Raw genomic sequence first — 115,343 nt, forward strand, 5'->3', positions numbered from 1 at the left:
CCCTCCCCCCCCCCCCCCCCCCCCCCCCCTCCCCCCCCCCCCCCCCCCCCCCCCCCCCCCCCCCCCCCCCCCCCCCCCCCCCCCCCCACGGCCGGCGCGCACTAGGAACTCTTCATGATCCGCTACGTCCTGCGACGGCTGCTCCAGCTGATCCCCGTCTTCTTCGGCACCACCTTCCTGATCTACGTCCTCGTCTGGGCCGTGCCCGGCGACCCGTTCTCCGGCAAGTGCGGCCAGGCCGCGTGCCCGCCGGCCTACATCACCCAGATGACCGAGAAGTTCCACCTCGACGACAACATCTTCGTGCAGTACTTCAAGTACCTCGGGAGCCTGTTCACCGGCGACTGGGGCGAGACCTTCAACGGCACCTCGGTCGGCGAGCTGATCGCGACGTCGTACCCGATCACGCTGCGCCTGGCCGTGATCGCCGTGGTCATCGAGGCCCTCATCGGTCTCACCGCCGGCGTGCTGACCGGCCTGCGCGGCAAGGGTTTCCTCGACAACCTCGTGCTCGTGTCGACGACGTTCCTGATCTCGCTGCCGGTGTTCGTCACGGCGATCGTGCTGCAGCTCGCCCTGGGCGCCAACGGCCTCGGCCTGATCGAGGCCAGCGTCTCCGACAACCCGAGCGTCGGTGAGCTGATCGTGCCCGGCATCGCGCTCGGCAGCCTGTCGATGGCCTACGTCGCGAGGCTGTCTAGAACGAGCATCGCCGAAAACCGCCGCGCCGACTACGTGCGCACGGCGATCGCCAAGGGACAGCCGAACAGCCGCGTGGTCGGCGTCCACCTGCTCCGCAACTCGGTGATCCCGGTGCTGACGTTCCTCGGCACCGACCTCGGTGCCCTGATGGGCGGCGCGATCGTCACCGAAGGCGTGTTCAACATCAACGGCCTGGGCGGGCTCATCTTCCGCGGCATCCAGAACCGGGAGAGCGCCACCGTGGTCGGCGTGGTCGTCCTGCTGGTGCTGGTGTACCTGCTGATGAGCCTGGTCGTCGACCTGCTCTACGCCGTTCTCGACCCGAGGATCCGCTATGACTGACCCGAACCTGGTGGGCGGCGGCGGGGCCGACGCGGCCGAGCTGTCCCGCGTCGACGACTCCGCCGCCGGCCCGCAGAAACCCCGCAGCCTGTGGAGCGACGCGTGGCGCCAGCTGCGCCGCAAGCCCGCGTTCGTCGCCTCGGCCGTGATCATCCTGGTCATCGTCGTGATCGCGATCGCGCCCGGTCTGTTCAGCTCGCGCGACGCGGGCTTCAGCGATCTCACGCACGCCAACGAGGGCCCGTCCGCGGACGCCTGGTTCGGCTACGACAACCAGGGCGCCGACGTCTACGCCCGCACGATCTACGGCACCCGCGCGTCCCTGCTGGTCGGGGTGTTCTCGACGCTGCTGACCGTCCTCTTCGGCTCACTGGTCGGCATCTTCGCCGGGTACTACGGCCGGTTCGTCGACAGCCTGCTGTCGCGCTTCGGCGACATCTTCGCCGGCCTGCCGTTCGTGCTCGGCGCGATCGTCATCCTGACCACGTTCAACGCGCCGGGCTCCAACCCGGGCGCGGTGACGATCATCGTCCAGGTCGTCTGCTCGATCGCGGTGCTGAGCTGGCCGGTGGCCATGCGCATCATGCGGTCGGCGACGCTGGTGGCCAAGCAGCTCGACTACGTCAAGGCCGCGCGCGGCCTCGGCGCGAGCACCCCGCGGATCATCTTCCGGCACCTGCTGCCCAACACGATCGCACCGGTGCTGGTCTACGCCACCATCGCGCTCGGCGCGTTCATCGGCGCCGAGGCGACGCTGGCCTACCTCGGCATCGGTGTGCGCGCCCCGGTGATCTCGTGGGGCGTGATGATCAGCGACTCGCGGGACTACTTCCGCGCCGACCCGCACATGCTGCTGTTCCCCGGCGCCTTCGTCACCCTGACCGTGCTGGCCTTCGTGATGCTGGGTGACGGCATTCGCGACGCGCTCGATCCGAAGTCGAGGTAGATCCCCTTGTCCGACAACGAACTACTGCTCGAAGTAGAGGATCTGCACGTCGAGTTCCGCACTTCCGACGGCGTGGCCAACGTGCTCAACGGCGTCGGTTACTCGGTGCACGCCGGGGAGACCCTCGCCGTGCTCGGCGAGTCCGGCTCCGGCAAGAGCGTCACGGCGCAGACCGTGATGGGCATCCTCGACATGCCGCCCGGCGTGATCACCGGCGGCGCGGTGCGCTGGCGCGGCGAGGACCTGCTCACCGCGTCCGCCGAACGGCGCCGCGAGGTGCGCGGCAGCGAGATCGCGATGATCTTCCAGGACGCGCTTTCCGCGCTCAACCCGGTGTTCACGGTGGGGTTCCAGATCGAGGAGCAGCTGCGGGTGCGGCTCGGGATGTCCAAGAAGGACGCCCGCAAGCGCGCGATCGAGCTGCTCGACATCGTCCGGATCCCGGCCGCGGAGCGGCGGGTCAAGGACTACCCGCACCAGTTCTCCGGCGGCATGCGCCAGCGCGCGATGATCGCGATGTCGCTGGCGCTCGACCCGGACCTGCTCATCGCCGACGAGCCGACCACCGCGCTCGACGTCACCGTGCAGGCCCAGATCATGGACCTGTTGGCCGAGATCCAGGCCGAACGGAAGATGGGGCTCGTGCTCATCACCCACGACCTGGCCGTGGTCGCCGAGGTCGCCGACCGGATCGCCGTGATGTACGCCGGCCGGATCGTCGAGCAGGCCGACGTCACCGAGCTCTTCCGCGCGCCGGCTCACCCGTACACCGCCGCGCTGATGGACTCCTTGCCGCGGCTGGACCTCAAAGGACAGACGCTGGAGACCATCAAGGGCCTGCCGCCGAGCCTGCTCGACATCCCGCCGGGCTGCGCGTTCCACCCGCGGTGCAAGCGGGCGGAAGCCAAGTGCGGCGTCGACGTCCCGCCACCGCTGGGGATCGGCTTCGGCCGGACCAGCGCGTGCCACTTCGCCGAAGAGGTGGTGAACTCCCGTGCCTGAGCCCATTCTGTCGGTCACCGATCTCAAGAAGCACTTCCCGGTCCGCACCGGCATCCTGTTCAAGCGCACGATCGGCCAGGTCAAGGCCGTCGACGGCGTCTCGTTCGACCTCATGCCGGGCGAAACGCTCGGCGTCGTCGGCGAGTCCGGCTGCGGCAAGTCCACTTTGGCCCAGGTGCTGATGCGCCTGGAGGAGCCGACCGCCGGCAGTGCGAAGTTCGAAGGCCGCGACATCTTTTCTTTGCGCGGCAACGAGCTGCGCAAGCTGCGGCGCGAGATCCAGATCGTGCTGCAGGACCCGTACACCTCGCTCAACCCGCGGATGACCGTCGGCGACATCGTCGGCGAGCCGTTCGAGATCCACTCCGACGTCGCGCCGAAGGGGTCGCGGGCGAAGAAGGTGCAGGAGCTGCTGGAGGTCGTCGGGCTCAACCCCGAGCACCTCAACCGCTACCCGCACCAGTTCTCCGGCGGTCAGCGCCAGCGCATCGGCATCGCCCGGGCGCTCGCGCTGCGGCCCAAGGTGATCATCTGCGACGAGCCGGTGTCCGCCCTCGACGTCTCGATCCAGGCGCAGGTGATGAACCTGCTCGGTGACCTGCAGGACGAGTTCGGGCTGTCCTACGTCTTCATCGCGCACGACCTTTCGGTGGTGCGGCACCTGTCCAACCGGGTCGCCGTGATGTACCTCGGCAAGATCGTCGAGATCGGCACGGACGAGGAGATCTACGAACGACCGTCCCACCCGTACACCCAGGCGCTGCTGTCCGCGGTGCCGGTGGCGGACCCGGCTGTGCGCGGGCAGCGGCAGGTGATCCGGCTGACCGGCGACGTGCCGAGTCCCCTGGATCCCCCGTCCGGCTGCCGGTTCCGCACACGGTGCTGGAAGGCGCAGGACAAGTGCGCCACCGAGGTTCCCGAGCTCGTGCCGCGGACCGACGGTCACTTGTCAGCTTGTCACTTCGCGGAGCAGAAGTCGGTTGTTCCATAACGTACGTTTGGCCGTTGTAACCACAATGTCCGATCTATACGGTGCAGGAACCGCTTTCCGAGGAGGAGAAACGTGAAGAGACCCAGGCTTCTCGCCGCCGCGCTGGCCGTCCCGTTGTTCGGGGCGATGTCGGCCGGCGCGGTCCCCGTCGCGGCCGCGCAGCCCGCGCTGTCCGGCCCGGCCACCGAATTCACCGTGCTCGCCAAGGACACCCAGAGCATCGGCACCGCCCAGCAGGCGATCCGCGCCGCCGGCGGGACCGTGCTGGAGACCAACAGCGCCGTCGGCCTGATCAAGGCCAGCGCCCCGGCCAGCGGGTTCACCGAGCGCGTCTCGGCGAACCGGGCCGTGTTCGGCGCGGCCAAGGCCCAGGTCATCGGCTCGCTGCCGAAGGACGGCAAGAAGACCAAGAAGGACACCACCGAGAAGGAAGGCCGCGGCGCCACCGCCGCGAAGAAGGCGGCCAAGGCCGTCGGGATGGACCCGCTGGACGACCAGCTCTGGGGCCTCAAGTCCGTCCGCTCGGACCTCTCGCGCACCAAGCAGCCCGGCAGCAAGCAGGTCAAGGTCGGCGTCATCGACACCGGCATCGACGGCACGCACCCGGACATCGCGCCGAACTTCGACGCGGCCGACTCCCGCAACTTCGTCAAGGACATCCCGTTCGACGTCAACGGCGTCGAGGTCGACGGCCCGTGCGAGTTCCGCGGCTGCGTCGACCCGGTCAACCACGACGACGGCGCGCACGGCACGCACGTCGCCGGCACCATCGCCGCCGCGGCCAACGGCTTCGGCATCTCGGGTGTCGCGCCGAACGTGACGCTGGTGAACATCCGCGCCGGCCAGGACTCGGGGTACTTCTTCCTGCAGCCGACCGTCGACGCGCTGACCTACGCCGGCGACGCGGGCATCGACGTCGTCAACATGAGCTTCTACACCGACCCGTGGCTGTACAACTGCACGGCGAACCCGGCCGACTCGGCCGCGGAACAGGCCGAGCAGCGCACGATCATCGAGGCGACCCAGCGCGCGCTGAACTACGCGCACAAGAAGGGCGTCACGATGGTGGTCGCGCTGGGCAACCAGCACACCGACCTCGGCGCGCCGCAGCCGGACACCACGAGCCCGGACTACCCGGCCAACTCGACGCACCCGCGCACGGTCGACAACAGCTCCTGCCTGAACCTCCCGGTCGAGGGCAACCACACGATCGGCGTCGGCGCGTTCGGGCCGTCGCAGGCGAAGGCGGACTACTCGAACTACGGCACCGAGCAGATCTCGGTGTCCGCGCCGGGCGGGTACTTCCGCGACGGCTTCGGCACGCCGTGGTTCCGCACGGTCGAGAACGAGATCCTCTCGGCGTACCCGAAGAACGTGGGCATCGCGGAGAAGAACATCGACGCGGACGGCAACGTGACCCCGGACGGTGTCGCGCTGGGCGTCCAGAAGGCGACGGCGGCGGACGGCCGGGTCGGCTACTACCAGTGGCTGCAGGGCACGTCGATGGCGACGCCGCACGCGGCGGGTGTCGCGGCGCTGATCGTCTCGCAGTACGGCAAGAAGTCGGGCGCCGGCTTCGGGCTGGACCCGGACAAGGTCCAGCGGGTCCTCGAGGGCACGGCCTCCGAGATCGCCTGCCCGGTGCCGCGCACGGTGGACTACCTGGACGAAGGCCGGGACGCCACGTTCACGGCGACCTGTGAGGGCAGCCCGTCGTTCAACGGCTTCTACGGCAACGGCGCGGTCGACGCCTACGCCGCCGTGACGCGCGGGACGCAGTACCTGAAGTAACAAAAGCCTCACGAGCACGCCCCGGGGAGACAACCTCCCCGGGGCGTCGCGCGTGAGAAGGGGGACCAGGGGGAGGTTCCGTGATCGTGCACGAGCCGGCGCTGCCGGTGGATCCGAGGCTGCCGGGCGAGCCGGCGCTGCTCGAAGTGGGCCGCGCGAGGGCGTGGCTGGCCGGGCGCGGGGTGCGGGTGTGGCTGCCGACCCGGCTGCTCGCCCTGCGCCTCGGCGGGCGGGCCCCGGGCGGGGTGGGGATACCGGTCTACGGGATTGTCCTGGCCGGCCTGTGGATGGTGACCGTGTTCGTGCTCATGGAAGTGGAGCTGAACGCGATCGCGCCGGCCGCGGGTCTGTGGTTCGCCGCGTTCCAGCTGTTCCGCCGGCGCCGTGCCCAGCGGCAGGACCAGGTCGCCGAGCGCTGGGTGGGCGGCGGCGCGCCACTCCCGATGCGGGTGGCGGTGCGGCAGGTGGGCTGGTGGTACCTGGTCTCGGCGGCCGTCACGTTCACCGGCGGGGCGGTGCTCTGCGCGGCATCGTTCCTGACCGGGCCGCAGTTCACCTGGAAGCACTGGTACCCGCCGGCCCTCGTGATCGGCTTGCAGACACTCGCACTGGCGGTCGGGGCCGGCCTCACCGCGCTGGTGCTCGGCCGGGTGCTTCGCGGGCCGGTGATCGCGGAGGACGAAGCCTCCCGGTTCGTCGACGAGCTGCTGCGCGCGGAGGACCCGTACCGGTTCGCCCCGACCGCCGTGTACGCCGTCGCGGTGATGCCGATCTACGTCGTCGACTGGGCGACGCCGGGGGTGCTCGGGTGGTGGGCGCTGGCGTACCTGGTGACCGTGGTCGCCCTGCAGCTGACCGGCTGGCTGATCACCCGTCACCGGTACCGGCTGGTGCCGCCGGGCTTCTACGGCCGGTAAACCTTCTCGCCCGCTCGGGCGTGTTCTCCTCGAATTGGGGAGGTTTGATGCGTGAAGAGGTCCCGACGCGCGGCGAGGTGGTGCAAGCCGCGGTCTGGCTGGGCCGGCACGGGGTCCGGGTGGGGATCCCGACCCCGCTGCTGGCGACCCGGCTCGGCGTCCGCGCGGGCGCGCGGCCGAAGAAGCTGCTGGTCGCGCAGGCGGTGATCGTGCTCGCCGCGATCGGCTGCGCGGTCGCCTACCAGTGCCTGCAGTACCTGCCCGGCGTGCGCGGGGTGGAGATGACCGAAAGCAAGGTCGCGTACTTCGTCGTCTTCGGGATCCAGACCGCGACCTGGTTCGGCTTCCGGCGCCGGGACCGGCAGGCCGCGGCCGCGCTGGGGCCACGGGCGCTCCACCACCCGCGTCCACCGTGGCGTGAGGTGCTGGACGGCTGGTTGCTCGCATCCGCCGTGGTGACCTTCGCCGGGGGCGCCGCGCTCGGCCTGACGATGTTCTTCGCCACGCCGTACCGGACCTACGCCTGGAGCTGGCTCGGGCTGCTGGCGTTGGCGTTTGTGCTCTTCGCGGTCACCGTGACCCGCCTCGTGCGACGGCCGGTGATCGCCGAAGACGAGCCGTCGCTGGCGGTCGACGCCGTGCTGCGGCGCGAGGACCTCGTCATCGCGATGCCCGCGGGTTACGCGTTCCTGGTGCTCACGGACCTCGTGACGACCCACCGCCAGCCGCCCGGGTTCGCGCTCTGGCTCGTCGGGTACGCGGTGCTGGCGGCGGCCCCGCAGATCACCGGCCTGCTGGTGTCCCGCGGGCGGCGGCCGATCCTCCCGGCGGGCGACTACGGCGTCCCCTTGCCGGCTCAGGCCGGTGTCCGGTGATCGCGCTGACGGCCCGGGAGCGGGCCGCGACCCAGTGGCTCGCACGGCGCGGGATCCGGGTGGCCGAGCCGACGACGCTGCTCACGACCCGGCTGAGCGTCCGGCGCGGGAAGGCGTCGCCGGGTGCCTTCACTGCGGTCTTCTTCGTGTGCGCGCTGATGTGCGTCTGCCTCGGCGCGTACCAGTTCCTGCGGCTGCTGCCGTCGGTGGACGCCGCCGACCTGCCCGCCGGCGGAATGACCTTCTTCAGCATCATCGCGGTGGTGCTGGCGACCTGGCTGAATGTCCGCGGCGGAGACCGGGAGGCGCGCGCGAGGCTGGGCGAGGAGCCGGCCCGCCCGGGCCCGCCGTGGCGGGAGGTGCTGGGCGGCTGGTACCCGGCCGCGTTCACGGTCACCTTCGGCGGCGGCGCGGTCCTGGGTGCCGTGCTGGCCGCGACGGGCTTGCTCTGGGCGTGGTTCTGGCTCGGCCTGCTGGCGCTCGGCGCGGTGGCGGACACGATCATCGTGGCCGGGGTGCTCCGGCGGCCGGTGCTCGCCGAGGACGAAGGCTCCCTGGCGATCGACTTCGCGACGCGGCTCGAAGACGTCCAGCTCACGATGCCGTCGGCGTTCGCGGTGCCGCTGGTCGGCGACCTCGTGTTCACGGACCTGCCCGGCAAGCCGTGGCTGGCCGCCTACGTCGTGCTCGCGGTCGCCACGCACGTCGTCGCGTGGTTCGCCCAGCGGCGGCGGATTCCCGCCCTGCCTTCCGGCTGCTACTACGGGGAGGTCTCGTGAAGACCGAATACGAGGTGGGCCTGCGCTGGCTCGCGAAACGCGGCCGGCCGGTCGCCGACGCGACGTCCTACATCGGCCAGCTGCTGGTCATCCGCAACGTCAAAGTCGGCCGCGCGCTGCCGTGGTTGCTGCTGTTCGCCGTGCCCGGTTCTGTCGTCATGGTCGGCTACCAGAGCCTCTTCGGGGAGACCGCGGCCACGCTGGCGTACTTCGTGTGGTTCTTCATCCAGCTGGGGCTGTGGCAGAGCGTCCGAAGCCGGCAGCGAGAGCTGGCTCGCCGGACTCGACCCTGGGCCGGCGCGACGCGCGACTACAGCGCGCTCGGCGGCTGGTTCGCGGCGTCGCTGGCCCTCGCGTACGGCGGTGGCGTCGCGCTGGCCGTGGTCATGCTCTCGGCGGCGCCGGCCTACGCCCGGAGCTGGCTGGGGCTGCTCGGCCTGAGCGCGGTCTGCGCCGCGGTGGTGCTGACCGGGTTCCTGCGTGGTCCGGTGCTCGCCGAGGACCCGGAGTCTCTGGCGGTGTACCGCGGGCTCCTGGCAGAGAACCTCCACTCGGCGGCCCCTTCGCTGGTGGCTGTCCCGCCCCTGCTGGACGTCGCCGCCGGCGGGCGGGTGCCGCCGGGGTTCGGGCCGTGGCTGATCGGGTACGCCGTGCTGGTGATGGCCGTGGAGTTGCTGGCGTATTGGCGGAACCGGCGGCCGCTCCCTTCTGGGCACTACGGCGATCCGTTGCCCGCGCAGACCGCGGTGAACTGGGCACCACCGGAGTTTCGGTGAAGGACGGCCGCATGATCGGCGACGCCGACCTGGCCGAGGCCCTCGAGAAGGAAGGCCCCGGCCCGGACGTCAGCGGTTCGACGCCTTCTTGACGAACTTCGCGAGGTCCTTCGACTGCTGCACCCGCGTCGGCTCGTGGACGTACATCATGTGCCCCGCCGGGTAGTACGCCGTGTCGATGTTGTCGCGCAGCTCCTCGGGGATCTGCAGGTGGGCCAGCACGTGCTCGGCCGCGAAGTACGCCGTCGCGCCGTCGTAGTGACCGAACGCCACGTGGAGGTGCAGGTGCGGGTTCGCGCGCATCGCCGCGCTCACCGAGTCGGCCACCGACACCGAACGGCCCTCGAAGTCCGAGTACGACCACGCCTTGAACGTGTCCTCGTGGATGATCTCGTACGGCAGGTCGTTCTCGTAACCCAGCTCGGCCCGCACGTAGTGGTTGAACGACGCCGCGTATGCGCCGATCACCCGGGAGATCGACGGGTCGTCGCTCATGTGCTCGCGGCCGCCGTCCGGCTCCCACGTCGTGAAGCGGCCGTCCATCCGGCCGACGGTCAGCGCACGGTCGCGCAGCAGCTCGGTGAAGAACCGGACGTGCTCGATCCGCAGGTTCACCCGGTCCACATAGGACTCGGTGAGCCCGGTCAGCGACGCCAGCGTCGCCACGGCGTCCGCGCGGTCCTGTGTGGACAGCCGTGCGCCGCGGGCCAGCGCCCACGGCAGGTCCTTCGCCGCGAAGTCCTCGGCGTCGGCGAGGACGTCGTCGAGCGGGCGCTCGCCGTGGAAGCCGTGGTAGTGCGCGATCGCCGCGTACGTCGGCACGTACAGCGAGTACGGCAGGTCGTTGCCCTCGGTGAACCGCAGCGTGCCGAGGTCGAGCACGGACGAGATCAGCAGCAGGCCGTTGAGGTAGAGCCCGTGCCGTTCCTGCAGGTGCGCGGCCAGCCCGGCGGCGCGCAGCGTGCCGTACGACTCGCCGGCCAGGAACTTCGGCGACAGCCAGCGCTCGTGGCGCGACACCCAGAGCCGGATGATCTCGCCGACCGACTCGATGTCGCCCTTGAACCCGTGGAAGTCCTTGGTTTCGCCGCCCTCGGACGCGCGCGAGTACCCGGTCGACACCGGGTCGATGAAGACCAGGTCGCTGTGCGCGAGCAGCGTCTCGGGGTTGTCGGCCAGCCCGTACGGCGGCGGCACGAGGTCGTCGACGTCACCCGAAAGCACCCGGCGCGGGCCCAGCAGGCCCATGTGCAGCCAGATGCTCGACGAGCCGGGGCCGCCGTTGAAGGCGAACGTCACCGGCCGCGAGCCCGGGTCGGCGTCGTCGAGGGTGTAGGAGGTGATGAAGACCTCCGCCTTCGCCTTGACACCCTCGGACTTGCCGTCCTTCACGACCTCCTTGCGGAGGACGATCCGCCCCGCCTTCGCCGTGTACGCGAGCTTCTTCCGCTTCACGGTGATCGTGTGCTGGGTGGTGACGATGTCGTCGGTGGGCTCGGCCGGGATCTCCGTCGTTTCCGGAGCCTTCTTCTCGGGAGCCTCTTCGGGGGTCGTGTCCGCCATGGACCCAACCTAGTCGGCGGTGTCGGCCCGCTGTGGCAGGGTGACTTGGTGCACACCGAGGACGCGTCGCGATGAGGTCGTTGGCCGAGCTGGACACCGCCGTCTCGTCCTGCCGCGCCTGCCCGCGGCTGGTCACCTGGCGCGAAGGCGTCGCGGGCACGAAGGCGGCGTTCCGCGGTGAGGAGTACTGGGCGCGGCCGGTGCCGGGCTTCGGGCCGGCGGACGCGTCGCTCGCCGTCGTCGGGCTGGCGCCCTCGGCGCACGGGGCGAACCGGACCGGCCGGATGTTCACCGGCGACCCGTCGGGTGACTTCCTCTTCCGGGTGCTGCACGAGGTCGGGCTCGCGTCGCAGCCGACGTCCGAGCGGCTCGGCGACGGCCTCGAGCTGTACGGCACACGGCTCGTCTCGCCGGTGCGCTGCGCCCCGCCGGAGAACAAGCCGACGCCGGCCGAGCGGGACACCTGCCGGCCGTGGCTCGCGGAGGAGCTGACGCTGTTACGTCCGACACTGCGCGCGATCGTCGTGCTCGGGGCGTTCGGCTGGCAGGCGTTGCTGCCCGTGCTCGCCGCGGCCGGCTGGCCGGTGCCGTCGCCGCGGCCGGCGTTCGGGCACGGCGCCGTCCTGGAGCTCGGCGACCTGCGTGTATTCGGCTGTTACCACGTCTCGCCGCGCAATGTCCAGACCGGACTGCTGACGCACACGATGGTGGCCGACGTCTTCCGGGCCGCGACCTCGGTGACGGCCTCGGACTGAATCGTTACGGAAGGTGCAGCGACGCTGGTCACAGCGAGATGGGGTCCCCTCGCAAGGTCCGTGTGAAGGTGCGACTATGAGGTCATGGCTGCTGCGAAGTCGAAGTCGGAACCGACTCGGATCCTCGTCCTCGGTGGTGGGTACGTCGGGCTCTACACGGCGTACGGCCTCCAGAAGATGCTCCGGGCCAACGAGGCCTCCGTGACCGTCGTTGACCCGCAGCCCCACATGACCTACGCGCCGTTCCTCCCGGAGGCCGCGGCCGGCGCGATCGAGCCTCGGCACGTGGTCGTGCCGCTGCGCCGCGTGCTCAAGCGCTGCCACGTGCTGACCGCGCGCGTCACCAAGATCGAGAACGACAAGAAGTCCGTGACGGTCGAGGCGGCCGACGGCCACATCGAGCAGCTCGGTTACGACGTCCTCGTGGTCGCGCTCGGCGCCGTCGCCCGCATCCTGCCGATCCCGGGCCTGGTCGAGCAGGGCATCGCCTTCAAGACCATCGGCGAGGCGATCTACCTCCGCAACCACATCATGACGAAGCTCGACGAGGCCGCCAGCACGCTGGACCCCGAGCTGCGCAAGCGCCTGCTGACGTTCACCGTCGTCGGCGGCGGGTTCGCCGGCATCGAGGCGCTGGCCGAGCTCGAGGACATGACCCGCTTCGCGGTGGAGAACTACTACCCGAACATCCAGCCGGCCGACGTCCGCTGGGTGCTCGTCGAGGCCGCCGGGCGCATCCTGCCCGAGGTCCGCGAGACCCTGGGTGTGTACACGGTCGAGCAGCTGGAGAAGCGCGGCATCGAGGTGTACCTCTCGACGGCGGCGAAGTCGTTCGAGAACGGCCACGTCGTGCTCTCGGACGGCACGGAGTTCGACACCGACACGCTCATCTGGACGGCGGGCGTGAAAGCCAACCCGGTCCTGGCCGACTCGGACCTCCCGCTCGACAAGCGCGGCCGCGTCGAGGCGACGGCCGCGATGCAGGTGGTCGGCCACCCGGACGTCTGGACCGCGGGCGACAACGCGGCGATCCCGGACCTCTCGCGCACCGAAGAGGACCCGACGGCGACGTGCCCGCCTAACGCGCAGCACGCCGTCCGCCAGGCGACGCTGCTGGCGAAGAACATCATCAAGGTGATCCGCGGCGGAAAGCCGAAGGACTACTACCACAAGAACCTCGGCGCGGTGGCCAGCCTCGGTCTGCACAAGGGTGTCGCCGACGCGCTGAACCTGAAGATCAAGGGCTTCCCGGCGTGGCTCTTCCACCGCGCGTACCACCTCAAGGCGATGCCGACGTGGAACCGCAAGATCCGGATTCTCTTCGACTGGATCCTCGGTGGGTTGTTCCGGCGTGAGGTCATTTCGCTGGGTCAGATCAACAACCCGAAGGACGAGTTCGCACGCGTCTCGAAGTCCTGAGGTAAAGCCGAAAAAAACGGGGCCCCGGATTCTGTCCGGGGCCCCGTTTTTGCGCTTACTTCTCCGCCTCGTCGTCCTCCGGCGGGTCGTCCTTCGCGGCCGGCGGGATGGCCTTCATCATGTCCACGATGATCTTGCCGCCGAGACCCTGAGCGCCGTACGTCGGGTCGCTCATGATCTTCACGACCTTCTCGATGCCCTCCAACGCCTTCTTGGAGTTGCCGCTCGTGAAGGTGATGGGCGCGCCGGCCCATTTGTCGAAGTTCTTGAGGAGCTTTTCCATCTCCGCCTTTTCCTGGGGCGTTGATGCTTTTGCTTCCAGTTCCTTGGCCAGCTTGTCGCGCACGATGCGGGTGACCTTGTCGCCGAGGGTCTTCGGCTTGTTCGGGTCGGGCGTGGGCTCGTCCGGCTTCTTCCCCTCCGGGGTGGTGTCCTCCGGCTTCTTCCCGCCGCCCGCGTTGGGATCGTGCTTGACCACCTGGTTGCCGCCGTGCGGCTCGCCGGCCGGCGGCTTGGGGGTGTGCGGCCCGGGCTTCGGCAGCTTGACCTTGCCGAGGCCGTCGCCGATCGCGTTCTTCACGACGTCGTCGGCCGCGCCCCGGGTCTTGGCCAGGATCTTGAGCATCTCGGCGAGCTTCTTGGCGAGGTCGGCGATCTTCGTGCCGATCTTGCCGATCGCCACGCCGACCTCGACGATCGTGCTGGTGATCGCCGCGATGATCGAGCCGCCGAACGTCACCGGCGCCAGCGCCACCGCGATGATCGCGGCCTTGACGATGCCGGCCAGCGTCATCGCGATGATGTCGCGGACGATGCCGCGCACCGTGCCGATGAGGCCGCCCGCGATCGCCATCTGCTTGCCGGCGAAGTCGACGTAGTCGGCCAGCGCGTCGATCTGGGCGCTGACACCCTCCATGTCGGTGCGGAACTTCTCCGCCGCGTCACCCGACCAGGTCTTCAGGACCTCCTGGGTGGCGGTCTTGTGCTTCTCCGACTCCTCCCGGACCTTCTTGCCCTCGGCCCAGATCGCGTCCTTGGCCGCGTCGATGCCCTTGGGATCACCCATCAGGACGTCCAGCGGCCAGCGGAAGATGACCAGGTGCTCGATCAGCCAGCCGATCCCGGCGGTGAGCAGCGACCCCAGCGGGTCGAGCACCATGCCGAGGATGTCGACCGCCATGCCGACCGACGCCATGCCGATGCTGAGGCTGTCGCCCTCGGCAACCGCTTTCTTCAGCCCGAACGCGGTGTCGAAGAAGCCCGCGCCGGCGGAGTCGCCCCCGCCCGGGTTCTCCGGGTCCTTGAAGTCGTCGGCCTTGACCCCGGCGTTGTTGCCGAAATCGCCGCGGTGGTACTCGTCGCTCACTTGACCTTCACCTCTCCCAGGCCCTTGGCGGCGCCCGTGATCGTCGCCTCCGCCTCCTGGTCGCCCTCCTGGTACTTCTTCGTGGCGTCGCGGACCTTGTCCGAGAAGTCCTTCACCTTCGACGAATAGTCGTGCAGGTGGTCCCGCGCCTTCGCGCAGTGCATGCTGGCGCCGGCCCCGTAGAGCTGGCCGCCGGTGATGCCGAAGATGCCCGGGTCGCCGACGCAGCTGCCGACCATGTCCGCGCTCTGCTGCAGGGTCTGTTCGAGGTCGTCGAGGTACGTGGCGAAGGTGCCCAGTGCCTCCCAGCGTGCTGCGATCCTGTCGCTCACCAGGGCCTCATTTCTTCGTCGTCGAAGGGTTGCGACCGCCGCGGCGGCGCGGGGGGCGGCGGCGCCGGCCGGCCCGGTTGCGGCGGCATCGGACGCCCCGGCTGCGGCGGCATGGCCCCACCCGGCGGCGGCATCGGGCGCCCCGGGGGCGGCATCGGCGGCATCGGGCGGCCCGGCGGCGGCATCCGCCGGCCGGTGGGCTCTTCGTCGTGCGCTTCCGGAGCCCACTTGTCCTGCTCGGGAGCGCTTTCTTCGGCCTCCTCGACCTTCGGCAGGAAGGTCCGGACCAGCTGGGCGGCCTGGTCGTCCCCGTTGATCTCGGAGTAGGTGTCCACGACCTTGCCCGCGGTCTTGCGCTGCGCCTCGCGCACCGTCTTCATGACCAGCGCGCCGAGGTTGGCCGGTCCCAGCCCGCAGGCCCGGTTGCCGAACTCGATGGAGCTGAGCGAACCGTTGGCTTCCACGGTCACCGTCACCGAGCCGTCCGGGGACCGCACGGTGGACCCGGCCGCGGCGAACGCCGCCGCCAGGGCTTCGCCGCGTTCCTGGAGTTTCCGGGCCTCCCGCTCCAGGAGCAGGGCGAAGTCCTCGCCCGGTTGAAGTTCAGGGTGCATGCGCCGCCTCGACTCGAACGTTCGGGCGAGGTGGAGCGTCACCTCGCCTTAACCTGAATGGGGTCTGCTGGACAGGGCGACGTTACTGCATGCTCATCGTCCGGCAGGGGCGAACTGCCCGAAAGAATCGAAAGTATGACCTGGTCGGGCACCGTGCAGGGGCGGCGATCAGGACCTGATCCGTGGTCCGCGCTTCCTCGGCGCCGAGGCCTTAGTCGTCCGGCCGGTACGCGGTCAGTTCTGCGACGTGAAAGAAGCGACGGGCCTGCGAGAGCTGTTCCGGGCGGGTGTGGGCCCGCCAGATCGCGACGACGAGGTCGTCGAAGGTGGCGCCTTCCGGGCGGCCTCGGAAAGCGCCTCGTTGTTCCGGGATCGCTGCGCGCAGCAGGGCGTGGGGCGAGAAGCCGGGCCAGGAGCCGCTCGCGCGCGTCGCCCTCGGGCGCGAGCCGATCGCCCAGGAGTTCGTCGACGCGGTGGAGACGGGTCTCGAAGCCGGTGCGATGACCCGCGAGGAATCTCCCAGAATTGCGTGACACGCACGCGGTCACGGCCTCTTCGGCTATTCCTGCGGCGGGCTTTTCAGCCTCTACGCCCGGCTCAGAGGCTGCCTGCTCTTCGAGAGTCCTGGAGCTCGTAGTCGCGGTGTCGTCAGTGAGGACAGCGGGGCCTTCGCCCGGCTTCGGGAGATGGGTGACCGCCGGGCTGCACGTGACGTTCAACGATCGGGAGCTCGCCGGACAGCTGCATGTGGCCGGTCCGCAGGCTTCGTTCCTCGGCTTTCTCAGGGCGTGTCGTGGTGGACGGAAAAGTGGTGTTTCAGGCGATTTCCGGTGAATTGACCGGCTGTGTGCCGGTGAGCGACATGGTCTGGACAACTGGGCCGCTGAGCGGGTATCCCTTTCTTCACAACGCGGAATAAGTCCGCTCCGGCTCCCTCCCCACGGTCCCCCTGGAGCTCAGTCATGCCCTTTTCCCGCACCAGAGCGGCACTCGTCACGGCCTTGCCGGCCGTGCTGAGCGTCGCCGTCCTCGCCACCACCCCGGCCACGGCCGCCGCGGCCGGGCCCGCCTTCCCGGCCCACTACGCGGCGCCGTACCTGCAGATCAGCGACTCCGACGCCGGCGACATGGCCGCCGACATGAACGCCACCGGCACGAAGTTCTTCACGTTGGCGTTCCTGACCCCGCAGTCCGGCTGCACGCCGGTGTGGGAGGCGAACGGCACCGGCGTCGGCTCGTTCAAGTCGCAGATCAGCGCCCTGCAGGCGGCGGGTGGCAACGTCATCCCGTCGTTCGGCGGCGCGGAGGGCGGCGAGCTGGCCCAGACCTGCACGAACACCGCGAGCCTGACGGCGGCGTACGCCAACGTCGTCAACACCTACGGCACGCCCCGCCTCGACTTCGACATCGAGGGCGGCGTCCTGAACGACACGGGGTCGAACCAGCGCCGCAACGCCGCACTGGCGGCGCTGCAGCAGCAGAACCCGGCGGTCCAGGTCGACTACACGCTGGCCGTCGACCCGTCGGGTATCCCGGGCAACGAGCTCGACCTGCTGCGCGACGCGAAGAACAAGGGTGTGAAGGTCAGCGTCGTCAACCTGATGGTGATGGACTTCTACGACGGCCAGCCGGTCCTGGGCGACGCCCTGTCGGCGGCCCGCGCGTCGGCGTCCCAGCTGGCGAGCCTGTACGGCATTTCGACGTCGGCGGCGTACGCGATGATGGGTCTGACCCCGATCGCCGGCCGCAACGACGACGGCGCGCAGTTCAGCCAGTCCGACGCCCAGCAGCTGGAGACGTTCGCGGCCCAGAACGGCGTCGCGGAGCTGTCGTTCTGGGAGGTCCAGGACTACGACCGCGCGACGGGCTACGCGTATTCGCGCATCTTCAACGCGATCACGGGCGGCACGACCACCCCGCCGCCTTCTTCGGGCGGCACGATCACCGGCTACGGCGGCAAGTGCGTGGACGTGGCGGGCGCATCGCCGGCCAACGGGACGACGGTGGACCTGTACACGTGCAACGGAACGAACGCCCAGCAGTGGACGTCGACGTCAGGCACGCTGCGTGCCCTCGGCAAGTGCCTGGACGTGAATGCGGCGGGCACGGCGAACGGGTCGAAGGTCCAGCTGTACGACTGCAACGGAACGGGCGCCCAGCAGTGGTCGCGATCGGGAAGCCAGCTGGTGAACCCGACGTCGGGCAAGTGCCTGGACGCAACGGGCCCCAGCTCGGCGGACGGCACCCCGCTCCAGATCTGGACCTGCACGGGCGCGGCGAACCAGTCGTGGACGCTGAACTGACGGCCATCACCTAGAGTGTGCGGTGCCCCCGTAGCCCAACCGGCAGAGGCAGTCGACTTAAAATCGATTCAGTGCGGGTTCGAATCCCGTCGGGGGCACCACACACGCTGGTCCGGCGTGCCTGCTCATGCTTCGTCGATGAGTACGTTGTAGACCCGCGGTGCATAGAACCTGCGTGAACCGCTCGAGCGGGTGTGCAATGGGGCAAGTATTTCGAGCTGCACGAGTTGGTTGACGAGACCGTTCGCGCGACCGTAAGATATTTCGAGCTCCTTCTCGACCGCTCTGACGGTGAACGATATGTTCGAGACGGCGAAGTCGACCAGGGTGTGTGCGGTGTCTGCCCGAAGTGCCGACTTGCGAACGATCTCCTTCATCTCCGCCTGTATCCCGACAAGGGTGAGCATGCGCTCGTGCGTTCGTTTCGCCGAAGCCTCGAGGCCTTGTGCAAAAAATTGAACGTACGGATCCCAGGCGCCGTCCGTGCTGACGGCGAAAAGATAGTCGTAGTATTCGCTGCGGCGTGCCTCGAACCACGGTGAAACGGTCAGGGTCGGCTCGAGCAGGACTCCTTGGTCGTAGAGGTTCATCACGATCAGCATTCGACCGATTCTGCCATTTCCGTCGTGAAATGGATGCAGGGCCTCGAACTGGTAGTGGGCGATCGCCGCCGACGCGACGGGGTCGATCTCGCGCCCTGTCTCCTTGTTCGCAGTCCACGCGAGGAGGTCGCGAAGGTTTGCTTCAAGATCCAGGCCGGGCGGTGACGGTACAAAACGTGCAGCTTGTACGGGCAGGTCTCGGGGGTGCGCGCCCTCGCGTTTTCCCACTACGACCTGATGATCTCGAACTTTTCCGGACGACGGTCCTTCGCTTTTTGTTCCGCGAACGAGTATCTCTTGCAGCTCTTCCAGGACACTCACCGTCAAAGCGCGGCCGTTTTCGGTCTCGTTGAACGCGGTCTCGGCCATGGCCACGTAGTTGAGCACCTCGCGCATGTCGGTGCTTTCCGGTTGCTCTTCGTCGGCGGTGAGCACCTCGGCAAGAGGTGCATAGGTGCCCTCCAGTGCTGAAGTGCTTTGCGCTTCTGCCCGAAGTGAAGGCCTGCGGAACAAGCGAGGATTGGGCAGGCGCCGGGCGGTGCTGTCGAGTGCGGCAAGGGCGGCGCGAGCGTCCGCTACGGCGCGGTATGTTGCCCCGCTCAGTGCCGGGGACTCGGTTGGCAGTGGATCCGGCACGAATGCCTTGTGTGACCATTCGCCATGGCGGGGGTCTGTGCCATGGATGGGAACGAGGCTGCCTGGGGCTTGCTCGGAGAAGGCATCAAGGTCCACCATGTCAGTCTAGCGCACAATGTCTGTCATGTCCCGGTTGTGTGTCATCCCTGCTGGGTGAAGTTGAAGTCCAATCGGGGCAAGCGTCCTCTTGCCGGCCGCGTTCAGGTCGGGCGCGGGGATGTGTCAGTCATGTGCAATGGTGGAGCTGTGGATGTCACACAATGACTGGATCACTGACATGGCAGCTCGGCGTCCGAGGCTGAGGGCTGCGCATGTCGGTGGTTGGCTTGTCGGCGGCACGGCTTGGTCATGCGTGTTCTATGCAACGTGGTAGCTCTCGATGTCACACAATGCGATGTTTGCTGACATGGATGGCTTGGTCATGTCAGTCATGTGCAATGGCGGGGCCGTGGATGTCACACAACGGCGCGATCACTGACATCTTGCTTACTTGACACTGGGCCGGCGGCCGTCGACGCAAGGTAGCTGAGGTGGCCATCACCGCTACACGTAAAGCACCACGAACCCGTCCTCGGCGTCCACCTCATACGTAGCCGCGCGGGAACGGCGGCCCAGTTTCACCACCGGCCGGCCCGTTCGGACGTCTATCTCGTAGTTGTGGAACGGGCACACCACCACCCAGCGGTCCTCGTCCGGCACGTGCCTGCCGCACGCGTCCGCCTGCCACATTCGCTCCAGGGAACCCGCTGACAGCGACCCGCCGTGGTGGGGGCAGTGGTCCGACAACGCCCGGTACTCGCCTCCCGGCAGGGCCGCTATCACTATTCGGCGGTTCTCGTGCGTAAACAGCCTCGTGCGGCCTGGGGGGAGCTCGGCTGTCGGGCACACCACGTGGCGGGTCACTTCGCGTACTCCCCGAGCCGGTAGAACTTGGCCGCGTTGTCGTACAAGACCTTTCGCTTCAGCTCCGGTGAGAAGCTCGTCGGGAGTGAACGCTCCGGGGTGTCGGAGTCCCAGTGCGGGTAGTCCGACGAGAACATCAGGAACTCGTCGTTGCCGACCATCTCGAACATCTCCAGCATGTGCCTCGGGTTCTCGACGTACTCCATCGGCTGCGTCGTGAACTTCACCTGCTCGCGGATGTACTCGCTCGGCAGGCGCTTGACCCACGGCACCTCGCGGCGCAGGGCACGGTAGTTCTGGTCGAACCGCCACATCAGGTGCGGCAGCCACGTCCAGCTGGACTCGACCATCACCACCCGCAACGTCGGGAACTTCTCGAACACCCCGCCGGCCACCAGGCTGATCAGCTGGGACTGCCACGCCTGGGTGACCGCCGTGTGCCACTCGAGGAAGTATGGAGGTAGGCCGACCGCCGTCTCCGAGGTTGTTCCGTGGTGGAAGCCGACGGCCAGGTCGTGGCGGACCGCTGCTTCGTACACCGGGTGGTAGAACTCGCGGCCCAGGGTGTCGTGGGAAATCGCCGGCAGCATGATCTGGACGATGCGGGGGTGCGGGCCGACCCGGTCGATCTCCGCCACCGCCGAGGCCGGGTCCTGGGCCGCGATGTGCATCGACCCCAGGAACCGCTCGTCCTTGCGCAGCCACTCGCGCATCAGCCAGTTGTTGTACCCGCGGGCGATCGCCGTCGCGAAGTCGGGCTGGGTCTTGAACTCGGTCGGGTACACCAGCCCCGTCAGGACGGCGTGCTGGACGTTGTAGCGGTCGAGGTGCTGCTCGCGCATCAGCTGGTAGTCCGAGCCGGCGCGGGTGCCGGGGCTGCTGATCGCGTCCGGGCGGGCGATGCCGCCCGTCGTCGGCCACGTGTAGGGCAGGTGGACGCCGGTCCAGTTGTTGATGTTGATGCGGCTGCGGTACGGCTCGTCGATGTAGAACGCGAACCGCGGGCCCGAAATCATTTCGTGCACGTCGGTGTCGATGACCGGGGCCGGCGGCGGCAGCGTCTCCTCCTCGGAGACCTGTTCGGAAACGATCGTCGTCATGAAGTCCCCTTATCCCGCCAGAATCGCCGAACCGGTGCCGCCCGAGCGTAGCTCCCGGTCCGGCCCGGGAAAGCGGGCTTGCCTGTCTTTCCGGCACTTGCCCCTCCAGTTGCCGCTTTTGCCGTTCCGGCGGCATCAATGATCGGTCAACGAGCCGTCAGCGCCCGTTGCTACGTTGGCCTCTGCGGAAAAAATCACCGGGAAAGCACGTCATGCCCGAGAGATGTGCTCGAAAACAAATGGGGACCGATGACGACGGTTGATATTTCCACTCACCACGGGAAAAGCGCCGGAAACCCGGCGGCCGGCACGGCGCCCGCCGCGGGCTTGGCCCCTCTGGTGGACAACGCGAAGCTGGTCAGCGATCCGCGGGACACCGCGGTCGTGCGGGCTTCCCACCGGATCTACGAGCACCTGATCGCGATGTTCGCCCCCGGGATGATCGAGGCCGCGTTCGACCTCGGGGTGTTCACCGCGCTGGCCGACGGCCCGGCGACGGCCACGGACCTGGCCGGCCGGCTGGACGCCGACCCCCAGGGCCTGCGGATGCTGCTCGACGGCCTGTACTGCTACGAAATCGTGCACCGCACCGACGGCGGCCGGTACTGGCTGGTCGAGGGCATGGCCGAATGCCTGCTGCCCGACGGCCTCTACAGCCTCGCCGGGCGGATCGGCTACGACCGCACGATCGGCTGGGACGCGTGGCGGGACTTCGCCCGGCACGTCCGGCGGCCGGCCGTCGACGACGGCGGTGAGTACCAGACCCAGGCCAACCAGCTGTCCACCGAAGACTACGAATCCGTCGCCAAGGGCATCAACTTCTGGGCCCCGCCGATCGTCGAAGCGCTCACCGCGGAGCTGACCGAACGCGGCTGGACGGCGGACGGGCCGCGGTCGATGGTCGACGTCGGCTGCGGCACCGGGATCTACAGCCAGCTGCTGTTGCAACGGTTCGACGGGCTGGACGCGGTCGGCCTCGACGCCGAACGCATGGTGCTGATCGCCATGGACCAGGCCGCCCAGCTCGACGTCGGCGACCGCTTCATGACCCGGGTCCAGGACTTCTTCGTCGGGGACTGGGAAACCGGGCACGACCTCGTGCTGCTGGTGAACATCATCCACCTGCAGACCCCCGCCGGCGCGCAGGACCTGCTCCGCAAGGCGGCCGACGCGGTGGGCGAGGGCGGCGTCGTCGCCATCGTCGACCAGATCGTGGACGACCGCCGCGAGCCGCAGTCGGTGCAGAACCGGTTCTTCCGGCTGTTCGCCGCGTCGATGCTCGTCACCGGCGGCGGCGACTCGTACTCCCTCGCCGAGTACGACGGCTGGCTCGCCCGGGCCGGCCTGCGGCGGACCGCGCTGGTCGACACCCCGATGCACCGGATTCTCCTCGCGCAGCGCGCGTGATCTCACCGGCGGCCCGGCCGGGCCCGCTGTCAGTGCACCAAGCCTTGGGAGGCACCGAAGTGACCGAACAACTATTGCTGGCCCCGGCCAGGATGACCGCTGCCGACATCTACAACGCCGCCGTGGCCTCGTCCGCGATCAGCGCGGCGTGGGAGCTCGGCGCGCTCGACGAGCTGGCCGCCGACGACAAGCTCGAGGTGGCCGACTTCGCCGCCCGGCACGACCTCGACGTGGCGTCGACCGAAGCCCTCTTCCACGCGCTCGCCAGCGTGCGGGTCGTGGAACGGCGGGACGGCGCGGTGTTCTGCGACGTGAACTTCGCCGAAGTGGTGCGGACGCGCGCGTTCCACCACTGGCTCTCGCGCGGGTGCGCCGAGCTGTTCGCGGACATGACCGCCGTGCTGCGCAACGAGAACCGGGTCGGCGAGTACTTCCACCGCGACTCGGCGGCCATCGCCATCGCCTGCCGGGAGATCAACACCAACTTCTTCGACCCGATCTTCAACGAGATCGTGAAGACGCTGGAGTTCACGAAGGTCGCCGACCTCGGCTGCGGCAGCGCCGAGCGGGTCATCAAGGTCCTGAAGCAGCGCCCGGGCTCGACCGGGCTCGGCATCGACATCGCCGACGGCGCCCTGCGCGTCGCCCAGGAGTCGGTGGCCGCGGCCGGGCTCGCGGACCGGGTGTCGTTCGTGAAGGACGACGCGACCGCCCCGCGGCCGCGCCCGGAGTTCGCCGACGTCGACCTGCTGACCTGCTTCCTGATGGGGCACGACCTGTGGCCGCGCGAGGACTGCGTCGTGTCCCTGCGACGGCTGCGCGAGGCGTTCCCGAACGTCCGGCGGCTGCTGCTCGGCGACACCGCCCGCACGACCACGATTCCCGACACCGACATCCCCGTCTTCACCCTGGGGTTCGAGGTGGCGCACCGGATGATGGGCGTCTACCTGCCGACGCTGGAGGAGTGGAACGGCGTGTTCGCCGACGGCGGGTGGCGGCTGATCGCCCAGCACCGCGTCGAGACGCCGGCCGACAGCGTGATCTTCGAGCTGGAGCCGGCCGACTAGGACCCGGGACCCGGCCGCACGGCGCCCGAGCGCGGACGTGCGCCCGGACCGGCGGGGAAGGGCTCGGCCAGGGTGGGCGCCTGCACCAGGATCTCCTGGTACCGCTGCTGCAGCGTCGGGTTCGGGGTGAGCCCGAACTCGTCGGCGAGGTGCCGGCGCGCCTGGTGGAAGACGGTGATCGCCTCGGTCTGCCGGCCGCACCGGTACAACGCCAGCATCAGGTGCTCGGTGAGCCGTTCGCGGCCGGGGTACTGGCTGAGCAGGCGCCGCAGCTCCGGCACCACCTGGTGGCCGTGGCCGAGGGCGAGCCGGGCTTCGAGCAGGTCCTCGGTCGCGGTCAGCCGGCGTTCTTCGAGCAGTGCGGCGGCCACCTTGGCGCGCTGGCCTTCGTCCGCGTCGGCCAGTGCGGGGCCGCGCCACAGGCGCAGGGCCGATTCGAGGGTTTCGATCGCTTTCATCGGATCGCCACGGACCTGCGTGCCGCCCTGGTCGGTCAGCTCCAGGAACAGGTTCGCGTCGACGTCGGTCCGCGGGACGTCCAGCAGGTAACCCGCGCCCGCGGTCACGAGCAGCTCTCCGTTGCCGGATAAGGGTTCCAGCAGCCTGCGCAGCCTCGTCGCGTTGGCCTGCAACGCGTTGCGGGCGTTGTTCAGGTGGCTGGCGCCCCACAGCTCGTCGATCATGTCCTGATAGGACACGGCGAGCCCGGCGTTCAACGCGAGCAGCACCAGCATGGCGCGCACCTTGCGGGCCCGGATCGGGCTCCGGCCGGCCGCGGTCGCGATGGCCGTCGCGCCGAGCAGCTCGATTCTCACAACCACCCCCAACGCGGTGCCGTGCGGTGTGAGGCCGATCGTAGGGAGCGCCTTCACGGGTGGCGTCCCCCTTGCCGGTCACTTGCCGATCGATTGCCGAGCAGGGGAGTTCTCCTCCCACGGGTGGAGAACGTCCCTGTCCCGAGGTGGAAGCCGGGCGCCCGGCGCCCGCTTACGATCGGGGCGTGGCTAGGAACCGGGCACGAAGAGCGCGGCTCGCGGCGATCCGGTGGGGTTCGAGGGCGCTCGGCGTCCTGCGGCCCCGCCCTCGGGCCGACGACGCCGGGAACTGGCGTCCACGGCTGATCGCCGAGAGCTACGACGCGCTGGCGCACGCCTTTTCGGCTCAGGTCGTGAGCCTGGAGGGCGTTCGCCTGCTGCTGCTCGACGGAGGCGCGGGTGAGGAGGTGCTGAGGCAGGTGACGCAGGTGGGTGAGCTCGCCCGGTCGGGCCTCGCCGAGGCCACCTACGTGCTGGGCTCGACCGCCGCGCCGCGCGCGTCGGTCGGGGAGCTGCTGCGGTGGCTGGCCGGGGAATTCGCGCGGAACACCGGCCGGGAATGTCCGGTGCTGATCAGCGGCGACCCGGAACAACTGCCGGCGCAATACCGCCTGATGGTGTTGCGCGGCGCCGAAGAAGTGCTGGACGACATCCGCAGGCACGTTCCGGGGGCGTCGGCGAGAGTCACTCTCCACCGGAACCCGGTGTATTGTGAGCTCGTCGTTTACGGCGGATCCGGTGATCCGGCGGGAAATGACACGGAGGTCGCACTGGTGTCGAGAGTGGCGCTGGGACTCATGGGGATTCGGGAACGGGTGGGAACTGTGGGCGGCACAGTGCGGGTCGCGCCGGCCGGGCCGGGGTTCGCCGTGCGGATCCGGTTGCCGGCATGAGCGGGGAGCCGATCAGGGTCGTCGTGGTCGACGACCAGGAGGTCGTCCGCCACGGGCTGGTCCTGGTGGTCGGGCTGCTGCCCGGCCTGGTGGTCGCCGGCGACGCGGGCAACGGCGCGGAAGCGCTGCGGCTGGTGGAAGAACAGCGCCCGGACGTCGTGCTGATGGACCTGCGGATGCCGGACATGGACGGCATCGAGGTCACGCGGCGGATCCGGGCCGGGTTTCCCGGCGTCGAGGTGCTGGTGCTGACCACCTACGCCGACGACCAGTCGATCCTGGCGGCGTTGCGCGCGGGCGCGCGGGGCTACCTCACCAAGAATTCGCGCGGCGAAGAGATTTCCGCGGCGATCCACGCGGTGATGCGCGGCGAGGCGCCCCTCGACCCCGCCGTGCAGCGCCGGCTCACCGAGCTGGCGACGGCCGAGCGCAAGCCGGCCGCGGCGGTCGACGCGCTGACCCCGCGTGAGGCCGAGGTGCTGGGCCTGATCGCCGAAGGCCTGTCCAACAGCGAGATCGCGCAGCGGTTGTACGTCACCGAGGGCACGGTGAAGACCCACATCAACAACCTGTTCGCCAAGGCGGGCCTGCGCGACCGCGCCCAGGCCGTGAGCTTCGCGTTCCGGCACGGGCTGGCCCAGGTGCCGGTCGACGAGGAGCCGGGCCGGCCGGGCTAGCCGGGACGCGGCAAGGCGGCCCGGCGCCCGGTCAGGCCACGGCGGGCCATTCGCCGCCGAAGCGGCTGAAGATCGACTGCAGGTGCGCGACGCTGGGCAGGGTGGCCCCGCCGTCGGCGAGTTCTTCGTTCGTCAGGGTGATGATGTCCTGGATGGTCTCCAGCGACATCGTCCGTTCGGGAGGCAGGGTGTCGATCGTGAAGAGGTCTTCCACCGTGAAGCCCAGCTCGGCGAGGGCCAGCGAGTGGAAACCGAGGTCGTTGATCAGCCGGGACTTCGGGCCGACGTCGTCGGCCTTGATCGGGGCGACGAGGTACACCAGCCGGCTGATCACGTCCGGGACCAGTTCGGCGTCGAGCACGGGAGCGAAATCGGTCATGCCCCGATCCTGGCCGCCGCGGCGCCCGCATCCCAGGCAATCGCGCGGCAACACCGCCCGGCCGCCGGCCCGGCGCGCACTTGCCCCCGGATTGCCGCGGATTTGCCTGGAGGGTTCCCGGCGGGCGGGTCACCCTCGAACCATGAACGGTGACACGGCGACGCAGCTGTCGGACGCTTGGGTCGTGGGCCGCGTCGCGACCGCGCGGCCGTCGTTGCGGCTGGTCTGCTTACCGCAGGCCGGGGCCGGGAGCGGGTCGTTCACTGGCTGGCGGGCGCACCTGCCGGTCGGGGTCGAGCTGGCGCCCGTCGAGCTGCCCGGCCGCGGCACCCGAGTTGCCGATGTTTTGCCGGGTACCGTCGACGAGCTCGCCGACCAGCTGCACGCCGGCCTGGCCGGTGAGTTCCGGCTGCCGTACGTGCTGTTCGGGCACAGCTTCGGCGGGATGCTCGCCTACGAGCTCGCCCGGCGGATCGAGCGGGACGGCGACCGGCCGCCGCTGGCTGTCGTGGTGGCGGCGTCGCGCGCTCCCCAGGTCGAGCCGACCGAACGGCTGGGGAACGCGAGCGGCGAGCAGCTGGTCCGCTGGCTGGTCGCCCACGACGGGATCCCCCGCGAGCTGTTCCGGTTCCCGGACTACCTGCGTTCGGCGCTGTCGGCGATCCGGGCCGACCTGGCGCTCGCCGAGTCCCACTTCACGGCGGACCCGGTCCCGCTGCGCAGCGCGTTGCACGTCCTGGGCGGCACGGAGGACCGCGTGGTCCCCGCCGCCGGGCTGGGCGCGTGGTCGGCCTGCGCGGCCGGCGAGTTCTCCCTGACGGTCCTGGCGGGCGGGCACGACTTCCCGCGCACCGGACCGGCCGCCGTCATCACGGCGCTGAAGACCGTACTGCCGCCGGGAGTGTGGCCGGACGAACCGCGAAAGGTGCACGCATGACCTCGATCGCCGCCGCGCCCCTGGCGCCGGACGACCCGATCTTCCTCCTGATCAACACGGCCGTCATCGTGGTCGTCGCGGCGATAGTCATCGTGAGCCAGTTCAGCGCGCGCGAGGTCCGCAACCAGACCTTCCTGTGGGTCGCGTTGCTCATCCTGCGCGGGCTCCTGCCGCCGGGACCGGCCAGCCTCACCACCGTCGGCATCGTCTTCCTGGTCGTCGGCCTGCTGGTCTCGGCGCTCTTCGGCGTGCTGCGCGGGCGGACGATGCCGATGTGGCGGGACGACACCGGGAAGCTGATGCGCAAGGGCGGCCGCACGACGCTCGTCCTGTGGATCCTCACCGTCGTCGCGCGGCTGGGCCTCGGCGCCGTGGAGTCCCTCGGCTTCGGCGAGGCGTTCAACAGCAACGCGCTCTGGCTCGGCGTCGGCGTCACCCTGGGCGTCCAGCAGTGGATCATGCTCCGCCGCGCGCCCGGCGTCACCGCGGCACGAGCTCGACCGGCATCGTCGAGTACCCGCTGAGGAAGTTCGAGAACACCCGCCGGGCCGGTCCGGTCACCCGGATCTCGGACACCAGCTCCCGCAACGCCTCCAGCAGCGCGTGGAGCTCGGCCTTCGCGAGGTAGGCGCCCATGCAGTAGTGCGGCCCGTGCGCGAAGGTCAGGTGCTTGTTGGGCTCCCGGCCGAGGAGGAAGCGGTCCGGCTCGGCGAAGGCCCGCTCGTCGCGGTTCGCCGAGGCGTTCCAGAGGGTCACGATGTCGCCCTCTTCGATGAGCTCGCCGTGCAGCAGCAGGTCCGTCGCGGCCCGGCGCCCGCTGTGCAGCGTCGGGGTCGTCCAGCGCAGCACCTCCTCGACCGCGGCCGCCGTGCCGACGTCCCCGGCGCGCAGGGCTCGCCACTGGTCCGGGTGGCCGGCGAGCGCGTGCACCCCGCCGACCATCGCGAACCTCGTCGTCTCCAGGCCGCCGATGATGATGCTGTAGCAGTTGAAGATGATCTCCTCGTGCGACAGCTTCCGGCCGGCCACCTCCTGGTCGACTAGGACGCTCAGCACGTCCTCGAGCGGCTCGGCGCGGCGGGCTTCGGCCAGTTCGGAGATGTAAAGCAGGAGCTCGTTCCGGGCGGTCCACGTGCTTTCCGGGGTGGGCGGGCCGTCGGCGGAGGCGAGCGTCGACGACGTCAGCTCGACCAGGTGCCGCTGGTCCGCGTCCGGCACCCCCAGCAGGTCGCAGATCGCCGCCAGCGGGATGTGCGCGGCGACGTCGGAGACGAAGTCGCATTCCCCGCGCCGGACGGCGTTCTCGATCAGCCAGCGGGTGCCGCCCTTCACGCTGTCCACGATCGCCGTCAACGCGCGGGGCGTGAACGGCTTCGTGAGGACAGCGCGCAGGGCGGTGTGGTCGGGCCCGTCGGTGACGGTGAGCATGCGGCCCACCGCCGAGTCGTTCGCCCGCAGCAACGTGTCGAGCATGTTGCCGCGGGCGGAGGTGAACGACGTGTTGTCCTGGTAGATGTTCGCGATGTCGTCCCGGCGCGTGACCACCCAGAACGCTTCGCCCCGCTCCGTGGCGCGATGCCGGTAGACCGGCGCCTCGGCGCGCAGCCGGCGCCAGACCTCGGTGAGGTCGCGGGTGGCGTGGAGGACGGGGTCGGCCAGGTCGATCGTGTCGAGCTCGGCCGGGTCGAAAACGGTGCGGGTGTCCATGACCGGTGGGCTTCCTTCCTTGCTCAGCCGCGCCGCGGCGACGGGGTGGTCGGCCCGGGGAAGAACGCGGTGGTGGCGCCGGCCGTCTCGCCGCCGTCCACCACCAGCTCCTGCCCGGTGAAGAACGACGCCTCGGCGGAGGCGAGGAAGTGGAACGCCGCGGCGATCTCCGCGGGGTCGGCGTGCCGGCGGGCCGGGATCCGGTCGTTCACCTCCGCCAGCATCTCGTCGGTGTACTCCGCGCGCTGCATCGGCGTGAGCACCGCGCCGGGGGTGACGCACCCCGTCCGCACGAGCGGGCTCAGCTCCATCGCGAAGGTCTGGCACAGCGACGCGACGCCGGCCTTGGTGGCGTTGTACCCGGCGTAGAGCGGGTAGCCGCGCGAGCCGTTGACCGACGCGGTGGCCAGGAGCACCCCGTGCCCCTGTTCGAGCATGAGGGGCGCCGCGTGCCGCCACAGCGCCAGCACGCCCATCAGGTTGACGTCGATCGTGCGCCGGACGTCCGCCTCGGTCATCTCCAGCACCCCGCCGCGGATGCTGATCCCGGCGTTGGCGATGACGACGTCCAGCCGGTTTTCCTCCGCGTGCACGGATTCGACGGCTTCCCCGACGGCCGGCCAGTCGGCGACGTCCACCTCGAGCCAGCTGATCGAACCGGGCCCGTCGCCGAGCCGGCCGGTGTCCTCCGGCTTGGCGACGTCGAAGTTCACGACGCGGTCGCCGCCGTCGGCGAACCGCTCGGCGGTCGCCTTCCCGATGCCGCTGGACGCTCCCGTGACGATGATCGTGCGCATGGTCGTCCCCTTCAGATGATGACGCGGTGGCGGCCGGCGCTGACACCCGCGAGGTTGCGGCGCAGGTTGCGGCTGATGGTCAGCTTCTTGAGCCAGCGGTCCGTGCCGTCGTAGCGCGCCTGGAACGACCGCCTGCCGTGCGCGGCGAGGTAGTTGTCCACGATGAGCAGCGTGCCGGGGCCGACCACGACCTCCTGCTGTGCCCGCGTCAGCTCGGCCATGAAGCGGTCGAGCGCCTCGGCCGCCTCCCAGTCGTCGTCGGCGCAGCGCATGAACGGGCGGTCGATGCGCATGTACGGGAACTGCCGGTCGCCGAAGAGCACGCTGGTCGGCTTCGGCGAAGCCACCATGCGGCGCAGCTTCTCCAGCGCGGGGTGGGCCGGGTCGCTGGTCGCCAGCTGCCGGATGTGCTCGGCGTCCGGGAAGATGTAGTACCGGTCCTCGGACAGGACTTCGAAGTCGCGGTCGTCGAGGCGGACGTCGCGGACCGAGGAGACGATCGTGGGCACCCGGTCGGCGTTGCGCAGGCCCAGCAGCATCAGGTAGTCGCACCGGTTCGGGTGGAAACCGTCCTCGGTGTGGAACTCCAGCAGGCTTTCGCTGCCGTACCCGCTTTGCTTCTTCTCGTCGCCGCGGATGGGCAGCACGTTCTGCACGATGCTGCCCTCCTGCAGCGTCGCCCAGCCGAACGGCTCGCCGAGCACCGTGCCGCACAGCGCCAGGATGATCTCCTGCGTGCGCGCGGACGTCGTGGTGATCGCGTCACGCCAGTGCGGCGGGGTGGCCCCGATCCGAGTGTCGTCGACCGGGATGCCGTGGATGAGGCAGGCGGCGGCCGGCTCGGTCCGCCGGAAGTCCTCCAGGAACCCGCGGAGGCCGGCCGGCAGCTGCGAAGCCAGCTGCCACACGCGGTCGTAGAACGACTCGGCGAGCGGGTCGCCGCAGATCTCCTCGACCCGCGGGACGAGCGCGAGCAGCTCGGCGGCTTCCGCGGGCGGCAGCACGTACTCCCGCGGCTCTACGCCGGCCGGATCCTGGACAGGGGTGGGTGCGGACAACGGCTGAGTTGTCATCTTCGGTCCTTTCGCGAAACTCTGCCCGGATCGGCCGGGGTGGTGAGGTGGTCCTGTGCCGGTGGCCCGGCGAGAGTCACGAGCGGAGCGCGGGCAGGGTCCCGCGGTGGTCTCCGCCCGGGTCAGAAGGTCGTGCCGAAGTGGGCGATGAACTCGTTGAGCTCGTCCTCGTCCAGGTCGATCAGCGGACCGTCCTGCTCGTCCGGCTCGTCGGCGACCGCCACGGCTTCGGGCGCCATGCCCGCCAGCGCCGCCACGGTCTTGTGGGTGAAGACGTCCCGCGGGGAGATGTCCAGCCCGGCCTTGCGCGCCGCGGTGACCAGCCGGATCGACATGATCGAATCGCCGCCCAGCCGGAAGAAGCTGTCGTCGATGCCGACCGCGTCGAGCTCGAGGACCTCCGCGAACAGCCGGCACAGCAGCGCTTCCCGCTCGTCGCGGGGGGCCCGGCTGCCTTCCGACGGACCGAAACCGGGCGCGGGCAACGCTTCCCGGTCCAGCTTCCCGTGCGGCGTGGTCGGCAACGCGTCGAGCTCGACGACGGCCGCCGGCACCAGGTACTCGGGCAGCCGGGCGGCGGCCCGGTCGCGCAGGGCCGCCGGGTCGAGCTCACCGGGTCGCTCCGCGAGGACGTAGGCGACCAGCTGCTTGACGCCGGGCACGTCCTCGCGCACGACGACCGTGGCGTGCCGGACGCCCGGAGCGGCGGCCAGCACCGCTTCGATCTCGCCCGGTTCGACGCGGAAGCCGCGGATCTTCACCTGGTCGTCGGCCCGGCGCACGTAGTCGAGCCGGCCGTCCGGTCGCCACCGGGCGATGTCGCCGGTGCGGTACATGCGGGAACCCGGGCCGCCGAAGGGATCGGCGACATACCGGCCGGCCGTGAGCGCCGGGCGGTGCAGGTACCCGCGGGCCAAGCCGCTCCCGGCGATGTAGACCTCGCCGGGCACACCCGCGGGCAGGGGTCGCAGGTTGTGGTCGAGCACGTGGACGCGGGCGCCGGTCACCGGCCGGCCGATCGACGGCGGTTCCTCGCCGGTGAGCGGTTCGCTGATCGTCGCGACGATCGTCGTCTCGGTGGGGCCGTAGATGTTCAGCATGCGGCGGCCCGCGGACCAGCGGCCGGCCAGGTCCGCGGGGCAGATCTCCCCGCCGACGACAACCGTGACGTCATCGGGCAGGCTGCCGTCCGGCATCGCGGCCAGTGAGGACGGCGGCACCGTCAGGCAGTGCACCCCGGTCCGCGCCACCCAGTCCGCCAGCGGCTGACCCGGCAGCATCTCCTCGAAGGAACCGACGACCACGCAGGACCCGCTCAGCAGCGCGGTGTTCAGCTCACCCATCGCGCCGTCGAAGCTGGGCGAGGCGAACCACAGCACCCGCCGGCCGGGCCCGAGGTCCAGGTTCCGCCGCTGGGTGGCCACAAAGCTCGCCAGGCCGGCGTGCGTGACGAGCACTCCCTTGGGCCGGCCGGTCGAACCGGACGTGTAGATCACGTACGCGCCGCAAGCGGGCAGCAGCGGGCGGGGCCGCTCCTCGTCGGTCACCTCGGCGGCGGAGACGCCGGCCGGGACGACGAGCTCGTCGAGGGACAGGATCCGGTCCGGCGGGGTCCCGGCCACGGCGTCCGCGGACACTCCGCCGGTCAGGACGAGGTCCGGGTCGGCGTCGGCGAGCATGAACGCGATCCGCTCGGCCGGGTAACCGGCGTCGACCGGCATGTGCGTGGCGCCGGTCTTCCAGACCGCCAGGATGGTCACCACCAGCCGCGCGCTGCGGGGCAGCATGACCGCGACGATCCGGTCGGGGCCGGCGCCGTGGTCGAGGAGCACCCTGGCCAGCCGGCTGGACTCGGCGTCCAGCTCCGCGTAGGTCAGCGTCTCGGAGCCGGTGAGCACGGCGGGCGCGTCCGGGTGCGCGGCCACCCGGGCCGCGAACAGCGCGGGGATGGTCGCGGCGGGCTCTGCGGGGGCGCCGGTGGCCCAGTCGCCCAGCACGGCCTCGCGTTCCGGCTCGCTCAGCAGCTCCAGCCGTCCGACCGGCGTTTCCGGCGCCTCGACGACCGCCGTCAGCACCCGCAGCACGCGCGTCAGCAGGCCCGCTGCCGCCTCCGGGGTGTAGAGGTCGGTGCGGTGGAGCAGCTTGAGGTCGAGCTCCTCACCCGGCCGCACGAGCAGCCGAAGCGGGTAGTGCGCGGTTCCGGCGACCGTCGGCTCACGCAGGGAGATGCCCAGCCCGGGCACCTGTTCCTGCACCGGCGAGTGGTCGGTCTGGGCGTTTTCGAAGCCGACGATGGTGTCGAACAGCTCGCCCAGCCCGGACAGCCGCTGCAGCTCCGGCAGCCCGACGTGGTGGTGGGCGATGAGCTCGGCCTGTTCGGCCTGCATCCGGGCCAGCGCCGCGGTGAGCGGCTCGTCCGGGTCGAGCACGGCCCGGACGGGCACCGTGTTCATGACCAGCCCGACCACTTCGCCCGCGGCGGGCAGGTCCGGCGCCCGCCCGGAGACGGAGGCGCCGAAAACGACGTCCCGGCGGCCGGTCAGCTGCTCGAGCGTCATGGCCCAGGCGCCGTGCAGCAGGGTGTTCACGGTCAGGCCCGCGGTGCGGGCCGCCTCGGTGAGCCGGGCGGTGGCCGCCGCGGACAGCCGCTCCGTCACCACAGCTTCCGCCGCGGACGTGGACAGATCGGCTTGCGGGGCTACCAGAGTCGGCTCGTCGACGCCGGCGAGCGCCTCGGCCCAGGCACGTCCGGCGGCCTCGGTGTCCTTTGTGGACAGCCAGGCGAGGTGGTCGCGGAACGGGCTGACCGCCGGCATCGACGTGCCGTCACCGCCGCGGGCGTACAGCGCGAAGAGGTCGCGGAAGACCAGCGGCAGGGACCAGCCGTCCAGCAGGATGTGGTGGTCGGTGAGCACCAGCAGGTGCCGGTCGGCGGCCAGCCGGACCAGCAGCACCCGCATCAGCGGCGCGCTCGCGACGTCGAACGGGCGGTCGTGCTCCTCGGCCAGCAGCTCCTCGACGCGCGTCTCCTGCGCCGCCGCGGCCAGCCCGGCGAGATTCTGCTCGCGCCACGGCATCGTCACCGACGGCAGCACGACCTGCACCGACCGGCCGGAGCCCAGGCGCGTGAAGCAGGCGCGCAGGTTCGCGTGCCGCGCCAGCAGCGCGTCGAAGGCGGACCGGAGCACGGCGGGCGCCAGCTCGCCGGTCAGCTCCAGCACCTGCTGGGTGAGGTACGGGTCGATCCGGTCGGGCGCCAGCACCGCGTGGAAGCTCATGCCCTGCTGCAACGGTGTCAGCGGCCACACCTCGGCCGCGTCCGGGTACCGCGTGTCGATCTCGGCCTGTTCGTCCTCGGTGAGGGTGAGCAGCGGTCCGGACGGCGGCGCTTCGGTGGCGGCCGGGCCGGTGGTGACCGGCCGGGCGGCGAGCGCGGCGACCGTCTGGTGCACAAAAACGTCCCGGGGGCTGACGTCCAGCCCGGCCCGCCGGCTCCGCGCGGCCACCTGCATCGACAGGATCGAGTCGCCGCCGAGGGTGAAGAAGTTGTCGTGGACGCCCACCGTGTCGACGTGCAGGACCTCGGCGAACACCTCGCACAACAGCCGTTCCCGGTCGTCGCGCGGGAGCACCCCACCCTCTTCGCCGCGGAAGCTCGGCGCGGGCAGCGCGGCCTTGTCGACCTTGCCGTTCACCGTGACCGGCAACGCGGTCAGCTCGACCACCGCGGCCGGGACCAGGTACGCCGGGAGAACGGCCGCGACCGCGGTGCGCAACGCCGTCGAGTCCACCTTCGCGCCGGGCTTCCCGGTCACGTAGGCCACCAGCTGCAGGACGCCCGGCCGGTCTTCGCGGGCGACGACCACACTGCGGTCGACTGCCTCGGCCGCGTCCAGCACGGCCTCGATCTCGGCCGGCTCGACCCGGAACCCGCGGATCTTGATCTGGTCGTCGGCCCGGCCGGTGAACGCGACGACGCCGTCGGCCTGCCACCGCCCGCGGTCGCCGGTGCGGTACATCCGGGACCCGTCCGCGGCGAACGGGTCGGCGACGAACCGCTCCGCCGACAGCGGGGAGCGGCCGAGATAACCGCGGGCGAGACCCGCGCCCGCGAGGTACAGCTCGCCGTCGACCCCGGGCGGGACCGGCCGCAGGCTGTCGTCGAGGACGACCACGCGCAGGTGGTCCGCCGGCCGGCCGATCACCTGGCGGTCGTGCTCGGCGACGCGGCTGTACATCGCGTCGATCGTGCATTCCGCCGGGCCGTACAGGTTGTAGACGGAGACGCCGGACGCGGCGCGCAGGCGGGTCCACAGGGCGTCGTCGATCGCTTCCCCGCCGAGGGCGAGCGTGCCGACGCCGGTGTCGAAGAGGCCGGCGGAGATCAGCTGCCGGGCGAAGCTGGGGGTGGTGTCCAGGACGTCGACCGAGTGGCGGCGCACGTAGTCCAGCAGGGCCTCGGGGTCGGTCCGGACGGTGTCCTCGACCAGGTGCAGCTCGTGCCCGGCGACCATCCACAGCAGCTGGCTCCACGACGCGTCGAACACCAGGGAGTTGGTGAGCGCCGCGCGCAGCTGCCGGCCGCCCGCGGCCGCCGTCTCCGGGGCGAAGAAGTGGTCGTGGTGGCTGTGGAACATGTTGACCAGGGCGCGGTGCTCGACCGCGACACCCTTGGGCCGTCCGGTCGACCCGGAGGTGTAGATGACGTACGCGAGGTTGTCCGGGCGCAGGCCGGTGCCGGTGAGGGGCGCGTCCGGCTCGCCGTCGTGCGGGTGTTCGTCCAGCAGCAGCCGGGGGATGTCCGCGCCGGGCAGGCCGGCGGCGATCTCGCCGGTGGTGACGACCAGCGCGGGGGACAGCTCGGTGAACACGGCGGCGATCCGGCCGGCGGGCTGCTCGGTGCTCACCGGCACGTACACCGCGCCGGCCTTGAGGATCGCGAGCAGCGTGGTGACCGCGCCGGCCGACCGCGGCAGCGCCATGGCGACGTACCGCTCGGGCCCGGCGCCGAGCGCGGTCAGCCGCCGGGCGAGCCGGTTCGCTTCGCGGTCCAGCTCGGCGAAGGTCAGCCGCTCGGCGCCGCAGGTGACCGCGGGGGCGTCCGGAGTGCGCGCGGCCTGCGCCTCGAAGAGGTCGACCAGCGTGCCGGAAGGGGCGGGGCCGGCCGGCGGGTTCCACTCTTCGAGCACCCGCCGGTGCTCGTCCTCGGTGAGCAGCGGCACCGCGCCGGCCGCGGTGTCCGGCCGTTCGACGATGTGGCGCACCAGCAGGGCGAGCCGGTCCACCAGTGTTTGCGCGGCCGCTTCGGAGTACTGGTCCGCGCGGTAGTTCAGCTCGAAAGTTGTCGGTGTGCCGGGGAAAACAGCCAGGCTGAGCGGGTAGTGGGTGCCCTCCGGCACGTCCTCGACGATGCCCTGGGCGAGCGCGACGCCGAGGCCCGGGATGCCGCCGGCCGACGGCGGGAGCGGGTAGTTCTCGAACGCGATCGTGGTGTCGAACAGCTCGGCGTGCCCGCTCACCCGGTGGATGTCCGCGAGCCCGAGCTGGTGGTACTCCCCGAGCATCGCCTGCTCGTCCTGGATCCGGTCCAGGAGCGCGGACACCCGCTCGGCGGGGTCGACGCGCACCCGGACCGGGACTGTGGTGATCAGCAGCCCGACCATGCGCTCGATGCCGGGCACCACGGGCGGCCGGTCCGCCACCGTGCACCCGAAAACGACGTCCCGGCGGCCGGTCAGCATGCCCAGCAGGAGCGCCCACGCGCCCTGCACCACCGTGTTCACGGTCAGGTTGCGTGAGCGGGCCGTCTCGGTGAGCGCGGCCGACAGCTCGCCGGACAGCTCCAGCCGGACCCGCTGCTGCCGGTGTTCGCCGGCGGCTTGGCCGCGGCCGAGCAGGGTCGGCTGCTCCAGGCCCGCCATCGCCGCCGTCCAGGCCGCTTCGGCCTTGCCGCGGTCCTGCGCGGCCAGCCAGCCGAGGTAGTCCCCGACCGGCGCGGCCGCTTCGAGGCCGGAGCTGTCACCGCCGGCGCGCAAGATGCGGAAGAGATCGCCGACGACCACGGGCATCGACCAGCCGTCGAGCAGGATGTGGTGGTTGGTCAGCACCAGCACGTGCCGCCGCTGCGCCAGCTTGACCAGCGTGAACCGCAGCAGCGGCGGGTTCGTCATCGTGAACCGGCGCTCGCGGTCCTCGGTCAGCAGCCGGACCAGCCGGGGGTGCTGCTCGGCTTCGCCGAACCCGCTGAGGTCGAAGGCGGCCCACGGAACCTGCACCTTCGCCGCGATCGCCTGGAACGGCTCACCCGACCGGCGCTGCAGGAACCCGGCCCGCAGCGCGGGGTGCCGGGCGACGACGAGCTCGCACGAGCGTCGCAGCAGGTCCGCGTCCAGGTCGCCGGTGAGCTCGATCGGCACCTGCACGTTGTAGAAGTCGGTGCCTTCGCCGTCGTAGAGCGCGTGGAAGAGCATGCCCTCCTGCAGCGGCGTCAGCGGCAGCACCGCTTCGAACGAGGTCGGCTTCATTTCTGGGTCTCCCATTGCGCTTCGAGTTCGGCGAGCTCATCGGCGTCCAGCGTGAGCAGGGGGGCGGCCGGCGGGACGTAGGCCGCGGTGTCCGGGCCGGCGGCGCCGGCGACCGCCGCCAGCGCCGCGACCGTGCGGTGGCGGAAGACGTCGCGCGGGGTGAGCGCCAGCCCGGCGACCCGGGCCCGCCCGGCCAGCCGGGTCGAGGCGATGGAGTCCCCGCCGAGGTCGAAGAAGTTGTCGTCGATGGCCACCCGCGTCCGGCCGAGCACCTCGCCGAACAGCTTGCACAGCAGGCGTTCGCGGTCGTCCCGCGGTTCGCGGCGCTCGCTGGCCGTGGTGACCCCGGGGGCCGGCAGCGCCGCCCGGTCGAGCTTCCCGTTGGGGGTCAACGGAAGCACCGGCAGCACCACGACGGCGGCCGGGACCATGTACTCGGGGAGGACGGCCGCCGCCCGGTCCCGCACGCTCCGGACGTCGATCTCGGCGCCGGGCCGCGGCACCACGTAGGACACGATGTGGTGCCGGCCGGGGCTGTCTTCACGGACGATCGTCGCGACCTGCCGGACCGCTTCGGCGGCCGAAACCGCCGCGTCGATCTCCCCGAGCTCGATCCGGTGCCCGCGGATCTTCACCTGGTGGTCGGCCCGGCCGAGGTAGGCGAGCGCGCCGTCCGGACGGCGGACGCCGAGGTCGCCGGTGCGGTACATCCGGGTCCCCGGCGCGCCGAACGGGTCGGCGACGAACCGTTCCGCGGTGAGCGCCGACCGGCGGGTGTACCCGTGCGCGACGCCGGTGCCCGCGATGTACAGCTCCCCGGGCACGCCGGTCGGGGCCGGCCGCAGGGCGCCGTCCAGCACGAACACCCGCAGGTTGTCCGCCGGGTGCCCGACCGGCACGGCGGCGGTGCCCGCACCCGGCTCGGCCTGCCACGACGTCGTGTAGATCGAGACTTCCGTGGGCCCGTAGAGGTTGTGGAGCGCGGCATCGCTGACGCGGGCGAACCGTTCGGCCAGCCCCGCGGTCATGATCTCGCCGCCGCAGAAGACCTGCCGCAGCTGCGTGCACTCCGCCGCTCCCGGCGCAAGCAGGAACAACTCCAATGTGGACGGTACGAACTGGGCCGTCCCCACGCCTTCCGCGCGGATGAGGTCCGGCAGGTACCCGGGCGCCTGGTCGGCCTCCGGCCGCGCGATGACCATCGTCGCGCCGGCGTGCAGGGTCCAGAAGATCTCCCACACCGAGGGGTCGAAGCTCATCGACGTCCGCTGCAGCACCCGCTCACCTGGTGCCAGCGGGAACCGCCGTTGTTTCCAGCGCAGGTAGTTCACGATCCCGCGGTGCGCGACGACGATGCCCTTCGGCCGCCCCGTCGACCCGGACGTGAAGATCACGTACGCCGGGTGGACGTCGTCGACCGCACGGTCGGGTGTCTGCTCGTCGTGGTCGGTCAGCTCGGCGAAAGTGGTGCTGTCGATGGTGAGCGCCGGCCGGGCGTCGGCCGTCATCGACCGGACGCGCTCCGCCGGGTACTCGGGGTCGAGCGGCAGGTACGCGGCCCCGGACCGGAGCACCCCGAGCAGCGCGACGATCAGCTCGACCGACCGCGGCAGCGCCACCGCCACGACGTCGCCGGTCCCGATGCCCCGGCGGACCAGACCCGCGGCCAGCCCGGCCGCGCGGTGGTCGAGCTCGAGGTAGCTGACGCGCTCGGTCCCGCAGACCACGGCCTCGGCGTCCGGAGTGCGCCGGACCTGGGCGGTGAACAGCTCGTGCAGCGTGCCCGGCTCGGCGTCGTGGTGCGTGGAGTTCCAGCGGTGCACCAGGTCCCGGCGTTCTTCGGCGCCGAGCAGGTCGACCTGGCCCAGCGGGATCTCCGGCCGGTCCGCGAAGGCTTCGAGGAACCGGGTCAGGCGGGCCAGCAGCGTTTCGGCCTGCCCGGCGTCGAACAGGTCACCGCGGTAGGTCAGTTCCAGGCGCAGCCGCTCGCCCGGGTAGACGATCAGGCTGAGCGGGTAGTGGGTGACGCCGGTGCGGTCGGCTTCGGTCATCGCGATCCGCAGGCCCGGCACGGTCCGGCGGATGGCGTCGCGGTCGACGGGGGCGTTCTCGAACACCATCGTGGTGTCGAACAGCTCGCCGAGCCCGAGGTCACGCTGGATGTCGATCAGGCTTTGCTGGTGGTGCGGGGTCAGCGCGGCCTGCTCGGCCTGCACCTGGGTGAGCACGTCGGTGAGGCGGTGGCCGTCGGCCAGCTTCACCCGCACCGGGACGGTGTTCATCACGAGCCCGACGAGGTCGCCAACCCCGGCCAGGTGCGGCGGTCGGGCCGACACCGACGTGCCGAACACGACGTCACGGCGTCCGGTGAGCAGGCCGAGCACTGTCGCCCAAGCCCCCTGGAACACCGTGTTCAGCGTGAGGTTCCGGGCGCGGGCCTCGCGGGACAACGCCGTCGAAAGCTCTTCGGACAGCGTGTGCACGGCCAGCGCGGGCATCGCGGTGGACGGCGGTGCGCCGGCAGCCACCAGAGCGGGCTGCTCGAACCCGGCCAGCGAGTGCTTCCAGGCGTCGGCCGACTGCTCCTGGTCCTGTCCGGCGAGCCAGCGCAGGTAGGCCGCGAAGGACACCGCCGTCGGCAGGCTTTCGCCGCTGCCGCCCGCGGCGTAACAGGCGAACAGGTCGCGCAGCATGATCGACATCGACCAGCCGTCGAAGAGGATGTGGTGGCTGGTGAAGACCAGCAGGCGCCGGTCTTCGGCCAGGGTCACCAGTGTGAAACGCAGGAGCGGGGGCGCGGCCATGTCGAACCGCGTCGCTTTGTCGACGGCCAGCAGCTCGGCGAGCCGCGCTTCCCACGCCGTGCCCCGCAGGTCGTGCTCGGCCCACGGGACCGTCACGGTGTCGGCGACGATCTGCCGGGCCTCCCCGAGCTCGTCGTGGTCGAAACCGGCGCGCAGGGCGTCGTGCCGGGCCACCAGCGCGGTGACGGCGGCGCGCAGCACCGGCGCCGAAACGTCGCCGGTCAGCTCGAAGACCTTCTGCCCGATGTAGGGGTCGGCGCCGTCGCCCGCCGCGAACACCGTGTGGAACAACATGCCTTGCTGCAACGGCGAAAGCGGCAGCACCGGCGACTCCGCCGGAGCGGACTCACCCAGCAGTGAGTGGTCTTCGGAGGGCGCGTCGGAGTCCCGGACGGCGGTGGCCATCGTCGCCACCGTCCGGTAGGTGAAGACCTCCTGCGGCGTCAGGGCCACCCCCGCCCGGACTGCGCGCCCGGCGAACCGGACGGCGGTGATGGAGTCGCCACCCAGGTCGAAGAAGTTGTCGTCGATGGTGACGTCGACCGCGCCGAGGACGTCGTGAAGCAGTTCGCACAGCACGGTTTCGACGCGGTCGCGGGGCGCGCGGCCGTCCGTCGCGCCCCGGAACCCGGTGGCGGGCAACGCGTCCCGGTCGATCTTGTTGTTCGTGGTCAGCGGAAAGCTTTCCAGCGCGACGACCGCCGTGGGCACCATGTGCTCCGGCAGCGCCGCGGCGACCCAGGCGCGCAGGGCCGCGGGATCGACCACGCCGCCGTCCGTCGGCACCGCGTAGGCGACAAGGCGGTGGACGCCGGGCGGCTCCTCGCGGGCCACGACGGCCGCCCGGGCCACCGACGGGTGCGCGTCCAGCCGGGTCTCGATCTCCCCGAGCTCGATGCGGAAACCGCGGACCTTCACCTGGCGGTCGGTCCGGCCGATGAAGTGCAGCTGACCGTCACTCCGCCAGAAGCCGGTGTCACCGGTGCGGTACATCCGGGTGCCCGCGGCGCCGAACGGGTCGGGCACGAACCGCTGGGCGGTGAGCCCGGTCCGGCGGTGGTAACCGTAGGAGACACCGGGACCGGCCAGGTACAGCTCGCCGGAAACCCCGGGCGGCACCGGCCGGAGCGCGTCGTCGAGCACGTACACCCGGGCGTTGAGGATCGGCGCGCCGATCGACGGCACGCCCGGGCCGGACAGCGCGGGGCTCATCGTCGTGAAGACGGTGCTTTCCGTGGCGCCGTAGACGTTGTGCAGCTGCTGCGTGTCACCCCAGCGTTGCACCAGCTCACCGGGCAGGGCCTCGGCGCCGACCGCGATGATCAGGTTTTCGGGCAGCGAGCCGGGGGCGAACGTCGCGAGCACGGACGGCACGGTGCCGACACACGTGACGCCGTGCGCGGTGACGAACTCCGCCAGCTGCGCGCCCGGCAGCAGGTGGGCCGGCGCGATGACCGCGCAGCCGCCGCTCGTCAGCCAGGTGCACAGCTCCCACAGCGACGGGTCGAAGCTGGGGGAGCTGATCATCAGGACCCGCTCACCCGGCCGCGGCCGCAGGACGTCGACCTGCGTGGCCGCGAAGTCCGCGAGGCCGGCGTGCGGCACCAGCACACCCTTGGGGCGGCCGGTCGACCCCGAGGTGTAGATCATGTACGCGATGTCGGCCGGGGCCGGCGCGATGTCCAGGTTGTGCTCGTCGGACGCGGCCAGCTCGGCCGCCACCGCCGGGTCGTCGAGGTACAGCCACGGCGCGTCGCCCTGCTCGGTGAGGCTGGTCGCGCGGTGGGTGACGACGAGCGCCGGTCCGGCGTCGGCGAAGACCCCGGCGATGCGCTCGGCCGGGTAGGTCGGGTCCACCGGGAGGTAGGCCGCGCCGGTCTTCAGCACCGCGAGCTGCGTCACCAGGGTGTCCAGGCCGCGGGACATGACCACGGCGGCAAACCGGCCGCGGCGCACCCCGCGCGCCAGCAGGAGCCGCGCCAGCCGGTTGACGCGGGCGTTGAGCGTCGCGTAGTCGAGCGTCAGGTCGTCGGCCACCACGGCGTCGGCGGCCGGCGTGCGGGCCACCTGCGCCTCGAACAGGGCCGGGAGAGTGGTCCGCGGGACCGGGCGGGCGGTGTTGTTCCAGGCGCCCAGGACCCGCGCGCGCTCGGCGTCGGTCACCAGCGGGAGCCGGGACGGCGGGGTCTGCGCGTCCGCGCGGGTGAAGCCGCGCAGGAACGCCAGCAGCCGGTCGCGGTGGGCGTCCACCTCGTCCTGGGTGTAGCGCCCGGCGTCGGCCGAGATCTCGACGACCTGGCCGGCGCCGCCGCCGGCGGGGTGCACGGTGATGTTGAGGTCGCCGACCGGGCCGCTGTTGAGGACGTCGACCGTGCAAGGGACACCGCCGAGGGCCGTCCGGTCGCCGGTCTGCACGATGTTGACCACCACGTCGAACAGCCGCTCCGCGGCGCCGCGCAGCTCCAGGTCCCGGCGCACGTTCTCGTGCCGGTAGCGCTGGTGGGTGAGCAGGTCGCCGAGCTCGCGGGTGACGTGCCCGATCAGCTCGGCGGCGGTCAGCTCCGGCCGGAGCGCGAGCCGCAGCGGCAGCTCGTTGACCAGCATCGCCGGGGTGGTGCGCGCGGCGTCCGTGCGGCGTGCGGCGACCGGGACGCCGACGACGATGTCACGCCGGCCGGTCAGGCCGTTGAGGTACGCGGCGACGGCGGCCATCATCACCGCGGTCCACGGGGCGCGCGCCTGCCGGCCGAGCCGCGCCAGCGCCGCGCTTTCGGTCGGCGGCAGGACGGCTTCGGCGCGCAGGACGCCGGTGCCGCCGTGGGAAGCGCGGGTCGCGAGGGTGACCGGTTCCGGGCGGTCGGCCAGGCGCGCGAGCCAGTACTCGCGGTCGATCCCGAACTGCTCGGACGCCTCGTACGCGGCTTCTTCGACGGCCATCACGCCGACGGCGCCCAGCGGCGCGTCCGGGATCGGGGCGCCCGCCACCAGGGCCGCGTAGACGTCGCTGATGCGGTCGGTGAGGATGTTCAGCCCGTGCGCGTCGATCAGCGCGTGGTGGTAACAGCTGTACCAGAAGTGGTGCGCCGCCCCGAGTTTCAGCAGCACGTCCACCGCGAGCACGTCCCGGCGCAGGTCGACGGGGACCCGCAGCTGCTCGTCGATCCATTGGTGCGCGGCCTTTTCCGGCTCGGCGTGGTCGGCGAAGTCGATGACCCGGAAGCTCGCGTTCGGCCGCCCGAGGTATTCCTGGTACGGCCCGGAACCGTCGTCGTCGAAGCGGACGTCGAAGGTCTGGCACTCGTCCTGGGCCACCCGGATGGCGTGCTCGAGCAGGTCCGGCCGCAGCTCGCCCCGGATGTCGAAGCGGCGCACGAAGTTGAAGGCGGCGGAGCCGGGGGCGAACTTCTGCCCGAGCCACACACCCCGGGCGGCGGCGGTCAGCGGCACCGGGGCGCCGACGGTCGTGATCCGGCCGCGCGGACTCGTCCGGTGCCGTTCACCTTCCTGCTGCACGGGGTGCTCCTCTCAGGCGGCGGACGCCCGATGCTTTCGCGCGCGGGGCGCGGGGACCAGGAAACGAACCGGCAATCGAGTTACCGGCTCACTGCCTGGAAAACCGCCGGTGCCCGCGCGCATGATGCGGCTGCGGATGACCACGACGGCGAAAGGACGCGGCCGATGAGCGGCATCCCGGACAGGGGACTACTCGACTGGCTCGGCGACACGGCCACCGAACGCGGCCTGCACTTCGCGGCCCCGAACGATTCGTGGACCCACCACCCCTACCCCGAGCTGGCCGCGCTCACCCTGCGCACGGCGGAAGCGCTGCGGGCGGCGGGGGTCGAGCGGGGTGACGTCGTGGTGATCGTCCAGCGGTCGAGCCCGGCCTTCGTCGCCGGGTTCTTCGGGGCCATCGCGGCGGGGGCCACGCCGTGTTCCATCCCGCCGCCGTTCGCGTTCCAGCGCGCGGGGGAGTACGCGAAGCACGTCCGGCACCTCTTCGACACCGCGCGGCCGGCACTCGTCGTGTGTGACGAGGAATGGCTCACGCCGGTGGAAGCCGCCATCGACGGCCTCGGCCTGCCCGCGCCGGTCGCGTTCGACACGCTCGTCGACGGCGTCGAGCCCGCGCTGCGGCCCTACCCGGCAGCCGAGTTCGCGTTGCTGCAGTTCACTTCCGGCTCCAGCGGGTCCTCCCGCGGGGTGCTGGTGACGAACTCCGCGTTGCGCGCCAACGTCTCCGCGATGCGCGAGTGGCTGCAGTGGAAGCCGGAGTACCCGGGCATCGCCTGGCTCCCGGTGCACCACGACATGGGCCTGATCGGCTGCCTGATCAACATCGTGACCACGGGGTGCGACGGCTGGATGATGCAGCCGGAGGACTTCATCCGCTCGCCGTTGCGGTACCTGCGGTGCATCAGCGACAACCAGGTCGGGCTGGCCGCGATGCCGAACTTCGGTCTCGCCTACATCCTGCGCCGGGTCCGCCCGGCCGACCTCGCCGGGCTGTCCTTCGGCTCGATCCGGTCGGTGATCCTCGGCGCCGAGCGGATCGACCCGCAGGTGCTGGAGTCGTTCGACGAGCTGCTGCGGCCGCACGGGTTCGACCGTGAGTCCCTGAAGCCCGCGTACGGCGGCGCGGAGGCGACGCTCGCCGTCACCGGCCTGCCGATCGGTGAGGGCTGGAGCGCGGCGGCGCCGGACGGCGCTTCGGACAGCCGGATCGTCGGCTGCGGGCGCCCGCTCGCCGGGACCACCGTGAGCGTCGTCGACGACGAGGGCGCCGTGGTCCCGGACCGGACCGTCGGGGAGATCCTGGTGACCGGCACGTCGGTGGCGACCCGGTACGTCGGTGACCCGGGTTCGGCCTCGGGCACCGCGCTCGACGGCGGGGTGCTGCGCACCGGCGACGCGGGATTCCTGCACGACGGCCAGCTGTTCGTGGTCGGCCGGCTCGGTGACGGCCTCAAGGTGCGCGGCCGGATGGTGTTCGCGGAGACGCTGGAGTCGCAGCTGCACGCCCTGGGCATTCCCGAGCGGCGCGTCGCGGTGCTGCTGGGCCACCGGGACGGCCGCGCGACCGGCGTCGCCGTGCTCGAGAAGCCCGCGCCGGACTGGGAAGTCGCGGCCCACCAGGTGCTCAGCGAGGCGCTGGGTGACGCGAGCCTGCTCGTCGCCCAGCTGCCGCGGGGCGGCCTGGCGGTGACGTCGAGCGGCAAGCCGCGGCGCCGGGTGATGTGGTCGGCGCTGTGCGACGGCCGGATCAACGGTGAGGTCCGGGAGCTGCTGCCGGCTTGAGAGCGGGCAAAAAGGGGCCGTGCGGGGCGAAAAGCCCGCACGGCCCCTTTTTCAGTGGCTCACGGTGCGGAAGGCGAGCACGACGTTCTGCCCGCCGAAACCCGCGCAGTTGCTCAACGCCGAGAGCGACCCGGCCGCCAGCGGGCGGGGGTCGTCGCGGACGACGTCGAGGGTGATGGCGTCGTCCAGGTCCTGGATGTTGATGGTCGGCGGCGCCGTGCGGTGGTGCAGCGCGAGCACCGTCGTCGCCGCGGACAGCGCGCCGGACGCCCCGATCAGGTGCCCGGCGGACGCCTTGATCGCGGAGACGGCGTGGCCGCGGGTGCCGAGCACCGAGGTGATGGCCGCCGACTCGGCGAGGTCGCCCAGCGGGGTGGACGTCGCGTGGGCGTTGACGTGCCGGACCTCCGCGGCCCGCATCCGCGCGTCGTCGAGCGCGCGGCCGATGGCCTGGGCCATCCCGCGGCCGTCGGGGTGCGGGCGGGTGATGTGGTGGGCGTCCACGCTGACGCCGGCCCCGGCCAGCTCCGCGTACACACGCGCGCCGCGGCGCCGGGCGTGGCGGCCGGACTCGAGCACCAGCAGCGCGGCGCCTTCGCCGAGCACGAACCCGTCCCGCTTCTTGTCGTAGGGCCGGGAGGCGTTCGACGGCGTTTCGTTGGTGCGCGACAACGCTTTCATCGTCGCGAACGCGGTGAGCGTGGTCGGGTTCACGATCGCCTCGGTGCCGCCGGCGACCACGACGTCCGCGCGGCCCAGCCGGATCATGTCCAGCCCCGCGGCGATGGCGTCCGCGCCCGCGGCGCACGCCGTCGACGGCGCGTGCGCGGCCGCAGTCGCGTTGAGCTCCAACGCGGCCAGCGCGGCCGCCGAGTTGTTCATCAGCATGGGCACCGCGAACGGCGACACGCGCCGGCTGTCGTCGTCGCGCACCAGGTCGTGCGTGGCCAGCAGCGTGCCGAGGCCGCCGATGCCACTCCCGATGGCGACCCCGACCCGCGCGGGCTCCGGCTGGCCCGGCTCACCCGCCGCGGCGGTGAAACCGGCGTCACGCCAGGCTTCGCGCACCGCCACGAGCGCGAACTGCGACGCCCGGTCGGTCCGCCGGGCCGGCACGCGGTCGAGCAGCGGCGCCGGTTCGGCCGCGGCGCGCGCGGCGATCCGCACCGGCAGCGCCGCGGCCCACGGCTCGGCCAGCCCGGCCGCGGCCGACGTGCCGGCCAGCAGCTCGCGCCAGGTGGACCGCATGTCCCCGCCCAGCGGCGTGGTCGCCGCCAGGCCGGTGACCACAACGTCTTCGCACTGCGAACGCACGCCGGTTCTCCGATCCGTGGGCCTAGGACATTCCCCGGAAGGCGTCCGGCTTGGCCAGTGACTCGCTGAGGAAGAGGTCACGCAGCTTCGGGGTCAGGATCCCCAGCTGCCGCAGGATGTGGATCACCTGCTGGAACAGCAGCTGCCGGTAGCCGAACATCATCGGGTCGTTGCGGGCGAAGGTGATCCCGCGCTCGACGTCGAGCTCCATGCGCTCCCAGACCTCGCGGAGCAGGAACCGCCGGGACATCAGGTGGATCGACTCGAGCAGGAACGCCTCGCGCTCGTCCCGTTCGGCCGTGGTGATGCTGTCGTACATGCCGGTCAGCGCGACCACGCCGAACCCGATGTGCCGGGCTTCGTCGCGGGCGATCATCTTGGTGATGGCGGTGATGATCGGGTCGCCGAACCCGGTGCTCGCCAGCCGGGTCGCGGCCAGCGCCAGCCCTTCGACGATCACCTGCATGCCGAGGTAGACGATGTCCCAGTGGGACTCCTTGAGCAGGTCGCGCAGGAGGGTCTTGAGCCCGGCGTTGATCGGGTACGACGTCTCGAGCTTTTCGTCGATGTACTTGGCGTAGGCCTCGACGTGCCGGGCTTCGTCCGCGACCTGGGAGGCGGCGTAGATCTTCGCCTCCATGTCCGGCACGGTCTCCACCAGCCGCGCCGTGGTGACCAGCGCGCCCTGCTCACCGTGCAGGAACTGGCTCACCATCCAAGCCTGGTACTCCCAGCGGAACTGGTTGAGCAGCTCCGCGGGCACGGGGCTGTCATTGCCGACGACGAACGACGCGACCCCGCGGCTCTGCCACTCCTCCAGCGGCGCGCCGAACTTCACGTCGTGGTCCCAGTCGATGTCCGTCGCGGCGTTCCACTGGCTGACCTTGTTCTTCTCGTAGAGCGCCCAGATGCGGTTGTTGCGCTCCCCGTAGTTCCAGTTCAGGTTGGCCCGGAAGGACGCGTCGACTTCCATCAGGCTGGCGGTGGTCTGTTCGAGGGTGAACAGTGTGGAGTCCTGTTCCTCCTGGGACTCGGTGATCATCGTGGGTGATGGTCCCTTCGGGCTGGGGTGCGGCGGTTTCAGGACGAGGGGTCGGTGCCGACCTTGACCACGGCGTTGACCTCGTTGACGAACACGACCTGGGGCGCCAGCGAGGCGGCTTCGGCGTAGTCGACGGTGGCGTAGGCGATGATGATGACGATGTCGCCGGGGTGCACCAGGCGCGCGGCGGCGCCGTTGATGCACACGACACCGGAGTCGCGCTCGCCTTCGATGACGTAGGTCTCCAGGCGCGCGCCGTTGTTGACGTCGACGACGTGCACGAGCTCGCCCGGCAGGAGGTCGGCATGCTCCATCAGGGCCGGGTCGAGGGTGAGCGAGCCGACGTAGTTCAGGTCCGCCTGGGTGACGGTGGCTCGGTGGATCTTGGACTTGAGCATGGTGCGCTGCATGGCTGGCGCCCTCCGGTCGTCAGGGGTGGGGGGTGAAGGCGAGGGACACGTTGTGGCCGCCGAAACCCGCGGCGTTGCAGATCGCGGCGCGCGGCCCGGTCAGCTCCCTCGGGAAGGTCCCGACGACGTCGACGTCGATCCGCTCGTCGAGGTCGTCGAGGTTGGCGGTGGGCGGCGCGACCCGGTGCACCAGGGTGAGCACGGAAGCGACCGCGCCGAGGGCGCCGGCCGCGCCGAGCAGGTGCCCGGTCATCGACTTGATCGCGGAGACCGGGACGGTCCCCAGCCCGAACACCGTGCTGATCGCGCGGCTTTCGGCGACGTCGCCGGCGCCGGTCGAGGTGGCGTGCGCGTGCACGTGTCCCACGTCGGCCGGGTCGAGCCGCGCGTCGGACAGCATCCGGCGCAATGCGCTCGCCAGGCCCGCGCCGTCCGGGTGCGGGCTGGTGATGTGGTGGGCCTCGGCGCTGATGCCGGCCCCGGCCAGGGTGCAGTGGACCCGCGCGCCCCGCGCCCGGGCGTGGGAGGCGCGCTCCAGGATCAGCACGGCCGAGCCTTCGGCGAGCACGAACCCGTCCCGCGTGTGGTCGAACGGCCGGGACGCGCGCGCCGGCTCGTCGTTGCGGGCCGACAGCGCCCGCATCTGCGCGAACCCGGCGACGACCAGCGGGTGGATCCCCGCGTCGGCGCCGCCGACCGCGACGACGTCGGCGCGGCCGAGGCGGATGAGGTCGAGCCCGGCGGCGATGGCTTCCGCGCCCGCCGCGCAGGCGGTGCTCGGCGCCGTCGCCAGCGCCCGGGCGCCGATCTCCAGGGAGGCCTGCGCCGCCGCGTGGTTGTTCATCAGCATCGGCAGCGCGAGCGGCGACACCTTGCGCGGCCCGTGCTCCCGCAGCTGGTCGTGGTTGTGGACGACGGTGTGCACCCCGCCCACGCCGGTGCCGAGCACCACGGCGACCCGTTCCGGGTCCGGCCGGCCCGCGGAGTCACCGTCCGCCGGGCCGACAAAACCCGCGTCGGACCACGCTTCGCGCACCGCCAGGACACCGAACTGGCCCACCCGGTCGAGCCGCCGGGCGGGCACCCGCCCGAGCAGCTCGGCGGGGTCCGCCGCGGCCTTCGCCGCGATCCGGACCGGGAGGCGGGCCGCCCACGGCTCGTCGAGCTTCGCGACCGCGCCGCGGCCCTCGAGCAGCGCCGCCCAGGTTTCCTTGACCGTGGCGCCGAGCGGGGTGATCGCCCCGAGCCCGGTCACCACGACCGTTTCGTCGTCGCTCATGCCGAGTCCATCGCGTCGACCAGGCTCTGCGGCCGGATGTCGGTCCAGTGCTCTTCGACGTAGTCGAGGCAAGCCTGCCGGGTGTCTTCGGGGTGCACGACCGTCCAGCCCGCGGGGACCTCGACGAAGGACGGCCACAGGGAGTGCTGCCGCTCTTCGTTGCGAAGGACCAGGAAGGTGCCGTCCGGGTCGTCGAAGGGGTTCTGCGTCACCGGGTGCCTTTCGTCGTGGGCTGCGGGTGTCCGTCACCGGGGGAACCCGGCGACGCCAGCACGCAGAGCGTGGCGATGCGCCGCACCGTGCGTGCGTGGAAGATCGAGCTGATGTCCACTGTGGACTGGAGTGCGGTCCGGATCCGGCCGGTCAGGCGCATCGCGAGCAGCGAGTCGCCGCCGAGGCCGAAGAAGTCGTCGTCGAGACCGGGCGCCTCGACGCCGAGCAGCCCGGCCACGAGTGCGGTGACGGTCTCCTGGACCCGGCGCACGCGGGCGGGGTCCGGCAGGAAGTCGCCGACGACCGACGACGGGCGGTTCGCCAGCTCCGCCAGCAGGCCGGTGAACACCGTCGCCGCGCGCTCCGCCGTGGCCGCGCTCAGCAGGTCCGGGCGGTGACCGAACGCCAGGTGCAGACGCTCTTCCGGCGTCACGGTCAGCTTGAGCGGGAAGTGGTACGGGTCGTGACCGCGCACCTCGGCGATGCTCAGCGTGCCGGACGGCGAGTGCTGCTGCGGCGTGGCGTAGTTCTCGAACACCAGGCAGGTGTCGAACAACGCGCCCGCGTCCGCGGCCCGCCGGATCTCCCCGAGCGGGAGGTGGTGGTGCCCGGTCAGCTCCGCCTGGTCCCCCTGGACGTCGGCCAGCAGCGCGCCGAGCTTCTCGGACCCGGCGAGCCGGACCCGGACCGGGACGGTGTTGATCATCAGGCCGACGATGTCCGCGTACCCGGGCAGGTCCGGCGAGCGCCCGGAAACCGTGCTGCCGAACACGATGTCGGACAGGCCGGTGAGCCGGTGCAGCGTCAGCGCCCAGGCGACCTGGACCACCGTGTTGAGCGTGACGCCGTGGGTGCGGGCCAGCTCGGTGAGCGCCGCGGTGGTGGCCGGCGGCACCACGACGGTCCGCGTCTCCGGCATGGCCCGCACGAGCGCGGTGTCGGTGTGGGGCGCCAGCAGGGTGGGCGACGGCAGGTCCGCCAGCGCCTTCTGCCACGCGGCGCGGGCCGCGCCGGTGTCCTGCCGGTCCAGCCATTCGAGGTAACGGCGGTAGGGCGTGACGGCCGGCAGGCCGGCCGGGTCACCGTGGCGCTGGTAGAGGTGGGCCAGGTCGCGCAGCACGATCGACCCGGACCAGCCGTCGGCCAGGATGTGGTGCTGGGTCAGGACAAGCGCGTAGTGGTACTTGCCCAGGCGCACCAGCTTGCCGCGCAGCAGCGGCGCGCGTTCGGTGTCGAACGGCTCGAGCCGGTCCCGCACGAGCAGCTCGTCCAGCAGCTGCCGTTGCTCGGGCTCACCCGGCTCCCGCAGGTCGATGCTCTGCCAGGGCAGCGGGACGTGCGCCGAGACGACCTGGGCGGGTTCGCCGGAGGCCAGCCGGACGAACCGGGTGCGCAGGGTGTCGTGCCGGTCCACCAGCTTCTGGCACGCCCGGCGCAGGCGCATCGGGTCCAGCGAGCCTTCGAGCTCGAACACCAGCTGGACGTTGTGCACGTCGAGCGCTTCCCGGTCGTACAGCGCGTGGAAGAGAAGGCCTTGCTGCGTGGGCGAAAGCGGCAGGACGTCGGTCACCGGCGACTCTTCGGCCAGCTGGTCGAGCTCGTCCTGGGTGATGTCGTCCAGGGGGACGTCCGACGGGGTCAGGCCGGCCAGTGCCGGGCGCTCGGCGTACGCGGCCATCACCCGGAGGGTGGCCAGCCAGGCGTCGCTCAGGGCCTGAACGTCCTCTTCGGACAGCAGCGCGGACGCCCAGCTCCACGTCGCGGTCAGGTGCGGGCCGTCACGGCGGTCCTCGGTCACGGCGTCGAGCTCGAGCACGTGCGAGAGCGGGAAGTCCGGCGGCACCGACGGCGCCGGCGACTCACCGGCGGACCGCCACTCGGAGTCCGCCTCGGTGGTGAACCGGCCCAGGTAGTTGAACGCGATCTGTGGATCCGGCCGGCCGGCGAGCGCGGCCCGGCCTTCGTCGGTGAGGTACCGCGCGAGCCCGTAGCCGATGCCGTGGTCCGGGACGGCGCGCAGCTGTTCCTTGACCCGCCGCAGGGCCTTGCCGAGCGACGCCTCGCCGACCCCGGACGTCCCGGGGTCGAGGCGGACGGGGTGCAGCGTCGTGAACCAGCCGGCGGTGCGGAACAGGTCCAGGCCGCCGACGTCCTCGCGGCCGTGCCCTTCGAGGTCCACCAGGACGTCGGTGCCGCCGCCGGTCCCGCGGGCCTGGCGCCAGCTCGCGACGGCCAGCGCCAGCGCGGTGAGCAGCACGTCGTTGACCCCGCCGCGGAACGCCGCGGGGAGCGTGGTCAGCAGCGGCCGGGTCTCTTCCGGGGTGAGCCGCACCGCGAGGGTGCCCGCCGTGCGGTGGACGTCCCGGCGCGGATCGAGGCTTTCGGCGGCCAGCGCCGGGTCGTCGCCGGAGAGAACTTCCTGCCACTGAGCCAGTTCCTCGGTCCAGCGCGGCTGGGTCGCCGCTTCGGACAGGGCCAGGCTCCAGGTGCGCAGCGACGTCGGCACCGGCGCCAGCCGCGCGGAAGCGCCGTCACGCGCGGCACGCCAGGCGGCGTGCAGGTCGGGCAGCAGGATCCGCCACGACATCCCGTCGACGGCGAGGTGGTGGACCACCACCAGCAGCCGGCCGGGCTCGCTCCCGGCGTCGAACCACGTCACCTGGACCATCCGGCCGGCGGCCGGCCGCAGCCGGTCCACGGCGAGCGCGGCGTGGTCGGCGACCGCCGACTCCAGCGCCGCTCCGGTCAGACCTTCGACGTCGACCCGCTGGACGCAGCCGGCGGCGTCGGCGAACCCCGGCGGCGGCACGGCGAGCGACCAGTCGTCGGTCAGCTGCATCCGCAACGCGTCGTGCCGGTCGAGCAGCGCCTGCACGGCCGTGGTGAGGTGCTCGACGCCGAGGCCGGCGGGCACAGTGAGGAGGGTGGACTGGTTGAACGCGTCCACCGGGCCGCCGAGCTCCCGCAGCCGGTGGATGATCGGCGTCGCCGGGAACTTGCCGGTGGCGTCCTGGTCGTCGGCCGGGGCCTGGCCGGTCAGGCCGGTGTCGGCGAGCCCGGGCAGCGTCGCCAGCGCGGCGACCGTGCGGTGGGCGAAGACGTCCTTCGGAGCGAGCACCAGCCCGGCCTGCCGGGCCTTGGCCACCAGCTGGATCGACAGGATGGAGTCGCCGCCGAGCTCGAAGAACCCGTCGTGGACACCGACTTCGGGAACCCCGAGGACCTCGGCGTACAGCCGGCACAGCACCTGTTCGACGTCCGTGCGCGCGGGCTGGGCCGGCACCGGCGCCCGCTCCGCCGCCACCGGCGGCAGCGCGGCCCGGTCCACCTTGCCGGTGGCGGTCAACGGCAGCTCCGGCAGCCGCACGAACGCTTCCGGCACCATGTAGTCCGGCAGCTGCGCCGCGGCGTGCTCCCGCAGCGGTTCGGCGTCGAAGTCGTCGTCGGTCACCACGTACCCGATCAGCCGCTTGGCCCGCCCGCTCTCCTGGACGGCCACCACGGCCTGGTGCACCGCGGGGTGCCGGGTGAGCGTGCCCTCGATCTCGGCGAGCTCGATGCGGTGGCCGCGGATCTTGACCTGGTCGTCCCACCGGCCGCTGAAGACCATCTGCCCGCCGGCCGACCACCAGACGACGTCGCCGGTGCGGTACATCCGTTCACCCGGCGCGCCGAAGGGGTTGGCCACGAACCGTTCCGCGCTCAGGCCGGGCCGGCCGAGGTACCCGCGTGCCAGCCCGATCCCGCCGATGTACAGCTCACCGGGGACCCCGGCGGCGACCGGCCGCAGCCACGGGTCGAGCACGTAGGTGTCGATGTTGGGAATGCCGCGGCCGATCGGGACCGCGCCGGGGGAGACCTCGTCGCCGGGCTCGATGCGGTACTGCATGCAGCCGATGGTCGTTTCGGTCGGCCCGTACTCGTTGATCACGGTGACGGTCGGGATGGCCGTGCGCAGTTCGCGCAGGGCCTCGCCGACGAGCTGTTCCCCGCCCAGCACCAGTTCCGCCGTCGAAGCCAGCCACGGGTGCGTGCCGGTCAGCAGCGGCAGGTGGCTCGGGGTGGCCTTGCCGAACGGCGCCGGGCCGATCGGCGGCGGCTCGGTTTCGTCGAGCCCCGCGAGGTGCACGTGCCCGCCCGCGCTGAGCGTGCCGTAAACGCCGGTGATGGTGAGGTCGAACGAGATGGGCGAGTGGACGACCGCTGAAGTGGCGAGCCCGGGGTAGGCCTCCCGCGCATAGGCGAGGTAAGAGATCACGGACCGGTGCAGGGTCTGCACGCCCTTGGGTCGGCCGGTCGACCCGGAGGTGTAGACCACGTAGGCGGGGTGGTCGGGGCGCAGCCGCGCGTCGGTCACGGCGTTCGCGGAGTGGCGGTCCAGATCCAGGTCGGCCAGAGTCAGCGCGCCCTCGGGCACTCCGGCGTGGACACCCTCGGCCACGAGCGTCAACACAGGCGCGGCGTCGGCCAGCAGGAACGCGATCCGGTCGGGCGGCAGCGTGAGGTCGATGGGCAGGTAGGCGCCGCCCGCCTTCATGATCCCGAGCAGCACGACGATCTGTTCGGCGCTGTGCGGCCACAGCACCGCGACGTGGTCTTCGGGACCGACACCCCGTTCGAGGAGTTCGGCGGCGAGCCGGTTCGCCGCCGCGTCGACCTCGGCGTAGGTGAGGGACGTCGTGCGGTCGGAAAGCGCTGTCGCGGCCGGGGTCCGGCGGACCTGGGCCTCGAAGAGCGTGGGCAGCGTGTCGGCCGGGAAGTCCAGTTCCGGGCCGGTGGCCCAGTCCAGCACGGTGTCCCGCTCGGCCGTGTTGAGCGGCTCGATGCGGCCGACGAGAGCCGTGGGCTCGCCGGCGATCGTGGCCAGGACGGATTCGAGCAGGTCGAGCACCCGCTGGGCCTGCGCGGCGGAGTACGAATCGGTCCGGTGGTTCAGCTCCAGCAGGATCCGGTCCCCGGGCACCACGAGCAGGCTCAGCGGGTAGTGCGTCGACCCGAGCACGCCGTCCCGCGCGCCGCCGTCGGCGTCGCCGGTGATCGGGGTGACGCGCAGGCCGGGCAGCGGTTCGGTGGCGGTGGAGTCCGCGTCGGTCCGGGCCGTGCTGATGGCGACGAAGGTGTCGAACAGCGGGCCGCGCCCGGCGAGCCGCTGGATCTCCGGGAGCCCGAGGAAGTGGTGGTCGGAAAGGGCGGACTGCTCTTCCTGCACCCGGTTCAGCAGTGCTTCCACCGTTTCCGCCGGATCGAGGCGGACGCGCACGGGCGCGGAGTTGATCAGCAGCCCGACCATCTCCTCGACCCGGCGGACCCCGGCGGGCCGGACCGAAACCGTCTGCCCGAACACGACGTCGGTGCTGCCGGTGAGGGTGGTGAGCACGAGCGCCCACGCCGCCTGCACGATCGTGTTGAGGGTGAGGCCCCGCGTCCGCGCGGCAGTGACCAGCGCTGCGGTGGACTCCGTGGACAGTTCGGCCACGGACAAGGCGGGCATGCGGTCCCGGCCGTCGGCCTGTCCCGGCGCGACGAGGGTGGGCGCGGGCAGCCCGGCAAGCGCTTCCCGCCACGCCGCCGCGGCCGCGTCCTTGTCCTGTTTCGCCAGCCACCACAGGTAACCGGCGACGGAGACGGCCGGCGGCAGGGCTCCGGTGTCGCCGTCGGTGGCGTACAGCGTGATGAGGTCGCGCACGACGATCGGCAGCGACCAGCCGTCGAGCAGGATGTGGTGGTGGGTCAGGACGAGCACGTGCTGCCGCTCGTCGAGCCGGACGACGTCGAACCGCAGCAGCGGCGGCCGGGTGAGGTCGAAGCCGCGCAGCCGTTCTTCCGTGAGGTGGGCGAGCAGCCGGGTTTCGCGGTCTTCCGGCGCTTCCGCGCCGAAGTCCACAAAGGCGACCGGGACGGCGACCTCGCGGTGCACGAGCTGCACCGGCTGACCGGACTTGCGGTGCTGGAAGCTCGTCCGCAGGGTGGCGTGCCGCGCCACGACGGCTTCGCACGCCGAGCGCAGGCGGGCGGGGTCGATCTCCCCGTCCAGCCGCAGGGCGAGCTGGCTGGTGTACTCGTCCAAGCCGTCCCGGCTCAGCTGGGCGTGGAAGAACAGGCCCTCCTGCAAGGGGGACAAGGGAAGTGCCGCTTCCAGCGGGGAATCGACGGTGGTCACAGGCGGCATCTCCCACTCGGTCGGCAGCCGTGCCCGGTGGCCGGCGCTGACGGGCCGGTACGGTCCGCGTCGACCATGGTTGCGCGGGAGCGAATGCCCTACCAGGCAGGGAACCGGCAATCGGCGGGCCGCCCGGCAAGCCGAGACCGGCACCGTCTCCACCCGGGGGTGGAGGTGTGCACCTCTACCCCTACGCAGAGGTGAAACGGGGCGCCGAAGCCCTAGTCTTGCTTCAGCGGTCGGCGGCCCCCCAGCGCCGGCCGCGCCCATCCGAACGACACACACAACTGGTACTCGGTGAGCCGAGCTCCCTCACCAGTGAGGACGGAGATTTCCGATGAGCGAGACGATCACTCCGGTACTGACGGTCGCAGTGCTGCTGTTCGTGTTCCTGCGGCAGTTCCGCCGGACCAAGCTGAAGGTGCTGACGTGGCTGCTGCCGATCCTTCCGGTGGCCGTCGGGTGCCTCGAGCCGGACCTGATCGACCACGCCAAGCCCGGGGCCTCGATCGGCTTGGGCGCCGCGGTCGTCGTGGTCGGCGCGTTGCTCGGCGCGGTGTACGGCATGCTGCTCAAGGTGTCCCGCGACGCCGACGGTGTCACGTGGCTGCAGGGCGGCTGGATCGCCGTCCCGATCTGGGCCGGTCTGGTGCTCAGCCGGCAGGCGTTCCACGCGATCGGGAACAGCATGGACACCGGCACGAGCTTCGGGTTCGTCGCCATTTCCTTCGGCGCGATGCTGCTCGCCCGGGCCATCGTGGTCGCGGTCCGCTCCGCCAAGTCCGTCCGGCTCGTGCCGGCGGCGGCCGCGGCCGGCTGAGCCACCGGCGTTTGCCGCCGCCTGATGACTCCCAGTAGCCTGACCATGACCGAATATCGAGCGGATTCCGCCGTGGTGAGGAACTGGGTCATGGGGGCACAGGGCTTGTGGGACTCGTGGCCGGCGCCCGGAGCGGTCTACCGCTTCCGGTCGCCGGCCGCCCGCACCGTGGGCCGCGTGGTGCGGGCGGTGCTGACGATCGGCGGCTTGGTCGTCGTGGTCGTCGAGCTGCCGGGCGCCGAGGACCGGCTGACCCGGCGGCTGGAGCTGATCGGTCTCGAAGTGGTCCTCGTGCTCGCGGCGGCTGTGGCCCGGTACGCCGCACAGCAGCGGAACATCGGGTTGCTGCTCGGTTGCCTGGCGGTGAAGATCGGAGTGATCGCCGGCGCGCTCTTGCTGGGCAGCGAGCTCCTGGCCCTGGCGACCACGAGCATCACCACCCTGGTGATGGTGCAGCTGGCACCGGTGGTGGTGGCCGCCGGGTTCGCCGCGGTCGCGCTGACGGTCGTCGCCTCGACCCACCCGTGGCAGCCGTTCTTCATCGTCACCGCGATCGCCTTCGCCGTGGGTTTCCTGAGCAGACGGGACAAAGAGGCCAGGGAGACCACCCGGTCGCTGCTGCGCCAGGAACGCGCCGCGCGAGCCGCGGAACAGGCGGCCCAGGCGGCCCAGGCCGAGGCAGCGGCGCTCGCCGAACGCGCGCGCATCGCGCGGGAGATCCACGACGTGCTCGCCCACAGCCTGACCGCCCAGCTGGTCCACCTGGACGCCGCCCGACTGATCGCCGTGCGGATCCCCGGCGCCGACCAGGTCACCGAGCAGGTGGAGACAGCGCGCCGGATGGCCGAAAAGGGCCTGGTCGAAGCCCGCGAGGCGGTCCTCGCCCTGCGCGGCGAGCGGATCCCGTTGGCGGAGGAGCTGGTGTCCCTGGCCGCGGACCACGGCGCGAAGTTCGCTTCCACCGGCGAACCCCGCACCCTGTCGGCCGAGTCGGCGCTCGCGGTGCGCCAGGTAGCGGTGGAGGCAATGACCAACGTCCGCAAACACGCCCCGGCCAACGACGTCACCATCACACTCGAGTACCTGACGGACGCTGTCCGGATGAGTGTGCGGGATCGGCTGCCGGAGAACGGCTCGGTGCCGGAGCGGTCCGGCGAGCTGGCGGCCAGTGGTGCGGGGTATGGGATCCGCGGGATGCGGGAACGGGCTGAGCTGCTCGGTGGGGCGCTGGTTGCGGAGCCTGACGCGAGTGGTTTTCAGGTTGTTCTGGAGATGCCTGCTTAGGGATCCGTTGGGGTGGCGGGAGAATCGCTGCTGGTCAGCCGGGTTCTCCGGGCGTCGGGTCGCGATCCGTTGGGGCGAGGAATCCGGGCGAGCTTGGCCTGCTGGGTCCCGACTCGTTGAGAGCAGGGAATCTCGGCAACCAACCAGGCGAGCCCGGTCCGCCGAACACGAGGTGGGGCGGGGAATCCCAGCGAGCGGCCAGGCGAGCGCGGTCCTGCCGGACACCGGTCCCGATGCCGTTGGCGCGGGAATCCCGGCGACCAGCCAGGCGAGCTTGGCCTGGCGGTTGCCGGATCCCGGTCCGTCGAGCGCAAGCAACTCCGGTCCACCGAACGCCGGTCCCGCCCCTTCATCAGGCTGAACGCGACCTTCCCTCATCCGGCGCACTCCACGCTTTTTAGCTACTCTGTAGTAGGAACCAGACCCGGAAAGCGTTATCCCAACCCGCAGAATATGTCGAAATAAGGTATTTGTCCGAATTCGCGGACACTGGAGAGTGCGTTCCCAGCCGAGATGTCCCACATTTCACTCGGTCGCAGTAGTCAGCCGGCGCGCGATGAGCCATTCAGACCAGCAAATCGCGTAGGGCATTCACCTGAGCTGATGCGGGCCCCGGCGCTGTCACCGCTGTGGCCCAAGGGGTCCACCGCCCGTCGCGAGGCGCCGAGCCACCGGTTCTCCCCGTCACGCCGGGGAGAACCGGCGGCGGAAGGTGTCGGGCACGAGGGCCGGTTCCGTTCGTTCGCGCAGGCCGGAGCCTTTTCAGCAACTGGTGAAAACGGCGGGATCGGCCCACCCGGACCGGATTCCGCGGGCTGAATGGGCGGGCGGCCGGGGCGCATATCGGATCCGGCGGTGCATATCGGATCGAGTAGGCCGGTCGTGTGACCTGGCGTCGGCCGCGTCCGGCGTCTCGTCGCTCTTTGACACGGCTGCCACCCGTGGGTACGCTCGCTTTCGCGAGTAGGCATTGACTGATGAAGGTCCGAAGGAATTCGAAATCGGGCCTCGGCGGCTCGGTGGGGGACCTCGCGGAAAACTTGTGTTGCTCAAGAATTCTCGTTCACTTAATTAAATATTCACTCTGGGGGCATTGTGGATAGCGGGCAAGTTCGAGCCATTTTAGTGGCGCGAAGAAAGCTGGTCGGCTGGAGCCAGGAAAAACTGGCCGAACAGTCCAACGTCAGTGTTCGCACCATTAGAAATCTGGAAACCGGCGCGATCAGGAATCCGCGCCGTTCGTCGGTCGATCTCCTTCTCGATGCGTTGCGTTCGGCGGCGCCTTCGCAGAATTCCGCACTTTTCTCGACCGAAAACAGCAATTCCGGCAACGCGGCCGGTTCGTTCTGTTCGGAGAACGACAAGCGGCCGGACTGCAGCGTGGTCCCGCACGGCGCGAAATGGGTCGGGCTGCGGCCGAAGCAGGACGTCACGGTGGGCAGGCGCGCCGACCTGCAGCACGTCGTGTCCACGATCCGGCGGGGCAAGACGCTGGTGCTGACCGGGTCCGTCGGGGTCGGGAAGACGCGGCTCGCGCTCGCCGCGGCCGCGCAGCTGATCGACCGGTTCCCCGACGGGGTGGCGGTCGCCGAGCTCGGTTCGCCCGGCCTGGCCACCATGGACGAGCGGGCCGCCGTCGCCGAGATCTGCCGGGCGCTGGACTCGCTGCTCCCGGCCGGTTCCGCGGCGGATCGCCACGAGACCGACGAAATGCGGATGCTCCTGGTGATCGACGACGCCGAGCGGGTGCTGGGCGCCGTGATGCCGGTGGTCCGGCAGCTGCTGGACCAGTACCCGGGCCTGCACGTCCTGATCACCTCGCTGCAGGCGCCGGCCTCGCTGCCCGCGGACGTCTGGGAGGTCGCGCCGCTGCCGGTGGAGCTGCCGCCGGGCGCCACCGGATACCCCGCCGCGGCGGAGCTGTTCCGCCTGCGGGTCGCCTCCGCCCTGCCGACGCTGGATCTCAGCGAGAGCATGCCGAGCGTCGTGCAGCTGTGCCGCCGGCTGGGCGGGTTGCCGCTCGCCATCGAAATCGCCGCTTTCCGCATGCGTTCGGTGCCGTTGCGGATGATGCTGGCGGAAGGCCCGATCCTGCCGATCCTGGAGCAGAACTCACTGGGCGGGCTTTCCCACCAGCGTTCCCTGCGTCAGGGAATGGCGTGGGCGTTCGGCCTGCTCGACAATCGGCAACGCGGGGTGTTGCTGCGCCTTTCGCAATTCACCGAGGCGTTTTCGATCGACGACGCGCTGGATTCGATCTCCGCGAACGGGAAACCGGACGTGGACGGGATCGGCGTGCTGGCCGGGCTCGTCGACGTTTCGGCGGTCCAGGTCCGGCGTGATCGCCAATACGTGTACGAGGTGCCCAAGTTGATGCGCGAATACGTCAACGCCGTTTCGGCCTGAGCCGGTCCGGCAACCGGCCGGCAGCACCTTGCCGGTCGGTTGCCGGGCCGCGCGGGCCCGGAATCGGGAACCATCGGTCTGCCACGGTCGGCTGAACGAGCCACAGGAGAGCAGGGGCGATGGCGCGCGTTGAAGACCCGGCGGCCCAGCGGCCGTCGCTGGGAAAAAACCGCGATTACCGGATCTGGTGGCTGGGCAGTGCGCTTTCGGCACTGGGCACCAGTTTGTCGACAACGGCTTTCCCGCTCCTGGTGCTCAGTTCGACCGGTTCGGCGCTGAAGGCCGGCAGCATCGGTGCGGCCAGCATGATCGGGGCCGTCGTGACGATGCTCGTCGGCGGCACCCTCGCCGACCGGGTCTCGCGCCGCGCGATCCTGCTGGTGTGCCCGCTGGTCCAAGCCGTCGCGCTGGGCGTGGTGGCGTTGCTGGTCTACGCCGGGGGCCCCGCCATCGTCGTCCTGGACGTCGCCGCGCTCGGCAGCGGGCTCGCGGCCGGGTTGCAGTACGCGGCCACGACTCCCGCCCTGCGCCGCATCGTCCCCCGCGACCAGATCGGCGAAGCGACCGCGCGCGGCCTCGGCAGCACGATGGCGGCCCGGCTGGTCGGGGCGCCGCTGAGCGGCCTGCTGTTCGGGCTCTTCCGGTGGGTCCCGTTCCTGGCCGACGCGGTTTCGTTCGTCATCGTGGCCGCGGCCACGGCCCTGATCCGCAAGCCGCTGGGGCCCGACGCGGCGGAAGGCGCGCAGCGAGCGGACTTCATCGCCGAGCTCCGGGCCGGCTGGCGAGTGGTCCGGACGAATTCCTACCTGCGGCTGACCATCGTCTGGACCGCGCTGCTCAACGCGGTCACGCAGGGGTTCGTGCTGCTGCTCGTCGCGCTGGTGCTCTACCGGGGCGGTTCGCCGTCCGTCGTCGGTGTGGTCAACGCGATGGCGCTGGCCGGCGGCGTGCTCGGCGCGTTCGCCAGTTCCCTGCTGCTGCGGCGGTTCCGCGCGAAGCGGGTGCTGTTCGGCGCGCTGTGGGTGTTCGTCGTCGCGCTGGCGCCGATCGCGTGGCTGCCCGCGCCGTGGCAGATCGGCGCCTTCCTGCTGGTCGCCATGACCATGACGGTGCCGCTGAACTCGGTCCTCGAGGCGTACGAGGTCCGCATGGTCCCCGACTCCTACAGCGGCCGCGTGACCGCGGCGACCCGGCTGGGATCGCAGGCCCTGCAATGGGCCGGCCCCCTCGGCGCCGGTCTGCTCGCCGACGGTCTCGGCGCACCGGGCGCCATCCTGGTGCTGACGGCCGTGATGGCCGTGCTCGCGATCTCGCTGGGTTTCTTCCGCTCGACCCTGGCCGTGCTCGACCAGTCCCTGGCCGACGTCAAGGAAATCGCGGTCCCGGGCGAAGACGGCGAAGACACCGTTGCCCCGTCGCCGGCGGAGACCTCTCCGACGCGCTGATCCGCGGCTTTTCTCCTGGCGGTTTCCCTGTCTCGCCTACTCATTCGGGTAACGGGGACACCGCGCGTAGCCCTTGTGGGGTCCGTGTAAGCTCCGGTCTCGCTTGACCGGGTGATCACTCACCCGAATCAGTGGCCGTTGTGGTCGGGGATTCGTGATCTCACGCGGTACTGCCGTCGCGGTTCGGGCTCGGATAGGAGATTTATGCAGGTCAGGTCAGCTTTCGTGCGAGGCGGGATCGCGGTGCTCGCCGCGGCCGCCGCAGTCATGGTCAGTGCCCCGTCGGCCCTCGCGGACGACGGTGCGGCGCGCGGCCGGGTCAGCGAAAAGGGCACCTACGGCTACAAGGTCAACCTCGAAGGCGGCGGTGGCGCGACCACCGAGCTGTTCGGGTTCAAGCTGTCCGACGGCAGCGCACTCAAGCTCTACTGCGTGCAGATCACGGTCCACATGCGCAACGACGTCGACATGGTCGAGCGGCCGTGGAACAAGTACCCGGACGCCAAGTCGCCGTTCACCAAGAACAGCGACAAGATCAACTGGGTGCTGCACCACGGTTACCCGGGCGCCGACCTGGACGCGCTGGGCGGCACGCTGGCCAAGGCGGGCGCCAAGCTGCACGGCGGCCTGAGCGACCGCGAGGCCATCTCCGCGACGCAGGCCGCGGTCTGGCACTTCAGCGACGGCATCAACCTCGACCACGGCAACCCGCTCGGTGAAGGTGACGCCTCCGCGGCCGCCGACGTCGTCGCGCTGTACGACTACCTCACCGGCAGCGAGAACACCGGGATCGGCCAGCAGCCGAAGCCGACCCTGAACGTCGCCTCGCCGAAGACCGAGGGTGCCGCGGGCACCCGCATCGGCCCGTTCGACGTCGCGACCACCGGTGACGTCACCTCGCTCACCAGCGAGCTGCCCGAGGGTGTCAAGATCACCGACGCCAACGGCAAGGAGCAGAAGGCCACGGACGTCAAGGACGGCAGCAAGCTGTTCGTCGACGTCCCGAAGGACGCGAAGCCGGGCGAAGGCTCGTTCTCGCTGAAGGTCAGCGGGCACCTGGACACCGGGCGCCTGTTCGTCGCCGAGAACTACGCGAAGCAGCCGGCTCAGTCGCTGATCGTCGCCGACTCGGAGAAGACCGCGGTGACGGCCAAGGCCGCCGCCAAGTGGACCGAGGCCGGCGCCGCGCCGAGCACCACCCCCGCGCCGACCACCCCGGCCGGCAACCAGGGCGGCGGTGGCGACCTCGCCAACACCGGTGTCGACGCGGCGGTTCCGTTCACCCTCGGCGGCCTGCTGCTGGGCGGCGGCGCGCTGATGCTGCTGCTGAACCGGCGTCGCAGCCGCGCGTAAGCACGACTCCCGACGAACGGGGCCGGTCCACAGTGGACCGGCCCCGTTCTCGTACCCGACGATCGGATTGCGATCATCGGGGCAAAAGCGGCGAATCGTGCCCGAATTGGTCTAGACTTTTCCGCCGAGCGGCGAAGGGACCAGACCATGCGCGGCACCACCGTTCCGCCCGGCACCCCCTGCGCCCGGCCGCGGGCGGGGGAGCTGCCGATGCACCGGCTGGAGGTGCCGGCGCCGCACGCGCCGCCCATCGCCGTCGGGACCTTCGAAACCATCGGACCGCTGTCGCGCGCGGAGTTCCCGCACCGGCACACCTTCCACGAGCTCGTGCACGTCACCGGCGGCACCGGCACGCACGTCGTCGACCTCGCGCGCTGGCCGCTGCGGCCGCCGCACTTCGGGGTCGTCGTGTCGGGGCAGGTCCACCAGTGGGCCGGGGTGCGGGGCCTGACCGGGCACGTCGTCGTGTTCACCGACGACTTCCTCCTCGACCACCCGGCCGACCGCGAACTGCTGCGGCGGCTGAGCGAACGGCCGTGGCTCGAGCTCGGCGAGCGCGCCGACGCCGACGTCTCACGGCTGATCGCCGACCTCGAGGAGGAGCAGCGCCACGGTGACGAGTCGGTGCTGCGGGCCCTGGTGCACGTCCTCCTCGCGCGCGTGGGACGGCTGGCCGGGGCGCCGCCGCCGACGCCGGCCGGGGCCGTGGCGACGGAGTTCGCCCGGCTCGCCGCCCGTCCCGACCTCGGCCTCTGGTCGGTGCGCGCGCACGCCGACCGCATCGGCGTCACCCCGGGCCACCTCACCGAGGCCGTGAAGACCGCGACCGGCCGCACCGCCGCGCAGCTGCTGCGCGAGGCGCGGACCCGGGAAGCCCAGCGGTTCCTGCTGCGGACGGATCTCACCGTGCGGCAGGTCGCGAGCCGTGTCGGGTTCGCCGACCCGGCCTACTTCTGCCGGTTCTTCCGCCGGGAGACCGGGCTGAGCCCGGGTGACTTCCGGCGCGGCGGGGATAAGCACCACGACTGACCGGTCCAGTCCATCGTCGCCGCCCGGCGCGCTGCCTACGTTCGAGGGGATTCCCGACGCCCCCACGAGGAGCAGGCATGGACGAAGAGAGCAAGCTCAGCCGCAAAACGGTGCTGAAGGCCGCGCTCGCGGCGAGTGTCGCAGCGCCCGTCGCGCTGATCGGCGGCCCGGCGCTGGCGCGCACCACCGTGGCCGGCGGCAACGCCCCGGAGCTGACCCCGGCGTGCCACGACGGCGACGAGCCCACGATCGAGCAGACCGAAGGCCCCTACTTCAAGCCGAACTCGCCGGAACGGACCAACCTCGTCACCCCCGGCACCCAGGGCACCCGGCTGACCGTGACGGGGTACGTCTTCGGGCGCGCCTGCCTGCCGGTGAACCGCGCGCTGCTGGACTTCTGGCAGGCGGACGTCAACGGTGCGTACGACAACACCGGGTACACCTTCCGCGGCCACCAGTACACCGACGCCCAGGGCGCGTTCACGCTGTCGACGATCGTGCCGGGCCTCTACCCGGGCCGCACGCGGCACATCCACGTCAAGGTGCAGGCGCCCGGCCGCCCGATCCTGACCACGCAGCTGTACTTCCCCAACGAGCCGCGCAACAACACCGACACGATCTTCGACGCGCGGCTGCTGATGACCGTGCGGGACAACGGCTCCGCGAAGGAGGCCGCCTTCGACTTCGTGCTGAACGTGCCGCAGACGCCCACCTCGACCCCGCCGACGGCTACGACCACCCCCACCACGTCCACCCCGCCGGGCGGCACCTCGTGGGCGGTGGGCACCGCTTACGCGGCCGGCGCCCGGGTCACCTACGGCGGGCAGGGTTACGTCTGCCTGCAGGGGCACACCGCCCAGCCGGGCTGGGAGCCCCCGGCCGTCCCGGCGTTGTGGCGGGCGGGCTGACCCACCAGCGTGGCGGGTCCCGGCCCGGGCACCGGGGCCCGCCCGGGCCGGTTCGCGGGGAGATAGGGGTCGACGCGGGCGCCGCGGCCTGCCAGATTCGACGGCATGACTGTTTCCCTCGATGCCGCGGCGTGGATCCGGCGGTTCCACCCGGCGCCGTCCGCCGCGGCGAGGCTCGTGTGCTTCCCGCACGCGGGGGGATCGGCGAGCTACTTCCACCCGGTTTCGGCGGTGCTGTCCCCCGCGGTGGAGGTGCTCGCCGTGCAGTACCCGGGCCGTCAGGACCGGCACACCGAAGCGCCGGTGGACGACCTGGTCGTGCTGGCCGACCGGCTGGCGGACGTGCTCGCCGCGGAGCTCACCGGGCCGGTCGCGTTCTTCGGCCACAGCATGGGCGCCAGCCTGGCCTTCGAAGTCGCGCGAAGGCTCGAAGCGCGGGGCACGCGGTTGTCCCACCTGTTCGTCTCCGGGCGCCGCGCCCCCACGGCGCCCCGCGACGAACGGGTCCACGAGCTGGACGACGCCGGGCTGCTCGCCGAGGTCGAGCGGCTCAGTGGCACCGCGCCCCAGGTGCTGGAGGACGACGAGCTCCGCCGGCTGGTGCTGCCCGCGCTCCGCGGTGACTACAAGGCCGCGGAGCTCTACCGCTACACCCCGGGCCCGGACGTGAGCTGCCCGGTCGTCGCGCTGATCGGCGACCGCGACCCGAAGGTCACCGAAGACGAGGCCCGCCAGTGGGCGGCGCGCACGTCGGGTGCGTTCGAGCTGAAGACGTACCCGGGCGGGCACTTCTACCTCAACGAGCACGCGGCGGCGGTGACCCGGCTGATCGGCGACCGCCTCGCCCGCTGAGCAAGCGGGCGGGGGTGCGCCGCGATCCGGCGCACCCCCGCTCGCGTCAAGAACTCAGCAGTAGAGGTTCGCGCCGGGGTCGACGCCGAGGATGGACGTGATCTGGCGGTACTTGTCCACGCGGCTCTGCACCTGGGCGGGGTTGCCGCCGTTGCACTCGATGGAGCCGTTGATGCTGCGGATCGTCTCGCCGAAGCCGTGGCCGTTGACCATCGCGTTGTGCGGGGTCATGGTGCCGGGGCCGCTCTGGGTGTTCCAGTACCAGAGGCCGGTCTTCCACGCGACGGCCGCGTTCTGCTCGACCTGCCAGGGGTTGCCGAGCAGGTCGATGCCCAGCGCGTCACCGGCGGCCTTGTAGTTGAAGTTCCAGCTCAGCTGGATCGGGCCACGGCCGTAGTAGGCGGCCTGGCCGGCCGGGCAGCCGTAGGGCTGGCCGTAGTCGCAGTAGTGCGGGTAGTTCGCCGTGTTCTGCTCGACGATGTAGACCAGCCCGCCGGTCTCGTGGTTGACGTTCGCGAGGAACGCGGCGGCTTCCTGCTTCTTCACCGCGTCGCTGCCGGTGTTCGCGAAACCGGGGTAGGCCGAGAGCGCCGCGGTCAGGCCGCTGTAGGTGTAGAAGCTGTTGCGGCCGGGGAAGATCTGGTTGAACTGCGCTTCGCTGACGACGAAGGAGCCCGGGTTGCCGGGGTTCGTGCCGCCGCCGCAGTCGTAGGGCTCCCAGTACCAGGTGCTGATGACGGGGTCGTATCCCGGGTTGGCGTTCTTGGCGCGGTAGTAGCTGCCGTTGGTGTACTTGACGACGGCGCCGACGTCGTACCACTGCCCGGCGACCCAGTTGGGCGCGGTGCAGGTGGTGCCGCCGCCCCCGCCGTCACAGCTGTAGGGCTCCCAGTACCAGGTGCTGATGATCGGGTCGTAACCCGGGTTGGCGTTCTTGGCGCGGTAGTAGCTGCCGTTGGTGTACTTGACGACCGCGCCCACGTCGTACCACTGCCCGGCAACCCAGTTCGGCCCGCTGCACGCGGCGGCGGCCGCCTGCGGGGCCTGGTCCGAAAACGCCGGAACACCGAGCACCAATGCGGCAGCGGCCGCGAAAGCGGACAGGACCGCGACAAGACGTCTTCTCAAGACTCGCTCACTCCTTCGGCCACGACAGAGTCCGGACGGGGGATGCGTCCGGTGTCGAAGATGTGTGCTCATCCGGCCGGGACGAACGTGACAGGGGTCACTAGAGCAGATTGGTCTAGTCCAGTCAAGAATCCGGGCGTTCCGGGCAACGGGTCTGCGCGATCGGCCACGGGGTTCCGGGGAGGGGGCGCGCGGGTCGGAAACCGGTGCCGGGCCGGGGATCGAAGGCTCTGCGCGGGGGAGTCACGCGCGGGTGTCGCGGAACCGGTGCTGCCCGAAGACCTGTCTCGTGGCTGTCCGGTCCTGGGTCGCGGAACGCGTTGTCCGGTCGTGGCGCCCGGACCGGCGGGCGGGCGGGCGCGGCGGTGGTCCGCGCCGCTCGCCTGCTCCTCCGCGGCTCAGCGCGCCTGCGGGATCCGGACCCTCGTGGCCGGCGCGACCTGCAGGATCCGCTGCAGGCGGGCGCGGCCCAGCCGGTGGAGCATCTCGCCGAGCTCCTCCGGGGCGATGCTCTCTTCGAGGTCGATCCGCGTCACCCGGACCACGCGGTCGACCTCCGCGGCGGGGAGCCGCCCGGCGAACTCCCCGGCCAGCCACACCCCGACCTCGTTGACGACGTCGTCCGCCCGGTGGCTCCGTACGGTCATCGCTCTCCTCGTTTCGATCGCCTTCTGCCAGGTCGAGGCCGGGAAATCCCGGCCCGACGCAGGTCCGACGAGCGAGCCCGCGAGCCATGACGGCGAAACGGCGAAGTTTGTGCCGGGAAGACTTTCCGTGGTCGGGCGGGTGAAATCCGTGACGACGTCCGGTCACTCACATGGGCTGTTCACCGGCCGAAGTTGTCGGCCGATCGGGTGGAAAACCGGGGAACCTCGCCGAAGGCGCGTACGCGCCAGGACTCTGGAGACGTCCGGTAGTGCGGGTGTTCCCCGGCGGGGACGCGGAACGGAGACACGACCCATGGGCCGGTACGACCGGACCGACCTCGGCGCCTACAGCCTGGGGTTGCTCGACGCCGCCGAGACGGCGCGGGTGGAGCGGCACCTCGCCGCGTGCCCGGACTGCCGCCAGGAGGTCCGGGAGTTCGAAGGCGTCCGGTGGATGCTCGACCACCTGGCCGCGCCCAAGTCCACTTAGGACCGGCCCCGGACGGCTCAGCGGGAAGCCGCCGCCTTGATCGTCCGCAGCACCGGCGCCGTCTCCAGCGTCCGGATCGCCTCCAGCGCGCCGAGCCGCCGGGTCAGGTAGCGGTGCAACGCCGCCGCGTCCGCGCACAACGCGTGCGCCATCAGGTTGGCCGGTCCGGTGGTCGCCGCGACGATCGCCAGCTCCGGATGGGTCGCCAGCGTCCGCGCGACGTCGTCGAGGTGCGCCGGAGCCACCGACATCCACAGCAGCGCCTGCGTCGTGGCGCCCAGCCGGCCCGTGTCCACCTCCAGGTCGAAGAACACCGTCCCGCCGGCCCGCAACCCGTCCACCCGGCGCGCGACCGTCGCCGCCGACCAGCCGGTGGCCGTCGCCAGCTCGGCCAGCCCCGCGCGGCCGTCTCGCTGCAACGCCGCCAGCAATGCGTCGTCGTCGCTGGTCAGCGGCTTGCCCTCGCCGGTGAACACCGGGGTCAACGCCGCCACCTGCGCCGCGGAAAGGGAGTTCGCCCGGCCCAGCCACGCCTGCGGGCCGCCGAAGTAGCGGTGCAGCAGCTGGTGCGCCGACACCGCCGTGACGCTCGTCGTGCGCGGGATGTCGCGCAGCAGCAGGGAATGGTCACTCGCCGCCGGGGTGTGGACGTTCACGCAGATCTCGGTGCCGCCGGACATCAGCTTGATCCACGCCGTGTCCGCGCGGCGCGCGAGCGCCCGGGCGAGGTCCTGCGCGGTGTACGGGGTCGCGGTGAGCCGGACCAGCCATTCGGCTTGCCCAGCGCGCTGCGGATCGGGCAGGCCGACCACGCGAAGCGACGCTTCGGCGCGAAGACGGCGATAGCGCCGAGCCACCGTCTGCGTCGAGACGTCGAGAACCTCGCCGATCTTCGTGAACGGCGCCCGGCCGTCGACGTGCAGCGCGTGGATCAGTGCGCGGTCGACGTCGTCCAGCTCGGTCATATCCCTCATCCAAGCCCAGAACGTGGAAGAAATCAGCAATCGAAGCCCAAAAGCTGGAACTGGTCCGCGAACCGAAGCCACCCTCGGTGCCGACGAAAGGGGGCACCTCTTGCCGACCACCACGCTGCACCGCCACCGCTGGGCCGCGCTGGCCGTCCTGCTCACCGCCGAGGCCATGAACCTCCTCGACGCGACGATCGTCCAGGTCGCCGGGCCGGTGATCCACGCCGGCCTGCCCGGCCCGGCCGCCGACATCCCGTGGTTCAGCGCGGCCTACACCCTGCCGTTCGCGGTCTTCCTGATCACCGGCGGCCGCCTCGGCGACGTCTTCGGCCGGGCCAGGGTGTTCAAGCTCGGGGTCGCCGGCTTCGTGCTCGCGTCGCTGGTCTGCGCGGCCGCGCCGGCGGCGGGCCTGCTGGTCGGGGCGCGCGCGGTGCAGGGCGCGGCGGCCGCGCTGGTCATCCCGCAGACCATCGGCCTCATCCGCGCGCTCTTCGACGGGTCCGAGCTGGCGAAGGCACTGGGCACGATCGGCCCGGTGATGGGCCTGTCCGCCGTCACCGGCCCGCTGCTGGGCGGACTGCTGACGCAGGCCGTGTCGTGGCGCGCGGTCTTCCTGGTGAACGTCCCGCTCGGGCTCGCGGTGCTGCTCGGCGCGCGGCTCCTGCGCGAGGACAAGGCCACCACACGTCCGCGGCTCGACGTCGTCGGCACCGTGCTCGTCGTCGCGGGGACCGGGCTGCTCGTCTACCCGCTCATCACGTCGGGCGGGACGTCCTGGCCGCTGCTCGCGGCCGGCGCCGCGCTGCTCGGAGTGTTCGGGCTCCAGCAGCGTCGCACGGCCGCGCCGCTCGTCGAGCCGAGCCTGTTCGCCCACCGCGGGTTCCCGGCCGCGCTCGCCGGGTCGCTGCTGTTCTTCGCGGTGATGACCGGCCTGATGCAGGTCGTCCCGATGCAACTGCAGCTCGGCGAGGGAGCCGACGTCCGCACCGCGGGCCTGACGCTCCTGCCGCTCTCGGCCGGGCTCGCCGTGGCGTCGTGGTTCGCCGGGACGCGCTTGGTGCCGAAGTTCGGCCCGCGCGTGATGTTCGCCGGGCTCGCGCTGCTGCTGACCGGGATCCTGGCCGTCGCCGCCGGGGTGCGGCCCGCGCTGGCGCTGTGCGGGCTCGGGATGGGGACGTTCACGGTGCCGTTCTTCACCGCGGCCCTGCACCGCGTCCGCCCGCACGAGACCGGTTCGGCCGCCGGGCTGCTCAACGCCGTGCAGCAGTTCGGTGGCACGGTCGGGGTCGCCCTGCTCGGCGGGCTCTACCTGAGGACCGGGACGGCGGCCGCGGCGTTCGGCGTTGCCGCCGGGCTGATCGTGGCCGCCGCCGTCGCGGTCGTTCCGCTCAGTAGTCGTCGCGGCCGGTGAACTGCTGCTCCAGCAGCTCGGCCGCGCCCGCCACCAGCTCGAGCGGGTCGATGAACTCGTTGATGTCGAGGTGGATCAGCGGCAGCGAGTGGCGCAGCACCAGGTGGTCGCCCATCACCGCGAGCCCGCCCACGACCGTCGACTCGCCGACTTCGGTCAGCACCGACAGGAGGTCGACCTCGTCGTGGCGGGCGAACGGCGTCGCGATCTGGACCCAGTCCTCCTGCTGGTCGAGGATCTCGTGGGCGATCACCATGATCTGGGCCCGCTGCTCGGTGTCGGGGTCGTCGCCGAAGACCAGCCGGATGCGGATCTCGTCGGGGTCGTCGCGCACCACCCGGTAGCCCTGCCTGATGTAAGCGACCAGATCGCCCCACTCCGCCACGCTTTCCTCCGTCCTCGTGCCTGCTTGCGCGCTCAGCGTAGCGATCAGTCGGTGCCGATCCGGTCGAGATCGGCGAGAACGTCGGCGGGCAGGTCCAGCGAAGCCGCGGCGAGGTTCTCGCGCAGGTGCTCCGGCGAAGACGTGCCGGGGATCAGCAGCATCGACGGCGATCGCTGGAGCAGCCACGCGAGCGCGACCTGCATCGGCGTCGCCCCGACCCGCGCGGCGCAGTCGTCGAGCAGCCCGGACTGCAGCGGGCTGAAGCCGCCGAGCGGGAAGTACGGCACGAAGGCGATCCCTTCGGCGGCGCACTTGTCGACGAGGTCGTCGTTCTCGCGGTGCGCCAGGTTGTACTGGTTCTGGACGCACACGACCGGCGCGATCGCCTTCGCCTCGTCCAGCTGCTCGGCCGTCACGTGGCTGACGCCCAGCTGCCGGATCAGCCCCTGCTGCCGCAGTTCGGCGAGCACCCCGAAGGGTTCGGCGAGCGACATCGCCGCGGGATAACCGCCGGTGCTGTCGCTCAGCCGCAGGTTGACGACGTCGAGCGTGTCGACGCCGAGGTTGCGCAGGTTGTCGTGCACCGCCTGGGTGAGGTCCTCGGCCGACAGCGCGGGCGGCCAGCCCTTGTCCTCGCTGCGCCGCGCGCCGACCTTCGTGACGATCGTCAGCGACCCCGGGTACGGGTGGAGCGCTTCCTTGATCACGGCGTTCACGGTGTGCGGGCCGTAGTAGTCGCTGGTGTCGAGGTGCGTGACGCCGCTTTCGACGGCCTCGCGCAGCACGGCGACGGCCTTGCCGTGGTCCCGCGGCGGCCCCCACACGCCGGGCCCGGCCAGCTGCATGGCGCCGTACCCCATCCGGGTCACGGGAACTTCGCCGCCGAGGCTGAAGGTGCCGCCCAGGTTCGCCATGCCACTCCTCGAATAGACGCCGGTGCCCGAGGAGGAGTCTAGGTACTCAGCCGCAGACGCCCTTGCCGCGCAGCACGCGTGTCACCGACTCCTGCACCCGGTCCTTCGGCAGCTCCCCGGACTGCACGGCCTTCACCAGCCGGTTCAGCACCTCGTCGACCCGGCCGCCGGACGACCACAGCGCCTGGTCCGCGCCGGCCTGCAGGGCCTTCAAGACCGCGTCGGGCAGCGGGTACTGCGCCGTGATCGCCTTCATCGCGCCGAGGTCGTCGGTCACGACCGGCCCGGTGAAGCCGAAGTCGCCGCGCAGCAACTGGTAGGCGGGCGGCGAAAGTGACGCCGGGACGCCGTTCGTCAAGTCCGGCACGTCGAGGTGGCCGACCATGACGGCGACCGGGCCGTAGGCGGCGAGGTCCTGGTACGGCACCAGGTCGACCGTGCGCAGCTTCGCGAGCGGCGGGGTGACGACCGTGCCCTTGTGGGAGTCGCCCGAGCCGTGGCCGTGGCCGGGGAAGTGCTTGAGCACCGGCTGGATCCCCGCGTCGCGCAGGCCTTCCGCGAACGCCGTCGCGTACGTCTTCACGGTGAGCGGGTCGGGGCTGAAGGAGCGGTCGCCGATCACGTCGTCGTCCGGCGCGTTCGTGACGTCGGTGTCCGGCGCGAAGTCCACGGTGACGCCGCGGGCGCGCAGCTGCCGGCCGCGGTCGGCGGCGAGCTTGCGGACTTCGGCGGGGGACTTCGTCGCGGCCATCTCGCGCGCGGACGGGATGTCGCCGTCGAGGTCGTCGATGCGCTGGACCCGGCCGCCCTCTTCGTCGACCGAAACCGCGACCGGCAGGTGGGCCACGCCTTGGACCGCGTCCAGGGACCGGTCTTTCAACAACGCTGTTGCGTTACCGCCGATGAAGATCCCGCCGACCTGGTTGTCGCGCACCATGGACACCGTGGCGGCCGGGTTGTCCCCGGAAACCCCGACCACGACCAGCTGGGCGACCTGGGCGCGAACGTCGAGGCCGGTGACCAGCGACGCGCAGTCGCCGGGCCGGGCCGGGCTCGAAGACGGCGCGGGGGAAGCCGGTGGCGGCGCGGCCGACGGGACGGGAGCGGAAAGCACCGAGGGCCGGGGCAGCGCCAGCCCGGACACGATCCGCGGTTGCAGGCCTGCGACCAGCAGACACCCGGTCACGATGCACAACGCCACCCCCAGGGCGGCCAGACGACGGCGGTTCATCGGTCCCTTCACTCGTCGGCGTTCGCCACGACGGTAGTCGACGGCCTGACTTCACGGCGTGAAGAATGGCTCCACCCCGGCTAGAGAATTCGTGAAGCCACCCTCAGCAGACTGGCGTCACCAGAACACGGACAGTGGGCAGGGAGGGTTCGATGGACCAGGTGCGAGTGGCGGCGTGGGCGTCGGATCCGATCGCGCTCACCGGGCTGATCAACCACCTGAAGTCCCGCCCGGAGCTGCTGGTCGTGCCGCGGGCCCGCCGCGGCGAGGCGGCCGTGCTCGTGTTCGCCGTCGGCCAGGTCGACCGCGAGGTGGTCACCGCGCTGCGGGCCGCCGCCGCCGAGTCGCCCGCCGCGATCGTGCTGGTCGCCGGGCACGTCGACCCTTCGCACCTGCCCCTGCTCGCCGACTGCCACGTTTCCGCCGTCCTGCCGCGCACCGCGCTCGACCGGCTCACCGACAGCGTCCTCGCCGCCGCGCGCGGCCGGACGACGTCGCTGCGCGACCAGGTCGAGGCCCTGGCCCACGACGGTGTCGGCGCGGCTCTGACGCCGCGCGAGGTGGATGTGCTTCGCCTGATGGCCGAAGGCTGGGACACTGCCGAGATCGCGGGCAAGCTCTGCTACTCGGAGCGCACCGTGAAGAATGTCATCTACGCCATGACCAACCGGCTCAACCTGCGCAACCGGCCGCACGCGGTCGCCTACGCCGTGCGAGCCGGTGTGATCTGAGGGAAGCTCACGCCTGTGCGAACGATCACCCGGGCGGCCACCGTGGCCGCCGCGCTGGTCCTGCTCGCCGCCTGCAGCCCGAGTGACGCCGGTGGCAAGACGACGCTCACCATCGCGACCTTCGGCGAGTTCGGGTACGCGCCGCTGATCGCCGAGTACGAGAGACTGCACCCCGACATCACGGTGCAGAACCGGGTCACCGACTTCGACACCCACCACAAGGGACTCGCGACGCAGCTCGCCACCGGGCACGGCGCCGCCGACGTCGTCGCGATCGAAGAGCAGTACATCCCGCAGTACCGGAAGGCGAAGGACAAGTTCGTCGACCTCGCCCAGTACGGCGCCCGTGACCTCGAAAACCAGTGGTCGGCGTGGAAGTGGGCGCAGGGGACCGACGGCGGCTTCGTGGTCGGCCTGGGCACCGACATGGGCAGCCTCGCCCTCTGCTACCGGCGCGACCTGTTCGCGGCCGCCGGCCTGCCGACGAACCGCGACGACGTCGCGAAGCTGATGCCCGACTGGAACGCCTACGCGGCGGCCGCCGACCGGTTCACGCAGAAGACACCGGACGTCAAGTTCGCCGACTCCGCGGGCACCGTCTACACGGCGATGCTCAACCAGTCGCCCGAGAACTACTTCGCGCAGCGGGACGACTCGTTCATCGCCGACCGCAACCCGAGCGTGCGCAACGCGTTCTTCCTGTCCGGCGGCATCGCGGCCAAGGGGCAGACGGCCGCCGCGACCACCTTCACCCAGGCCTGGAACGTGGCGATCAAGCAGGGGTCGTTCGCCACCGTCGCCTGTCCCGCGTGGATGCTCAGCCAGATCAAGGAAGCCGGCGGGGACGCCAACAAGGGCAAGTGGGACGTCACCACCGTGCCCGGCAGCAGCGGCAACCAGGGCGGCTCGTTCCTGACCGTGCCGAAGCAGGGCCAGCACCCGAAGGAGGCGTACGAGCTCGCGCGCTGGCTGACCGCGCCGGAACAGCAGAAGAAGCTCTTCCTCTCCGACGGCATCCTGCCCAGCGAGCCGTCGGTGTACGAGGACCCGCAGGTGGTCGCGCACACCGACCCGTACTTCGGGGACGCGCCGATCGGGCGGATCTTCGCCGCCTCGGCCGACAAGCTGCGGCCGAACTACCGCGGCCTGCGGGACGCCGACGTCCGGCCGGAGTTCGGGCGGGCCCTCGGCCGGATCGAGGACAAGACGGACAAGAGTGTCGACCACGCCTGGGCGGACGCCGTTCAGCAGGCGCAAGCCGTCCTGAAGTAGCGCCCGCGTGCAGCACCGGCTCGGCCGTTTCGACCGCAGGATCACGCCGCTGCTGCTCATCGCGCCCTTCTTCGGCCTGTTCGTCGTTTTCGGCGCCTTCCCGCTGCTGTACACGATCTGGGTTTCGCTGCACGACTGGAACGTCCTCGACGGCGACCAGGGCTGGCTCGGCCTGGCGAACTACGGCGACCTGCTGGCCGACCCGCGGTTCTACAACGCGCTCGCCAACACCGTCGGCATCTTCCTGCTCGCCGCCGTCCCGGAGTTCCTGCTGGCGCTGGGCATCGCGGCGCTGCTCGACCGGCCGCTGCGCGCGGCGACCTGGTGGCGCACCGGGATCCTGCTGCCGAACGTCGTGTCCGTCGTCGCGATCGGGCTCGTGTTCGGTCAGCTGTTCAGCAAGGACTACGGCGTGGTCAACGAAGTGCTCGGCTGGTTCGGCGTGGCGCCGGTCAACTGGCAGGCCACCACCTGGTCGTCGCACCTCGCGGTGGCGTCCATGGTGCTCTGGCGCTGGACCGGCTACAACGCGCTGATCTACCTGGCCGCGATGCAGGCCGTGCCCGGTGAGCTGTACGAGGCCGCCGAGCTCGACGGCGCGTCGCGGTGGCGGACGTTCTGGTCGATCACCATCCCGGGCATCCGGCCGTCGCTGGCCTTCACCGCGATCGCCGGCACGGTCAACGGCCTGCAGCTGTTCGCCGAGCCGTCGCTGTTCGACGCCGGCGGGTCGGGCGGGACCGGCGGCAACGACCGCCAGTTCCAGACGCTCGTGATGTACCTGTACGAGAAGGGCTTCACGCACTTCGACGCCGGGTACGCGGCCGCGCTGACCTGGGTGATGTTCGTGATCTGCGCGCTGTTCGCGCTGGTCAACTACCGGCTGGTGCGCCGGTTCGTGAGGTCGGCGTGAGAGCCCGGCGGCGCCCGGGCGGGTGGGTGTACGCCGTGCTGACCGGCGTGCTCGGCGCGTCGGTCTTCCCGCTGTACTGGTCGTTCGTGGTGTCCACAAGGGACAACTCGGCGATCGGGGAGACGTCGCCGCTGCTGCTGCCGGGCGGGCACCTGGTGGAGAACGTGCGGCGGGTCTTCGACACCGTCGACTTCTGGCTCGCCATCGGCAACTCGCTGCTCGTCGCGGGCACGGTCATGGTGTCCAACGTCGTGCTGGCGAGCCTGGCCGGGTTCGCGTTCGCGCGGCTGCGGTTCCCGGGGCGCAACACGCTGTTCCTGCTGGTCGTCGGCTCGGCGATGGTGCCGGCGCAGCTCGGCGTCATCCCGCTCTACCTCGTGGTCGGCGACCTCGGCTGGTACGGCAGGCTCGAAGCGGTGATCGTGCCGGCGCTGGTCAGCGCGTTCAGCGTGTTCTGGATGCGGCAGGCCTGCGAGAACGCGATCAGCGCGGACCTCGTCGACGCCGCGACCGTCGACGGCTGCGGCATCCTGCGCACCTACTGGCACGTCGCGGTGCCCGCGTTGCGCCCGCACGCCGCGGTGCTCGCGATGCTCACGTTCATGGCCACGTGGAACGACTACTTCTGGCCGCTGGTGGTCCTCGACCCCAACGAGACGCCGACCGTGCAGGTCGCGCTTTCGCAGCTGGCCAGCGGGTACTACACCGACTACGCGCTCATGCTCACCGGCGCGACGGTGGGCGTCCTGCCCGTCATCGCGCTGTTCCTGGTGCTGGGCCGCTACATCGTCCGGGGGATCCTGAAAGGGGCGCCAGTATGACCGAGTTCCCGGCCGGCTTCCTGTGGGGCGCGGCGACCGCGTCGTACCAGGTCGAGGGCGCCGTGAGAGCGGGCGGCCGAGGACCGTCCATCTGGGACACCTTCTCGGCCACCGAGGGCAAGGTGCTCGAAGGCGCGTCCGGCGAAGTCGCCTGCGACCACTACCACCGCTACCCCGAGGACGTCGGCCTCCTGGCCGACCTGGGCCTCGGCGCGTACCGGTTTTCCGTGGCCTGGCCGCGGGTCATGCCGGACGGGCGGACGACGTCGGCCGCGGGTCTCGCGTTCTACGACCGGCTGGTCGACGAGCTGCTCAGCCGCGAAGTCGTGCCGGTGCTGACGCTGTACCACTGGGACCTGCCGCAGGCCCTGGAGGACGCGGGCGGCTGGCCGGCCCGCGACACGGCGTCGCGGTTCGCGGACTACGCGGCGGTGGTGCACGACGCGCTGGGCGACCGCGTCGACCAGTGGACGACGGTCAACGAGCCGTTCTGCGCGGCGTTCCTCGGGTACGGCAGCGGGGTGCACGCGCCCGGCGTCCAGGACTACGACACGGCGCTGGTCGCGGCGCACCACCTGCTGCTGGGCCACGGCCTGGCGACCCGCGCGCTGACCGAGCAGGCGCGGCCGGGCCACGAGTTCTCCCTCGCGCTGAACTTCGCCCCGGCCATCCCCGACGGGTCGTCGCCGGAGCACCTCGAGGCGGCGCGGAAGTTCGACGGCATCCACAACCGGTTCTTCCTGGACCCGGTGCTGGGCCGCGGCTACCCGGAGGACGTCATGGCGGACGTCCTCCACCACGGCGGCCGGTTCGCGGCCGCGGTCCGCGACGGCGACACGGACATCATCGCGGCGGCGATCGACTGGCTGGGCGTCAACTACTACGCGCCCGCGCGGGTCACGCCGCTGGCGGATCCGCTGGGGCCGGGCAACTGCCCGCTGCCGGGGCTGCGCGGTCTCGACGTGCTCCCGGCGGTCGGCCCGGTGACGGCGTTCGGCTGGGAGCAGGCGCCCGCGGTGCTGACGTCGCTGCTGGAGTGGATCTCGACGCGGTCCGGCGGGCTGCCGCTGGTGGTGGCGGAGAACGGCGCGTCGTTCGTGGACGAGGTCGTCGACGGCCGGGTCGCCGACCCCGACCGCGTGCGGTACCTGGAGACGCACGTCCGAGCGGTGCACGACGCGATCCGCGCGGGGGCGGACGTCCGCGGCTACCTGGCGTGGTCCCTGCTGGACAACTTCGAGTGGGCGATGGGGTATTCACAACGGTTCGGCCTGATCCACGTGGACTTCGAGACCCAGGTCCGGACGGTCAAGGACTCGGGCCGGTTCCTCGGCCGCGTCGCGAAGGCCAACGCCCTCCCCGACTGACCGGGTCGTCCATCCGCGTGCGACACGGGTCAGGAGCGTTGGCGGAAGGCGTCGGCGACTCCCGAGCGGGACGGGGTCTCCAGCTTCCCGAGCAACCTCGCCACGTGCGCCTGCACCGTGCGCCGCGGCAGGGACAGCTCCGCGGCGATGTCCGGGTTCGACCGGCCTTCCGCGACCAGGCTCGCGATCCGGACCTCGATCGGCGTCAGCGACTCCCAGCCGTGGCCGGGGCGGATCGGCGAGAACAGCGCGCCGCGGCGGACGCCCAAGCGGCGCAGGCGCGTCTCCGCCCGGCGCAGGTCCCAGCGGGCCGACAACGCCGTGTACAGCTCCGCCGCCTCCTCGAACGCCGCCTGCGCCGCGTCCAGCCGGCCCGCGCGGGCCAGCAGCTCGGCCGCGTCCTCCAGGGCCGCCGCCAGTTCCGGGCGGCGGCCGACCGCGCGGAAGTGCTCCGCCGTCGCGAGCACCGCCGACGGGTCGTCCTCGATCAGCCCGCGGCACCACGACACCGCCGCGTGCGCCCGCGCCGGACGGCGTTCCTTCGCCGCCTCCTCCTCGCAGACGTCGAGCGCGCGCCGGGCCCGCTCGACGTCGTCCTGCTCCATCGCCAGCCGGACGAACGTCGGCAGCCACTGGTGCCGCAGCATCATCTGCGCGTACGTCGGGTTCAGGATCGGCTCGAGCACGGCCATCGCGCGGGCCCGGTCGCCGCGCTGCTCGGCGGCGAGGGCGTCGGCGACCAGCAGGAAGTCGAAGCTCTCCCGCTCGGCGCCGGTCGCCGGGGCGTACTCCTCGGCCGCGTCGAGGTGGGCCGCGGCCTGCGCGCGGTCGTCACGGCGGCCCGCGATCAGCGCCGCGACGCCGTGCAGCAGCAGCGCCGCCGGGCCGGGCTCGCGCAGGCCGTAGAACGTGATCGCCGGGCCGTCCTCGGTGACGGTGTCCAGCTCGACCAGCGCCTCGTCCCAGCGCCCCTCCCAGTACCGGTGCACCGCCACGGACACCTGCAGCCCGACCGGCATCGAGTGCCGCGCCGCGACTTCGCCCGCCATGCGCAGCGCGTCGCCCGCCTCGGCGAGGCGGTCGAGGTTCTGCAGCGTGAAGACGCGGTTGTCGAGCAGGTCGAGGTGCAGGTCGGCGAGCTCGTGCTCGTCACCGACGGCCTCGATCGCGGCGTCGACGTGGGTGAGGGCGCTGTCGTGCTCTCGGCGCACGGAATCGACCAGCCACAACGTCTGCAGCGCGTGCGCGGTCAGGTACCGGTCGCCGCCCGCCTGCGCCTTCGTCTCCCGCGCCGCCTTCTCCGCGGTGTCCAAATCGGACAGATCGCCGCGGCGGAAGTTCGCCAGCAGCTGCCGGTGCCGCACCCGCCACAGCTCCGGCACGGCCGGGTCGTCGGCCGACGCGCCGAGCGTCGCGACCGCGCCTTCGGTGTCCCCACGCCGGTGCCGCAACGCCGCGAGCACGTGCCGCATCTCCTCGACGGAGTCCGGGTCGGTGGCGACCTCGAGTGCTTGCTGCGCCAGGGTTTCCGGGTTGCGCTCCAGCCGGAACAGCACCTTCACCAGCGCGACGAGCAGGACCTCACGGCGGGCGTCGGCACCGGCGGCGAGCGCGCGTTCGAGCAGTTCGACGGCGATCAGCGGCGCCCGGTTCGACACCGCCGCGTGGTGCGCCGCGAGCCAGTCCAGCACCCACTCGTCCACCGTCGCCGGGGCCGCCACCAGCTGCTCGGCCACGCGTTTCACCGGCGCGCCGATCCGGGCGAGCGCCTCGGCCGCCTGCCGGTGCAGCGCCGCCCGCGTCCCGGCCAGCAGCCGGTCGTAAAGCGCTTGCCGCAGCAGGGGATGGCGGAAGGCGAGCTGGGTCCCGGTGTCGATCAGGACGTTCGCCGTGACGGCTTCTTCCAGCGGCTCCAGCAGGTCCGACGGCCGGGTGCCGAGCACCGCGGCGATGTCCCCGACGGCGAACTCCATCCCCAGCAGCGCGCCCCAGCGCAGCACTTCCTGCGTCCCGGCGGGCAGGAAGTCGAGCCGCCGGTCGACCGCCGCGACCAGCGAGCTCGGCGCCTCGAACTCCTCCGGGTCGTCGACGTCGGCCTCGCCGCCGCTGACCTCGACCGCGCCGGCGCGCAGCAGGACGTCGACCATCTCCTTGACGTACAACGGGTTTCCCGCGCCACGCGCGGCCAGCTCCCGCAGCCCCGGCCCGGGCGGCGACCCGATCTGGTCTTCGATCAGCCGCCCGACGTCCGCGCCGGTCAGCGGCGCGAGGTCGAGGACCACGCCGTCGCGCGCCAGGACCCCGCGGCGCAGCTGGGCGAGCTCGGCGCGGTCCGGCGCCGGCCGGGTCGCGGCCACCAGCAGCAGCGGCAGCTGCCGGGTCGCCGCGCAGAGCCGGTGCCAGACCAGCACGGACGCCTCGTCCGCCCACTGCAGGTCGTCGATCACCAGCACCTGCGGCGAGTGCGCGCACAGCTCGTCGACCAGGGCCAGGATCCGGTCGACGGCGCCGAGCACCGGGTCGGCCGGCCCCCAGCTGCGCCGCACCGGGCCCTCACCCGCGAGCTCTTTCGCCAGCCGCGCGCGCCGCGGGTCGGGCGAATGCGCGTCGATCGCCAGGCACTCCAGCATCACCTGCAGCGGGAACCGCGTGCTCAGCTCGTCCGCGGCCGCCCAGAGCCGCTGGATGCCGGGGGCGTCCGGCAGCGAGCTGGTGAGCAGCTCGGACTTGCCGATCCCGGCCTCGCCTTCGATCCACACGGCCCGGCCGCGCCCGGCCCGGACGTCGGTGACGAGCTCGGCGAGCCGGGTCGTCTCGGCCTCCCGGCCGAAGAGCCGGTGCCCGGTGACGACCACCGGCGCGGCGGGCGCGTCGAGGGCCGGGTCCTGGGCGAGGATCTGCTGCTGGAGCCGTTGCAGCGCCGGGCCGGGCTCGACCCCGAGCTCGTTGATCAGCGTGGTGCGGGCGTCGCGGAAGACGTCGAGGGCGTCGGCGTGCCGCCCGCTGCGGTAGAGGGCGAGCATGAGCGACTCGCGCAGCGGCTCACGCAGCGGGTGGTCCCCGGCCAGCACCGCGAGCTCGGGCGCGAGGTCGAGGTGGCCGCCGAGCGCGAGCAGCGCCTCGGCGCGCCGTTCGAGGGTGTTCAGCCGCAGCTCGGCGAGGTATTCGCGGTGCCGCTCGGCGAACCCGCCCGGCACCCCGGAAAGCGCTTCACCCTGCCAGAGGGCGAGGGCGGCGTCGAGCTCGGTGACCGCGGCGCGCGGGTCACCGCCGTCGAGCCGGCGCTGCGCGGCGTCGCGGTGCCGTTCGAACACGGCGGCGTCGAGGGCGTCCTCCTCGAGCAGCAGTGAGTACCCGGCGGGGTCCGACAGGAGGACACTCGCGGCCGACCAGCGTGACCGGTCCGGCTCCAGCGCGCGCCGCAGCCCCGAGACGTAGGTGTGGACGCTGCCTTCGACACTCGCGGGCGCGGAGTCGCCCCAGACCCCGGCGATCAGCTCGGCCCGCGGCACCGGCCGGCCGGCGTTGACCGCGAGCACGGCGAAGATGGCGCGCTGACGCGCGGGGCCCAGGCCGATTTCGGCCGTCCCGCGCCAGGCCCGCAGCGGGCCGAGCACGCCCACCCGCAGACCGGTGTCCGCATCCCCTGGCATGTCGTTCCGTTCCCTCTGGGGCGCGTGCCCCAGACCCCCGCCAGGGCGGGCCCCCAGGACCCCGGCGGACATCTCTCGGTGCCGACTTCACCGGCGAGCTTACTGTCGTGGCAAGAGGTACCTGAAGTGCGGGGAATCCGGATTCTCACCCACCTGGGGTCCCGGGGCGCCCGCCGGTTTCGACCGTCCGACCGGTATGCGCCGCCATGAACGAGTCACTCACGGCGTCCGGCGTCATGAACGAGTCACTCATGACGTTCGAGGCGCGGCGCGGCGGGCTCACTCCCCGGCGGCGCGGGACCGCACGGGGTTGGCCCGCCGGATCCCGAACGGCTGCATCCGGGCCTCCGCGCGCCGCACGTCCCACACCGCGCCCATGCCGGTGTACGCGGTCAAGGCCGTCCGGAACGCCGTCCGCGCCTCGTCCAGCCGGCCCGACTCCGCGAGCAGGATCGCCGCGTCCTCGGTCGCCTTCGCCTGCTTCAGCAGCCGCCCGGCCGCGCGGTAGTGCCCGGCCGCCGTCAGCACCGGCTCGGGATCACCGGTGACCAGCCCCCGGCAGTGCGCGGCCGCCGCCGCGTGCGCCGGCGGGACGTCGCCGTCCGGCTCCAGCAGCCGCAGCGCCTGGTGCGCCCGCTGCTGGTCACCCAGCGCCCCCGCGAGCCGGACCAGGTCCGGCAGCCACTGGTGGCGGGCGGCGGGCGGGTAGTTCTCCTCCAGCAGCGGCAGCAACGCCGTCAGCGCGGCCTCGGGACGGCCATCCTGCTCGGCCAGCAACGCCTGCGCGGCCAGGAGGAAGTCACCGCCGTCGGGCTCCAGGCCCTGCGGCCACCGCTGCCGGCTCGCCGCCTCGAGGTGGGTCCTGGCCGTGCCCGGCTCACCGCGGTGGCCGGCGATCAGCGCGCCGACGCCGTGCACGAGCAGCGCCGAACCCGGGCTGCGCAGGACGTAGGAAGCGGTTTCCGCGCCGTCGCGGATCACCGCGTCCAGCTCGGCCAGCGCCTCGCGCCAGCGGCCCAGCCAGTAGTAGTGCACCGCGCCGGCCAGGTGCATCTCACCCGGCACCGCGCGGGTCGCCGCGATCCGGCGGGCCGCGTCGAGCGGCTCGGCCGCCTCGTCGAGGCTGTCGAGGTTCGGCACGGACAGCGCCGCGTCGTCGAGCGGGTGCAGCCCGGCCGGCACGAGCACCGCGCCGGTGTCTTCGCCGAGCCGTTCCAGCGTGGCCAGCAGCGACTCGTGCCGCCCGCGCCACATCTCCGGGACGTCGGCGTCGTCGAGGGTCCGCTTCAGCTCGGCTGTCGCCTCGGCGAAGTCGCCGCGGCGGTAGTAGATGTAGGCCAGGATCCAGCGCATCTCGGCCGCGCGCCTGCTGTCGGACGTCCGCGCGACGACCGAGCGCGCCTCGGCCTCGGGCTCGCGGCCGAGCCAGAACATCAGCCGGGCCAGGGTCGCGGTCAGCGTCTCCCGCGCGTCCGGCGGCAGCGTGCCCTGGGTGACGGCGTGGCGCAGCAGGTCGACGGCGACCCGCGGGGTCTCGGTGGCGACCGTGCCGATGTTCTCCAGCAGCCACGCGGTGACCCACGGGTCGACCTGCGCGGGCGCGGCGGCGAGCTGCTCGGCGACGCGGTCCGCGGGGGAACCCGTGGCGGCGAAGGCCTCGGCGAGCTGCCGGTGCAGCGCGACGCGCATCGCGGCGGGCGTCTTTTCGTAGAGCACGCGGCGCAGCAACGGGTGCCGGAACGCCAGCCGGTCACCCGACTCGACGAGCACCCCCGCCGTGATCGCCTCGTCGACCGCGCCGACCAGCGCCGTCGGGGGCCGTTCAGTGGCGACGGCGATGTCCGACAGCGAGAACTCGCGGCCCAGCAACGCGGCCCAGCGCAGGGTGTCGCGCGTCCCGCTGGAGAGGAAGCTCAGGTACAGCGTGATCCGCGAGCCCAGCGGCGACGGGATGGTCGCGCACGAGTTGCCGTCGAGGTGCGCGTGGACGCCGTCGAGCACGATCATGCCCTGCCCGAGCAGCGTCTCGACGATTTCCCGGACGTAGCGCGGGTTCCCGGACGCGTACGACACCAGCACCTGGAGCCCGGGCCCGGGCGGCGCGCCGACCAGCTCGGTGGCGAGCTCGAGCGCGGCGGCGACGGCCAGTGGCGGCAGCGTGAGCACGGTGGTGGGGTCGGCGTCGAGCTCGGCGCGCAGGTCGTCGAGCGCGGCCTGGCGCGGCACCGCGCGGCACGCGCCCACGAGCAGCAGCGGCAGCTCCCGCGTCTCCCGGCTCAGGTGCCGCCAGACCCGCAGGGTCGTGTCGTCCGCCCACTGCAGGTCGTCGACCGCCAGCACCAGCGGCGCCTCGGCGCACAGCTCGCGGACCAGCCCGAGCAGGCCGTCGACCGGGTCTTCCCCGGGGCGTTCGGCGAGCCGCGCGGCCAGGCCGGCCCGGCGTTCGTCGGTGGCGCGCGGGTGCACCCCCAGCGCGTCGAGCAACGGCCGGAGCGCGAACCGCTGGTCGAGCGCGTCCGCGGCGGCGAAGGCGGGCTTCAGCTCGGCGTCCTGGGCCATGGCGAGGACTTCGGCGAGCATGGCCGTGCGGCCACTGCCCGGCTCACCCTCGAGCCACAACGACCGGCCGTTGCCCGCTCCGAGCTCGGCGACGGCTTCGCGCAGCCGGGTCAGCTCGGCCTCCCGGCCGACGAAGACGTCCGCCTGCTCGGGCAAGGTCGCGACGGGGAACCGCGGTAGCCGGGCCGGGGGCGGCGGTTTCGGCGCCGCGGGCTCGGCGGGCTTTTCCACCAGCTGCTCGTACAACCGCCGCAGCGCCGGGCCGGGCTCGGTGCCCGACGACTCGACCAGCCTGTCCCGGACGTCGGCGTACACCGCGATCGCCTCGGTCCGCCGGTCGGCGCGGGCCAGTGCCCGCATGAGCAGCCCGCGCACCGTCTCGCGGAAGGGGTGTTCGCGCGTCAACGCGGTCAGCTCGGCGACGAGCTCGGCGTGCCCGCCCAGCTCCAGCACGATCTCCGCGCGCCGCTCGATCGTCGCCAGCCGGACCTCCTCGAGGCGGGCGCGCTGGGCGGCGGCGAACGGCCCGGGCAGGCCCGACAGCGGGATGCCCTGCCACAGGCCCAGTGCCTCGTCGAGGGTTTCGCGCGCGCCGCGCAGGTCACCGGCCGACTGCGTGCGCTGGGCCAGCTCCCGCAGGGTTTCGAACCGGTGGACGTCGATCGACTCCGCGGCCAGCCGCAGGGAGTACCCGGACCCGATCGACGCGAGCAGCTGCGGGCCCGCACCCTTGACCCGGCCGGGTTCGAGCGCGCGCCGCAGGCCGGAAACGTAGGTGTAGATGGACCCTTGCGCGCTCTGCGGCGGCGCTTCGCCCCAGACGGCGTCGATCAGCTCCTCGCGCGAGACCGTGCGGTTCGGGTTCATCGCGAGCACGGCGAGAACCGTCCGACGGTGCGCGGAGCCGAGGTCGAGCTCCTCTTCGCCCAGCCAAGCCTTCACCGGGCCCAGAAGGTGGAGTCTCGGTGCGGAGCTGTCCGCAGCCGACATCGGTCTCCCTTCGTGCGCTGACGGATCGTCACGCGCCGGATGCCTGAGGTGAGCATACGCGGCCGTCGTGAACCGGCAGGCAATGATGGCGGACATTCGGGCAACGGCGGACGGGCGGGGTTTCGTCGCGCCGCGGTGTGCGCCACGCTCGGGGAGCCGAACCCGTGTGAGGAGCCCGGATGTCCACACCCGTGCCGACGGAGGACATGAAGCACGCCGCAGCGCGCTTCGCGTCCGCCATCGAGGCGGCCCACGAGCGGCTTCGCGGGGTCAACAGCGAGATGGCGACGGTCCAGGCCGCGTGGCGCGGGGAGGCGTCCGTCCGGTTCGGGCAGGCGATGAGCGACTGGGAGCAGGAGTTCGACGTGATCCTCTCGAGGCTGGCGTGGCTGCTCGAAACCACGGGCGGCCGGGTGCCGCGGCCGCGGCGGCCGTGACCCGGCACGAGCTCGACTTCACCCTCGCCGACCTCGTGCTCGACCGGATGGGGTCGGTCACCGGTGAGCTCGGCGAGCTGCTCGCCGAGCTCGAGGAGGGGGTCGAGCCGGGGCTGGCCGGCTGGACCGGCGAGGCGCGGGAGCAGTACCTGCTGGCCAAGCGCGACTGGGCCCGCGCGGCCGAGCGGATGCCGGAGTGCCTGGAGCGGGCGCGGGAGGCGTTCGGCGAGCTGGCCCGGGGCGACGGCGGCCCCGCGACGCGCGACGGCTGGTGACTTCTTCACGGCGTGAAGACGGAATAGGGAAGGCGTGAAGACGCGCCGTCCACACTGCCTCCATGAAGCCCGTCGAAGTGACCGTCCTCGCCTCGGACCCGATCACGCACGCCGGCGCGGTGAGCCTCCTGGAGTCGCATCCGGACGTCCGGGTCACCGACCTGGTGCCGGACGTGCTGCTGGTGATGGAGGAGCACGTCACCGAGGCGGTGCTGGGCGAGATCCGCGCGGCGAAGGCGTCCCACGTCGTGCTGGTCGTCGAACACTTCCGCGAGAGCGACCTGATGGCGGTGCTGGAGAGCGGCGTCGTGGCGATCCTGCCGCGCCGCGAGACGGGCGGGGCCGAGCTGGTGACGGCGGTGCTGGCCGCGGGCGACGGCACGGCGAACCTGCCGCCGCGGCTGCAGGGGGCGCTGCTTTCGCAGGTGCAGCGCATGCGCCGGGACGTCCTGGAGCCGAACGGGCTGACGCTGTCCGGCCTCGCCGCGCGCGAGTGCGACGTGCTGCGGCTGGTCGCCGAGGGCTTCGGGACCGAGGAGATCGCGGCGAAGCTGTGTTACTCCGAGCGGACCGTGAAGAACGTCCTCTACGGACTCATGACGCGCTGCGGCCTCAACAACCGCGCGCACGCGGTCGCCTACGCGCTGCGAGCGGGCGCGATCTGAGCCGGTTTCCGCGCCTTCGCGTGGGCTAGGGTCACGATCATGGTGTTGACGGCAGCAGAGATCGCGGCGTCCGTCCGGGCCGGGCAGCTCGATCCCGTGCAGGTGACCAAGGAAGCCCTCGACCGGATCGCGGCGGCGGACGGCGTGGTCGGCGCCTTCCGCCGGGTGCGCGCCGACGAGGCGCTGGCCGAAGCGGCGGAGGTCGCCGCGCGGCCCGATCTCGCGTCGCTGCCGCTGGCCGGCGTGCCGGTCGCGGTCAAGGACGTCACGGCGATCACCGGCGAGTTCGCCTCCCACGGTTCGGCGGCCGGGCCGTCTTCCCGGGCGGTCGAGGACGGCGTGGTCGCGGCGCGGCTGCGGGCGGCCGGCGCGGTGCTCGTCGGGCTGACGCGCGTGCCGGAGCTGTGCGTCTGGCCGATGAGCGACACCCCGGACGGCATCGCCCGCAACCCGTGGGACCCGACGTACGCCTCGGGCGGCTCGTCCGGCGGCAGCGCGGCGGCGGTGGCGGCCGGGCTGGTCCCGGTGGCCCACGGCACCGACGGCATGGGCTCGGTCCGGCTGCCGGCCGCGATGTGCGGCCTGGTCGGGCTCAAGCCGGGCGCGGACCTGCTGGCCGAAGGTGGCTGGTTCGGCATGTCCGTGCACGGCCCGCTGACCACGACGGTCGCGGACGCGGCGGTGCTGCTGTCGGTGCTGGCGGACAAGCCTTCGCTGGCTTCGGTGCCTTCGCCGTCGGCGGTGCGCATCGCGACGTCGACGACGGTGCCGCTGCTGCACACCCCGGTGCCCCGCGAGCTGGTGGCGGCGGTCGCGCAGGCGGCGGGCTTCCTGACGGCGGCCGGCCACACGGTCTCCCCGGGCGCGCCGCGCTACCCGGCGACGATGGTGGCGGGCATGACGGCCCGCTGGCTCGCCGGCCCGGCCCGCCAGGCCCGCGACTTCGACTTCGGCCGGTTCCAGCGGCGCACCCGCACGCACGTCCGCCTCGGCCGGCTCCTGGAGCGGGCCGGCCTGATCCGCGACCGCACCCGCGACCGCTGGCTCGAGCGCGCGGCGGAGTTCTTCGAGGCCCACGACGTCCTGATGACACCGACGCTGTCGCACTGGCCGGTGAAGGCGGGCCGCTGGCACGAGCGCCGCTGGCTGACGAACGTCCTGCCGTCGACGCGCCTGGCGGGCTTCACGGGCCAGTGGAACCTGGCGGGCTACCCGGCGATCACGGTCCCGGTGGGCCGCTCGGTCAGGTCGGGCTTGCCGACGTCGGTCCAGCTGATCACCCGCCCGGGCGGCGAGCCGTTGCTGCTGGGCCTGGCGGCCCAGCTGGAGTCGGCCAACCCCTGGCCCCGCACAGCCCGCAACTAAACCCGCGACTCCCACCCCCAGTCACGCGAGTTCCGCCCCCAGTCACGCGAGTTCCGGCTCCGATCACGCGAGTTCCGGCCCCAGCCACGCGAGCCGACCCGCCGGGGTTCCGTGTCGTCCGCCCCAGGTACGCGTGTCGTCCCTTCAGACACGCGAGTTGACCCTCCGATCACGCGAGCTGACCCTCCGATCACGCGTGTCGTCCCTCCGATCACGCGGCAGCCGCACCGGCGCCGGAGAGCGCCGGAACTGTCGGTGCCCACCGGTAGCGTGGAAAACGGGGGCTGCTCAGGCCCGGAAACGCACCGAAGGCCGCCCCGATCACTCGGGACGGCCTTCACGCGAGAAGTCTCAGGAACCCGGCTTGCTCGCCGTCGGCGAGAGGGGCTTGGCGCCGTTGCCGTTCCCGTTCGCCGGCTTGGTTGCCGGGCCGTTCGGCTTCGCGGGCGCGTTGCCCGGCTTCGCCACCGGCTTGGGCGCCGGCGCCGCGGCCTTCACCGCGGGCTTCGCCGAAGCCGACGCCGGGATCGACGGCTGGACCACCGGGACCACCGGCGCGGCCGGGGTCGTCGGTGACTCCGCCGCGGTGTCGCCGCCCACCAGCTTGGACGCCTGCGGGATCACCGCTTCCTCCGGCAGCGTCGCCAGCTGCGTCTCGCTGCGGTTGAGGATGTCCTCCGCCGCCGCGAGGCTCTTGCGGGCCTGCTCGCGGATCTCCGCCAGGCGCTCGACCTTGCGGTTCGCCGCCGTCGTGCGCTGGGCCGCCTGGGTGGTCGCCTCGTCGAGCCGGCGCTTGGCCTCCGCCGTGGCCTCGTCCAGCCGCCGCTTGGCCTCGGCCGTCGCCTCCGCGAGCCGGCGCTCGGCCTGGTTCTTGCTGGCCGTGCGCTGGTCGGCGACGTGCTTCTCCAGCGCCGCCTTCTGCGCCGCCTGCGACGACTCGAACTCACGCTCGAGCTTCCGCCGCTTGCGCTCGGCCTCGTTGTCGAGCAGCTCCCGCCGCTGGGCCGCCTCGACGGTCAGCCGCTGCACCTCCGCGCGCGTCTCCGCCAGTGCGTTCTCGTGCTCGGAGTGCAGCAGGTCGGCCTGCTTGTCCAGCTCCGTGACGAGCCGCGAGTAGCGCTCGCGCAGCTTCGTCGACGCCTCGGTCGAGCCCGCCCACGTCTTCTCCGCGGCTGCCTCGGCGCGCTTGACGATCTCGTCCGCGCGGGCCTGCGCGAGCGTGACCGTCCGCTGCATCCGCTCGTCGAGGTCTTCGAGCCGCTCCGGCGGTTTCTTGAGCTCCTCCACCCGCGCTTCCAGTGACGCCACCTGCTGCCGGACCGACTCCAGCTCGCGGGTCGCCGTGGCGGCCTGCGCCACGGCGGCGTCGCGGTCGCTCAGCACCCGGCGCAGCTGGGCTTCGACGTGGTCGAGGTACTGACGCACCTCGTTGCGGTCGAAGCCGTGCCAGGCCTGGGTGTATTCACGACGGAGGGGGAGGAGGCCGTTGAGGGCGCTCGCGGCGTGGTCGCGCTCAGGAACCATGCGCCCGACCGTACCCGGGCACCGTCCGCTTACGCCGGTCGGCTTGACAAATCACCAACACGTGTCGCCATTCCGGCGGCGCGTCGCCGGAATGGCCGCACCCGGAAAACGCAGAGTCACCAGTGAAAGCCGCGCGAAAGCCGGGCGAGCGCCATCGCCGCACGCGAGAGGTGTTTCTCACCACGTCCGATCTTGAGACCGCCCGAACCGCCCGCCGCGGCGGAATCCGGGAAGATCCGGAAACCCTGGTACGCGACGGCGTCGGTGAGGCCCGGCGTGAGCGTGTAGGCCAGCCCGATCGCCTGCCCCGCCGGGGTGCCGATGTGCTTCGGCCGCTCGACGAGCGCCTTCAGCACCATGTCCGCGGCCTGCTCCGGCGACTTCGTCGGGAACGCGTCGTAGATCTTCGTCGGCCGGATCATCGGCGTCCGCACGAGCGGCATGTGGATGGTGGTGAACGTGATCCCGTCACCGTGCGTCTCAGTCGCGGCAATCCGCGAGAAGTAGTCCAGCGCTGCCTTCGACGCCGCGTACGCCGAGAAGCGCGGCGCGATGCCCTGCACGCCGATCGACGAGACGTTCACGATGTGCCCGAACTTCCGCTCGGACATGTGCGGCAGCACGGCGAGGATCAGCCGGACCGCGCCGAAGTAGTTGATCGCCATCGCGCGCTCGTAGTCGTGCATCCGGTCGTAGGACAGCTTGATCGACCGGCGGATCGACCGGCCGGCGTTGTTGACCAGCATGTCGATCCGGCCGTGCTCGGCCAGCATCGCGTCGACGGCCTTGCGCACCGAGTCCTCGTCGGTGAGGTCGGCCGGGTAGACCGACGCGGTGCCGCCGGCGGCGACGATCTCGTCGCGGACCTCTTCCAGCTCGTGCTGACGGCGCGCGACCAGCAGCGGGACACCACCCGCGGCCGCCACCTTCAACGCCGTCGCCCGGCCGATGCCCGACGACGCGCCGGTGATGATCACGCGCCGGCCGTCCAGCTCGCCGCGCGGGCCGTGCTTGCGCGCGCGGAACGGGTCGAGGTGCTCGCGCCAGTAGCGCCACAGCGTCGGCGCGTAGTCCTCCAGCCGCGGCACTTCGAGGGCCCCGGCGAGCGCCTTGCGCGTCTCGGCCGAGGAGAACACCGACGGGAACGCCATGGTCTCCAGCAGCACCGGCGGGATGCCGAAGCGCTCCATCACGGCGTCGCGCGCGATGGTGACGCCGGGGATGTGCTCGGTCAGCTTGACCAGCCCGACGATCCGCTTGGAAAGGCCTTCGCCGAGCTGCACGCTGATCGTCGGCGCGCCCGCGGCCTTCGCGAAGGCGTTGTAGACGGAGACGACCGGCTGCGGCTCGGGGTTGACCAGGTGGAAGGCGTGGCCGTCGAGACCGGGCTTGACCACCAGCTCGAGCAGCGCCTTCGCGACGTAGTCGACCGGCACGATGTTCGTGTCGCCGAGGTCGGGGCCGACGATCGGCAGCACGTCCGGCAGCCCGGCGAGCCGGTTGATCGCGGGGAAGAGGTAGTACGGGCCGTCGACCTTGTCCATCTCGCCGGTCTCGGAGTGCCCGACGACCACCGCGGGCCGGTAGACCCGCCACGGCACCTCGTCCTGCTCGCGGACGATCTTCTCGGCCTCGAACTTCGTCCGGTGGTACGGCGTGACGAGCCGCTGCCCGGCGTCGAACATCTCCTCGGTGAAAACGCCTTCGTGGTCACCCGCGACGGCCACCGAAGAAACGTGGTGCAGGCAGCCGGCGCGCAGGTCGGCGGCGAGGTCGACGACGGCGCGCGTACCGTCCACATTGGCCTTGATGCTGGCTTCGTCGTCGGCGGTGAGGTCGTAGAGGGCAGCGAGGTGCACCACGTGGTCGACGTGCCCGCGCAGCTCCTCGCGGTCCGTTTCGGACACCCCGAGCAGCGGCTCGCCGAGGTCGCCGGTGACCAGCGTGACGCGGTCGGAGTGCGGCCACTGGTCGACCAGCGCGGCCAGCTTCGCCTTGCTCGACGCGCGGACCAGCAGCGCGACGCGGTCGTCGTCGGGGCGGGAGAGCAGCAGCCGGGTGAACTGGCGCCCGATCAGTCCGGTCGCCCCGGTCACCAAGAACGTCGCCATCGTCTTCACACCTCTCACCGCTTGCCCTGACCCTGGGCATTCTGCTGCATCCGGGCGGCGGTGACCACCTCGCGAGGACGTGAAGTTACTCACGGGTAACTTATTGCGGGTCCGCGATGACGACGCGGTTCTCCTCGTAGCCGTCCGAACCGCCGACCCAGCGGCCCCCGCACGTCACCAGCACGAGCCGGTGCGGCCCGGACTGGCCGAAGAGGTCGTCGGCCCGGGCCGGGAGGTCGTTCTTGTGCACCGTGACGAGCTGGGAGACCTTGAAGCGCCGGAGTGTCCCGGTGGTGTCCACAATGGACACGATGGAGCCGGTCCCGATGGTCCAGAGCTCGGCGAACGGCCCGGTCGCGCCCCGCCAGTTCACGTGCCCGGCGAGCACGCTCGCCCCACCGGCGGCGTCCAGGGCGGCGCCCCACCAGGTCGCCTGCCCGAGATCGGCGGGGATCGGCAGTTCTCCGCCGGGGCCGAGGTCCTTCCGCACGAGAACGGCTTGGCCACCACCGGGCAGCCGCACGGTGCCGGGCGGCTGCGGCTTGGGCGGAGGAGGTGGTGGGGTCGGCTGAGTCTGCGCGGCCGGGGCGGCAGGCGCGGCGCTGGTCGGGGTGGGGGTGGTGGTCGGGCCCGGACTCGCGGCGGGAGCGGCGGCGCCCGCGGCGGGCAGGGCCGTGCCCGCGACGACGGCTACCGGCGGCGAGCCGGCCACGGAGGAGCCGAGCTGTACCGCGAGCACGGTGGCTGCGCCGAGCGCGAAGCCGACGAGCAGCCGCCCGCGCCGCGGCTTCGGCGAGGTCGGGATGTGGGTGCGCCACGGGTCGACGCCGGTTTGCCCCGCACCGCGGCCGCGCTGGTCGCCGACGGCCTGCCGCGAGTCGCCGGTCGGCTGCTCGATGCCGGTCTGCCACCGACCGTCCGCATGCCGCTCATCCGGCGGCCAAGCCCCACCGAGCTGCTCGTCCTCCTCCGGACGCCACCCGGTCCCGCGCCGCCACTCCTCGACGAACCAGCTCTCGCCCTGCCAGTTGTCGTCTGCCAACGCCGTTACCTCCGGGTTGCCCGCCGCGCCGCGAAGGCGACCAGACCGGCGCCCAGCAGTGCCAGCAGGCCGAGCCCGGCCAGGCCCGCCGTCGAATAGCTCGTCTCCACGACACCCCGCGCCTGCGCCAGCGGCTGGTCGCCGGCCGGGATCGCGCGCGGGACCTCGTTCGGCTTGTTCGTCACCGTCAGCGCCAGTGTCTCGCCCGGCTTCACCGTTCCGCACGCCGAAGGCGGGTTCTGCGGGTCGTACGCGTTCGTGTACCCCGGCGGCGGGCTCGCCTCCACCACGCAGATCTCCTGCGGCGTCCGGAGGTTCTCCACCGTCACCCCGCCGGTCGCGCCGTCGGTCGTGACCACCGCGGGCTTGCCGTCGGCGCCGGTGAGCGGCTTGCCGTCCTGGCCGAGCGCGGCCGACGTCTTGTCCTTGCCGGTGATCCGCAGGACCGCGCCGCCGACCCCCTTGCCCGTGTTCGCGTCCGTCTTCGTCACCTGCACCTTGCCGGGCTTCGCGACGTTCAGGACCCCCTGCGCGGTCAGCTCCTTCTCGCCGCCGGTGGAGACGACGCGCTGCTTCGACGTGTCGACCGGCAGCCGGACGTAGGGCCGGTCGGCCGGCGCGGACAGCGACGCCACCAGCTTCGGCCGGTCGCCGGTCGGGGTCAGCTTCACCGTCACCGTTCCGTCCGCGCCGGTCTTCAGCGTGACGTCCTTCGCCGCGGCCTGCGGACTCGCGTTGCCCGCCGTGTCCCCGGCCGGTTCGCCGAGGGTGCCGGCCGTCGCCGTCAGCTTCACCGGGACGTCCGGGACGCCCTTGCCCTTGGCGTTCTTCACCGTCGCGGTCCACTCCGCCGGTTCGCCGAGGTGCTGGTCGCCCTTCGGCGCGGTCATCGATGCCGTCCACGGCCCGCGGTTGGTCTCGGCGTCCGTCCTCAGCCGCTCGACGGCGTCCGCGGAGTCCTTGCCCATCGCCTTCAGGTACCCGGGCGCGTCATACGCGATCTTGTCCGCGGGCAGGCCCGGGTCGAGGTCGGCGGGGGTGCGGGGCGCCGCGGTCCACGAGTGCAGCAGGTGCGCGAGCGCGGTCGCCTCGTCGGGGTTCTTCGTGCCGCCGTAGCGCAGCAGCAGGTAGGAGATGTTCGCCGCCACGTCCGCGGGCAGCTTCGTGCCCCACTTCGTCAGCAGCTCGTCGCCGGGCTTGTACGGCTCGTCGGTGTTCGGCGCGCGGAGCCGGAAGCTCACGCAGAACACCTGCTCCCCGCCGACGACGTACGACCCCAGCCAGACCGGGCGCGGCGCCGGGTCGGCGCCGACCCGGTGGCCGATGCCTTCCTGGCTCGCGGCCGACGCCGTGGTCGCGGAGAGTGCGCCGAGCAGCGTCGCGGCGAACAAGGCGATGAGCACGCGGACACCCGCGCGCGGGCGTGTTGACCACCCCATGGTGTGTAGGCTCCTTCGTCGGACGTGCGGGTACGCGAGCGCGTCTCCGCAGGTCACACGATTGATCAACTCCCCGACGCGCGTTCGGTGAACGTTCGAGCACGCCAGGTGAGCGTCGCGCCGACGGGGCCGGACTGTCTACCGCTCTTCGGGTGGCTGTCGCCGAACGGTCGTGATCCCGGTCGCATACGGTGTCCACCGTGGCAAGTGGCCTGCCGTCGAGTAAAGTTGTCTTTACTCGACGGGAACCGCGCGCGCCCGGCGGTCGTTGAACCCGATGCAGCGTCGATCCACAAAGCAGCAGATCCAGGAGGATCAGGTGCGTTCCAGTAGCAACCCGGCGTTCCGCAACCTGCCCCGCGGCGGAACCCAGACCCAGTACGGCCCCCCGGTGGGCTTCAACCAACCCCAGGGCGGCGTGCCCGGGTACGGCCCGGGGCAGGTCTCCTCCGGCGAGGGCGACCGGCCGATGACCGTCGACGACGTCGTCGTCAAGACCGGTATGAGCCTCGGTGTCGCGCTGCTCGTCGGGATCGTCACGGCGATCTGGGCCCAGAACACGCTGGCCGAGACCGGCAAGCTCTCCGGCGCCCTCATCGGCGCGATGATCGGCGGCTTGATCGTCGGGCTCGTCGTCTCGCTCGTGATCATCTTCAAGCAGAAGCCGAGCGGCCCGCTGACGCTGGTCTACTCCGCCGCCGAAGGCCTCTTCCTGGGCGCGCTGAGCGGCGTCTTCGAAACGGTCTACCACGGCATCGCGCTGCAGGCGATCATCGGCACCGTCGGTGTCTTCATCGGCATGTTGGTCGTCTACAAGACCGGCGCGGTCAAGGTGACGCCGAAGCTGACGAAGTGGATCGTCGGGGCGGTCGTCGGCGTCGCGGTCCTGATGCTGTTCAACCTGATCAGCTCGTTCGCCTTCGGGTTCAACCCGCTGCGCGACGGCAGCCCGCTCGCCATCGCCTTCAGCATCCTCTGCATCGGCATCGCGGCCTTCAGCTTCCTGCTCGACTTCGACCAGGCCGACCGGATGATCCGCGAGGGCATGCCGTCGAAGTGGGCCTGGTACACCGCGTTCGGCCTGATGACCACGCTGGTTTGGCTGTACCTGGAGATCCTGCGGCTGCTGTCCTACCTCCGCGAGTAACCTGGCTCACAGTTCCTCAGTGAAGGCGCTCCGTAACCAACGGGGCGCCTTTTCTGTGGGTAATTCGTGCATACGGGGACCCCGCTGCGGACCGCGATCACCCTGCGTGTTTGATGACCCGGTCGATTTCCTTTCACATGTGTGAGGTTCACAGTGAGCGTTCCCCCTCCGGCCCCCGGGGGCCAGCAGCCGGTGGGTCAGCCCGATCCCTACGGACCGCCCTCCGGCGGTCAGCCGCAGCCGCAGTACGGGCAGCCCGGCGCCTACGGCCAGGCGCCGCAGGGCCGGCCCGGTCAGCCGGGCCAGTTCGGCCCGCCGCCGCAGGGCCAGCCCGGCCAGTACGGCCCGCCGCCCGGCCAGTTCCCGCCCGGCCAGCCCGGCTTCCCGCCGGCGCCGCCCGCCGTGCCGAAGAAGTCGAAGACCGGCGCGATCATCAAGTTCGGTGTCATCGGCGTGATCCTGGTCGTCGCCGTCGTCGTGGGGATCGTCTCGTTCTCGAACTCGCCGGCCAGCTCCAACGTCGGTGACTGCCTCACGATCACCGAGTTCACCCGGGGCGGCGACGACCCGGCGAAGGCCGACTGCAACGACCCGAAGGCGAACGTCAAGATCGCGGCGAAGCTCGACAGCTCGTCCGACAACTGCCCGGGCGGCTCCGACGCCGGCTACGACACCTACTCGGTGAGCGGCCGCAGCTCCTACAAGCTGTGCCTGATGATCAACGCGAAGCAGGGCGACTGCCTGGCGAACTTCACGTCGACGACGAAGGGGTACCAGAAGGTCTCGTGCTCCGACCCGACCAAGGACGGCGAGCTCGTCAAGGTCGTCTCGGGCCAGGCCGACAAGAGCGTCTGCGAGGGCACGGACGCCACGCGCGTGGCCGTCTACCCGGAGCCGGCGACGACGATGTGCGTCAAGACGAACGAGTAGCTCCGGATCACCGCGGCTCGTCCCACAGTGTGCGACGAGCTGCGGTGAATCGATCACCGGATCTAGCTTTGCCGGGTGGCGACGACCGAATCCCCTGCCGGTGACCAGAAGTTCCTCGACTTCCCCACCTCCTGCGCCGCGCCCGTCCCGCAGCCGGAGGACCCCGTCCGCGTGGTGCCGCTGGCCGTCGCCGGTGTGCTCGCAGCCGGCCTGACCGGGTACGTCTGGGCGTCCTACGGCGCCAAGTTCGGCGTCCTGCTGCTGCTCGGGCTCGGACTCGGGCTCGCGCTGTTCCACTCGCGGTTCGGCTTCACCTCGGCGTGGCGGCAGCTGATCGCCGTCGGCAACGGCCAGGGCCTGCGGGCGCACACCGTCCTGCTCGGCACGGCCGCGACGCTGGTCGCGCTGGTCGCGGGCACCGGCAGCGGCCTGTTCGGCAGCAAGCCGGTGCCGACGGCCGGCCCGCTCGGCCTCGCCCTGTTCGTCGGCGCGACGCTCTTCGCGATCGGCATGCAGCTCGGCGGCGCGTGCGCGTCCGGGACGCTGTTCGCGGTCGGGTCCGGGCAGTCGGCGATCGTGCTGACGCTCGGCGGGTTCATCACCGGGTCGGTGCTCTACACCTGGGCGTACCCGGTGCTAAGCGGCTGGCCGGAGCTCAAGGGCGTGCTGTTGGCCGACCACGTCGGCTGGTTCGGCTCGTGGGCGATCACCATCGCCGTGCTCGCCGGGATCGTGCTGGTCACCCGCGCGGTGCAGCGCCGCCGCACCCCGCCGCCGGTGGACGCCGTGCCGACCGCGCGCGGCTTCGCGCGGATCTTGCGCGGCTCGTGGCCGATGCTCGTCGGCGCGGTCGTGCTGGGCGTGCTGGCCGGCGCGGTGTTCCTGGTGTCGGGCGGGATCTGGGGCGTCACGAGCGCGTTCTCGCTGTGGGGCGCCAAGATCCTGCAGGTGTTCGGGCTGCACCCGGAGTCGTGGGAGTTCTGGCAGCAGAAGCCCAACGCGACGTCGCTGGCCAACCCGATCTGGAAGGACAAGAACAGCCTCACCGACATCGGGATCATGATCGGCGCGGCGGTGGCCGCCGCGGCCGCGGGCGCGTGGAAGATCCACAGCTCGATCCCGTGGCGCACGGCGCTCGCGGCGGTCCTCGGCGGGATCATGATGGGCGTCGGCGCGCGGATGGCGGGCGGCTGCAACATCGGCGCGTACCTCGGCGGCATCTCCACCGGCAGCCTGCACGGCTGGCTGTGGGGCGTGTTCGCGCTCGGCGGCACGTGGATCGGGCTGAAGCTGCGGCCGCTGTTCGGGCTCGGGAACCCGGTCCCGACCGACAGCATCTGCTGAATCCCTTAGTTTTTTGTCGGTGCCCCCCAGTACCCTCGCGGACGAATCCACGAACCTGGGGGGCCTCTTCCTTATGACTACGCAAAGAACCGGCTCGGCGCCGAACGGTGACGCGCTCGACGCCGGGGTGCTGAAGGTGGCGTCCGTCGTCGTCCTCGGCGCCATCATGGCGATCCTGGACACCACGGTCGTCAACGTCGCGCTGCAGAAGCTGACGATCGAGTTCTCGACGTCGTTCGACGTCATCCAGTGGGTCGCCACCGGCTACCTGCTCGCGCTCGCCACGGTGATCCCGGTCACCGGCTGGGCGTCGGACCGGTTCGGCACCAAGCGGCTCTACATGGTCGCGATCGTGCTGTTCCTGGCCGGCTCGATGCTCGCCGGGCTGGCGTGGAACATCGAGACGCTGATCCTCTTCCGCGTCCTGCAGGGCTTCGGCGGCGGGATGCTGATGCCCTGCGGCATGACGATCCTGACCCGCGCGGCCGGCCCGCAGCGGATCGGGCGCGTGATGGCGGTGCTGGGCGTGCCGATGCTGCTCGGCCCGATCGGCGGCCCGATCCTCGGCGGCTGGCTGGTCGACGCGGTGAGCTGGCGCTGGATCTTCTTCATCAACGTGCCGATCGGCGTCGTCACGCTGCTGCTGTCGTGGCGGCTGCTGCCGAAGGACGCGCCGGAGCCGTCCGGCCGCTTCGACTTCGTCGGCATGCTGATGGTGTCGCCGGGGCTGGCGGCGCTGATCTTCGGCGTCTCGAAGATCCCGTCCGCGGGCGGGGTCGGCGCCGTCGAGGTGTGGCTGCCGTCGGTGGGCGGGCTGGTGCTGCTGGTGGCGTTCGTGCTGCGCGCGCTGAAGGTGTCGAACCCGCTGGTGGACCTGCGGCTGTTCAAGAACCGCACGTTCACGGTCGCGATGGTGACGATGTCGCTGTTCTTCGTCGCGTTCCTCGGCGGGATGATGCTGCTGCCGACGTACTTCCTGCTGGTGCGCGGCGAATCCACGCTGCACGCCGGGCTGCTGCTGGCCCCGCAGGGCTTCGGCGCGATGATCATGATGCCGGTCACCGGCCGGCTGGCCGACAAGGTGGGCGCGCGGAAGATCGTGCTGCCGGGTCTGGTGCTGATCGTCGGCGCGATGGCGATGCTGACCCAGGTCAGCGCGACCACGCCGTACTGGGTGCTGCTGTCGGCGTTGTTCGTGATGGGCCTCGGCATGGGCTGCACGATGATGCCGATCACGACGTCGGCGCTGCAGACGCTGCAGCCGAAGGACATGGCCCGAGCGTCCACGGCGACGAACATCGTCCAGCAGACGGCGGGCGCGATCGGCTCGGCAGTGCTGGCGACGATCCTGGCGGCCCTGCTGGCGGGCAAGTTCGGCGTCCCGACGGCCCAGGGCCAGCTGGCGGCGACGGCGGCGATCCTGAACCCGGAGACCCACACGGCGGCAACGGGCCTGGCGGCGGACGCGTTCTCGACGACGTTCGTCTGGTCCCTGGTCCTGGTGGCACTGTGCGTGATCCCGGCACTGTTCCTCCCGAAGTCCCGCCCGGCGGCCCCGGCCGCCTCGGAGGACGGCGACGAGGTCGCACCCCCGGTGATGGTCCACTAGCGCCACGCAACGAGGGCCGCCACCCGGTTCCGGTGGCGGCCCTCGTCGTTCGGTCGTCTCAGGCGATCAGGAGAGGCGCTCCAGGATCATCGCCATGCCCTGGCCGCCGCCGACGCACATCGTCTCGAGGCCGAACTGCTTGTCGTGGTGCTGCAGGGAGTTGATCAGCGTCGACGTGATACGCGCGCCCGTCATGCCGAACGGGTGGCCCACCGCGATCGCGCCGCCGTTGACGTTCAGGCGGTCGAGCTCGATGCCCAGGTCGCGGTACGACGGGATGACCTGCGCCGCGAACGCCTCGTTGATCTCCACCAGGTCGATGTCGCCGATGGACAGCCCCGCGCGCGAAAGCGCCTGGTTGGACGCCTCCACCGGGCCGTACCCCATGATCTCCGGCGAAAGGCCCGTCACGCCGGTCGACACGATCCGCGCCAGCGGCGTCAGGCCCAGCTCGCGCGCCTTCGTGTCGGACATGACGACGACCGCCGCCGCGCCGTCGTTGAGGGGGCAGCAGTTGCCCGCCGTCACGCGGCCGTCCGGGCGGAAAACCGGCTTGAGCCCCGAGACGCCTTCGATCGTGACGCCCGCGCGGGGGCCGTCGTCCTTCGAGACGACCGTGCCGTCCGGCAGCGTCACCGGGGTGATGTCCTTGGCCCAGAAGCCGTCGGCGATGGCCTTCTCGGCGAGGTTCTGCGAGCGGACGCCGAACTCGTCCATGTCCTCGCGCGTGACGCCCTTCAGCCGCGCCAGGTTCTCCGCGGTCTGGCCCATCGCGATGTAGACGTCCGGGACGTCGCCCGAGGTGCGCGGATCGGTCCAGGAGCCGGTGCCGGACTCGGCGGTCGCGGCGGTGCGCTTCTCGGCGTCGGCGAACAGCGGGTTGTGCGTGTCCGGCCAGGAGTCCGAGCTGCCCTTCGCGAACCGCGACACGGTCTCGACGCCGGCCGAGATGAAGACGTCACCCTCGCCGGCCTTGATCGCGTGGAACGCCATCCGGGTGGTCTGCAGGCTGGACGAGCAGTAACGCGTGACGGTGCAGCCGGGCAGGTGGTCGTACCCGAGCTCGACGGCGACCGCGCGGCCCATGTTGAACCCGGACTCGCCGCCCGGCAGGCCACAGCCCAGCATCAGGTCGTCGATGTCGGCGGGGTCCAGCTGCGGCACCTTGGCCAGGGCCGCCTGGATCATCTGCACGGTCAGGTCGTCGGGCCGCATGCTGACCAGCGAGCCCTTCCCGGCGCGGCCGATCGGCGAACGAGCGGTGGAGACGATGACGGCTTCAGGCATGACGTGACACATCCTCGTATCGCGAGCTAGCGTGCTAAGCGGTTGCTCACCATAGTGCCGCTTGTGGCCCCGGTCGCAAAGCCGAACGCGACCAAGGCAACACGACGCCTGGCAGGATGCCCCCGTGCCGACCGAGACGCGGGTGCTGGGGACGAGGACGATCCTGCTGTGGGGAGCCGGCCTGCTGGTGGTCGCCGCGGTCGCGGCCACCCTGCTGCTCAGCCTCCTGGGCGGCGGCCGCCCGGAGGACGCCGCGCGGCTGGACGCCCTGAAGACCGCCGCCACCATCGTCGTCGGCACCGGGGGCGCCGCCGCCCTGCTGCTCGCCGCCCGCCGGCAGCGCTCGGCCGAGCTGGACCTGGCGCAGAAGGACCACGACGCCACCGAGCGCCGGATCACCGAGATCTAGCGAGCTGGCCGCCGACCAGCTGGGCAGCGACAAGGCGCCGGTCCGGCTCGCCGGGCTGTACTCGCTGGAACGGCTCGCCGCCGGGTACGCGCCGCACCGGCAGACGATCGTCAACGTGCTCTGCGCGTACCTGCGGATGCCGTTCGAGCACACGAAGGAGAACGGCGAGGAGCTGCAGGTCCGCAAGACCGCGCAGCGCATCCTGATGCTCCACCTGCGACGCGGTCCGGACCTCGTCGGCCTGAACCTCACGCACTGTTCGATCCGGTCGATCACGTGCTACGGGACGGTGTTCCTCGAACTGGCGACCTTCCGCAGCACCGAATTCCGCACCAAGGCCGACTTCAACAAAGCGCGGTTCGACGAACGCGTCGATTTCCGGGGAACCGTTTTCGGCGGTGACCGCGACAGCTTCAACGGCGCCGTTTTCGCCGGTCCCGCGGATTTCGGGACGAAGTCCTCGGCCCGCCTCGCGGGCGCCGAAGCGCAGCGGGGGTTTCCCCGGACCTGGCCGCCCGGCTGGGAAGAACGGGCGGTCACCGACAAGCCGGGCTGGGCGGAACTGACACGAAAGGACGATCCGGGGCAACCGGCGGCCCGATAGGATCGTGTCATCAACGAGAGCTCGCCATTTTCCACGACGGGAGGTGAACCGGCGATGATTATCGGTCGGGCCGCACGGCGGCTGTCCCCGAACCTGCTGCGGACGGGTTGCCGCGCGCTGATCGGCGCCGGACGGCACCTCCGGGACGGGATGACGGCTCAGCGCACTGCGGCCCTCGGGCCGGAACCGGTTCGGACGGGCGGCTTGGTGGCTGCCTGAGGTCCGCGCCGGGCGGTCCGACCTCGCGTTCGCTGCCCGGCGTCACCGACGCGCACCCGGAGGCCGCCCGGCCACGAGTGGACAACGCCACCGGTAGGCCGTTTAGGCTGGCCCCGTGGAGTACGCAGAGCACATCGCAGACCTCGTGGGCAACACCCCGCTGGTCAAGCTGAACTCGTTGACCAAGGGGCTCAAGCCGCTCGTGCTGGCCAAGGTCGAGTACCTGAACCCGGGTGGCTCGGTCAAGGACCGCATCGCGCTGCGCATGATCGAGGCGGCCGAGCGCTCCGGCGCGCTGCGCCCGGGCGGCACGATCGTGGAGCCGACGTCCGGCAACACCGGCGTCGGGCTGGCCATGGTCGCGCAGCGCAAGGGCTACCAGTGCGTCTTCGTCTGCCCGGACAAGGTCAGCGAAGACAAGCGCAACGTGCTCAAGGCGTACGGCGCCCGTGTCGTGGTGTGCCCGACGGCGGTCGCGCCCGAGCACCCGGACTCCTACTACAACGTCTCCGACCGCCTGGTCCGCGAGATCGACGGCGCCTGGAAGCCCAACCAGTACGCCAACCCGCAGAACCCGGAGAGCCACTACCTCTCCACCGGGCCCGAGCTGTGGAAGCAGACCGACGGCAAGATCACGCACTTCGTCGCGGGCGTCGGCACCGGCGGCACGATCTCCGGGACCGGCAAGTACCTGAAGGAGGTCAGCGACGGCGCCGTGCAGGTGGTCGGCGCGGACCCGGAAGGCTCGGTGTACTCCGGCGGCAGCGGCCGCCCGTACCTGGTCGAAGGCGTCGGCGAGGACTTCTGGCCGGACACCTACGACCGGAACATCGCCGACGAGATCATCCCGGTCTCCGACGCCGACTCGTTCCAGGTCACCCGCCGGCTCGCGCTCGAGGAGGGCCTGCTGGTCGGCGGCTCCTGCGGGATGGCCGTCGCGGCCGCGCTGAAGCTCGCCGAACGGCTCACCGAGGACGACGTCGTGGTCGTGCTGCTGCCCGACGGCGGCCGCGGCTACCTGACGAAGGTGTTCAACGACACCTGGATGTCCTCCTACGGCTTCCTGCCGCCCGACTCCTCCGGCGCGACGGTGGCCGACGTGCTCACCAAGAAGAGCGGCACGCTGCCGGCGCTGGTGCACTCGCACCCGAACGAGACGGTCGCCGAGGCCATCGCGATCCTCGCGGAGTTCGGCGTCAGCCAGATGCCCGTGGTCAGCGCGGAGCCGCCGGTGATGGCGGCCGAGGTCGTCGGCGCGGTCAACGAGCGCGACCTGCTCGAGGCGCTGTTCACCGGCAAGGCCCAGCTCGCCGACCGGCTCGACCGGCACATGTCGCCGCCGCTGCCGACCATCGGCGGTGGTGAGCAGGTGAGCTCCGCTATGACGGCGCTCGAGGGCGCCGACGGCGCGCTCGTGCTGGTCGACGGCAAGCCGGCCGGGGTCGTCACCCGGCACGATCTCCTGGGGTTCCTGGCCGGGCGCTGAACAGCAGGCGAGAAGGGTCTTAATCGGTGAACCCGGCAGGGGCGTTACGAGCGCCCTGCCGGGTGATCCGATAGCGTGGGCGCAAATAGAACACTTTCGCGTCCTCGTCAAGGGGGTTCAAGACCCACATGAGTGCACCGCAGCCACCGAACCAGCCGTGGGGTGGCGGCCAGCCACCTCAGGGCCCACCGAGTGGCCCCCAGCCGCAGCAGGACCCGTTCGGCAGCCCCGAACCGACTCAGGTCGTGCAACCACAAGCCCCCGGTTCCCCGTTCGGGGACACTCCGGAGCCGACCCAGGTCGTGCAGCCGGTCCAGCCGGGTGACGGCGGGGCGGGCGCGACCCAGGCGATGCCGCCGGTCGACGCGAACGCGACGCAGATGGTGAACCCGGCCGGCGGCGACGCCCCGGTCGCGGACTCCACGCAGCTGGTGCCCCCGGGCTCCCAGCCGCCGGCGATCCCGTATACCCCGCCGCCGAGTGCGGCGGACAACCCGGCCGCGGCCTTCGGCCAGCAGCCGGGCGGCTTCGGTCAGCCGGGGCAGCCCGGCCAGCCGGGCGGGTTCGGGCAGCAGCCGGGTGGTTACGGCCAGCCGCCGCAGGGCTTCGGCGGTCCCGGCTTCGGTGGCCCGCAGCAGCCCGGCTTCGGCGCTCCGCCGCCGCAGTTCGGCGCGCCGTCGGGTGGCAACGGGATGTACGGCTACATCGCCGGCGGTGTGGTCGCCCTGCTGGGGCTGATCGCGCTGATCATCTCCTTCGGCTACATGGGCGACGCGAGCGACTACTCGAAGGCGTTCGACCTGGCGCCGAGCCAGGACGCCATCGACAAGGTCCTCGACCAGCTCGGGATCATCGGCCCGGGCACGGTCTGGTTCTACGTGATCATGATCCTGGTGGGCTCGCTGGTCTCCCTCGCCGGCGGTGCCGGCCTGGCGCTGGCGGGCAAGCTGGGCGGGATCAAGAAGTTCGTCCCGATCGTGATCGTCGTGGGTGGCGCGCTGCTCGCCCTCTTCGCCCTGCTGCTCAAGATCGGCATGACGCCGAAGGACTCCGCGCTCGCGCAGGTGTCCGCGTCCGCGAAGGACACGTTCGGCCTCGGGCTGCCGCCGCTGATCCTGGGTGTGCTCATCCTCATCGTGGGTGTCCTCGGGTTCGTCCCGGCGACGCAGCAGTTCGTCGGCCTCGGTGACGGCGGCGCCGCGCCGGGTGGGCCGCAAGGCTTCGGCGGGCCGCCCACCGGCGGCTTCGGCGCCCCGCAGCAGCCGGGCTTCGGCCAGCCGGGCCAGCCCGGTGGGTTCGGGCAGCCGGGTCAGCCGGGCGGCTACGGCGACCCGGGGCAGCCGGGTGGGTTCGGGCAGCAGCCGGGCGGCTACGGCGACCCGGGTCAGCAGGGCGGGTTCGGGCAGCAGCCGGGTGGTTACGGCCAGCCGGGCCAGCCAGGCGGCTACGGCCAGCCCGGTCAGCCCCAGCCTGGCCAGGGTTACAGCCCGCCCCCGGGGTACGGCCAGCCGGGCGGCCCCAACCCGTCGAGCGGCGGGTTCCCACAGCCCTCGGGCGGCGGGTTCGGCCAGCCGCCGCAGCAGCCGGGTGGGTACGGCCAGCCCGGGCAGCCGCCGCAGGGTTATCCGCAGCAGCCGGGTCAGCCGCAGCAGGGCTGGGGCCAGCAGCCGGGCCAGCAGGGCCCGCCGAGCGGCGGGTTCGGCCAGCCGGGCCAGCCGCCGCAGCAGCAGTGGTGAACTAGTACACCTTTTTCGTGCCCCGGAGCCATTCGGCTCCGGGGCACGCTGCATTTATGGTGGATTGCGCAATTGTCCTTTTCGGACAATTAACGAGTTGCGGGTCAGTCGGGAACTGTGACGGGATTTCTGTCGCTACCGCACAAAAATGATCTTGGGTTCCGCTGTTCGGCCGAACTCTCGTCCGTTTCCGGACTCCATCCCCCTTCCGACGCTAGGGTGAACGCCGTAGTCCCGCGTTCCTTGATGGGGGAGTTGTGACCGGCTCGCACGAATACCCGGTAACTTATTCGCATTCGTATTCACCGGTTCGGCCATCCGGAGCAACGGCGCTTCTCGCCGCCGTGCTCGGGCTTCCGGCCGCGGTCGCCGCGGGTTATGTGCCGGTCAAGATCTTCCTCGACATGCCCGCCGAATTCAGCCTCGGCGCGCTGCCGAACTGGGTGCTGGCAGACCTCGCCGGGTACCTGGTCGCCGGGCTCCTGCTCCTCCTCGGTTCGCTGGCGACGCTGTTCCGCGCGACGGCGGGCGCCGTCCTGCTCGGCCTTGGCGCGCTGCTGGCCATCGGCGCGCTGCTGACCGAGCCGCTCTCGGTGGGTGTCCCGCTGGCCCGCTTCGCCGACGCGATGTTCACCCACGGCGGCTTCGCGATGGTCGACCGCGTCGGGCTCGCCGGCCTCGCGGTGCTCGTGGTGGTGCTGGCGTTCGTGCCGCCGACGTTCCGGTACCTGCGCTACCGCGCCCCGCTGCTGCCGGCGCTCTCCGGCCAGGGCGCCTACCCGTCCCGGGGCTGGTGAGCGGCCCGCGGTGGCATCTTGCTGAGATCCATCCCACTTGACGGGAATTCGAGCGGCGGCCCGTACGCTTGACCAATGGTGGACGACTACTCAGCACTGGGCTTCGAAACTCGCGCGATCCACGTGGGTCAGAAGCCCGACCCCCGCACCGGCGCGGTGACCGTGCCGATCTACCAGACCTCCACCTACGCGCAGGACGGCGTGGGCGGCACCCGCGAGGGCGACTACGAGTACTCGCGCACCGCGAACCCGACCCGCACGGCGCTGGAGGAGGCGCTGGCCTCGCTGGAAGGCGGCCGGCACGCGCTCGCCTTCGCGTCCGGCATGGCGGCCTCCGACGTGGTGCTGCGCAGTACCCTGCGCCCCGGTGACCACCTCGTGCTCGGCAACGACGCGTACGGCGGCACCTTCCGCCTGATCGACAAGGTGCTCAGCCTGTGGGGCGTCGAGCACACCGTCGCCGACCTGGGCAACCTCGACGAGGTGCGCGCCGCCATCCGGCCGGAGACCAAGCTGATCTGGTGCGAGTCGCCGACCAACCCGATGCTCGGCATCGCCGACCTCGCGGCGCTGGCCGGCCTGGCGCACAACGCCGGCGCCCGCCTGGTGGTCGACAACACCTTCGCGACGCCGTACCTGCAGAACCCGCTCTCGCTGGGCGCGGACATCGTCCTGCACTCCACGAGCAAGTACCTCGGCGGTCACGCCGACGTCGTGGGCGGCGCGGTCGTCACCAACGAGGACGAGCTGCGCGAGCAGCTGTTCTACCTGCGCAACGCCGCGGGCGCGGTGCCCGGGCCGTTCGACGCCTGGCTGACGCTGCGCGGCCTCAAGACGCTCGCCCTGCGCATGGAGCGGCACAGCGACAACGCCGAACTGATCGTGCAGGCGCTGCTCAAGCACCCCAAGGTGGCGAAGGTCTACTACCCGGGCCTGCCGGAGCACCCCGGCCACGAGATCGCGGCGAAGCAGATGCGCCGCTTCGGCGGGATGGTCTCGTTCAGCCACGCGGACGGCGAAGAGGCGGCGCTCGAGGTCGTCTCCCGCACGAAGCTGTTCATCCTCGCCGAGTCCCTCGGCGGCGTCGAGTCGCTGCTGGAACACCCGGGCCGGATGACCCACCTGAGCACGGCGGGCTCCACCCTGCAGGTGCCGGCCGACCTGATCCGCCTCTCGGCGGGCATCGAAGACGGCCGTGACCTGGTCGAGGACCTGCTGCAGGCCCTCGGCTGAGATTTCAAACGCCCCAATGTGGCCTTGGGTGCGTTCAACGCACCGAAGGCCGCCTTAGGTGCGTTCAACGCACCGAAGGCCACATTGGGGCGCTCGGGATCAGGGGTTGTAGTCGCCGTGGACGACGCCGCCGGCCTTCGGGGTGCCCGTGGCCGGGAGGTTCGCGCCGTCGACGCAGCCGCCGACCAGCTCCACGTGGCTGTCGTGGCGGATGTACTGGGCCGGGGAGCCGCAGCTCGCGCTGTCCACGGTGAGGTACGCCGCTCCGGTGAGCGCGGCGGCCGAGGCCAAGCCGATCACCAGGGGGAGCAGACCGGCCGATCGGGTGGCGCGAGCCCGCCGGGCGGTGTTCGCGTTGTTCCCCCGTGCCATGGTTGCTCCCTGTTTACCGCGTGTTGACACGGCCCAGGGTACCCGGCTCCCCGCCCGGTCAACCTGTGGATCTCCTGAGTGGCATCATCCGGCTCATGGAACTCGTGACCATCGAGCGGATCCAGGCCGCCCGGGAACTCCTCAAAGGAGTGACCAGGGTGACGCCGATGGAGCACGCGCGCGACCTGCGCCGGCTCCACGGCGGTCCGGTGCACCTGAAGTGCGAAAACCTGCAGCGCACGGGCTCGTTCAAGATCCGCGGCGCCTACACCCGCATCCACGGCCTCACCCAGGCCGAACGCGACCGCGGGGTCGTCGCGGCCAGCGCCGGCAACCACGCGCAGGGCGTCGCGCTCGCGTCGTCGCTGCTCGGAGCCAAGTCCACCGTCTTCATGCCGCTGCGCGCGCCGCTGCCGAAGCTCGCCGCCACGCGCGGTTACGGCGCCGACGTCCACCTGCACGGCGCCCTGCTCGAGGAGACGCTCGCCGCGGCCGTCGAGTTCGGCGAGCGGACCGGCGCGGTGTTCATCCACCCCTTCGACCACTCCGACGTCATCGCCGGCCAGGGCACGGTCGGCCTCGAGATCCTGGAGCAGCTGCCCGGGGTGAAGACCATCCTGGTCGCCACCGGCGGTGGCGGGCTGGTCGGCGGGGTCGCGTCGGCGGTCAAGGCACTGCGCCCGGACGTCCGCGTGGTCGGCGTCCAGGCCGAGGAGGCCGCGGCGTACCCGCCGTCGCTGGCCGCGGGCGCCCCGGTCCGGCTGGGGTCCACCGCGACGATGGCGGACGGGATCGCGGTCGGCCAGCCGGGCCTGGTCAGCTTCGCCCACGTCGAGGCCCTCGTGGACGACGTCGTGACGGTGTCCGAAAGGTTCCTCTCGCGCGCGGTGCTGCTGTGCCTGGAGCGCCGGAAGCTGGTGGTCGAGCCGGCCGGCGCGGCCACGGTCGCGGCGCTGCTGCAGCACCCCGGTCACTTCGAGGCGCCGGTGGTCGCCGTGCTGTCCGGCGGCAACGTCGACCCGGTGCTGCTCTCGCAGATCATCCAGCAGGGCATGACGGCGGCCGGCCGCTACCTGCGGCTCCGGCTGCGCGTCCCGGACCGCCCGGGCTCGCTCGTCGGGGTGCTCTCGTGCGTCAGCGGGCTGGGCGCGAACGTGCTCGACGTCGAGCACTCGCGGATCTCGGGCAGCCTCGACCTCGGTGAAGCCGACGTCGCGCTCGCGCTGGAGACCCGCGGGCCCGAGCACTGCAAGGAGATCGAAGCGGCCCTGACGGAGGCGGGTTACACGGTCGTCTGACCCGGCTCGCCGGTGATGGCGGCCAGCGCGAGGTCCTTGGCGGGCTCGGGGACGTCGGCCGGCGCGGTGAAGCGCCGCGACCGGATGTGGGCGAGCAGGTCCGGGTCCGGCGGGACGCCGTGTTCACGCAGGTAGTACGCGACCGCGCCGGGCCAGGCCCACGCGCCGTCGGTGCGGAAGTTCATCGGCACCGCGTCCGCGCGGTCGGGCGCGAACGCGTCCGGGCCGTAGCTGCGCGAGGCCAGGATCACCGGCGCCGCGTCCAGGTAGGCGAGGACCCGTTCGGCCTCGGCCGGGACGAGCGGCTGACGCCGGATGAGCGGCTTGCCCGCCGCGTCGAGGCCGTCGTAGATCCGCGGGGTGCGGACCTCGCCGTCCGCCGCGGGCGGCGTCAGGCCGGCCTTCTCCCGCAGCCAGGCCGGGATGTGCTCGTCGGCGCGCGGGAAGAACCGCAGCTCGTCCTGGAACCCGAGCGCCGGCGGCTGCTGCCGGAACGGCGGTTCGAGGTCCGGGCGCACGAAGTCGACGTCCGGCGCCGCGGCGGGCTCGAACACGCAGATCACGCCCAGCCAGGTGCCCCGGCCGGGCTGGTACATGCCCGAGCGCAGCACGCCGAGCAGGCGCACCGCCTCCGGGTGCGGCTGCGTCGGCCGCGGCAGGCCGTCCGGCCCGGTGACCAGCAGGTCGGCCTCGACGTGCCGGCCGGCGGCGCGGTACTCGATCCGCAGCTGCCGCCAGCCCGGCGGCGCCTGCGAAGCGAGCGCGAGGCCGATCTGCCGGACGATCTCCTGCTGCTGGTCCGGGCGCGGCGGCCCCGGTGGCTGGCTCATGTCGCCCCCAGGTCAGATGGTGATCTCGCCGACGCGGGTGCCCGCGAGCAGGTGGTGGGGCAGGTAGTCGGACTCGACGTCGAACGCCATCCCGGCGTCCCGGGCGAGGCAGGCCATGGCGAGCGGGGCCAGCGCGACGATGCTGGCGCTGTTGCGCGGCCGCTCGGGATCCGCGGTCCAGTACTCCTTGTGCAGCTGCAGCGCGGTGACGAGCGCGTCGGCGAACTTGCCGTCCTCCCGCTGGGTGAAGTGGTAGAACAGCTCGATCGGCGGGAAGTGCAGCTGCAGCACGCTTTCCGGGCTGGCGCGCACCGTCGCCGGGTCGGTGGCGCGCATGGCCGCCAGCACGGCCTCGACCAGGTCGGCCTCGCCGCGGACGTGGATCTGCAGCGCCCGGACCCAGTCGAAGACGAAGTCGTCGTACTCGGGGCGCGACTGCCGCAGCAGGTCGACCGGGACGGCGGCCAGCAGCTCGAGCCGCGCCTGGTCGCGCGCCACGATGGCCAGGTACGCCGCCTTCAGCCAGTTCATCGCGCCGCTGTCGGTCGTCGGCCCGGTCGCCGGGCGCCGGATCTCGTCCTCGCCGAACCGGAATTCGACTTCCTCGCCCTCGGGCCGGTTCGCGGCGAGGAACAACGCGCTGCCGGCCTGCACGGCGCGGGTGAACGCCAGCCACGTCTCGTTCTCCGCCGCCCGCGGGTCGGCGCCACACCGGTCGGCGAACTCGTTGTACGAGCGGTCCAGGGCGAACCCGGGGCCGAGCGTTTCGGTTTCGATGTCTTCGCGCGCTTCGTGCCGGCGCGTGAAGAGCCGTTTCACACCGCGTTCGGCATTCGGCGCGTCGAAGTCGTGCCGGTCGACAGTGGGCACTTTCGCGTCACTCCCCACGATTCTTCGGTGGCCTGGGCGTCAGATCGAAATGCTTCAGGTTGTAGCCACCGTACACGGGGCGTTTCTTGAACTCGCCGGGGTTGGCGGAGTCCGGAACCCGGTTGCCCGACCCGTCGAGTTCGAACTCGTCGCGCACCCGCGCCTTGGCGACGTAATAGTCGAGATTTCCCTTGGTCTTCGCACGGGCGAGGTCTGCGGCGAGATTCTGTTCGGCTTCGGTGCCATTCACGCGCATGTTCTCGATGATGCTGTCGACATAGGCCGGGTGGCCCTGCTCGTAGCGGTAGCCGCCGTCGCCCTGCCGGGTGCCGAGCCCGGCGTTCGGCCCCTTCGCCTCCACGACGACGATCCGCGACGTGCCGTCCGGCCCGGTGACCTCGTAGATCTGGTCGAACCGGCCCGAGCCCGGCTTGCTGCCGAGTCGCGTGTCGTCCCCGTGGAGGTCGGGGTCGGGCAGTTCCTTGATCTCGTGGGGCGGCGACGGGAACTGGTCGGCGACGGCGTCGCGCGCGGCGTGCTCGCCGAGCTCCTCGCCGAGATCGGTCCGGTCGCGGTGCGCGTCGGAGCGTTCGCGCTCGATCTCCTCGGTGAGCGTGCCCTTTTCCTTGGCTTCCTGGTAGTCGCCTTCGGCGTCCCGCGCGCGCTGGTTCGCGTCGTGCCGGCGTTCGATCAGGTCCCGGGCTTCGTCCTTCTGCGGCTGCGTCGCGGGGTGCTCGACCTCGTTCTGCTTGTGGTAGGTCGCTTCTTCGAAGTCGTCGGACTTCGGTTCGAAGTGCTCGCCGTCGGGCTTGGTCTTGTCTTCCTTGATCTTCGGGATGCGTTCGTCGGCGGCGTCGACCTGGTCGGCGTTCTTCCGCGAGTACTCGCCGTTCTTGTTCGGGCCGTCGTAGTACTTCTCGCGGTAGGCGTCGTCGTTGATCTTTTCCTTCATCGACGCCTTCGGCTCCCGGTCCGGGCGCTCGATGTCGACCGGTTCTTCGTCGATGTAGCGCTCACCGCGGTGCTGCGCGCTGTCGGCGTCGACGTCGTGTGGGTCGCCGTGGTGCGTGTCCGGCGCGAAGCCGTCGTCGCCCGCCCGGTGCGTCGAGCCGTCCGGGTGATGGGTGTTCCACTCGCCGTCCGGCGGGATGCGGGGGCGCATCTTCCCGTCGGGGCCGATTTCGTAGTCGGAGGAGAAGACGCGCCCGTGCGAGTCGGTCCACGCGGGTTTCGTCGGGGCCATGACTTCGGTGTCGAGCTCCCGCGAAAGCCGGTGCGCGAAGTCGTTGGAGCTCGCGTCGCAGCCGATGAGCCGGATCGGGCGGCCGTCGTAGTCGGCGTTGCGGCGCAGGATGTCGGCGAACTCTTCGGGCGTGTAGAGCCGGTCGCCGATGCGGGCGTGACCATCCGGCGTGACGTGCACGTCGACGGTGTACCGCCCGTCCGGGTCCGGCTGCACGCGGTGCGGGAGGTCGCCCATGTCGGCGTCCCCGGCGTGGTACGAGCTGCCGGAGGGGGTGCTTTCGGAGTGCCGCGCGTTGACTTCGTCCGGGGTGAGCGGGTCGGAGTCGGCGTGGTGCGGGGCGCCGTCGGGGTCGTGGTGGCCGGGGCCGCTTTCGTGCGGACCGCTCTGGTGGGGGCCGCCGCCGGGGCCGGTGTGGCCAGGCCGGGTGCCGGGAGCGGGACGGGCGTCGGGACCGCCGTGGGTCCCGGGGCCGAACCCGCGAGCGGCGGGCGCGGGCGCGTCGGGCGTGCGCGGACGCGGGGTGTCCCCGCCCGGGCGAGGACGTCCTTCGGGCAGGTCACGCGGCCGCCCGGGAGCATCAACGTGCGGCGAGTGAGCACCGGGACTGCCCGGAGTGCCGGTCCAGCCCCCACCCCCGCCCCGCGGCGACCCACCACCGGAGCCGAGGCCACCCCCGCCACCCCCGGGCGGCATGCCTCCACCACCCATGGGCGCACCCCCTTGCGGCGGCACCCCGGAGGCGGCGCCGTCGCCACCGCGAGGCGAGGGGACGGTGCTGGGGTCCCCGGTCCGCGGAGCGGTGGGAGCGGTGCCGCTGGCGGAGGTGGTGCCGTCGGCCCGTGGGGTCGCGGCACCGCTGGGGGTGTCACCACCGGAGTGCGAGCCAGGCGCATCGGACCGCCCGGCGGGCGACGATCCGGAGTGCGTGGGAGAAGGACCGCCATCCCCGCCACGAGTGGGCGACGGACTGCTGTCCCCACCACGGGCCGGCGACGCGCTGCTGTCCTCGGCATGCGAGGGAGAGTTGTCGCCCGCGCGGGTCGGGGTGTTGTCGCCTGCGTGGGAGGGCGAGTTGTCGGCTGCGCGGCTCGGGCTGCTGTCGCCTGGGCGCGAAGGTGAGTTGTCGCCCGCGTGGGAGGGCGAGTTGTCGCCCGCACGGTTCGGAGTGCTGTCCCCCGCGTGCGAAGGCGAGCTGTCCCCGGCGTGCGACGGGCTGCTGTCCCCACCACGGACCGGTGAAGGACTGCCGTCCCCAGCATGTGACGGTGAGCTGTCCCCGCCACGAGTGGGGGACGGGCTGCTGTCGCCCGCGTGCGACGGCGAGCTGTCTCCGGCGCCGGTAGGCGAGTTGTCTCCGGCGTGCGACGGACTGCCGTCTCCGGCACTCGCCGGGCTCGAGTCGTCCGCGTGGGAAGGCGAGCCGTCTCCGGAGCGCGACGGGCTTCCATCTCCCGAGCGCGCCGTCGACGGGCTGCCGTCCGGTGCGTCGGGCGAAGAATCGGTGTTCATCGGGTCCGAACTCGGCGCATCCCCATCCGCGTGACCGGAGGAGTCGCCGGAGGAAGAACCATCCCCACCATGCGCCCGGGCATGCACGCCCCCACCACCCTGGGGGACCTTGTGGACGAACCCGCCGGGCTTCACCTTCAACCCGTCGAGACCACTGACCTTGCCCAGCACCTTGCCGAACACTTTCGCGATCTTCTCGAAAAGGTCGACCAGCTTCGACAGCAGCGGCGACACCTTGCGGATCGTGTCGGTCAGCTTCTTGAGCAGCTCCCCGATCTTCTTGCCCCACTTGGCGATCGCGGCCGTCGCCTGCGCGACGACGACCGGTGTGCCGAAGCCCAGCGAGAAGACTTCCTCCATCACCCACGCGATCAGCTTGCCCACGAGGTCGGCGATCAGCTGCCGCACGGTCTCCCGCACGAACGAGACGACCTGGCCCATGATCATCGTGACCGTGCTGATCGCGCCGGCCACCGTCGCCGCGCCGGACAGGGCGTCGCTGTGCTCGGCCGCGAACTTGCGGTACGCGTCCGCGCCCTGGCCGGTCCAGCCGGCCGTGCCGTTCTTGACCGCGTTGTCGAAGTCGGTCTTGCGCTCGCCCAGCGCCTTCGAGACGTTGCCCCAGGTGTCCGCATAGGACTGGATCACCGGCGGGTTGCCCGCGACGGAGTCGAGCATGTCCTTCAGCGGCTGGATGTGCTCCATCAGGAACGACGCCACCGACGACATCAGGTACCCGAACGGGTCGATCGCGGCGCCCGCGACCTCGCCGGCCAGGCTGAGCACGCCCAGGCCGCCGGAAACCCAGTCGCCGTCCTTGATGCCGTTGAACGCGTCCATCGACGACTCGGCGATGCCGATGCCGCCCGCCCAGCCGTAGTCGCCGTTGCCCGCGGTGAACGCACCGGGCCCGTCCGGGTCCTGCTTGGCGTCGACGACGAGCGGGTTCCCCTCCGGCATCACGCACCGCCCGCGGACTTGTTCAGGTCACCGGCGACCCCGGCCTCGTACTCGTGGTAGGCCGCCGCGGCCTCGCGGACCTTGCCGGAGACGGCGGTCATCGCTTGCACGGCGTCCTTCAGCGCGTCGATCCCGTACTGCTCCACCGGGTCGAGCAGCATCCGGAACGGCTGGCAGAGGATGCCGTACGCGTCGGTCGGCATGCTGACCTGGTTCGCCGCGTCGACGGCCTGCTGCAGCCCGTCCCCGATGGCGTCGAGCTGGTGGGCGTGCGCCGTCAGGTCGGTGCTGAGTTCCACATCCGTCATCGGTTTCCCCCTCAGGAAAGAATCGGCCCGCCGAAGTCGTCGTCATCGTCGTTGTCGGCCGGACGCCGGCGCCGCGGCGGTTGCTGCGGCTGCGGCGGAGTGCGCGGCGCCGCGGGCGGCGAGTCGGTGTCCTCCGGCAGGAACCGGCGGACGCGGTCGGGTTCCGGGAACGCGGGCTCCGGGTCCGGCGGCGGCTGCGGGAACGTGCTCTGCGCTTCGCGGACGATCTCCGCGGCCGCCTGGTCACCGGTGCCGGTGGTCTCGGTCATCGCCTGCTGCAGCAGCTCCGGGATCCGGGCCTGCGCGCGCTGGACCAGCTGCATCACCTGCGCGGACACCTCGGCCATCCGCTTGCCGGCCGCGGCCTCGGTGATGACGAGGTTCTTCAGCAGCCCGCGCGAGTCGACGGTCACCTGCACCGAGCCGTCCTTCGACCGCTCGGTGACCGACTGGCCCTGCATGCGATCGGCCAGCGCCTGGTACCGGGCGGCGTTCTCCTCGAGCCGCTTGGTCCAGTTGTCGATCATCGCGTCGCTGGCGTCGATGCTGTCCGGCATCCCGGCCCCTTCTCTCTGCTTCTCCCCACTGACGGATCCGGGAGCCCGCCGGTTCCCGGAACACGCAAAGGCCACCATAGGGGACCGGAGGTCCGCCATGGTGGCCTTCGCCGTTCGGGGAACTACAGGTTGCCGCGGCGCTCCTGCTCGCGCTCGATCGCCTCGAACAGGGCCTTGAAGTTGCCCTTGCCGAAGCCCAGCGAGCCGTGGCGCTCGATCAGCTCGTAGAAGACGGTCGGGCGGTCGCCGATCGGCTTCGTGAAGATCTGCAGCAGGTAGCCGTCCTCGTCGCGGTCGACGAGGATGCTGTGCTCCTTGAGCGTCTCGATCGACACGCGGACGTTGCCGATCCGGGCGCGCAGCTCCGGGTCCTCGTAGTAGGACGCCGGGGTGTCGAGGAACTCGACGCCGGCCGCGCGCATCGCGGTGACCGTGGCGATGATGTCGTTGGTGGCCAGCGCGATGTGCTGGCAGCCCGCGCCGCCGTAGAACTCGAGGTACTCGTCGATCTGCGACTTCTTCTTCGCGACGGCGGGCTCGTTCAGCGGGAACTTCACGCGGTGGTTGCCGTTCGAGACGACCTTGCTCATCAGCGCCGAGTACTCGGTCGCGATGTCGTCGCCGACGAACTCCGCCATGTTCACGAA

88 protein-coding genes, 1 tRNA gene and 1 pseudogene (1 of these 90 cut by a window edge) are annotated in these 115,343 nt (G+C 71.7%); 50 read left to right on the forward strand and 40 right to left on the reverse strand.

What is annotated here, in order from left to right; translation table 11 throughout:
- Positions 1-114 precede the first annotated feature (114 nt).
- The 9 genes from ACZ61C_RS03840 to ACZ61C_RS03880 all read left to right on the forward strand — a co-directional run bounded on the left by ACZ61C_RS03840 (position 115) and on the right by ACZ61C_RS03880 (position 9,121).
- Positions 115-1,044: an ABC transporter permease gene (locus ACZ61C_RS03840; protein WP_465302485.1), complete on the forward strand. Its 930-nt coding sequence runs from the start codon at positions 115-117 to the stop codon at positions 1,042-1,044.
- A complete protein-coding gene (locus ACZ61C_RS03845) occupies positions 1,037-1,990 on the forward strand; it encodes an ABC transporter permease (protein WP_465302487.1) in 954 nt (317 codons plus the stop codon). The genes ACZ61C_RS03840 and ACZ61C_RS03845 overlap by 8 nt, the downstream gene beginning before the upstream one ends.
- Positions 1,991-1,996: 6 nt before the next feature.
- Positions 1,997-2,992 carry an ABC transporter ATP-binding protein gene (locus ACZ61C_RS03850; RefSeq protein WP_465302489.1) on the forward strand — a complete coding sequence of 332 codons (996 nt, stop codon included), beginning with the start codon at positions 1,997-1,999 and terminating at the stop codon, positions 2,990-2,992.
- Complete coding sequence (locus tag ACZ61C_RS03855) at positions 2,985-3,983, forward strand: ABC transporter ATP-binding protein (RefSeq protein ID WP_465302491.1); 999 nt, start codon at positions 2,985-2,987, stop codon at positions 3,981-3,983. Before ACZ61C_RS03850 ends, ACZ61C_RS03855 begins: the two co-directional genes overlap by 8 nt.
- 126 nt (positions 3,984-4,109) lie before the next feature.
- The gene (locus ACZ61C_RS03860) at positions 4,110-5,774 is read left to right on the forward strand and encodes a S8 family serine peptidase (RefSeq protein WP_465302784.1); all 1,665 of its coding nucleotides are present in this window, start codon (positions 4,110-4,112) and stop codon (positions 5,772-5,774) included.
- A gap of 80 nt (positions 5,775-5,854) precedes the next feature.
- On the forward strand, positions 5,855-6,691 hold the full coding sequence (locus ACZ61C_RS03865) for a hypothetical protein (protein WP_465302493.1): 837 nt from the start codon (positions 5,855-5,857) through the stop codon (positions 6,689-6,691).
- 47 nt (positions 6,692-6,738) lie between these two features.
- Positions 6,739-7,566 carry a hypothetical protein gene (locus ACZ61C_RS03870; RefSeq protein ID WP_465302495.1) on the forward strand — a complete coding sequence of 276 codons (828 nt, stop codon included), beginning with the start codon at positions 6,739-6,741 and terminating at the stop codon, positions 7,564-7,566.
- Entirely contained in the window at positions 7,563-8,345 is a 783-nt protein-coding gene (locus ACZ61C_RS03875) for a hypothetical protein (RefSeq protein WP_465302497.1), read from the forward strand. The genes ACZ61C_RS03870 and ACZ61C_RS03875 overlap by 4 nt, the downstream gene beginning before the upstream one ends.
- A complete protein-coding gene (locus ACZ61C_RS03880; RefSeq protein WP_465302499.1) occupies positions 8,342-9,121 on the forward strand; it encodes a hypothetical protein in 780 nt (259 codons plus the stop codon). The genes ACZ61C_RS03875 and ACZ61C_RS03880 overlap by 4 nt, the downstream gene beginning before the upstream one ends.
- Before the next feature lie 69 nt (positions 9,122-9,190).
- Here the strand turns inward: ACZ61C_RS03880 and ACZ61C_RS03885 are convergent, their stop codons facing one another.
- On the reverse strand, positions 9,191-10,684 hold the full coding sequence (locus ACZ61C_RS03885; RefSeq protein WP_465302501.1) for a S10 family peptidase: 1,494 nt from the start codon (positions 10,682-10,684) through the stop codon (positions 9,191-9,193).
- A gap of 71 nt (positions 10,685-10,755) precedes the next feature.
- Here ACZ61C_RS03885 and ACZ61C_RS03890 point away from each other — a divergent pair, with 71 nt between their 5' ends.
- On the forward strand, positions 10,756-11,439 hold the full coding sequence (locus ACZ61C_RS03890; RefSeq protein WP_465302503.1) for a uracil-DNA glycosylase: 684 nt from the start codon (positions 10,756-10,758) through the stop codon (positions 11,437-11,439).
- A gap of 84 nt (positions 11,440-11,523) precedes the next feature.
- Entirely contained in the window at positions 11,524-12,858 is a 1,335-nt protein-coding gene (locus ACZ61C_RS03895) for an NAD(P)/FAD-dependent oxidoreductase (protein WP_465302505.1), read from the forward strand.
- 55 nt (positions 12,859-12,913) lie between these two features.
- Here the strand turns inward: ACZ61C_RS03895 and ACZ61C_RS03900 are convergent, their stop codons facing one another.
- Genes ACZ61C_RS03900 through ACZ61C_RS03910 form a run of 3 tightly spaced genes read right to left on the reverse strand, consistent with a single transcriptional unit; the run spans position 12,914 to position 15,170 of the window.
- Positions 12,914-14,224, reverse strand: coding sequence for a WXG100 family type VII secretion target (locus ACZ61C_RS03900; protein ID WP_465302507.1), 1,311 nt, complete (start codon positions 14,222-14,224; stop codon positions 12,914-12,916).
- A complete protein-coding gene (locus ACZ61C_RS03905; protein ID WP_465302509.1) occupies positions 14,221-14,556 on the reverse strand; it encodes a type VII secretion target in 336 nt (111 codons plus the stop codon). Before ACZ61C_RS03905 ends, ACZ61C_RS03900 begins: the two co-directional genes overlap by 4 nt.
- Entirely contained in the window at positions 14,553-15,170 is a 618-nt protein-coding gene (locus tag ACZ61C_RS03910) for a YbaB/EbfC family nucleoid-associated protein (RefSeq protein ID WP_465302511.1), read from the reverse strand. The genes ACZ61C_RS03905 and ACZ61C_RS03910 overlap by 4 nt, the downstream gene beginning before the upstream one ends.
- A gap of 962 nt (positions 15,171-16,132) precedes the next feature.
- Between ACZ61C_RS03910 and ACZ61C_RS03915 the strand changes: the two genes are divergently transcribed.
- Both ACZ61C_RS03915 and ACZ61C_RS03920 read left to right on the forward strand, forming a co-directional pair.
- A complete protein-coding gene (locus ACZ61C_RS03915) occupies positions 16,133-17,473 on the forward strand; it encodes a ricin-type beta-trefoil lectin domain protein (protein WP_465302513.1) in 1,341 nt (446 codons plus the stop codon).
- A gap of 24 nt (positions 17,474-17,497) precedes the next feature.
- A tRNA-Leu gene (locus tag ACZ61C_RS03920) sits at positions 17,498-17,574 on the forward strand.
- 24 nt (positions 17,575-17,598) lie between these two features.
- On the opposite strand, the gene ACZ61C_RS03925 is transcribed toward ACZ61C_RS03920, so the two are convergent.
- The 3 genes from ACZ61C_RS03925 to ACZ61C_RS03935 all read right to left on the reverse strand — a co-directional run bounded on the left by ACZ61C_RS03925 (position 17,599) and on the right by ACZ61C_RS03935 (position 20,714).
- Positions 17,599-18,807, reverse strand: a complete 1,209-nt coding sequence (locus ACZ61C_RS03925; RefSeq protein WP_465302515.1) for a Fic family protein — start codon at positions 18,805-18,807, stop codon at positions 17,599-17,601.
- Positions 18,808-19,254: 447 nt separating this feature from the next.
- Positions 19,255-19,614 carry a Rieske (2Fe-2S) protein gene (locus tag ACZ61C_RS03930; protein ID WP_465302517.1) on the reverse strand — a complete coding sequence of 120 codons (360 nt, stop codon included), beginning with the start codon at positions 19,612-19,614 and terminating at the stop codon, positions 19,255-19,257.
- Entirely contained in the window at positions 19,611-20,714 is a 1,104-nt protein-coding gene (locus ACZ61C_RS03935; protein WP_465302519.1) for an amidohydrolase family protein, read from the reverse strand. Before ACZ61C_RS03935 ends, ACZ61C_RS03930 begins: the two co-directional genes overlap by 4 nt.
- Positions 20,715-20,963: 249 nt before the next feature.
- Between ACZ61C_RS03935 and ACZ61C_RS03940 the strand changes: the two genes are divergently transcribed.
- Together ACZ61C_RS03940 and ACZ61C_RS03945 are read left to right on the forward strand one after the other, a co-directional pair.
- A complete protein-coding gene (locus tag ACZ61C_RS03940) occupies positions 20,964-22,121 on the forward strand; it encodes a methyltransferase family protein (protein ID WP_465302521.1) in 1,158 nt (385 codons plus the stop codon).
- 59 nt (positions 22,122-22,180) lie between these two features.
- Complete coding sequence (locus ACZ61C_RS03945) at positions 22,181-23,188, forward strand: class I SAM-dependent methyltransferase (RefSeq protein WP_465302523.1); 1,008 nt, start codon at positions 22,181-22,183, stop codon at positions 23,186-23,188.
- Here the strand turns inward: ACZ61C_RS03945 and ACZ61C_RS03950 are convergent.
- Positions 23,185-24,009 (reverse strand): AfsR/SARP family transcriptional regulator, encoded by an 825-nt coding sequence (locus ACZ61C_RS03950; protein ID WP_465302525.1) that lies wholly within the window; start codon positions 24,007-24,009, stop codon positions 23,185-23,187. The two genes, ACZ61C_RS03945 and ACZ61C_RS03950, sit on opposite strands and share 4 nt — an antisense overlap.
- Positions 24,010-24,188: 179 nt before the next feature.
- On the opposite strand from ACZ61C_RS03950, the gene ACZ61C_RS03955 reads away from it, so the two are divergent.
- Both ACZ61C_RS03955 and ACZ61C_RS03960 read left to right on the forward strand, forming a co-directional pair.
- Entirely contained in the window at positions 24,189-24,896 is a 708-nt protein-coding gene (locus ACZ61C_RS03955; protein WP_465302527.1) for a sensor histidine kinase, read from the forward strand.
- The gene (locus ACZ61C_RS03960; RefSeq protein WP_465302529.1) at positions 24,893-25,573 is read left to right on the forward strand and encodes a response regulator; all 681 of its coding nucleotides are present in this window, start codon (positions 24,893-24,895) and stop codon (positions 25,571-25,573) included. Before ACZ61C_RS03955 ends, ACZ61C_RS03960 begins: the two co-directional genes overlap by 4 nt.
- 31 nt (positions 25,574-25,604) lie before the next feature.
- On the opposite strand, the gene ACZ61C_RS03965 is transcribed toward ACZ61C_RS03960, so the two are convergent.
- Positions 25,605-25,952: a phosphopantetheine-binding protein gene (locus tag ACZ61C_RS03965; protein WP_465302531.1), complete on the reverse strand. Its 348-nt coding sequence runs from the start codon at positions 25,950-25,952 to the stop codon at positions 25,605-25,607.
- Positions 25,953-26,094: 142 nt separating this feature from the next.
- Between ACZ61C_RS03965 and ACZ61C_RS03970 the strand changes: the two genes are divergently transcribed.
- Together ACZ61C_RS03970 and ACZ61C_RS03975 are read left to right on the forward strand one after the other, a co-directional pair.
- Complete coding sequence (locus ACZ61C_RS03970; RefSeq protein WP_465302533.1) at positions 26,095-26,889, forward strand: thioesterase II family protein; 795 nt, start codon at positions 26,095-26,097, stop codon at positions 26,887-26,889.
- Complete coding sequence (locus ACZ61C_RS03975) at positions 26,886-27,413, forward strand: hypothetical protein (protein WP_465302535.1); 528 nt, start codon at positions 26,886-26,888, stop codon at positions 27,411-27,413. Before ACZ61C_RS03970 ends, ACZ61C_RS03975 begins: the two co-directional genes overlap by 4 nt.
- Here the strand turns inward: ACZ61C_RS03975 and ACZ61C_RS03980 are convergent.
- From ACZ61C_RS03980 to ACZ61C_RS04000, 5 genes are all read right to left on the reverse strand, one after another.
- Complete coding sequence (locus ACZ61C_RS03980; protein ID WP_465302537.1) at positions 27,370-28,596, reverse strand: cytochrome P450; 1,227 nt, start codon at positions 28,594-28,596, stop codon at positions 27,370-27,372. The genes ACZ61C_RS03975 and ACZ61C_RS03980 overlap by 44 nt on opposite strands.
- 23 nt (positions 28,597-28,619) lie before the next feature.
- On the reverse strand, positions 28,620-29,393 hold the full coding sequence (locus tag ACZ61C_RS03985) for an SDR family NAD(P)-dependent oxidoreductase (RefSeq protein WP_465302539.1): 774 nt from the start codon (positions 29,391-29,393) through the stop codon (positions 28,620-28,622).
- 11 nt (positions 29,394-29,404) lie between these two features.
- On the reverse strand, positions 29,405-30,466 hold the full coding sequence (gntD, locus tag ACZ61C_RS03990) for a guanitoxin biosynthesis L-enduracididine beta-hydroxylase GntD (protein WP_465302541.1): 1,062 nt from the start codon (positions 30,464-30,466) through the stop codon (positions 29,405-29,407).
- 122 nt (positions 30,467-30,588) lie between these two features.
- Positions 30,589-36,990: an amino acid adenylation domain-containing protein gene (locus ACZ61C_RS03995; RefSeq protein ID WP_465302543.1), complete on the reverse strand. Its 6,402-nt coding sequence runs from the start codon at positions 36,988-36,990 to the stop codon at positions 30,589-30,591.
- Positions 36,987-43,307: an amino acid adenylation domain-containing protein gene (locus ACZ61C_RS04000; RefSeq protein WP_465302545.1), complete on the reverse strand. Its 6,321-nt coding sequence runs from the start codon at positions 43,305-43,307 to the stop codon at positions 36,987-36,989. Before ACZ61C_RS04000 ends, ACZ61C_RS03995 begins: the two co-directional genes overlap by 4 nt.
- 165 nt (positions 43,308-43,472) lie before the next feature.
- On the opposite strand from ACZ61C_RS04000, the gene ACZ61C_RS04005 reads away from it, so the two are divergent.
- Complete coding sequence (locus ACZ61C_RS04005; RefSeq protein ID WP_465302546.1) at positions 43,473-45,092, forward strand: AMP-binding protein; 1,620 nt, start codon at positions 43,473-43,475, stop codon at positions 45,090-45,092.
- 51 nt (positions 45,093-45,143) lie between these two features.
- Here ACZ61C_RS04005 and ACZ61C_RS04010 read toward each other — a convergent pair whose 3' ends face one another.
- The 6 genes and pseudogenes from ACZ61C_RS04010 to ACZ61C_RS04035 form a co-directional block, all read right to left on the reverse strand.
- Positions 45,144-46,406, reverse strand: a complete 1,263-nt coding sequence (locus ACZ61C_RS04010; protein ID WP_465302547.1) for a beta-ketoacyl-[acyl-carrier-protein] synthase family protein — start codon at positions 46,404-46,406, stop codon at positions 45,144-45,146.
- Between the two features lie 22 nt (positions 46,407-46,428).
- Positions 46,429-47,448 (reverse strand): ferritin-like domain-containing protein, encoded by a 1,020-nt coding sequence (locus tag ACZ61C_RS04015; protein ID WP_465302548.1) that lies wholly within the window; start codon positions 47,446-47,448, stop codon positions 46,429-46,431.
- A 41-nt stretch (positions 47,449-47,489) separates the two neighbouring features.
- Positions 47,490-47,858, reverse strand: a pseudogene (gene panD / locus ACZ61C_RS04020) (aspartate 1-decarboxylase); the annotation flags it as partial.
- Positions 47,859-47,877: 19 nt separating this feature from the next.
- On the reverse strand, positions 47,878-49,137 hold the full coding sequence (locus ACZ61C_RS04025; RefSeq protein WP_465302550.1) for a beta-ketoacyl-[acyl-carrier-protein] synthase family protein: 1,260 nt from the start codon (positions 49,135-49,137) through the stop codon (positions 47,878-47,880).
- Entirely contained in the window at positions 49,134-49,349 is a 216-nt protein-coding gene (locus ACZ61C_RS04030; protein WP_465302552.1) for an MbtH family protein, read from the reverse strand. The genes ACZ61C_RS04025 and ACZ61C_RS04030 overlap by 4 nt, the downstream gene beginning before the upstream one ends.
- Positions 49,346-55,510 carry an amino acid adenylation domain-containing protein gene (locus ACZ61C_RS04035; RefSeq protein WP_465302554.1) on the reverse strand — a complete coding sequence of 2,055 codons (6,165 nt, stop codon included), beginning with the start codon at positions 55,508-55,510 and terminating at the stop codon, positions 49,346-49,348. The genes ACZ61C_RS04030 and ACZ61C_RS04035 overlap by 4 nt, the downstream gene beginning before the upstream one ends.
- A gap of 337 nt (positions 55,511-55,847) precedes the next feature.
- Between ACZ61C_RS04035 and ACZ61C_RS04040 the strand changes: the two genes are divergently transcribed.
- The 8 genes from ACZ61C_RS04040 to ACZ61C_RS04075 all read left to right on the forward strand — a co-directional run bounded on the left by ACZ61C_RS04040 (position 55,848) and on the right by ACZ61C_RS04075 (position 65,607).
- Positions 55,848-56,330 (forward strand): hypothetical protein, encoded by a 483-nt coding sequence (locus tag ACZ61C_RS04040; protein ID WP_465302556.1) that lies wholly within the window; start codon positions 55,848-55,850, stop codon positions 56,328-56,330.
- 90 nt (positions 56,331-56,420) lie between these two features.
- A complete protein-coding gene (locus tag ACZ61C_RS04045; RefSeq protein ID WP_465302558.1) occupies positions 56,421-57,614 on the forward strand; it encodes a sensor histidine kinase in 1,194 nt (397 codons plus the stop codon).
- Positions 57,615-58,739: 1,125 nt separating this feature from the next.
- Positions 58,740-60,020: a helix-turn-helix domain-containing protein gene (locus tag ACZ61C_RS04050; RefSeq protein ID WP_465302560.1), complete on the forward strand. Its 1,281-nt coding sequence runs from the start codon at positions 58,740-58,742 to the stop codon at positions 60,018-60,020.
- Between the two features lie 119 nt (positions 60,021-60,139).
- Positions 60,140-61,465 (forward strand): MFS transporter, encoded by a 1,326-nt coding sequence (locus ACZ61C_RS04055; protein ID WP_465302562.1) that lies wholly within the window; start codon positions 60,140-60,142, stop codon positions 61,463-61,465.
- Between the two features lie 204 nt (positions 61,466-61,669).
- A complete protein-coding gene (locus ACZ61C_RS04060) occupies positions 61,670-62,818 on the forward strand; it encodes a thioester domain-containing protein (RefSeq protein ID WP_465302564.1) in 1,149 nt (382 codons plus the stop codon).
- A gap of 147 nt (positions 62,819-62,965) precedes the next feature.
- Positions 62,966-63,847, forward strand: coding sequence for a helix-turn-helix transcriptional regulator (locus tag ACZ61C_RS04065; protein WP_465302566.1), 882 nt, complete (start codon positions 62,966-62,968; stop codon positions 63,845-63,847).
- A gap of 77 nt (positions 63,848-63,924) precedes the next feature.
- Positions 63,925-64,755 (forward strand): dioxygenase family protein, encoded by an 831-nt coding sequence (locus ACZ61C_RS04070; protein ID WP_465302568.1) that lies wholly within the window; start codon positions 63,925-63,927, stop codon positions 64,753-64,755.
- Between the two features lie 105 nt (positions 64,756-64,860).
- On the forward strand, positions 64,861-65,607 hold the full coding sequence (locus ACZ61C_RS04075) for a thioesterase II family protein (protein ID WP_465302570.1): 747 nt from the start codon (positions 64,861-64,863) through the stop codon (positions 65,605-65,607).
- A 54-nt stretch (positions 65,608-65,661) separates the two neighbouring features.
- Here ACZ61C_RS04075 and ACZ61C_RS04080 read toward each other — a convergent pair whose 3' ends face one another.
- Positions 65,662-66,681 carry a chitinase gene (locus ACZ61C_RS04080; RefSeq protein ID WP_465302786.1) on the reverse strand — a complete coding sequence of 340 codons (1,020 nt, stop codon included), beginning with the start codon at positions 66,679-66,681 and terminating at the stop codon, positions 65,662-65,664.
- A gap of 452 nt (positions 66,682-67,133) precedes the next feature.
- Positions 67,134-67,382 (reverse strand): hypothetical protein, encoded by a 249-nt coding sequence (locus ACZ61C_RS04085; RefSeq protein WP_465302572.1) that lies wholly within the window; start codon positions 67,380-67,382, stop codon positions 67,134-67,136.
- A gap of 313 nt (positions 67,383-67,695) precedes the next feature.
- On the opposite strand from ACZ61C_RS04085, the gene ACZ61C_RS04090 reads away from it, so the two are divergent.
- Positions 67,696-67,872, forward strand: a complete 177-nt coding sequence (locus ACZ61C_RS04090) for a zf-HC2 domain-containing protein (protein ID WP_465302574.1) — start codon at positions 67,696-67,698, stop codon at positions 67,870-67,872.
- 17 nt (positions 67,873-67,889) lie between these two features.
- Here ACZ61C_RS04090 and ACZ61C_RS04095 read toward each other — a convergent pair whose 3' ends face one another.
- A complete protein-coding gene (locus ACZ61C_RS04095; protein ID WP_465302576.1) occupies positions 67,890-68,837 on the reverse strand; it encodes an Lrp/AsnC family transcriptional regulator in 948 nt (315 codons plus the stop codon).
- Positions 68,838-68,946: 109 nt separating this feature from the next.
- Between ACZ61C_RS04095 and ACZ61C_RS04100 the strand changes: the two genes are divergently transcribed.
- Positions 68,947-70,251, forward strand: a complete 1,305-nt coding sequence (locus ACZ61C_RS04100) for an MFS transporter (protein WP_465302578.1) — start codon at positions 68,947-68,949, stop codon at positions 70,249-70,251.
- Here the strand turns inward: ACZ61C_RS04100 and ACZ61C_RS04105 are convergent.
- Genes ACZ61C_RS04105 through ACZ61C_RS04115 form a run of 3 tightly spaced genes read right to left on the reverse strand, consistent with a single transcriptional unit; the run spans position 70,229 to position 72,781 of the window.
- Entirely contained in the window at positions 70,229-70,636 is a 408-nt protein-coding gene (locus ACZ61C_RS04105) for a type III secretion system chaperone family protein (protein WP_465302580.1), read from the reverse strand. The two genes, ACZ61C_RS04100 and ACZ61C_RS04105, sit on opposite strands and share 23 nt — an antisense overlap.
- A 44-nt stretch (positions 70,637-70,680) precedes the next feature.
- Positions 70,681-71,550, reverse strand: a complete 870-nt coding sequence (locus ACZ61C_RS04110; protein ID WP_465302582.1) for an oxidoreductase — start codon at positions 71,548-71,550, stop codon at positions 70,681-70,683.
- Positions 71,551-71,596: 46 nt separating this feature from the next.
- Entirely contained in the window at positions 71,597-72,781 is a 1,185-nt protein-coding gene (locus ACZ61C_RS04115; protein ID WP_465302584.1) for a glycoside hydrolase family 3 N-terminal domain-containing protein, read from the reverse strand.
- 152 nt (positions 72,782-72,933) lie between these two features.
- Between ACZ61C_RS04115 and ACZ61C_RS04120 the strand changes: the two genes are divergently transcribed.
- Genes ACZ61C_RS04120 through ACZ61C_RS04140 form a run of 5 tightly spaced genes read left to right on the forward strand, consistent with a single transcriptional unit; the run spans position 72,934 to position 77,885 of the window.
- A complete protein-coding gene (locus ACZ61C_RS04120) occupies positions 72,934-73,512 on the forward strand; it encodes a helix-turn-helix transcriptional regulator (RefSeq protein ID WP_465302586.1) in 579 nt (192 codons plus the stop codon).
- A gap of 15 nt (positions 73,513-73,527) precedes the next feature.
- Positions 73,528-74,784 carry an extracellular solute-binding protein gene (locus ACZ61C_RS04125; protein ID WP_465302588.1) on the forward strand — a complete coding sequence of 419 codons (1,257 nt, stop codon included), beginning with the start codon at positions 73,528-73,530 and terminating at the stop codon, positions 74,782-74,784.
- 7 nt (positions 74,785-74,791) lie between these two features.
- Positions 74,792-75,697: a carbohydrate ABC transporter permease gene (locus tag ACZ61C_RS04130; RefSeq protein ID WP_465302590.1), complete on the forward strand. Its 906-nt coding sequence runs from the start codon at positions 74,792-74,794 to the stop codon at positions 75,695-75,697.
- The gene (locus tag ACZ61C_RS04135; RefSeq protein ID WP_465302592.1) at positions 75,694-76,518 is read left to right on the forward strand and encodes a carbohydrate ABC transporter permease; all 825 of its coding nucleotides are present in this window, start codon (positions 75,694-75,696) and stop codon (positions 76,516-76,518) included. The genes ACZ61C_RS04130 and ACZ61C_RS04135 overlap by 4 nt, the downstream gene beginning before the upstream one ends.
- On the forward strand, positions 76,515-77,885 hold the full coding sequence (locus tag ACZ61C_RS04140; protein WP_465302594.1) for a GH1 family beta-glucosidase: 1,371 nt from the start codon (positions 76,515-76,517) through the stop codon (positions 77,883-77,885). Before ACZ61C_RS04135 ends, ACZ61C_RS04140 begins: the two co-directional genes overlap by 4 nt.
- A 29-nt stretch (positions 77,886-77,914) precedes the next feature.
- On the opposite strand, the gene ACZ61C_RS04145 is transcribed toward ACZ61C_RS04140, so the two are convergent.
- A complete protein-coding gene (locus tag ACZ61C_RS04145; RefSeq protein ID WP_465302596.1) occupies positions 77,915-81,538 on the reverse strand; it encodes a BTAD domain-containing putative transcriptional regulator in 3,624 nt (1,207 codons plus the stop codon).
- 279 nt (positions 81,539-81,817) lie between these two features.
- A complete protein-coding gene (locus ACZ61C_RS04150) occupies positions 81,818-85,039 on the reverse strand; it encodes a BTAD domain-containing putative transcriptional regulator (protein ID WP_465302598.1) in 3,222 nt (1,073 codons plus the stop codon).
- Between the two features lie 227 nt (positions 85,040-85,266).
- On the opposite strand from ACZ61C_RS04150, the gene ACZ61C_RS04155 reads away from it, so the two are divergent.
- The 4 genes from ACZ61C_RS04155 (at position 85,267) to ACZ61C_RS04170 (ending at position 87,829) form a co-directional block, all read left to right on the forward strand.
- Positions 85,267-85,524, forward strand: a complete 258-nt coding sequence (locus ACZ61C_RS04155) for a WXG100 family type VII secretion target (protein WP_465302600.1) — start codon at positions 85,267-85,269, stop codon at positions 85,522-85,524.
- Complete coding sequence (locus ACZ61C_RS04160; protein ID WP_465302602.1) at positions 85,473-85,799, forward strand: hypothetical protein; 327 nt, start codon at positions 85,473-85,475, stop codon at positions 85,797-85,799. The genes ACZ61C_RS04155 and ACZ61C_RS04160 overlap by 52 nt, the downstream gene beginning before the upstream one ends.
- A gap of 62 nt (positions 85,800-85,861) precedes the next feature.
- Positions 85,862-86,464, forward strand: coding sequence for a helix-turn-helix transcriptional regulator (locus ACZ61C_RS04165; RefSeq protein ID WP_465302604.1), 603 nt, complete (start codon positions 85,862-85,864; stop codon positions 86,462-86,464).
- 39 nt (positions 86,465-86,503) lie between these two features.
- On the forward strand, positions 86,504-87,829 hold the full coding sequence (locus ACZ61C_RS04170) for an amidase (protein WP_465302606.1): 1,326 nt from the start codon (positions 86,504-86,506) through the stop codon (positions 87,827-87,829).
- A 351-nt stretch (positions 87,830-88,180) separates the two neighbouring features.
- Here the strand turns inward: ACZ61C_RS04170 and ACZ61C_RS04175 are convergent, their stop codons facing one another.
- From ACZ61C_RS04175 to ACZ61C_RS04190, 4 genes are all read right to left on the reverse strand, one after another.
- Complete coding sequence (locus ACZ61C_RS04175) at positions 88,181-89,353, reverse strand: cell division protein DivIVA (protein ID WP_465302608.1); 1,173 nt, start codon at positions 89,351-89,353, stop codon at positions 88,181-88,183.
- Positions 89,354-89,469: 116 nt separating this feature from the next.
- Positions 89,470-91,464, reverse strand: a complete 1,995-nt coding sequence (locus ACZ61C_RS04180) for an SDR family oxidoreductase (RefSeq protein ID WP_465302610.1) — start codon at positions 91,462-91,464, stop codon at positions 89,470-89,472.
- A gap of 100 nt (positions 91,465-91,564) precedes the next feature.
- Entirely contained in the window at positions 91,565-92,269 is a 705-nt protein-coding gene (locus ACZ61C_RS04185; protein WP_465302788.1) for a class F sortase, read from the reverse strand.
- Between the two features lie 242 nt (positions 92,270-92,511).
- Positions 92,512-93,945, reverse strand: a complete 1,434-nt coding sequence (locus tag ACZ61C_RS04190; RefSeq protein WP_465302612.1) for a hypothetical protein — start codon at positions 93,943-93,945, stop codon at positions 92,512-92,514.
- Between the two features lie 319 nt (positions 93,946-94,264).
- Here ACZ61C_RS04190 and ACZ61C_RS04195 point away from each other — a divergent pair, with 319 nt between their 5' ends.
- From ACZ61C_RS04195 to ACZ61C_RS04210, 4 genes are all read left to right on the forward strand, one after another.
- Positions 94,265-95,092 carry a Bax inhibitor-1/YccA family protein gene (locus ACZ61C_RS04195; RefSeq protein ID WP_465302614.1) on the forward strand — a complete coding sequence of 276 codons (828 nt, stop codon included), beginning with the start codon at positions 94,265-94,267 and terminating at the stop codon, positions 95,090-95,092.
- Between the two features lie 192 nt (positions 95,093-95,284).
- On the forward strand, positions 95,285-96,022 hold the full coding sequence (locus ACZ61C_RS04200; protein WP_465302790.1) for an LppU/SCO3897 family protein: 738 nt from the start codon (positions 95,285-95,287) through the stop codon (positions 96,020-96,022).
- A gap of 75 nt (positions 96,023-96,097) precedes the next feature.
- Complete coding sequence (locus tag ACZ61C_RS04205) at positions 96,098-97,366, forward strand: YeeE/YedE family protein (protein WP_465302616.1); 1,269 nt, start codon at positions 96,098-96,100, stop codon at positions 97,364-97,366.
- Positions 97,367-97,439: 73 nt separating this feature from the next.
- The gene (locus tag ACZ61C_RS04210; protein WP_465302618.1) at positions 97,440-98,975 is read left to right on the forward strand and encodes a DHA2 family efflux MFS transporter permease subunit; all 1,536 of its coding nucleotides are present in this window, start codon (positions 97,440-97,442) and stop codon (positions 98,973-98,975) included.
- A 66-nt stretch (positions 98,976-99,041) separates the two neighbouring features.
- Here the strand turns inward: ACZ61C_RS04210 and ACZ61C_RS04215 are convergent, their stop codons facing one another.
- Complete coding sequence (locus ACZ61C_RS04215) at positions 99,042-100,262, reverse strand: acetyl-CoA C-acetyltransferase (protein WP_465302620.1); 1,221 nt, start codon at positions 100,260-100,262, stop codon at positions 99,042-99,044.
- A 124-nt stretch (positions 100,263-100,386) separates the two neighbouring features.
- Here ACZ61C_RS04215 and ACZ61C_RS04220 point away from each other — a divergent pair, with 124 nt between their 5' ends.
- The 6 genes from ACZ61C_RS04220 (at position 100,387) to ACZ61C_RS04245 (ending at position 106,746) form a co-directional block, all read left to right on the forward strand.
- Positions 100,387-100,671: a hypothetical protein gene (locus tag ACZ61C_RS04220; protein ID WP_465302622.1), complete on the forward strand. Its 285-nt coding sequence runs from the start codon at positions 100,387-100,389 to the stop codon at positions 100,669-100,671.
- A gap of 115 nt (positions 100,672-100,786) precedes the next feature.
- Positions 100,787-101,275: a pentapeptide repeat-containing protein gene (locus tag ACZ61C_RS04225; protein WP_465302624.1), complete on the forward strand. Its 489-nt coding sequence runs from the start codon at positions 100,787-100,789 to the stop codon at positions 101,273-101,275.
- A 334-nt stretch (positions 101,276-101,609) separates the two neighbouring features.
- Positions 101,610-102,980 (forward strand): cystathionine beta-synthase, encoded by a 1,371-nt coding sequence (locus ACZ61C_RS04230; RefSeq protein ID WP_465302626.1) that lies wholly within the window; start codon positions 101,610-101,612, stop codon positions 102,978-102,980.
- A 245-nt stretch (positions 102,981-103,225) separates the two neighbouring features.
- The gene (locus ACZ61C_RS04235; protein ID WP_465302628.1) at positions 103,226-104,716 is read left to right on the forward strand and encodes a hypothetical protein; all 1,491 of its coding nucleotides are present in this window, start codon (positions 103,226-103,228) and stop codon (positions 104,714-104,716) included.
- A 344-nt stretch (positions 104,717-105,060) separates the two neighbouring features.
- Positions 105,061-105,513 (forward strand): hypothetical protein, encoded by a 453-nt coding sequence (locus ACZ61C_RS04240; RefSeq protein ID WP_465302630.1) that lies wholly within the window; start codon positions 105,061-105,063, stop codon positions 105,511-105,513.
- A 75-nt stretch (positions 105,514-105,588) separates the two neighbouring features.
- A complete protein-coding gene (locus tag ACZ61C_RS04245) occupies positions 105,589-106,746 on the forward strand; it encodes a cystathionine gamma-synthase (RefSeq protein ID WP_465302632.1) in 1,158 nt (385 codons plus the stop codon).
- A gap of 99 nt (positions 106,747-106,845) precedes the next feature.
- On the opposite strand, the gene ACZ61C_RS04250 is transcribed toward ACZ61C_RS04245, so the two are convergent.
- Positions 106,846-107,118, reverse strand: a complete 273-nt coding sequence (locus tag ACZ61C_RS04250) for a hypothetical protein (protein WP_465302634.1) — start codon at positions 107,116-107,118, stop codon at positions 106,846-106,848.
- Positions 107,119-107,213: 95 nt separating this feature from the next.
- Between ACZ61C_RS04250 and ilvA the strand changes: the two genes are divergently transcribed.
- Complete coding sequence (ilvA, locus tag ACZ61C_RS04255; RefSeq protein ID WP_465302636.1) at positions 107,214-108,416, forward strand: threonine ammonia-lyase; 1,203 nt, start codon at positions 107,214-107,216, stop codon at positions 108,414-108,416.
- Here the strand turns inward: ilvA and ACZ61C_RS04260 are convergent.
- The 6 genes from ACZ61C_RS04260 to hppD all read right to left on the reverse strand — a co-directional run.
- Entirely contained in the window at positions 108,401-109,246 is an 846-nt protein-coding gene (locus tag ACZ61C_RS04260; RefSeq protein WP_465302638.1) for a ferredoxin, read from the reverse strand. The genes ilvA and ACZ61C_RS04260 overlap by 16 nt on opposite strands.
- Before the next feature lie 12 nt (positions 109,247-109,258).
- Positions 109,259-110,116 (reverse strand): immunity 49 family protein, encoded by an 858-nt coding sequence (locus ACZ61C_RS04265; protein ID WP_465302640.1) that lies wholly within the window; start codon positions 110,114-110,116, stop codon positions 109,259-109,261.
- A gap of 7 nt (positions 110,117-110,123) precedes the next feature.
- Entirely contained in the window at positions 110,124-113,831 is a 3,708-nt protein-coding gene (locus ACZ61C_RS04270) for a hypothetical protein (protein WP_465302642.1), read from the reverse strand.
- Complete coding sequence (locus ACZ61C_RS04275) at positions 113,831-114,139, reverse strand: type VII secretion target (protein ID WP_465302644.1); 309 nt, start codon at positions 114,137-114,139, stop codon at positions 113,831-113,833. Before ACZ61C_RS04275 ends, ACZ61C_RS04270 begins: the two co-directional genes overlap by 1 nt.
- Before the next feature lie 11 nt (positions 114,140-114,150).
- A complete protein-coding gene (locus ACZ61C_RS04280) occupies positions 114,151-114,696 on the reverse strand; it encodes a YbaB/EbfC family nucleoid-associated protein (protein ID WP_465302646.1) in 546 nt (181 codons plus the stop codon).
- A gap of 122 nt (positions 114,697-114,818) precedes the next feature.
- Positions 114,819-115,343, reverse strand: partial view of a 4-hydroxyphenylpyruvate dioxygenase gene (gene hppD, locus ACZ61C_RS04285; protein ID WP_465302648.1) — the 3' portion only. 678 nt of this gene lie beyond the right edge of the window; the window shows 525 of its 1,203 coding nt (coding positions 679-1,203); its start codon lies beyond the right edge, outside the window — the gene reads right to left on this strand; its stop codon occupies positions 114,819-114,821.

It is taken from the genome of Amycolatopsis sp. NPDC104587, from assembly GCF_055583645.1.

Excerpts from the sequence above, each read along its gene's own strand:
- ACZ61C_RS03845 (WP_465302487.1), top strand. The coding sequence starts at position 1,037 with ATGACTGACCCGAACCTGGTGGGCGGCGGCGGGGCCGACGCGGCCGAG.
- ACZ61C_RS04145 (WP_465302596.1), bottom strand. The coding sequence starts at position 81,538 with ATGCCAGGGGATGCGGACACCGGTCTGCGGGTGGGCGTGCTCGGCCCG.
- ACZ61C_RS04165 (WP_465302604.1), top strand. The coding sequence starts at position 85,862 with ATGAAGCCCGTCGAAGTGACCGTCCTCGCCTCGGACCCGATCACGCAC.
- ACZ61C_RS03970 (WP_465302533.1), top strand. The coding sequence starts at position 26,095 with ATGAACGGTGACACGGCGACGCAGCTGTCGGACGCTTGGGTCGTGGGC.
- ACZ61C_RS04060 (WP_465302564.1), top strand. The coding sequence starts at position 61,670 with ATGCAGGTCAGGTCAGCTTTCGTGCGAGGCGGGATCGCGGTGCTCGCC.
- ACZ61C_RS04090 (WP_465302574.1), top strand. The coding sequence starts at position 67,696 with ATGGGCCGGTACGACCGGACCGACCTCGGCGCCTACAGCCTGGGGTTG.
- ACZ61C_RS03965 (WP_465302531.1), bottom strand. The coding sequence starts at position 25,952 with ATGACCGATTTCGCTCCCGTGCTCGACGCCGAACTGGTCCCGGACGTG.
- ilvA (WP_465302636.1), top strand. The coding sequence starts at position 107,214 with ATGGAACTCGTGACCATCGAGCGGATCCAGGCCGCCCGGGAACTCCTC.
- ACZ61C_RS04095 (WP_465302576.1), bottom strand. The coding sequence starts at position 68,837 with ATGACCGAGCTGGACGACGTCGACCGCGCACTGATCCACGCGCTGCAC.
- ACZ61C_RS04065 (WP_465302566.1), top strand. The coding sequence starts at position 62,966 with ATGCGCGGCACCACCGTTCCGCCCGGCACCCCCTGCGCCCGGCCGCGG.
- ACZ61C_RS04250 (WP_465302634.1), bottom strand. The coding sequence starts at position 107,118 with ATGGCACGGGGGAACAACGCGAACACCGCCCGGCGGGCTCGCGCCACC.
- ACZ61C_RS04210 (WP_465302618.1), top strand. The coding sequence starts at position 97,440 with ATGACTACGCAAAGAACCGGCTCGGCGCCGAACGGTGACGCGCTCGAC.
- ACZ61C_RS04115 (WP_465302584.1), bottom strand. The coding sequence starts at position 72,781 with ATGAACCGCCGTCGTCTGGCCGCCCTGGGGGTGGCGTTGTGCATCGTG.
- ACZ61C_RS03910 (WP_465302511.1), bottom strand. The coding sequence starts at position 15,170 with ATGCACCCTGAACTTCAACCGGGCGAGGACTTCGCCCTGCTCCTGGAG.
- ACZ61C_RS03860 (WP_465302784.1), top strand. The coding sequence starts at position 4,110 with ATGTCGGCCGGCGCGGTCCCCGTCGCGGCCGCGCAGCCCGCGCTGTCC.
- ACZ61C_RS03960 (WP_465302529.1), top strand. The coding sequence starts at position 24,893 with ATGAGCGGGGAGCCGATCAGGGTCGTCGTGGTCGACGACCAGGAGGTC.
- ACZ61C_RS04215 (WP_465302620.1), bottom strand. The coding sequence starts at position 100,262 with ATGCCTGAAGCCGTCATCGTCTCCACCGCTCGTTCGCCGATCGGCCGC.
- gntD (WP_465302541.1), bottom strand. The coding sequence starts at position 30,466 with ATGACAACTCAGCCGTTGTCCGCACCCACCCCTGTCCAGGATCCGGCC.
- ACZ61C_RS04085 (WP_465302572.1), bottom strand. The coding sequence starts at position 67,382 with ATGACCGTACGGAGCCACCGGGCGGACGACGTCGTCAACGAGGTCGGG.
- ACZ61C_RS03840 (WP_465302485.1), top strand. The coding sequence starts at position 115 with ATGATCCGCTACGTCCTGCGACGGCTGCTCCAGCTGATCCCCGTCTTC.
- ACZ61C_RS04040 (WP_465302556.1), top strand. The coding sequence starts at position 55,848 with ATGAGCGAGACGATCACTCCGGTACTGACGGTCGCAGTGCTGCTGTTC.
- ACZ61C_RS03940 (WP_465302521.1), top strand. The coding sequence starts at position 20,964 with ATGACGACGGTTGATATTTCCACTCACCACGGGAAAAGCGCCGGAAAC.
- ACZ61C_RS04180 (WP_465302610.1), bottom strand. The coding sequence starts at position 91,464 with ATGGCGACGTTCTTGGTGACCGGGGCGACCGGACTGATCGGGCGCCAG.
- ACZ61C_RS04075 (WP_465302570.1), top strand. The coding sequence starts at position 64,861 with ATGACTGTTTCCCTCGATGCCGCGGCGTGGATCCGGCGGTTCCACCCG.
- ACZ61C_RS04155 (WP_465302600.1), top strand. The coding sequence starts at position 85,267 with ATGTCCACACCCGTGCCGACGGAGGACATGAAGCACGCCGCAGCGCGC.
- ACZ61C_RS03935 (WP_465302519.1), bottom strand. The coding sequence starts at position 20,714 with ATGACGACGATCGTTTCCGAACAGGTCTCCGAGGAGGAGACGCTGCCG.
- ACZ61C_RS03985 (WP_465302539.1), bottom strand. The coding sequence starts at position 29,393 with ATGCGCACGATCATCGTCACGGGAGCGTCCAGCGGCATCGGGAAGGCG.
- ACZ61C_RS04110 (WP_465302582.1), bottom strand. The coding sequence starts at position 71,550 with ATGGCGAACCTGGGCGGCACCTTCAGCCTCGGCGGCGAAGTTCCCGTG.
- ACZ61C_RS03895 (WP_465302505.1), top strand. The coding sequence starts at position 11,524 with ATGGCTGCTGCGAAGTCGAAGTCGGAACCGACTCGGATCCTCGTCCTC.
- ACZ61C_RS04005 (WP_465302546.1), top strand. The coding sequence starts at position 43,473 with ATGAGCGGCATCCCGGACAGGGGACTACTCGACTGGCTCGGCGACACG.
- ACZ61C_RS03975 (WP_465302535.1), top strand. The coding sequence starts at position 26,886 with ATGACCTCGATCGCCGCCGCGCCCCTGGCGCCGGACGACCCGATCTTC.
- ACZ61C_RS04245 (WP_465302632.1), top strand. The coding sequence starts at position 105,589 with ATGGTGGACGACTACTCAGCACTGGGCTTCGAAACTCGCGCGATCCAC.
- ACZ61C_RS04270 (WP_465302642.1), bottom strand. The coding sequence starts at position 113,831 with ATGCCGGAGGGGAACCCGCTCGTCGTCGACGCCAAGCAGGACCCGGAC.
- ACZ61C_RS04120 (WP_465302586.1), top strand. The coding sequence starts at position 72,934 with ATGGACCAGGTGCGAGTGGCGGCGTGGGCGTCGGATCCGATCGCGCTC.
- ACZ61C_RS04170 (WP_465302606.1), top strand. The coding sequence starts at position 86,504 with ATGGTGTTGACGGCAGCAGAGATCGCGGCGTCCGTCCGGGCCGGGCAG.
- ACZ61C_RS04280 (WP_465302646.1), bottom strand. The coding sequence starts at position 114,696 with ATGCCGGACAGCATCGACGCCAGCGACGCGATGATCGACAACTGGACC.
- ACZ61C_RS03980 (WP_465302537.1), bottom strand. The coding sequence starts at position 28,596 with ATGGACACCCGCACCGTTTTCGACCCGGCCGAGCTCGACACGATCGAC.
- ACZ61C_RS03870 (WP_465302495.1), top strand. The coding sequence starts at position 6,739 with ATGCGTGAAGAGGTCCCGACGCGCGGCGAGGTGGTGCAAGCCGCGGTC.
- ACZ61C_RS04045 (WP_465302558.1), top strand. The coding sequence starts at position 56,421 with ATGGGGGCACAGGGCTTGTGGGACTCGTGGCCGGCGCCCGGAGCGGTC.
- ACZ61C_RS04190 (WP_465302612.1), bottom strand. The coding sequence starts at position 93,945 with ATGGGGTGGTCAACACGCCCGCGCGCGGGTGTCCGCGTGCTCATCGCC.
- ACZ61C_RS04175 (WP_465302608.1), bottom strand. The coding sequence starts at position 89,353 with ATGGTTCCTGAGCGCGACCACGCCGCGAGCGCCCTCAACGGCCTCCTC.
- ACZ61C_RS03890 (WP_465302503.1), top strand. The coding sequence starts at position 10,756 with ATGAGGTCGTTGGCCGAGCTGGACACCGCCGTCTCGTCCTGCCGCGCC.
- ACZ61C_RS04015 (WP_465302548.1), bottom strand. The coding sequence starts at position 47,448 with ATGATCACCGAGTCCCAGGAGGAACAGGACTCCACACTGTTCACCCTC.
- ACZ61C_RS03915 (WP_465302513.1), top strand. The coding sequence starts at position 16,133 with ATGCCCTTTTCCCGCACCAGAGCGGCACTCGTCACGGCCTTGCCGGCC.
- ACZ61C_RS04140 (WP_465302594.1), top strand. The coding sequence starts at position 76,515 with ATGACCGAGTTCCCGGCCGGCTTCCTGTGGGGCGCGGCGACCGCGTCG.
- ACZ61C_RS04260 (WP_465302638.1), bottom strand. The coding sequence starts at position 109,246 with ATGAGCCAGCCACCGGGGCCGCCGCGCCCGGACCAGCAGCAGGAGATC.
- ACZ61C_RS04275 (WP_465302644.1), bottom strand. The coding sequence starts at position 114,139 with ATGACGGATGTGGAACTCAGCACCGACCTGACGGCGCACGCCCACCAG.
- ACZ61C_RS04070 (WP_465302568.1), top strand. The coding sequence starts at position 63,925 with ATGGACGAAGAGAGCAAGCTCAGCCGCAAAACGGTGCTGAAGGCCGCG.
- ACZ61C_RS03885 (WP_465302501.1), bottom strand. The coding sequence starts at position 10,684 with ATGGCGGACACGACCCCCGAAGAGGCTCCCGAGAAGAAGGCTCCGGAA.
- ACZ61C_RS04025 (WP_465302550.1), bottom strand. The coding sequence starts at position 49,137 with ATGAGCGACGACGAAACGGTCGTGGTGACCGGGCTCGGGGCGATCACC.
- ACZ61C_RS03995 (WP_465302543.1), bottom strand. The coding sequence starts at position 36,990 with ATGAAGCCGACCTCGTTCGAAGCGGTGCTGCCGCTGACGCCGCTGCAG.
- ACZ61C_RS04055 (WP_465302562.1), top strand. The coding sequence starts at position 60,140 with ATGGCGCGCGTTGAAGACCCGGCGGCCCAGCGGCCGTCGCTGGGAAAA.